Below are 115,343 nucleotides of genomic sequence, written 5' to 3' on the forward strand. Positions count from 1 at the left end.
CGACCTCGACGCCGCGCGCCTGCGCGGCGTACCGGTGTTCAACGCACCGTTCTCCAACACCCGCTCGGTGGCGGAGCTGACGCTGGCCGAGATCGTGATGCTCATGCGCCGGGTGGTGCCGCGCTCCAACGCGGCGCACGAGGGCGGGTGGGACAAGTCCGCCACGGACAGCCACGAGGTGCGCGGCAAGTGCCTCGGCATCGTCGGCTACGGCAACATCGGCTCGCAGCTCTCCACGCTGGCGGAGAGCTTCGGCATGCGGGTGATGTACTACGACCGCACCGAGAAGCTGCGCCACGGCAACACCGAGCCGGTCGACACGCTCCAGGAGCTGCTCGCGAAGGCGGACGTCGTCACGCTGCACGTGCCGGAGACGCCCGAGACCGAGGGCATGATCGGCGCGCGTGAGATTCGCGCGATGAAGCCCGGCGCCTACCTCGTCAACAATTCCCGCGGCACGGTGGTGGACCTCGACGCGCTCGCCGCCGCGCTCCGGGACGGGCACCTGCGCGGCGCGGCGGTCGACGTCTTCCCCAAGGAGCCGGGCTCGAACAACGAGCCCTTCGAGAGCCCGCTCCAGGGGATCGACAACGTCATCCTCACCCCGCATGTCGGCGGCTCGACGGTGGAGGCGCAGGAGCGCATCGGCGTCGAGGTGGCGCGCAAGCTCGTCGAGTATTCCGACGTCGGCGCGACGGTCGGCGCGGTCAACTTCCCCCAGGCCCAGCTGCCCGGGCGCGCCCGGGGCACGCGCTTCATCCACGTTCACCAGAACGTGCCGGGCATCCTCTCGCGGCTCATCGGCGTCTTCGCCGATCGCGGCGTCAACATCGCCGGCCAGTACCTGCAGACGGACGGCGAGATCGGCTACGTCGTGGTGGAGGTGGACGGCGTTCCCGCCGACGGCCGGGAGATGCTCGCCGCGCTCCGCGCCCTCGACGGCACCATCCGCGCGCGCCTCCTCTACATGCGGCAATAAGGCCACAGAGTGGCAGGAAAACGGTCCGCCGCCACGGCGGCGCTTGCGGTGCGGTAAGCGATCCTTAAGGACGTTCCTTAACCATGCGGATGCTCGCGACTCACGCGGGCGCGTGCCATCGCTTTCCGGGTCGTCCTCCATGCTCGCGCGTCTCCTCCTCGTCCTCATGATCGGCGCCCTCGCGGCGTGCAACACCGCCACGACCGCGGACGGGCCGACGCGCGGAGACTGGGTCTCCCCCGCCGTCCTGGCGCAGGCCGTGGCGCTCGACGGGACGGCCGCCTGGTACACGGGCTACAAGGACGACGAGCCCTTCGACATCCCGCTCGTCAACCGCGCCCTCATGAAGCCCGAGCTGATGCGCCAGCGCGTGTCCTACACGGGCGGCGAGGCGCCGGGCACGATCGTGGTCGATATCGGCGGCCGCTTCCTCTACCTCGTGGAGGAGGGCGGCAGGGCGATGCGCTACGGCATCGGGGTCGGCCGCAACGGCTTCTCCTGGAGCGGCGCCGCACGCGTCGGCCGCAAGGGCGTCTGGCCGGCCTGGAGCCCCACGGACAACATGCGCCGGATCATCCCCAACCTCCCGTCCTGGATGGAGGGCGGCCTCGAGAACCCGCTCGGTGCCCGCGCGCTCTACCTCTACCAGGGCGACCGCGACACGCTCTTCCGCATCCACGGGACCAACGAGCCCTGGTCGATAGGCGAGGCCGTCTCCTCGGGCTGCGTGCGCATGCTCAACGAGGACATCGTCGACCTCTACGAGCGCGTGCCGGTGGGGGCGCGGGTGCTCGTGCGGCGGGGGTGAGAGGCGGCTCGATCGGCCCTCAACCCAGCCCCACCACCAGCGCCTTGAACCGCTCGCCCCGCTCCTCGAAATTCCGGAACTGGTCGAAGGACGCGCAGGCCGGGGAGAACAGGACGACCTCGTCCTCCCCCGTCGCCGCCGCGTCGGCGGCGGCCCGCGCGACGGCGACGTCGAGCGTGCCGCAGCGCTCGTAGTCCACCCGCCCCTCGAGGGCGGCGGCGAACGCATCGGTCGCCGCACCGATCAGGTAGGCCTTGGCGATCTTCGCCCAATGGGGCGCGAGCAAGTCGATGCCGCCGGCCTTCGGCTTGCCCCCCGCGATCCAGAACACGCGGTCGTACGCGGCGAGCGCCACCTCGGTCGAGTCCGCGTTCGTCGCCTTCGAATCGTTGACGAAGCGCACGCGCCCGCGCGCGCCCGCCTGCTCCATGCGGTGGGCGAGGCCCGGGAAGGAGCGCACGGCCGCGGCGATCGCCTCCGGTGGCGCGCCGCAGAGCCAGGCGGCGGCGCAGGCGAAGGCGGCGTTCTGGGCGTTGTGACGCCCGCGCAGGGATTCGACACCCGTGAGATCGGCCAGAACGAGCGTGTCCGCGAGCGCCTCGCCGGCGTTGCGGGCGCGGATCTCGCTTCCCAGCGCGAAGAAGCCCCAGGGCCGCTCGCCCTCGGCCGAGACGGGATAGACGTCGGACCCCTCCCGCTCGGACAGGCGCTTGCCAATGGCGTTGGTGAGATCGTCGTCGACGCCCACCAGCGCCGTGCGTGCACCGGCCACGAGCCGCTCCTTGATGGCGGCGTAGGCCTCGAGCGTGCCGTGGCGGTCGAGATGGTCGGGCGTGATGTTGATCAGGCAGCCGATCGTCGGGTCGAGGGTCGGCGCGAGGTCGATCTGGAAGCTCGACACCTCGACCACGTGCACCCGCTCCTCGGAGGGTGGCGGCAGCGCCAGGATCGGCGTGCCGATGTTGCCGCCCATGGCGACCTCGAACCCCGCCTCGCGCAGGACGTGGGCGAGGAGCGCGGTGGTCGTCGACTTGCCGTTCGTGCCGGTGACGGCGACGAAGGGCGCGTGCGGCGCGCTCGCCCGGCGTTCGCGGCAGAACAGCTCGATGTCGCCGATGATCTCGATGCCCGCGGCCTTCGCCCTCTCGACGGTCCAGTGCGGGGCGGGGTGGGTGAGGGGGACGCCGGGCGAGAGCACGAGCGCGGCGTAGCCTTCCCAGTCCGCCTGCGCGAGGTCGACGACGGCGATGCCGGCGGCCGACGCCTCCGCGCGCTTGCCCTCGGCGTCGTCCCAGGCCGCGACCGTCGCGCCGCCGGCGACGAGGGCCCGCGCCGTCGCGAGCCCCGAGCCGCCGAGCCCGAACAGGGCGACCGACCGCCCGGCGAAGGTCGTCACGGGCATCATCGCGCGGCTCTCCTCAGCGCAGCTTGAGCGTCGCGAGCCCGACCATGGCGAGCACGACGGCGATGATCCAGAATCGGATCACGACCTGCGGCTCCGTCCAGCCGAGCTGCTCGAAGTGATGGTGGATCGGCGCCATCTTGAAGACGCGCCGGCCGGTGAGCTTGAAGGACACCACCTGGATGATGACCGATGCCGCCTCCAGCACGAACAGGCCGCCGACGATGGCGAGCACGATCTCGTGCTTCGTCGCCACGGCGATCGTGCCGAGCATGCCGCCCAGGGCGAGGGAGCCCGTGTCGCCCATGAAGACCTGTGCCGGCGGCGCGTTGAACCACAGGAAGCCGAGCCCGGCCCCGATCAGCGCGCCACAGATCACCGCGAGTTCGCCGGTGCCGGGCACGAAGTGGATCTGCAGGTAGTTGGCGAAGATGGCGTTGCCGACGAGGTAGGCGATGAAGCCGAAGCTCGCGGTGGCGATCATCACCGGCACGATGGCGAGCCCGTCGAGCCCGTCCGTCAGGTTCACGGCGTTGCCGGCGCCCACGATGACGATCGCGCCGAAGATCACGTAGAACCAGCCGAGGTTCAGGAGCACGTCCTTGAGGAACGGGAGCGCCAGGTGGTTCGCCAGCGCGGGCGTGGCCGTGTAGGCGATCGCCACGATCGCGGTGCCCGCGATCAACCCCTCGATCGCCAGCCGCGAGCGGCCGGAGAAGCCCTTGTGGGACTGCTTCGTCACCTTGAGGTAGTCGTCGTAGAAGCCGATCGCGCCGAAGCCGACCGTCACCATCAGCACGATCCAGACGTAGGCGTTCTCGAGGTCGGCCCACAAGAGCGTCGAGACGATGAGGCCGGCGAGGATCATCAGCCCGCCCATGGTCGGCGTGCCGCGCTTCGTCAGCAGGTGCGACTGCGGCCCGTCCTCGCGGATCGGCTGGCCCTTGCCCTGGCGTACGCGCAGCGCGGCGATGATCGAGGGGCCGAACCAGAACACGAAGAGGAAGCCCGTCGCCGTCGCCATCCCCGTGCGGAAGGTGATGTAGCGCAGGACGTTGAGCAGGCCGAACGTGTCGGAGAATGCGGAGAGCCAGACGAGCATGGGCGCGGGTTATCCTCGGCGCCCGACGGGCGCGGCCTCGGCGGCCGCGCGCGGCGCGGCGGCCTCGCTATAGCGCTCCTCGATCGCCTTGACGATCCTTTCCGTGCGCACGCCGCGCGATCCCTTGATCATCACGATGTCGCCGGGCCTGAGCGCGCCGACCACCGTGGCGACGAGCCCCTCGGAGGTCGCCGCCCAGCCGCCGCGGCGCTCGGGCGGCAGCGCCGCATGGAGCTCCTTCATCAGCGCGCCGACGGTGAAGACGAGATCGATGCCCGCCCCGAGCGCGACGGGGGCGAGCTCGCGGTGCCGGCGCGGCCCGTCGGGGCCGAGCTCGAGCATGTCGCCGAGCACGGCGATGCGCCGCCCGCGCCAGGGCAGCTCCATCTGGCCGAGCGTCTCCAGCGCCGCGCGCACGGAGGCGGGATTGGCGTTGTAGCTCTCGTCGACGAGAGTCACCGTGCCGCCGACCAGCGCGAGCTCGCGACGCGCGCCGCGCCCGGCGGGCGGGGCGACGTCGGCGAGCGCGAGCGCGGTGAGCGCGACGTCGAGCCCGAGCGCCTTCGCCGCCGCGACGAGCGCGAGCGTGTTGAGCGCGATGTGCCGGCCGGCCATGCCGATCCGGTAGGCGCAACGCTGGCCGAGCACGCTCGCGTCGACGATCGAGAGGTCCGGGCGGGTGACGATGGTCACCGCGCGCACGTCCGCCCGCTCGTCCTCGCCGAAGGTGAGGACGCGCCCGGCGGCGCTCGCGGAGGCGAGCGCGATCAGCCGGTCGCAATGCGGGTTGTCACGGTTGACGATCGCGACGCCACCGGGCTCCAGGCCGAGGAAGATCTCGCCCTTGGCGTCCGCGACCCCCCGCACGTCGCGGAAGTTCTCGATGTGCACCGCCTCGACGGTGGTGACGATGGCGACGTGGGGGCGCACCATGCGCGACAGGGGGGCGATCTCGCCCGCGTGGTTCATGCCGATCTCGAAGACGCCGAACTCCGTGTCCGCCGGCATCCTCGCGAGGGTGAGCGGCACGCCCCAGTGATTGTTGTAGGAGGCCTGGGCGGCGTGCGTGCGGCCGGAACGGGCGAGCGCGACGCGCAGCGCCTCCTTCGAGCCGGTCTTGCCGACCGAGCCGGTGATCGCGACGATCCGCGCGGTCGTGCGCGCCCGCGCCGCGCGGCCGAGGTCCTCCAGCCCGCGCAGAGTGTCGGGAACGGCCAGCAGCGGCCCCGTGCCGGAGAGCGCTGCGGCGCGGTCGTGCGCCACGAGCGCGGCCGCCGCCCCCTTGGCGAAGGCGTCGGCGACGTAGGCGTGCCCGTCGTTGCTCTCGCCGACGATGGCGACGAAGAGGTCGCCGGGCTCCAGCGTGCGGGTGTCGATCGAGACACCTTCGATGCGCGCCGGGAGCGTCCCGTGGACGGTGGCGCCGATGGCATCGCGCGCGGCGGCGCCGGTCCAGAGGGGAGGGGCGGTATGGGTCGGCGCGTCGTCCGTCGTCATCGCGTCCTCGCCTCGATCGCCGCCCGGACCTCGGCGTGGTCGGAGAACGGCAGTACCCGGTCGCCCACGATTTGGCCGGTTTCATGACCCTTGCCGGCGACGACGAGCACGTCGCCGGGGCCGAGCATCGCCACACCCGCGCGGATCGCCTCGGCGCGATCGCCGATCTCGCGCGCGCCCGGCGCCGCCGCCATCACGGCGGCGCGAATCGCCGCCGGATCCTCGCTGCGCGGGTTGTCGTCGGTGACGATCGCCACGTCCGCGCCCTCGACGGCCACGCGACCCATGATCGGGCGCTTGCCGGGATCGCGGTCGCCGCCGCAGCCCACGACGACGACGAGCCTGCCCGTGGCGAACGGCCGCAGCGTGGCCAGCACGTGGCGCAGGGCGTCCGGCTTGTGGGCGTAGTCGACGAGGCACAGCGCGCCGTTCGTCTCGCCCACGGGCTCCAACCGCCCCGGCACGCCGCGAAGGCGACCGAGCGCCGCTAGCGCCGCCTGCGGCTCGGCGCCCGCCGCGACGGCGAGCCCGGCGGCGACGAGGGCGTTCTCGACCTGGAAATCGCCGATGAGCGGCAGGTCGACCTCGGTCTCCCCGCCGGCGTGCGCGATCCGCAGCCGCTGTGAAAAGCCGGCGCGCGTCGCCGACAGGAGCCGCAGGTCCGCGCCCTTCATGCCGGTGGTGAGGACGCGCCGCCCGGTCTCGCGGGCCACCGCCTCGGCGCGGTCGGACCAGTCGCCGTCGGCGTTGATCACCGCCGGCCGATCCGAGGCAAGCAGCACCCGGAACAGGCGCATCTTCGCCTCGAAGTAGGCGTCCATCGTCGGATGGTAGTCGAGGTGGTCGCGCCCGAGATTGGTGAAGGCGGCGGCCGCGAGCCGCACGCCGTCGAGGCGCTTCTGGTCGAGGCCGTGTGAGGACGCCTCCATGGCGAGGTGGGTGATCCCGTCCCCCGCGAGCCGCTCGAGCGTCCGGTGCAGGGCGACCGGGTCGGGCGTGGTGAGCCCGCCGTAGCGTGCGCCGGAGGCGGTGACGATGCCCAGCGTGCCGAGGCTCGCGGCGGCGTTCCCGCGGGCGGCCTCGATCTGGCGCACGAAGTCGGCGACCGAACTCTTTCCGGCGGTGCCGGTGACTGCGACGATGGTGCCGGGCCGGCCCGGATGCATCCGAGCCGCGGCCCGCGCGAGCGCCGCGCGGGCGTCGGCGACGCGCACCCAGGCGATCCCGTCCGGCAGATCCGCGGGGCGATCGGCCTCGCCGGCGATCGCCGTCGCGCCGTCGGCGGCGGCGGCGGTGACGAAGCGCAGACCGTCCACTTTCGTGCCCGGCACGGCCACGAAGAGCGCGCCCGGCGTCACCACCCGGCTGTCGACGGCGACGTCGGAGACGGCGACGTTCGCCAGCTCCGGCGGGGTCTCGTCGAGGAGGTCGCCGAGCCGCGCCCCGCTCACTGCGTCGTCCCCCAGGCGCCCGCGCGCGCCATCGCCGGGAAGGGCGCCACGGGCGGCTCGAAGCGGGGCGGGATGTCCAGCATGGGCGCGACGCGCTCGATGATCCTGCCGGTGGTCGGGGCGGCGTTCCAACCCGACGTCGCGAAGCCGTGCGTCTCCGGCAGCGCCTTCGGCTCGTCGAGGATGGTGAGGAAGAGATAGCGTGGATCGTCCGCCGGCGCGACCGCGAAGAACGTGTTGAGCCGCTTGTCGCGGGCGTAGCGTCCGTCCACCACCTTCTCGGCCGTGCCGGTCTTGCCGCCCACGTAGAAGCCCGCGATCGACGCGGACCGCGCCGAGCCCCGCTCGGCGTTGACGCGCATGACGTAGCGCAGCGCCTCGCTGGTCTCGCGGGAGATCACCTGGTCCGCGAGCGCCTGCGCGTCCTCCTCCGAGCGCCGGAGGAAGGTCGGCGGGACGAGGTAGCCGCCGTTGACCATCGCGGCGGTCGCCATGGTCGCGGCGAGCGGCTGCACGGCGATGCCGTGCCCGAAGGAGATCGTCGCCGTGTTGATCTCGCCCCAGCGGGCGGGCACGAGCGGGGCGGCGCTCTCGGCGAGCTCGGTGCGCAGGCGCCCGAGCAGGCCGAGTTCGCGCAGGAAGTCCTGCTGGTGCTGCGGCCCGAGCGCGAGCGCCATGCGCGCCGTGCCGACGTTGGACGAATGGACGAACACCTCCGGCACGGTCAGCGGGCGGTTCTCGCCACGGTAGTCGCTGATCGTCTGGCGCCCGAAGCGCAGCGAGCCGCGCGCGTCGATGACGGAGTTGATGGTGAAGCGGCCCGACTCGAGCGCCTGCGCGGTGGTCACCGCCTTCATCACCGACCCCATCTCGTAGACGCCGACGTTGATCCGGTTGATCCGGTCGGGCTGCTGGGCATCGACGGGCACGTTCGGGTCGAAGTCGGGCAGCGAGACGAGGCTGATCACCTCCCCGGTGCGCACGTCGACGACGAGGCCCGCGGCGGCGATGGCGGAGAATTTCTCCATCGCCGCGACGAGCTCGGCACGGACCGCGTGCTGCACCCGCAGGTCGATGGAGAGCCGCACGGGGGGAAGCTGCGGGGTCTCCCCCGGCGCGATCTCGTCCCCCGGCAGCACCAGGCCCTGGCGGTCGATCCACTGCTCGATGCCGGCGATGCCGACGTTGTCGATGTCCGCGAAGCCCAGCACGTGGGCCGCGGCGACGCCGTTGGGATAGACGCGCTTCATCTCGGGCAGGAAGCCCACGCCGGGGATTCCCAGGGCGTGCACCTCCGCCTGCTGGCGCGGCGTGATCTCGCGCTTCACCCAGATGAAGCCGCGGTTGGTCGACAGGTCGTTGCGCAGGCGCGTGGCGTCGAGATCGGGGAAGACGGCCGTGAGAAGCTCGGTCGCCTCGTCGGGATCGATGACGTTGCGTGGCTCGGCGAAGACCGAGACCATGGTGATGTCGGTCGCCAGGATCTCGCCGTTGCGGTCGAGGATGTCCGGGCGCACGGTGCCGATCTCGCTCGACGCCGCACGGCGCGGGCCGGTCTCCGCGTCCGGCTCGATGCCGAGCAGGACGAGCCGGCCCGCGATCACGCCGAACAGGCCGGCGAAGCAGACCATGCCGAGCGCGATGCGCGCGCGGCTCTTGTCGGCGCGCAGCCGGAACAGCCCGCCGAGAAAGCCCCGGCGCCGGGCTTCGGGCGCATCCGGGGTCCGTGCCGGTTCCGCGTCGCGGGTCTCTCGCGGCGTCTTGCTGCGCATCGGCACGGGCTACCTCGCGGGCGTGCGGGTGGTGGGCGTGGTCTGGGTGCGCACGGGGATCGAGCCCGTCGTGCCGGGCGTCGCCGTCGGCGCCGCGAGGCCGAGCGCCTCGAGCTTCGCGCCGATCGCGTCGGCGGCCGGGGGGCGCTCGGGCAGGTCCTCGAAGCGTGCGAGGTGCTCGACCGTGAAGGGCACGATCTCGGGCAGGTGCGCGTCCGCAAGCGTCTCGACCCGGTCCGGCCGGTTGAGGAAGGCCCATTCCGCGCGCAGCACCGCGATCATCTCGCGCTCGCGCGCGATGGCGCGCTCGAGGCGGGTGAGCTCCTCGGTCTGGCGGATCGTCTCGTACTTGATGGAATAGGCCCAGACGGCCGAGCCGATCAGTCCCGCGATCGCCGCGACGTGCAGGATCTTGATCATCGGCGGGCTCGCGGGCGGGCGGGGGCGGGGAGGGTGGCGAGCGTCTCGAGCGCCGAGAGCGGCGCCTGCGCCGGCGTGTCGAGCCGCTCGCCGGCGCGCAGCTTGGCCGAGCGGGCGCGGGGGTTCACCGCGAGCTCGGCCTCCCCGGGGACGACCGGACCCTTGGTCGCGAGGCGGAAGCTCGGCTGCGGCGCGTCCCCGGCCGGCAGGTGCCGCGAGCCGCCGGGCGCGCGGCCGGAGCGGGCGGCGAGGAACTGCTTGACGATGCGGTCTTCCAGCGAATGGAAGGTGACGACCACGAGCCGCCCGCCCGGCGCCAGCGCCCGCTCGGCGCCGTGCAGCGCACGGACGAGTTCGCCCAGCTCGTCGTTGACGGCGATGCGCAGGCCCTGGAACACCCGCGTCGCCGGGTGCGGGCCGTGCGGCTCGGCGCGCACGAACCGCGAGACGAGGTCGGCGAGCTGCGTCGTCGTCTCGAAGCGCGTCTTGCGGCGCGCCTCGACGATGCCCCGCGCGATCGCCCGGGAGCGGCGCTCCTCGCCGTAGTGGTAGAAGATGTCGGCGAGCGTCGTCTCGTCCGCTTCGTTGACGATGTCCGCCGCGCTCGGGCCGGCCTTCTCCATGCGCATGTCGAGGGGGCCCTCGAAGCGGAAGGAGAAGCCGCGCTCGGCCTGGTCGAGCTGCATCGAGGAGACGCCGATGTCGAGGACGACGCCCGAGAGACCGTCGGGAGCCGTCTCGCGCGCGATCGTCTCGAGCGCGCCGAACCTGGTCTCGACGAGGGTGAGGCGCGGCGCGTGGGCCGCGACGAGCGGGGCGCCGCCGGCGATCGCCGTCGGGTCGCGGTCGAGGGCGACGACGCGGGTGCGCGCGTCCGCCTGGAGCAGCGCGCGCGCGTAGCCGCCCGCGCCGAACGTGCCGTCGAGGATCGTGCCGCCCGCGGCCGGCGCGAGCGCCGCGACGACCTCCTCGAGGAGCACGGGTGCGTGACGGGCCGGTCCGCCAGCGGCTCCGGCCAGGCCGTCGCCGCGGCCCGTCATCGCACTCGTGCTCCCGGAGTGCCGTCCCCCGACGGGGCCGCAGCCCCGCGCGACGCCGTCGGCGTGCCCGCCCCGATCGACCGCTTGAGGTCCCGTACCTTCGCGCGCGCCTCCTCCAGATGCGCGCGAAAGCGCTCGGGCTCCCAGATCTGGAACTTGTGGCCCAGGCCCACGAAGCTCACGCTGTCCGCGATCCCCGCATGGGCCTTCACGCTCTCCGTCAGGATGACCCGTCCCTCCGTGTCGACCTTGAGGATCTCGCTCGTCCCGAACAGCGCCGTGGAGAGCTGATCGCGCTCGTCCGAATAGGGCGTGAGGCTCGACAGGAACGCGTCGATCTCCTCCAGCAGGCGATTGCCCCCCGCATCCAGGGCCGGCGCGTCCAGCGCCGGATGGACGTAGAGCCCCTCGAACCCGTCGCGCGCCAGCACGGAACGGAACGTCGCCGGGATGGAGACGCGCCCCTTCGCATCCAGCCGATTGGTGAAGTTGGATACGAAGCGGTTCATCGGCCGCCCTGACGCTCCTCGAACCGAACCCGCCGGCAGATACGCCACCGGACCCCGTCGACGACGACGCGCGCATACGCGCGGGGCCGCGAGAGCGGCATCCGTGCGGCTGGCGAAGCACCGTGACCGGGATGATTTGGGATACCATGGGCTCGTATGGTCGTCAACGGAAGCGGCGCGGGACGAAGCACCCGCGGGCCGTGCCCCGATGAGAGCGCGATACGGTTAACGAAGTCTCACGCCGCGGAGTCCCACGGTCGCTTTCGCGAGCGGATGCAAGGAAATGGCCGAGCTTCGCGGCGACGCCCGCAACCCCTCTCCCGGGTGGGAGCGGGGCGGAGGTGGGGGAACGCGAGGCGGGGTCCGGCGCGACGTGAGAGGACGTCCCGCGGCAGCCGGTCGAGACCTGGGACCGCAATCGAGCGGCGCGCCCTCAGCCCCGAAGCCGCGCTGCGATCGCGTCGAGCCGCGGCAACGTCTTCAGCGGGCCGATCGCGGCGAGGGTCGGCGCGCCCTCGAGCAGCGCCGCGCCGGCGGCGCGGGCGGCGGCGACGTCGACGGCCTCGACCCGCTCGACGAGCTCGTGCATCGGCACGATGCGGCCCCACGCGAGCATCTGGCGGGCGAGGCGCTCGATTCGCCCGCCGGGCGTCTCCAGCGCGGCGAGGAGCCCCACCTTCACCTGCGCCTTGGCGCGGGCGAGTTCGGCCTCGGTCAGCGTCGCCGCGGTGTCGCGCAGGGTCTCGACGGCGACCTCGGCGAAGGCGGCGGCGTCCTCCTCTGCGACGCCGGCGGCGATGCCGAACAGGCCGGTGTCGGAGAAGGGCCAGTGGAAGGCGTCGACCGAGTAGGCGAGGCCGCGCTTCTCGCGCACCTCCTGCCACAGCCGCGAGGATATCGAGCCGCCGAGCACCTGGGCGAAGAGCTGCGTGGCGTAGTAGTCCCGCGCCCGGAAGGAGCGGCCGGGCAGCCCGAGCATCAGGTTGACCTGCTCGTGCCTGCGCTTCATCCGCGTCTCGCCGCCGCGATAGGTGGCCGCCGGCGCTTCCGGCCCGGCGCCCTCCGGCATCGCGCCGAAGAAGCGGTGCGCGGCGTCGACCACGGCCTCGTGCTCGACCGCGCCGGCGGCGGCGATCACCATGCGGCCGGGGCGATAGAGCCGCTCGACGAAGGCGCGGATGCCGTCCGGCCGGAAGGCGGAGACCGTCTCCGGCCGGCCGAGGATCGGGCGCCCGAGCGGCTGGCCGGGGAACGCGGTCTCGACGAAGAGGTCGCCGACGAGGTCGTCGGGCGCGTCCTCGACGGCGGCGATCTCCTGGAGGATCACGCCGCGCTCGCGCTCGAGCTCCACCGGGTCGAAGCTCGAGGCGGTGAGGATGTCGCCGAGCACGTCGAGCGCGAGCCCGACGTCCTCGCCGAGCACGCGGGCCGTGTAGCAGGTGTACTCGACGGAGGTGGCGGCGTTGATGTCGCCGCCGACGTTCTCGATGTCCTCGGCGATCGCCTGCGCCGAGCGCCGCGCCGTGCCCTTGAAGGCCATGTGTTCGAGCAGGTGCGAGAGCCCGTGCTCGTCCTCGGCCTCGTCGCGGGCGCCGGCGCCGATCCAGACGCCGAGCGCGACGGTGGCGACGTGGGGCATCGCCTCGGTGACGACCACGAGCCCGTTCGCGAGCCGCGTCTCGCGATGCTCCTGCGAGGGAACGGTCATGCCCGTGCTCCCGGGTCCCGTGCTCCCGGGATCCGCGAGCGGGCGCGGATGAAGCGCTCGATCGCGCCCTGGTCGTTGGGCTGCACCTCGAAGCGCTCGGGGCGGTCGTAGAGGTCGGCGAGGTGCGGCGGCAGCGGCGGGCGCACGCCGCAGGCGGCCTCCACGGCGTCCGGGAACTTCGCGGGATGCGCGGTCGCGAGCGCGACCATCGGCACCCCGGGATCGCGGGCGAGCGCCGCGCGCCCGGCGGCGACGCCGATCGCCGTGTGCGGATCGAGCAGGTAGCCGGCCTCGCGCCGGGTGCGGGCGATCTCCGCGGAGACCTCCTCCTCCGGCACGGCGCGCGCCGAGAAGGTCCGGCGAAGCCGCGCGAGCGGCTCCTCGGCGATGCCGAACGCGCGCGCCTGGGCGAGCTGCCCCATCAGCCCGCGGATCGCCGCGGCGTCGCGGTCGTGGAGCTCGAAGAGCAGCCGCTCGAAGTTCGACGAGACCTGGATGTCCATCGAGGGCGAGGTCGTCGGCGTCACGCCGGTGACGGTGTAGGCGCCCGTCTCCAGGGTGCGCGGCAGGATGTCGTTGGCGTTGGACGCGATCACCAGCTCCCCGATCGGCAGGCCCATGCGCCGGGCGATGTCGCCGGCGAGGATGTCGCCGAAATTGCCGGTGGGAACGGCGTAGGAGATCGGCCGATGCGGGCCGCCGAGCGCGACGGCGGAGGTGAAGTAGTAGGTCGCCTGCGCCGCGACACGGGCCCAGTTGATGGAGTTCACCCCCGAGAGCAGGAGGTCGTCGCGGAAGCGGGCGTGGTTGAACATGCCCTTCACGATGGCCTGGCAATCGTCGAACGTGCCCTCCAACGCCACCGCGTGGACGTTGGGCGACGCGACCGTCGTCATCTGCCGGCGCTGGACCTCGGAGACGCGCCCCTGCGGGAAGAGGATGAAGACGTCGACCTGGTCGAGACCGGAGAAGGCGTCGACGGCGGCGGAGCCGGTGTCGCCGGACGTCGCGCCGACGATGGTGGCGCGCTGGCCCCGCGCCTTCAGCACGTGGTCCATCAGCCGCCCGAGCAGCTGCATCGCCACGTCCTTGAAGGCGAGCGTCGGCCCGTGGAAGAGCTCCAGCACGAAGAGGTTGTCGCCGATCTGGACGAGCGGGCAGGTCGCGGGGTGGCGGAAGGCGGCGTAGGCGTCCTCGATCATGGCGTCGAGCGCCGCCGTCTCGATCTCGCCCTCGACGAGCGCGCCGAGCACACGCTGGGCGGTCTGCGCGAAGGTCAGGCCCGAGAAGCCCGCGATCGTCTCGCGCGGCAGCAGCGGGTAGGCCTCCGGCACGTAGAGCCCGCCGTCGCGCGCGAGGCCGGTGAGCAGCGCGTCGGTGAAGCCGATGGCCGGGGCCTCGCCGCGGGTGGAGATGTGGCGCACGTGTGTCTCGTCCTTGCGTGGAACGCGGCGGACCATAGGGGGCGCGGCAGGCTGGGACAAGCGGGGCCGCCCACGGAACGTGGGGCATTCGGGCCGCGTTGGTGGGAGGACCGACACGATCCCGGGAGGATCCCATGCACGACCCCCGTTCGCAGGAAGAGAAGGCCCGCGCCGCGCTCAACCGGAACCAGGAGATGGGCAACGCGCCCAAGCAGAGCCCGCTGACGCGCGAGCCCTCGACGACGCCGGAGACGTTCGGAGAGCACCACGGCCGCCCGCCGGAAGACTACGCGCCCGATCGCGGCGGCGACGCGGAGAAGGGCGGTGCGGGTTCCGACAACGACCCGCTCCAGCACGGCCACGGCCACGCCGACACCCGCATGGGCCGGGAGCACGTCTCCGACCTCGCCGAAGTCGAGCGGACGATCACGGGCGAGCCGGCCCGCAAGCGCTGAGGAACACGCATCATGGCAGAGCACGAGACCGAGCAGCAGAAGGCCGCGAAGAAGGCGCTCGAGACGAAGCGCCGGAACGATCCGCACGCGGACATCCCCGAGCACCGCACCGCCGACGAGGGCATGCATCCCCATGACGGCCCGAAGGCGCCGCCCTCGGGCGCGCTCGATCACGGCGGCGCGGCGCCGGCGCTGTCGCGATCGCACGGCACGCGCCGGACGGACCAGGGCGCGCACTGAGGGCCCCCCCGCGGGAGAGCCGCGGCGCGGGAGACGGGAGCACGAGCTCGGCCGTTTCCGCTTTGCGTTACAGAGACTTAATGTTCGGGAAAGGGGCGCGACATCGCCGCGCGTCTAGAACCTCCGGCGACGCCCGACGTTCGCGTCGAGGCCAAGGCGGGGGCTCGCGCCCTCGTCGCATCGCTTCACAGCGCAGAGACAGAGGTTCCATGACCACGAACTCCCCCGAGCGCATCGGTCACCGCCGGCTCGCCTCGACGCGCGCCGGGCTCCTCGCCGCGGTCGGCATCGGCGCGCTGGGCGCCGCCGGGCTCGGCGCCGGCCCGTTCCAGGCGACGCTCCCCGCCATGGCGCAGACGCAGGCCGAGAGCCCCTCCGGCGCGCTGACCCTCGAGACGCCGGACGCGCGCGTCCCCTCCTTCGCCGACGTCGTCGAGCGGGTACGCCCCGCGGTCGTGTCCGTACGCACCCGCCTCGGCGAGAAGCCGGCGATGACCACCGGCCGCGGCGTGCCCGGCCTGCCGCCCGGCATGGACATCCCGGAGGATCATCCGCTCCACGAGTTCTTCGAGCGCTTCCGCGGCGGCGGCGAGGGCCTCGCCCCGCGCGGGCCCGCCCCGCGCCGCGGGGCGCAGGGCTCCGGCTTCTTCATTTCGGGCGACGGCTACCTGGTGACGAACAACCACGTCGTCGAGGGCGCCGAGACCGTCGAGGTCCTGATGGACGACGGGACGACGCTCGACGCGGAGATCGTCGGCCTCGACCCGAAGACCGACCTCGCCCTCCTCAAGGTCGAGCAGCGCGACGATCCGTTCGCCTTCGTCGAGTTCGCGCCCGACGCGCCGCGCGTCGGCGACTGGGTGGTGGCGATCGGCAACCCGTTCGGGCTCGGCGGCACGGTCACCGCGGGCATCGTCTCGGCGCGCGGGCGCGACATCGGCGCGGGTCCCTACGACGACTTTCTGCAGATCGACGCGCCGGTGAACCAGGGCAACTCGGGCGGCCCGGCCTTCGACCAGTCCGGACAGGTGATCGGCGTCAACACGGCGATCTCCTCGCCGACGGGCGGCAACGTGGGCATCGCCTTCGCGATCCCCTCCGAGACCGTCCAGCGCATCGTCGCGCAGCTGCGCGAGACGGGCGAGGTCGAGCGCGGCTTCCTCGGCGTGCAGATCCAGCCGGTGAACGCGGACATCGCCGCCGGCGTCGGCCTCGACGCGGCGCAGGGCGCCATCGTCGGCCAGGTGACGCCCGACGGCCCGGCGGCCGAGGCCGGCTTCGAGATCGGCGACATCGTGCTGGAGGTGGAAGGCGGCGCCATCGAGGACGCTCGCGACCTGTCGCGCACGATCGCCTTCATGGACCCGGGCGAGACGATCGAGGTGGTGATCTTCCGCGACGGCGAGCGGCGGACGCTCGAGGTCACGATCGGCCGGATGCCGGCAGAGGCGATCGTCACCGCCGGCCGCGAGCCGCAGGCACGGACGTTCGACGAGCTCGGCCTCCAGCTCGCACCGGTCGAGGGCGACATGTCCGGCGTCGCCGTGGTCGAGGTCGATCCGGACGGGCCGGCCTTCGACAAGGGCATCGCCGAGGGCGACGTCATCGCCGAGGTCGGCGGGGAGCCGGTGGCGAACCCGCAGGAGGTCGAGGAGGCCCTCGCCCGGGCGGGCGAGACCGGCCGTGCGGCGGTGCTCGTGCGCGTCGAGCGCGACGGCGCCTCCCGCTTCATCGCCTTCCGCCTGCCGATCGGCTGATTGGCCGCTCGCTCGCAGGAGAATGGATCGCGTGAAACGACGGCCGGCGTGTCCGAAGGGACGCACCGGCCTTGCAGGCTCTATAGACGTCCAACCAACGACGCAAAAGCTGTCTTATACCGAGCGAGAGAATCTTTGGGAACTTGGGTATCTTTCTCGTGAATGTTGTATTTTCCGAGCTTTATCTTATGCAACGGCAAGCCGAGATGCGAGGTTACAACGCTTACACTGTGCGCATCAGGGATATCAAGAAATAGAGTGTCGGCCTGGGCGGAGAAAATTGTGCTATTCTGCGCCATAAGATCTTTGGCACGGCGAATGATCTCGTCGTACATAGCAGAAAAAGCCTTTGACGGCTTTTGCTCATACTGCGTACTACGATTTAGCGGAATTACATGGACGGTCGGAACAGCAAGTCCATTGTTTTTCGCGCGTTGGGAGAAACTAACCGTGGCATACGCCTGGGGCACATTAATTCCATAGATCAGTTGCCCAATGTTCGATATCGCCCGAGCTGAAGAACCATCGGCAGAGCACGGCACAATAAGGCGCTCGGCTGCGATGATCGCGAGCTCTGTGTATGCAGAGAAACTGGGATTACAGTCGATGAAAAACACAGCGTTGGGATGCGCACGCCCGATAGCAAGGAGAAGATCCTTCAGCCACTGATGAACATTCGCCCAAGACGAGCTAGGCAGTGTCTGCCCTGCGATCTGGTTTATCGCCTCCGCCTGGATCTCCAATGAAGGATCTCCAGCAACCAGGAAGATATTGTCGTCAAGGTTATCGTTAAAGCTCGCAGCCTTGAGAAGGAAATTTGTCTCATTTCCTGTAATTTTGTGGGGGCTTGAAATCCTCTCGTCGAAATATCCGCCGACCGTCTGCCTCGGAGTTTTGCCGAGAAGAGCCTCAAGTTCAGTCGCCCCCTTTCCATTTCCTCCGAGCACAACTTCGCTCACGTTGGCCTGAGGGCACATATCGACGATGACCACTTTTCGTTCCGGATGCTGCCTGGCATACTCGCAAGCCGTGATGAAGGTCACGAACGATTTGCCGACCCCACCCTTGTTGTTCCAAACTGCGTACCTCACGGCAGACCTCCAATCGCAATCGCTGGGAAGTCAGCTACACCTCCTAGGCCGATGATTCAAATCACTTCGTCCATTGGAACCGTGAGTTCGGCTGCCGGTCGCAAACGCGGAGAGGTGCGCGCCCGGGTGCGGCACGTCGCTGAGCGCCGGTCCCCGGCATCTCTCAATCTCAAGGCGCAGACGAGCGGCGATGCGGCGCGCACGATTCGCCGCACCACATCGCCACGATGGAGGGCACGCGCGACGATGAGCACCACGTTGCCTGCGAGCAGAGCGACGAGCAGCGTCAGCATTCCCGTCCCGACGATATCCGCCATTGATCCGACCTTACGCCTGCTATGCGAGAATTATAGTATGATACCCGACGGTTCAGTCAAGCTCCGCAACGCTGGTCGACCGACACCTCACGACACCAGCAGCGCCACCACCGCCACCACCCCCACGAGGACGATCAGAGCCACGAACCCGGCCACGACCCGGCCGCCGCCGGTGCGGGCGATGTCCGTCTGCGCCGGGGCGTCGACCTCGGGTGCGTTGCGGGCCTGCTCCTCGCGGGCGAGGCGCAGGCGCCCGGGCGAGGCCGGGCTGCCGCCGGCCTCGTCGTCCGTTCCGAGCATGGACATGCCGGGGTCGAACACGGCGTTCTTGTCGCCGGTGCGGCCGGAATCGACGTCGGCCTTCAGCATCGCGGCGTTGGTGCGGGCGTCGTCGACGGGCGCGTGATCCCCGGTCATCCGCTCGGAGGAGGCGTGGGGCACCATGTCGGGCGTCGGCGGCTTCTCGGTCGCGTCCGCGGCGGTGGCTCGCCGCCCCGTCGCGGGCTCGTCGTGAGGGAACGGCTCGTTCGTGGCCATGATGGCGCCTCGTCTCGGTTCCGATCGGTGTCGAGACGCAAACGCCGGTGCCGCGCGAGGCGTTCAGCCGAGCCAGTCCGGCACGCGGTCGCGGCCGATCAGGTCCTCGTAGGTCTCGCGCGGGCGCACCACCGCGTGGCGCGCACCGTCGACGAGCACCTCGGGCACGAGGAGCCGGGAATTGTAGGTCGAGGACTGCACCGCCCCGTAGGCGCCCGCCGTCATGATCGCGACGAGATCCCCCGCGTCGACCTCCGGCAGCGCCCGGCCCTGCGCGAGGTAATCCCCCGTCTCGCAGACGGGTCCCACCACGTCGACCACCCGCAGCGGCGCGTCCGGCGCCGGCCGGCGCACGGGCTTGACGTCGTGGTGGGCCTCGTAGAGCGTCGGGCGGATGAGGTCGTTCATCGCCGCGTCGACGATCACGAAGGTCTTGCCCTCGCCCTCCTTCACGTAGACGACCCGCGTCACCAGGATACCGGCGTTGCCGGCGATCATGCGGCCGATCTCGAACAGCAGCGTGAGCCCGAGGCCGCGCGTGTGGCGCTTGATCGTCTGCGCGAAGACGGAGGGCGCCGGCGGCGGCGCCTCGTCCTCTCGATACGGCACGCCGAGCCCGCCGCCGAGGTCGATGTGCCGGAGCGGGTGGCCTTCCGCCATCAGGTCGCGCGCGAGCTCGGCCACCAGCGCGGTGGCGTTGTCGAAGGGCGCGAGGTCGGTGATCTGGCTGCCGATGTGCATGTCGACGCCGGTGATCACGATCCCCGGCAGCGCGGCGGCGCGGGCGTAGACCTCCCGAGCGCGGGAGATCGGAATGCCGAACTTGTTGTCGAACTTGCCCGTCGAGATCTTGGCGTGGGTCCTGGCGTCGACGTCCGGGTTGACGCGGATCGAGATCGGCGCCTCGATGCTCATCTCGGTCGCCACCGAGGAGAGCGCCTCGAGCTCGGGCTCGCTCTCGACGTTGAAGCACAGGATGCCCGCCGCGAGCGCCGCCGCCATCTCCGTGCGGGTCTTGCCGACGCCGGAGAAGACGATGCGGTTGCCGGGCACGCCGGCGGCGAGCGCGCGGCGCAGCTCGCCCTCCGACACGATGTCCATGCCCGCGCCGCGCTTCGCCAGCGTGCGCAGCACCGCCTGGTTCGAGTTGGCCTTCATCGCGTAGCAGACGAGCGCGTCCAGGTCGGCGAAGGCGGCGGCGAAGACGTCGTAGTGGCGCTCGAGCGTCGCCGTGGAATAGCAGTAGAAGGGCGTGCCCACCTGCGCCGCGATCGCCTCCAGCGAGACGTCCTCCGCGTGCATGACGCCGTCGCGATAGGCGAAGTGGTGCATGGCTTGCTCTTCAGAGCAGGAAGTCGAGGAAGAACGGCCGATCCGGCTGCTCGACCGGAACGGTCTCGGGCTGGCGCGGGCCGCCGACGGGGATCCCGGTCAGCGGATCGGCGGGCACGCGCGCCTCCTCGGCGAGCGGCGCGGGACCCGCGCCGGGCGGCGGCTCCAGCGCGCCGCGACGCCCGCAGGCGGACAAGGCCAGCGCCGCCGCGACCACCAGGATGACACCAACGCTCGCCCGACCCGCACGCATCGCACCCCTCCGCTCGTCGCGCCGAGCTAAAGCACAGATCGCTCGGGCTGGCGAGAGGGCTGCGCGATCCGCTCCACGTCGACGTGCCGCAGTCGACCGACGTCCGGAAAGAACGCTTCCCGCGCCCGAAGAGCGAGTCCGATGAGGGATCGATCGTGAAATCGGTCCAGCCCAGCATCGCGCGCCTCGCCCAGCCCGCCCCTACTGCGCGGCATCCACCTCCAGCCTCTGCAGCAGGTGCTGCGACGCGGCGAGCCGCGCGAAGCGGCCGCCCTTCGCCACGAGCGCGTCGTAGCCGCCGTCCTCGACGATGCGGCCCTCGTGCAGGACGAGGACGCGGTCGGCGTCGCGCACGGTTGCGAGACGGTGGGCGATGACGAAGACGGTGCGTCCGCGCATCGCCTCGGCGAGCGCCTCCTTCAGCCGCGCCTCGGTGACGGCGTCGAGCGCGCTTGTCGCCTCGTCGAGGACGAGGATCGGCGGGTCCTTGAGGAGCGCGCGGGCGACCGCGATGCGCTGGCGCTCCCCGCCCGAGAGCGAGCGGCCGCGCTCGCCGATCTCGGTGTCGAGGCCCCGCGGCAGCCGGGCGAGGAAGCCGCCGGCCTGGGCGCGCTCGAGCGCCGCGACGAGCTCGTCGTCGCGGGCGTCCGGCCTGCCGACGAGGAGGTTCTCGCGCAGCGACCGGGCGAACAGCATCGGCTCCTGGAAGACGACGCCGATGTTGCGCCGCAGGCCGTCGAGCGCCCAGTCCCGCGCGTCGACGCCGTCGAGGAGGACGCGCCCGGCGTCCGGGTCGAAGGCGCGGTGGAGGAGCGCGAGCGCCGTCGACTTGCCGGAGCCGGTCTCGCCGACGAGCGCGACCGTCTCGCCCGGCGCGACCGAGAAGGAGAGGTCGCGCACCGCCGGGCGCTCGCCGTCGTAGGAATAGGAGACGCCCTCGAAGGCGACGGCGCCGGCGAGGCGGCCGGGATCGCGGGCGCGAGGGCGCTCGGCCACGGCGGGGACCGTGTCGCGCACGGCGAAGAGCTCGGCGATCCTGGGGGCGTTGAGCAGGAGTCCGTTGACGAAGAACACGAGCTGCTCGAGTCGCCCGATCAGCATCGTGGCGAGGGCCACGAAGGAGACGATCTCGCCGATCGTCGCGAGCCCCTCCCGGAAGAGCGCGACCCCGAGCAGCAGGATCGCGAGCACGGTGAGCGTCCCCGCGCAGCGCGTCGCGACCGACGCGAGCGCCCACCAGGAGAGGACGGGCGCTTGGGCGGCCAGGAGATCGGCCATCACGGCGCGCATCCGCCGTACCTCGGCGTCGAGCCGGGTGAAGGACTGCACGACCGCGACGTTGCCGAGCGCGTCCGACGCGTTGCCTGCGAGCGCCGTGTGGTGCCCCTCGACCGTGCGCTGCATCCGCTCCGTGCGGCGCAGTACGACGTGCGTGAGGACCCCGCTCGCGACCACGAGGACGACGAGGAGGAGGCCCAATCGCCAGTTCAGGAACAGCGTCAGCGGCAGGAGCACGGCCACTGCGACGAGCGCCGCCGCCTGGTCGCGCAGGAACGACAGCCACAGCGCGAAGAGGGCACCGGCTCCCTCGATCATCACCTTGAGCGCCCGCCCCGTGTGCGTGCTCGCGTGGAAGGCGAGCGGCAGCGCGAGCGCGTGCTCGAAGACGTCCGCCATGGCGGCGAGGCGGCGGCGATGGGCGAGGCGGTCGGCGTGGAGCGCGACGAGGACGCCGGCGCCGATGGTGAACAGCCCGAACCCGACCCAGGCGGCCAGCAGCGGGCCGAGCCCCGTGAGCGCCGCCGCGGGCTCGGCCGCCGCCTGCGCGCGCGCCAGCCGATCGACGATCATCCCGAACAGCACCGGCTCGGCGAACGCGGCGGCCGCCAGCGCCACGTTGGCGAGGGCGAGCGCGACGGCCAGCCGCCGCTCGGGTGCGAGGAGCGCGATGGTGCGCAGGAGGACGCGGGACAGCGGCATCGCGGGCGTCGGGGTTCCGTGTGCGGCGGGCGGTGCCGCGGCGACGAAGCTAGGGCGCACGCGGCGTTCCGTCACCCTGCCCGGCGCTAAACCATTTCTTCAGCACGTGGGCCTTAGCGTCGCTGCGATGCGGAACCCGGGGAAGACGCAGCCCCGCGCCGGAGCACGAAACATGGATTTCGCCACCGCGCTCGGCCTCGTCGCCGGCGTCGCGACCGTCGTCGGGATGATCCTCGTGGGCGGCGGCAGCCTCGCCTCCTACTACGACACGGTTGCGCTCGTGTGCGTCATCGGCGGGTCGTTCGCGTCGACGATGGTGCGCTTCACCTTCCCGACCATGATGAGCGGGCTCCCCATGGGCATCCGCTACGGCCTGAGCATGCTCAAGGAGACGCCCCGCAGCCTCCTCGACGAGATCACCCAGGTCGCCGACGTCGTGCGCAAGTCCGGCCCGATGGGCCTCGAGAACGTGCAGGTGGCCAACCCGACGCTGGCGCAGGGCCTGCGCTACATCGCCGACGGCTACGACCGCGACTTCATCAAGGACGCGCTGGAGAAGGACCGCGACAATTTCGTGCAGCGCCTCGACGACGGCTCGAAGGTCTGGCGCGGCATCGGCGACTGCGCGCCCGCCTGGGGCATGATCTCGACCGTGGTCGGCATGATCATGATGTTCGCCAACATGGAGGACCCCTCCAAGCTCGGGCCCGCCATGGCGGTGTCGCTGCTCGGCACGCTCTACGGCTCGCTCGTGGCGAACCTGATCGCGCTGCCGATCGCCGACAAGCTGACGCTGCGGCTGACGAACGAGGATCTCCTGCGGTCGATGATCATCGACGGCGTGCTGCAGGTCCGCGACCAGCGCTCGCCCACGATCGTGCGCGAGATGCTCACGGCCTACCTGCCCGAGCACCATCGCGCCGACCTCGCCGAGGCCTGAGCCCGGCGCCGGGGGCCCATCCAGGAGACGACGATGCCGCGCAGGAAGCAGCCTCCGCCCGCCGGCGCGCCCATGTGGTTCGTCACCTTCGCCGACCTGATGGCGCTCCTGATGAGCTTCTTCGTGATTCTGGTCGCGTACTCGACGCAGGACCAGCGCAAGATGCAGATCGTCGCGGGTTCGGTACGCGAAGCCTTCGGCGTGAACCCGGAATCGCGCTTCTCGGGCATCATCGAGCAGGACGGCCTGCCGACCCTCACCGCGCTCCAGAACGTGCGCCAGGTGAAGCCGGAGGAGGCCTCCGACCACACGGTGCCCAACGAGCTCGACAACCAGGAGCGGGGGCTGTTCTCGGTGACCTTCGACCGGGGCTTCGGCACGGCCGCGGCCTCGCTGCGCCAGGCGCTCCAGGACATGCCCGAGATCGCGGAGCTGTCGCGCAATCTCGTCATCCAGGAAACCGAGGAGGGGCTCGACGTCTCCCTCGTCGACCAGGACGGGCGATCGATGTTCCCGGAGGGCTCGGTCTACCCCTACGAGCGCACGCGCCTCGTGCTCGAGGCGATCACGCCGGTGATTCGGCGCCTGCCGAACCGCCTCGCGATCCGCGGCCACACGGCGGCGCTGCGGCCCGGCGAGACCGCGCAGGTCGACGGCTGGAGCCTCACGGCCGGACGCGCGCTCGCGGTGCGCGAGATCATCGCGGGCGCCGGCATGCCGGAGGAGCGCTTCGCCACGGTCGCCGGCAAGTCGGATACGGAGCCGGCCTTCCCCGACAACCCCTACATCGCCCCCAACCGCCGGGTGACCGTCACGCTGCTGGCCGAGGACCCGCCGATCCCGCCGAGCTTCCGCCCCTGAGCGTCCGGCCTCTTCGGGGCGGGCTAGCGCGGCCTCGACACCGATCCGTCTTCCCCGATCGGAAGGAGCGGCTCACGCCGCCTCGGGCGTGGCGCCGATGAAGCGGCGGGCCTGGATCGGGGTCATCGGCACGCCGAAGACGGGTCCCTGCGCGTAGTCGCAACCGAGGTCGGCGAGCGCCGTCGCCTCCTCCTCCGTCTCCGCGCCCTCGGCGACGACGTCCATGCCGAGCTCTCCGGCGAGCCGCACGATCGCGCGCAGGATCGAGGGACGGCCGCTGCGGGCGAGGTCGCGCACGAAGGAGCGGTCGATGCGGATCGTGTCGAAGGGGAAGCGCTGGAGATAGGCGAGCGAGGAGTAGCCCGTGCCGAATTCGTCGAGCGAGAGCCCCGCGCCGAGGTCGCGCAGGCGCGCGAGCATCTGGGCGGCGTATTCCGGGTTCTCCATCACCAGGCTCTCGGCCAGCTCGAGCTTGAGCGAGCCCGGCAGCACGCCGGTGCGGGCGAGCACCGTCTTCACCTCGCCGAGGAAGTCCTGCCGCAGCAGCTGGCGCGAGGGCAGGCGCACGCTGGCGAAGATCGGCGGGTCGACGTCGAGCGCCGCCTGCCAGGACGCGAGTTCCTGTGCGGCGCGCTCCAGCACGAACCCCGCGAGGCTCGCGATCGTGCCCGTCTCCTCGGCGATCGTCACGAAGGTCGCCGGGGACAGGCGCCCGAGCCGCGGGTGGTCCCAGCGCAGCTGCGCCTCGAAGCCCGCCACGGTGCGGTCCTCGAGCCGAACCACGGCGTGGAACTCGACCTTCATCTCGCCGCGCTCCAGCGCCCGGCGCAGGTCGGCGGCGAGCGCCAGCCGGTCGTCGCGCCCGGTCTGCATCGTGGGCTTGAAGATCTCGATGCGGTTGCCGCCCTGGCGCTTGGCGTGGGCGATGGCGATCTCCGCCTTGCGGATCACGTCCTCGCGGCGGGTGTCGGCGGTCTGGTCGTGCAGCGCGACGCCGATGGACGCCGTGAGGAACATCTCCCGCTCGGCGTGGGTCACGGGCGTGGAGAGCGCCCGGCGCATCATCTCGGCGAAGGCCATGACGCGCTCGGGATCGCGCTCGGAGAGCAGAATGACGGCGAAGGCGTCCCCCGCCATGCGGGCGAGCGTGTCCTGCGGGCGCAGCAGGCGTCCGAGGCGGCGCGCGAGGGTGAGCAGGATCGCGTCCCCGCCGGCGAGGCCGGCGGCCTCGTTGACCGCCTTGAAGCGGTCGAGGTCGACCATCAGCACGGCGGGCCGCAGCGTCGGGTCCTGCGCGGCGAAGGCGAGGGCGGCGTCGAGGCGGTCCTCGAAGAGCTGGCGGTTGGGCAGGCCGGTGAGGTTGTCGTGCACCGCGTCGACGAGGAGGCGCTCCTCGGAGGTCTTGTTCTCGGTGACGTCGGAGAGCGTGCCGACGATGCGGATCGCCTCGCCGTCCGTCCCCACCACGGGGCGGGCCTTGAGCCGGAACCAGTGATACGTGCCCTGCGCCGCCCGCAGCCGGAAGTCCTGGGCGATGCGCCCGCGCCGCTGCTCGATCAGCGCGTCGAGTGCGGCGCCGGAGCGGTCGCGGTCGAAGGGGTGGATCGCGTCGAGGAAGTCCCGCGCCGGGCCGGAGAGGGCGCCGCGGGAGAGGCCCAGCAGCGTCTCGACCTCGGGGGAGACGTAGACGCGGTCCGACACCACGTCCCAGTCGAACACGACGTCGCCCGAGCCGGAGAGCGCGAGCGCGCGCCGCTCCGCCTCGCTCGCCGAGCCGTGGGCGAGGGCGCCGCCGGAGAAGGCGTGCTGCATCACCGTGAAGCCGATCAGCATGACGATGAGCACGAGCCCGCCGATCAGCGCCGGCGCCACGAGGTCGCTCTCGAGCCGCCCGAGCACGGTGAAGCCCGCCGCCGTCACCCAGACGACGAGCAGCAGCCAGGTCGGGATCAGCATCACCGCCCGGTCGTATCCGTGGGTGGCGAGGTGCAGGACGAGGATGAAGCCGATGCCCGCCACCGCCGCGAGCGAGATCCGCGCCACGCCCGCCGCCACCGGCGGGTCGACCACGGCGAGCGCGACGAGGCCGGCGAGGAACGCGAGCCACAGCAGCGTGACGTGGCCGTAGCGCACGTGCCAGCGGTTGAGGTTGAGGTAGGCGAAGAGGAAGACGAGCAGCGTCGCCGCGAGGATCGCTTCCGCCGCGGCGCGGTAGATCCGCTCGGCGTCCTCGGCGAGCGGGAAGACGCGCTGGAAGAAGCCGAAATCGATGCCCGCATAGGCGAGCACCGCCCAGGCGAGAGCGGCGGCGGCGGGGAAGATCAGCGCGCCCTTGACGACGAAGATCACGGTGAGGAACAGCGCCAGCAGGCCGGCGATGCCGATGATGATGCCCTTGTAGAGCGTCAGCCCGTTCTGCTTCTCGCGGTAGACCCCGCGTTCGAACAGCAGGAGCTTGGGCACGTCCGGCCCGCGCAGCTCCGCCACGAAGGTCACCGTCGTGCCGGGGTCGAGCGTCAGCAGGAAGAGGTCGGCCCCGGGCTCCTCCAGCCGGTCGGGGCGGATGCCCTGGCTCGCCGTGATGGCGGCGATGCGCGAGGCCCCCAGATCGGGCCAGATCACGCCGGAGCCCGGCAGCAGGAAGTGCGGCGCGACGAGGAGGCGGTCGATCTGCTCGTCGCCGTCGTTGGTGAGCGCGAAGACGATCCAGTCCGGCCGGGTTCCCGCCTCGCGGGCGCGCACGGCGATGCGGCGGACGATGCCGTCCGTGCCCGGCGCGGTGGAGATCTGGATGACGTCGCCGTCCGATCGGTAGCGCTCGATCGCGGACGTGAGGTCGATGGCGGTGACGTCCCGGTTCACCCGCACGGCGTCCACCGCGGAGGCGGGCGCGCTGGCGCCGAGGAGGGCCGCCAGGGCGGCCATCACGGCGAGGGCGAGGGCGAGGGCGGGACGGACGGCGCGCAACGCTCGATACTCTCCTGAGCCCGTGCCGGTGCCCCCTCGAGGGCGTGGGCTCGGACGTCGGCTCGGGGCTGGGCCGCCGGGGCGCGGCCACGGTTCCCCTGGTTGGTAGAGCGGGCGGGCGGGACACGCAAGCGCGCGACGCCCACGCCGCGTCCGGGGTGCGCCCGCTTTGCGGCCGGAATGGGGACGCGCGCGCCCCTCAGCCGCCGATGCCGACCTCGATGATGAAGTTGTCGCCGACCGAGAGCGGGATCTCGAGGCCTTCCTCGATCAGCGTGAAATCCGCGAGCGTCTGCCCGGCGGGAACCGTCACGGCGACGCGCCGCGCGACGTCCTCGTAGACCGTGGAGGGCGTGCGCACCCGGATGCGCACCGGTGCGGTGACGCTCCCCGGGCCACCGGCGGGGCCGATCAGGACGCGGCCCTGCACGCCGAGCCTGATGCGGTTCCGCCCCTCGGGCGTCGAGACGCATTCGCGGGCGAGGTCGACCACCGCGATCTGGTAGCGCAGGTCCTGGTTGGAGCCGGAGCGCCCGCTGCGATAGACGCGCTGCGCGGCCGAGCCCTGGATCACCTCCGGGCGCGGGCAGGGCGTCGGGTCCGAGCCGACGAAGTCCTGGAAGCTCGTCGCGACCGGCGCCTCCGCCGAGACCGGCTCCGCGCCGCCGCCGAAGATCCCCGCGAACGGGCCGCCTCCGCCGGAGACGGAGCTGCAGCCCGCGAGGGCCAGGAGCGCGGCGAGCCCCACGCTGGTTGCGATACCACGATGCCAGGACACGGCGACTGCTCCCCCACGCGTAGCGTTACTCGATCGCGCCCAAGGTCTAGCGGGGCCGATGCGGCCTGTCGACTCGGCGCGGCGCGCCCGCGAATCGCGTCATTGCGGGACGGTCCAGGCACCGCCGCCCGGCAGCGTCGCGAAACCCTCCCCGAAGCCGTCGAGCGAGACGGGGATGCCGATCCCCTCCTCGGGCGTCTGGAAAATGATGAAGGTGGCCTGCGTGCCGCCCGAGAGGAGCTCGACGAGCGCCTCGTCCATGATCACCTCGGCGACGCAGCCCGTCGGCAGGCAGCGCACGAAGCCGGCCGAGCCGACGTCGACGTCGTCGACGCGCAGCCCGAGCCCCGCAGGCAGCAGCACGCCGAGCGGCGCGACGACGCGCAGGAGCTTCTGGTCGGTGTCGGCCGTGGACAGCACGATGACGAGCAGCGTCACGTTCGGCCGGTCCTCGGCTGCGACGTTCTGCACGATGGCGCACTGCTCGGCCTGGGCCCCCGGCGGCGTCTCGCAGCGCTGCTGCCAGTCGCCGTAGGTGGCGCGGACCGTGCCCTGCGCCGACGCCTGCGGCGCGAGCGCGACGAGCCCCAGCAGGACGGCGACGAGGCCTGCGACAAGGAGGCGCAGGCGGGCGCTGGCGCACCGGCGCGCGACCGGTCGAGCCGGACGGCCGAGGAACGAGGCGCTCGGGACGGCGACGGCGCTGCCTGCCATGGACGGGTCCTTGATCTCGTTGCCGGCGCGGCGGCGCGCACGGCTTGACGACACCTGCGGAAAACCGAATGTGTTCCCGCAGCCTCGCTCCTTCCCGAACATCGCCGCGACGCTTTGTCAAGGAAGCGGGTACGGGCCGTCCCGGATGGGGCCGCGCGCCGCGCGGCGCGACGACGCGTCGGCATGGGCAGGGGCGCGCACGCGCCCATCTACCCGAGCGTCGGAGGCGAAAACGCGGCGAAAGTCGTGTCCGGCTGCGACGACGGAGGCGTTGCGTCCGTCACCCTATTGTGATTTTGACGTGGATCAAATCCACCGCGCATGCCAGCCGGTCCGTCGATTCCCCCGCGAGACGGGTGCGAGGCGCGCGGGAGGGCACGAGGAGCTTCGAGGTAGACGATGCGGATTGGTCAGTTCAGGTGCTTCACGGCGGCTCGCCGGACGCTCGCCGCGGCGCTCGCGGGCGTGGCAGTCTCGGGCACGGCGGGTCTCGCGGCGTCGACCGCGGCGCTCGCGCAGGTCGGCCAGCCGGCCGACTGGCAGATCGCGATGCAGACGCCGGTGACGGCGACGGCGCAGAGCATGTACGGCTTCCACACGGCTCTCGTGTGGGTGATCACCGCCATCACGCTCTTCGTGGGCGCGCTGCTGCTCGTCGTCATCGTGCGCTACAACGAGCGCAAGAACCCGACGCCGTCCAAGACCTCCCACAACACCATGATCGAGGTCGCCTGGACGGTGATCCCGATCCTGATCCTGGTCGGCATCGCCATCCCCTCCTTCCGCATCCTGCGCGAGCAGCTCGTCATCCCCGAGCCGGACGTGATCGTGAAGGCGACCGGCCATTCGTGGTACTGGTCCTACGAGTACCCGACCGATCAGGGCGGCTTCATCTTCGATTCGCTGATGCTGGAGGACGACGAGGCGGCCGCCGCAGGCCTGCCGCGCCTGCTCGCGGTGGACAACGAGGTCGTCGTTCCGGTGAACCGCGTGGTGAAGCTCCAGGTCACCTCGGCGGACGTGCTCCACGCCTTCGCCCTGCCGTCCTTCGGGCTGAAGATCGACGCCGTTCCGGGCCGCCTCAACGAGACCTGGTTCCAGGCGGAGCGCGAGGGCGTCTACTACGGCCAGTGCTCGGAGCTGTGCGGCGCGCGCCACGCCTTCATGCCGATCGCGATCCGCGTCGTCTCGGAGGCCGAGTACGCCTCCTGGCTGGCGGAGGCGCAGACGCGCTTCGCGTCGACCGAGTACGGCGCGACCCGCGTCGCCGCCACGATCGAGGAGCCGGCGCGCTGAGCGCGCCGATCCGGCGGCCGTCCGGCGCGAGCGCGCCGGCCCGATGAGTTCTCGGCGGCGCGCTTCCTTCGGCGCCGCCGGCGAGGTCAACATCCGAGACCGGCCCGACCGGGGCCGAGAGGGTTAGGACGACATGGCTACCGCGACCCACGCCGCGCACGAGGGCGCGCACGACCATCCCACCGGATGGCGGCGCTGGATCTACTCGACGAACCACAAGGACATCGGCACGATGTACCTGATCTTCGCGTTCATCGCGGGTCTGGTCGGCGGTGCCCTGTCCATCGGGATTCGCCTGGAGCTCCAGGAGCCCGGGATGCAGTTCTTCACGAACCCGCAGACCTACAACGTGTTCGTGACCGGCCACGGCCTCATCATGGTGTTCTTCATGGTGATGCCGGCGCTGATCGGCGGCTTCGGCAACTGGTTCGTCCCGATCATGATCGGTGCGCCGGACATGGCGTTCCCGCGGATGAACAACATCTCCTTCTGGCTGACCGTCGCGGCCTTCTGCCTGCTCGTGCTCTCCCTCTTCGTCGAGGGCGCACCCGGCTCGCTCGGCTTCGGCGGCGGCTGGACGGTGTATCCGCCCCTGTCGACGATGGGCCATCCCGGCCCGGCGCTCGACTTCGCGATCCTGTCGCTGCACCTCGCCGGCGCGGCCTCGATCCTGGGCGCGATCAACTTCATCACCACGATCCTGAACATGCGCGCGCCGGGCATGACGCTGCACAAGATGCCGCTGTTCGCCTGGTCGATGCTGGTCACCGCCTTCCTGCTCCTGCTCGCGCTCCCGGTTCTCGCCGGCGCGATCACCATGCTGCTGACGGATCGCAACTTCGGCACGACGTTCTTCGACCCGGCCGGCGGCGGCGACCCGATCCTGTATCAGCACCTGTTCTGGTTCTTCGGCCACCCCGAAGTGTACATCATGATCCTGCCGGCCTTCGGGATCGTGTCGCACATCATCGCGACCTTCTCGAAGAAGCCGATCTTCGGCTATCTCGGCATGGCCTACGCCATGGTCGCCATCGGCGTCGTCGGCTTCGTCGTGTGGGCCCACCACATGTACACGGTCGGCCTCTCGCTGCAGACGCAGGCCTACTTCGTCTTCGCCACGATGGTGATCGCGGTGCCCACCGGCATCAAGATCTTCTCCTGGATCGCGACGATGTGGGGCGGCTCGATCCGCTTCACCGCGGCCATGCAGTGGGCGGTGGGCTTCATCTTCCTGTTCACCGTGGGCGGCGTCACCGGCGTCGTGCTGGCGAACGCCTCGATCGACCGCTACATGCACGACACGTACTATGTCGTCGCGCACTTCCACTACGTGCTCTCGCTGGGCGCCGTGTTCATCATTTTCGCGGGCGTGTACTACTGGTTCCCGAAGATGACCGGCTACGTCTACCCGGAGTGGATCGGCAAGCTGCACTTCTGGATCTCGTTCATCGGCGCGAACGTGCTCTTCTTCCCGATGCACTTCCTCGGCCTCGCGGGCATGCCGCGCCGCTACGCGGACTACCCGGACGCGTTCGCGGGCTGGAACTTCGTCTCCTCGATGGGGTCGTACATCTTCGGGCTCGGCCTGCTGGTGTTCCTGTACGGCATCGTCGTGGCCTTCCGGCGCAAGGAGGTCGCGGGTGCGAACCCCTGGGGCGAGGGCGCGACGACGCTCGAATGGACCCTTCCGTCGCCGGTGCCGTTCCATCAGTTCGAGGAACTGCCGAAGATCGCGGACACCCGCCACTGATCCTTCGTCCGGCCGGGCGGCCTCGCGCCGCCCGGCCCCTCTCCGGAGCGTCGCACGCGGCGCTGCGGGGAGGGGCCGGACCCGGGCTCCCTTCTCCGAGATCCGCGCGGCGACCCGCGCGGGTCGATCCCGTGACGCGGGGCCGACGCCCCGAAGAGCAGAGACGACGCCCGATCTCATGACCGTGATGACCGACCACGCGCCTCGGGCGCGGCCCGCGCCCACCGCCATCGGCGGCTCGACGGCCGAGGCCGGCGACTACCTGGCGCTGCTGAAGCCGCGGGTGATGTTCCTCGTCGTGTTCACGGCGCTCGTCGGCATGGTCGTCGTCGAGAGCACGGTGCACCCGATCGTCGCCTTCGCCGCGCTCGTCGCGATCGCGGTGGGGGCCGGCGCGTCCGGCGCGCTCAACATGTGGTGGGACGCCGACATCGACGCGGTGATGACGCGCACCCGCAAGCGCCCGATCCCGGACGGGCGCGTCGCGCCCGGCGAGGCGCTCGCCTTCGGGCTGACGCTCTCGATCGGCTCGGTGCTCACGCTCGGCCTCGTGGCGAACTGGCTCGCCGCCGGCTTCCTGGCCTTCACGATCTTCTTCTACGCCGTCGTCTACTCGATGTGGCTCAAGCGCGCGACGCCGCAGAACATCGTCATCGGCGGCGCCGCCGGCGCCTTCCCGCCCATGGTGGCGGACGCCGCGGTCACCGGCTCGCTCGGCATCGAGACGGCGGTGCTGTTCGCGATCATCTTCCTGTGGACGCCGCCGCACTTCTGGGCGCTCGCCCTCGTCAAGTCGGGCGACTACGCCCGCGCGGGCGTGCCGATGCTGCCCAACGTCGCCGGTCCCGACGAGACCCGCCGACAGATCTGGCTCTACACGCTCGTCTTCGTGCCCGTGACGCTCCTGCCGATCCCGCTCGGCTTCGGCGGTCTCGCCTACGCGGTGATCGGCGGTGCGACCGCGCTCGCCATGCTCGGCCTGACCTGGCGCGTCTACCGCATCCGCGAGGGCGAGGAGGCGGCCAGGGCGGCGCAGCGCCTGTTCGGCTTCACCATCCTGCACCTGTTCATCCTGTTCGCGGTGCTGCTCGCCGAGCACGGCCTCGGGCTCTACCGCGCCGTGCCCGCCCTCGTGATCCCGGGGATGGCGTGATGGCGCGGGCGGGCGAGAACCACGACGCGCACGAGGCGACGCCGGAGGAGCGCGAGGCGGAGGCGTTCCGCAAGCGCCGTCGCGGGCGCTCGATCGCGCTCGCGATCGTGCTCGCCGCGCTGGTGGCGCTGTTCTATGCGGTGACCATCGTCAAGATGGGTCCCGGCGTGCTCGATCGGCCGCTGTGAGCCGGCGTCCCTGAGCCTGGAGGAGGCGACCCGATGACCGACACGACGCAGACCACGACCGCCGATCAGGGCCGCGCCGTGCGCCGAACTGTGGTGACCTGCGTGAGCGTCGCCGCCGGGATGATCGGCCTCGCCTACGCCTCCGTGCCGCTCTACGACCTGTTCTGCCGCATCACCGGCTTCGGCGGGACGCCGATCGTCGGCACGGCGGAGGCGGGCACCGTGCTCGACGAGACGGTGAACGTGCGCTTCGACGCCAACGTCTCGCGGGATCTCGGCTGGCGCTTCGCGGCGGAGGCGCCGCAGATCGAGGTGCGCATCGGCGAGACGCAGACGGTGTTCTACCGGGTCTCGAACCCGTCCGACGAGGCGCGCGCCGGGGTTGCGACCTTCAACGTCACGCCGGCGATCGCGGGGCAGTACTTCGTCAAGCTGCAGTGCTTCTGCTTCACCGAGAACACGCTCGCCGCCGGCGAGACGATGGATTCGGCGGTGATGTTCTACATCGATCCGGCGATCGTCGAGGACCCCGCGGCGCGGGAGATCTCCACGATCACCTTGTCCTACACCTATTTTCCGTCCAAGAACGGCCTGCCGGAGGACGACCTGGCGGACCTGGACGGCGACACCCTCACCAACGCGACGGCGCCCACACCCCAGGCAGCGCCGTCCACCCTGTGAGCAACGACGCGGGACGTTCCCTCCCCGGGGGGACGCGAGAGAAGGCACCGGAGACCTAGAGAGCCATGGCCGACGCCCACGCCAAGAAGCACGACTATCATCTCGTCGACCCGAGCCCGTGGCCGTTCATCGGCTCGGTCAGCGCCTTCGTCCTCGCGGTCGGGTTCATCACCTTCATCCGCGGCATGCCGATCGCCGGCCTCCAGATCGGCGGGCTGATCTTCGGGCTGGGCCTGATCGGCGTCCTCTACACCATGGCCGGGTGGTGGATGGACGTGATCAAGGAGGCGCGCCAGGGCGACCACACCCGCGTGGTGCAGCTCCATCACCGCTACGGCATGATCATGTTCATCGCCTCCGAGGTGATGTTCTTCGTGGCCTGGTTCTGGGCCTATTTCGACGTGGCCCTCTTCCCCGACGCGGCGATCCAGTTCCAGCGCACCGAGATCACCGGCGGCGCCTGGCCCCCGGCGGGCATCGAGACCTTCGACCCGTGGCATCTGCCGCTGTTCGGCACGCTCGTGCTGCTGACGTCCGGCACGACGATCACCTGGGCGCACCACGCGCTGCTCGAGGACGATCGCCAGGGGCTCAAGTGGGGCCTGTGGCTGACCGTGGCGCTGGGCGTGTTCTTCACGATCCTGCAGATCTACGAGTACAGCCACGCGCACTTCTCGTTCTCGGGCCACATCTACGGTGCGACCTTCTTCATGGCGACGGGCTTCCACGGGGCGCACGTCATCATCGGGACGATCTTCCTCGCCGTGTGCCTGTGGCGCGTCTACCTGAACCACTTCACCACGAAGCAGCATCTCGGCTTCGAGTTCGCCGCCTGGTACTGGCACTTCGTCGACGTGGTCTGGCTGTTCCTGTTCGCAGCGATCTACGTCTACGGCTACGGCGGCTGACGCAGCCCGCGCGCATCCCCATATGAAGGGCGGCGGCTTCGCCGCCCTTCGTCGTTCACGGTAGAGGTTCTTTCGATCATGGCCCATCGCCCCGGATCCGAGCCGCCCCCGATTCCCGCAGGCGCCAAGGGCCGCTGCCCGCGCTGCGGGGAGGGGCGGATGTTCGACGGGTACCTCACGGTGCGCGCGCGCTGCGAGGCCTGCGATCTCGACTACGGCTTCGCCGACGCCGCGGACGGGCCCGCCGTGTTCGTGATGTTCATCGTCGGATTCCTGGTCGTGGGGCTCGCGCTGTGGGTGGAGTTCGCCTACACGCCGCCGGTGTGGGTTCACATCGCGCTGTGGTTCCCGCTCACCGCGATCCTCAGCCTCGCCATCATCCGACCGCTGAAGGGGGTGATGATCGCGCTGCAATACCACCACAGGGCCGAGGAAGGCCGTCTCGAGAGCGAGTGAGGGAGGTCGAGGCCATGGCGGCGCGCACCCTGAGCGAGAACGAGACCGCCCCGCCGCGCTGGCGGTCGCTGATCATGGCGGGAGTCGCGACGCTGGTCTCGCTCGCCATCCTGATCGCGCTCGGCAGTTGGCAGCTCCAGCGCCTCGCCTGGAAGGAGGGGCTCATCGCCCAGATCGAGGCGCGGGCGTGGGGCGCGCCGGGCGAGATCCTGCCCGAGGCGCAGTGGGACGGCTTCTCGCGCGACGCGCAGGAATACCGCCGCGTCCGCGTCACCGGCTCGTACCGCTTCGCGGACGAGGTCGCCGTGCACGGGCTCCTGCCGGGCGAGACCCGTGGCCAGCCGCTCCAGGGCTACTACCTGCTCACCCCGCTCGTGCTCGACACGGGGGCGATCGTCGTCGTCAACCGCGGCTTCGTGCCGACCCCGCTCCTGTCCGAGGCGGCGCGGCCCGAGGGCGCCGTGACGGTGGAGGGGCTGGTGCGGGGCAGCGAGGCGCGCACGGCCTTCGTGCCCGAGAACGATCCCGCCGCCGACGAATGGTTCACCCGCGACCTCGCCGCGATCGCGGATGCGCGCGGGCTCGAGCGCGTGGCGCCGTTCTACGTCGACGCCGTCCTCGACGCGGATGCGCCGGCCCCGTGGCCGCGCGGCGGCGCGACCGTGCTCGCGCCGTCCAACAACCACCTGCAATACGCCTTCACCTGGTTCGGCCTCGCCGCGGTGCTCGTCGCGGTGTTCGGCGTCTTCTCCTGGAAGTGGATGCGCGGCCGCGCGGCGTGAGCCGCCCTGCCGGCGCTTCGCGGCACTGGACCCGTGACCCTCGGGCGGGGTAGGCAGGACGGCGTCCGCCACGCGTGCAGGGGAGCCGATTCGTGGATTACTGCGTCCTCGACGTCGAGACGGCCAGCAGCGATTGCGGCTCGATCTGCCAGATCGGCATCGTCCGGGTGGCCGACGGCGCGATCGTCGAGGAGCACGTCACGCTCGTCGACCCGCGCTGCGGCTTCTCGCCCTTCAACATCCGCGTCCACGGCATCCGGCCGGAGGACGTCGCCGGCGCGCCGACCTTCAGGGGTCTCTACGCGGAGCTGCGCGAGCGGCTGACCGGGCGGCTCGTGGTCCAGCAGGGTGGCTTCGACAAGACCGCGCTGGCGCGGGCGGCGGCGGCCTGCGGGCGCGCCGAGATCAACGCGCGCTGGATCAACAACGTCTCGGTCGCGCGCCGCGCCTGGCCCGGGCTGCCCGGCTACGGGCTCGCCAAGATGGCCGCGCGGCTGGGCCTGAGCTTCCGCCACCACGACGCGCTCGAGGACGCGCGGGTGACGCAGGCGATCTTCGCGCGCGCGGTGGCGGAGACCGGCATCCCCCCGCACGAATGGCCCGCCCGCCTCGCGGCTCCGACCCCGCGCAAGGCGCCCGCGCGCAAGGCGACGCTGGCGCAGGGGGGCGCGGCGGCTCCGGCTGAGTGAGGCAGAAGCGGCTGCGCTGGCGAGATCGGAGCGGGAGGGGCGGGGTAGTCGGAGGAGGTCGGCGCGGGCAATCTCCTTCCCTGCAGGGGAAGGTGGCGCCGGCGGAGCCGGTGACGGATGGGGCGCGGCGCGAAGCGACGCGTTCCGCGAAGCGGAAGCCGCCGTGTCCGGCATCGAGCCGCCGTTTCGGCTTCGCCGAACGCGCGTCCCGCGCGCCCATCCGTCTCGTCGGCGTCGCCGCCGAGCCACCTTCTCCTACAGGGAAGGACAGGGGGGGGCGAGCTTGCTCCGGGATTTGGGTAGCCGCCCGTCCTGCCCACCGCACGACCACCCCTGCTCGGCTTTTGCTCACGCCCGCCGATTGACTTCCCGGGGGGCGAGGCTACAACGTCACCAGCCGCACGATCCCCGCGGGAGAGACCGGGCCCCGAGCCCGGCGCCGAAGGCGCAACCGCCCCGGAAACGCTCAGGCAGACGGACCGCGGGGAGCTGGCACTCTGGAAAGCGGCGGAGCCCGTTCGCTCCGCCCACCGAAGGGCGTAACCGTTCGTGGAGCCGGGATCACGCCCCGGGCCGCGGCGGGAAATCTCTCAGGTCGAGGACAGAGGGGGCGCGCAACGGAGGTTCGTCCGCGAGCCGTCGGCGCGTCCGTCCACCTTCGACCGAGAGGCACCCATGGCCGACACCGTCGCCGGATCCGCCGACACGCTGGCTCGGACGCCCCTTCACGCGCGGCACGTGGACGCGGGCGCGCGCATCGTGCCCTTCGCGGGCTGGGCGATGCCGGTGCAGTACCCGACCGGCATCCTCGCCGAGCACCTGTGGACGCGCTCCCGGGCCGGCCTGTTCGACGTCTCGCACATGGGCCAGGCGACCCTCGTCGGCCCCGATCACGAGACCACGGCGCGCGCGCTCGAGACGCTCGTGCCCGCCGCCATCCGCGAGCTCGCGCCCGGCCAGCAGCGCTACACCCAGCTCCTCACCGACGAGGGCGGCATCCTCGACGACCTCATGGTGTCCCGCCCGCTCGCGGATGCGGACCAGGGCAGGCTCCACCTCGTCGTCAACGCCGGCACCAAGGAGGGCGACTACGCCCACATGGTGGCGCGGCTGCCGGCGAACCTGCGCCTCGAGCGACACGACGACCGTGCGCTCCTCGCGCTCCAGGGGCCGGCGGCCGAGGCGGTGATGGCGGATGCGGGCGCGGCCGACGCCGTCGCGCTGACCTTCATGCGCACGGCGCGCATCCGGCTCCACGGCTTCGACGTCCACGTCTCCCGCTCGGGCTACACCGGCGAGGACGGCTGGGAGATCTCGGTCTCGGCCGCGGACGCGCCGGCCTTGTGGGACGCGCTCCTCGCGGACGAGCGGGTCGAGCCGATCGGGCTCGGCGCACGCGATTCGCTGCGCCTCGAGGCGGGGCTGTGCCTCTACGGTCACGACATCGACACGACGACGAGCCCCGTCGAGGCGGGGCTCACCTGGTCGATCCAGAAGCGCCGCCGCGAGGACGGTGGCTTCCCGGGCGCCGCGCGCATCCAGCGCGAGCTCGCCGGGGGGGCCGCGCGCACGCGCGTCGGCATCGCGCTCGAGGGCCGTGCGCCGGCCCGCGAGGGCGCGCCGATCACGACGCCGGACGGGGAGGGCGTCGGCGTCGTCACCTCGGGCGGCTTCGGGCCGAGCGTCGAGCGGCCGATCGTCATGGGCTACGTGACGCCGCAGGCGGCTGCGGTCGGCACCGCGCTGCACTGCGTCGTGCGCGGCAAGCCGCTTTCCGGCCTCGTCGTGCCGATGCCCTTCACGCCCGCCCGCTTCAAGCGCTGAGACCGACAGAGAGCCGCATCAGGAGGCCGTCATGACCGTACGCTACACCAAGGATCACGAATACATCCGCGTCGACGGCGATGTCGGCACGGTGGGCATCACCGACTACGCCCAGGGCCAGCTCGGCGACGTCGTCTACGTCGAGCTCCCCGAGGTCGGCAAGACGATCGCCAAGGGCGGCGAGGCCGCGGTGGTGGAGAGCGTCAAGGCGGCCTCCGAGGTCTACGCCCCGGTCTCTGGCGAGGTCGTCGCGGTCAACGGCGATCTGGAGGGGACGCCCGCCGCCATCAACGAGGATCCGCTCGGCGCGGGCTGGTTCGTCAAGCTCAAGCTCTCGGACCCCTCCGAGCTCGATACCCTGATGAGCGAGGCCGACTACGAGGCCTACGTGACCTCGATCGGCTGACGGAGGCGCGCGTGGCGCGAGGCGGCATGTCCGACGGCGAGCATCTCTACACGGCGACGATCCGCTGGGCGCGCGCGGGCGGCGACTTCCTCGGCGCGGCCTACGACCGCGGCCACACCTGGACGTTCGACGGCGGCATCACCGTGCCGGCCTCGTCCTCGCCTCTCGTCGTGCCGCTGCCCTGGTCGCGCGCGGACGCGGTCGACCCGGAGGAGGCCTTCGTCGCCGCCATCGCCAGCTGCCACATGCTCGTCTTCCTCTCGATCGCGGCGAAGAAGCGCTACCTGATCGAGACCTACGAGGACGTGGCGCGGGGCGTGATGACGCCGAACGAGCACGGCAGGCTCTGGGTCTCGCGCGTCGTGCTCGATCCTTCGATCGCATGGGCCGGCCAGCGCCGGCCCGACCCGGCGACCATCGCCGCCATGCATCACCTCACGCACCGCGAGTGCTTCATCGCGAACTCGGTCCGCACTGAGATCGTGGTCGCGGGCGTGGACGACACCCCTCCCCACTGACGAGACGGCCAGCCGATGCGCTACCTCCCGCTTTCCCCCGACGACCGCGCCGAGATGCTCGCCAAGGTCGGCGTCTCGCACGTCGACGACCTGTTCGTCGACGTGCCCGCGGACAAGCTCCTCACCGAGCCCGTCGACCTGCCGCGCCGCAAGGGCGAGCTCGAGGTCGAGCGCATCCTCGGCCGCATGGCGGCGCGGAACGTGCCCGCCTCGAGCGTGCCCTTCTTCGTGGGCGCCGGCGCCTACAAGCACCACGTCCCCGCCTCGGTGGATCACCTGATCCAGCGCTCCGAATTCCTGACGAGCTACACGCCCTACCAGCCCGAGATCGCGCAGGGCACGCTGCAGTACCTGTTCGAGTTCCAGACCCAGGTCGCGGCGCTCACGGGCATGGATGTGGCCAACGCCTCGATGTACGACGGCTCCACCGCCGCCGGCGAGGCGGTGCTGATGGCGCACCGCGTCACCAAGCGCAACAAGGCGATCCTCTCCGGCGGGCTGCATCCGCACTACGCCGAGGTGATCGAGACGCTCTCCGAGATGGCGAACGACCGCGTCGAGCGCCTCGCGCCGGACGCGACTGCGGCGGAGGACATCGTTTCGTTGATCGACAAGGACACCTCCTGCGTCGTCGTGCAGACGCCCGACGTGTTCGGCAATCTGCGTGACCTGCGCAAGATCGCCGACGCCGCGCATGCCGCGGGCGCACTCCTGATCGCGGTGTTCACCGAGGTGGTCTCGCTCGGCCTCGTGACGCCGCCCGGCGCCATGGGCGCGGACATCGTGGTGGGCGAGGGCCAGTCGATCGGCAACGCGCTGAACTTCGGCGGCCCGTATGTCGGCCTCTTCGCCGCGCGCCAGAAGTTCGTGCGCCAGATGCCCGGGCGCCTGTGCGGCGAGACGGTGGACGCGGAAGGCCGCCGCGGCTTCGTGCTGACGCTCTCGACCCGCGAGCAGCACATCCGCCGCGACAAGGCGACGTCGAACATCTGCACGAACTCGGGGCTCTGCTGCCTCGCCTTCACGATCCACATGACGCTGCTCGGCCAGACCGGCCTCCAGCGTCTGGCGCGGATCAACCACGCCAATGCGGTGAAGCTCGCGGACATGCTCGCCGGCGTGCCGGGGGTGGAGGTGGTGAACGAGGCCTTCTTCAACGAGATGACGCTGCGCCTCTCCAAGCCGGCGGTGCAGGTGGTCGAGCGCCTCGCCGCCGAGGGCGTTCTCGCCGGCGTGCCCTATTCGCGGCTCGCGCCCCAGGCGGGGCTCGACGACCTGCTGCTGGTGGCCTCGACGGAGGTCAACACGGACGAGGATCGTGCGGCGCTGGTGGACGGGCTGCGGGGGGCGCTGTCGTGATGCTGCGCCCCGCATGCCCGGCCAACCTCCTTCCCGGTAGGGGAAGGTGGCTCGGCGACGCCGAGACGGATGGGGCGCGGCGCATAGCGACGCGTTCCGCGAAGCGGAGATGCCCCGGCGCCCGAGAGTCAAACCCGTCGAATTCGGCTTCGCCGAACGCGCTCCGCGCGCCCCATCCGTCACCGTGCTGCGCGCGGCGCCACCTTCCCCTACAGGGAAGGAGAAGGGTCGCCGCCGCACATATGCTTTCCCATTACGGAGCCCACTCATGCTGAACCGCCAGGGACGCCCCACCGCCGCCGGCTCCGCGGAAGCCGCGCAGAGCGCCGGCACCTTCACCGGCAACCGTGCCCTCGTGCAGGAGGAGGCGCTCTCCTTCGAGATCGGGCGATACGACGTCACCGGCGTCGATCTCGACGAGCCGGAGGACTTCACGCCCCGCCTCGGCGGGCTCGCGCGCGAGGGCGAGATCGGCATCCCCGGGCTCTCCGAGCCCGAGACGATGCGCCATTTCGTCAAGCTCTCCCAGAAGAACTACGGCATCGACACCGGCCTCTTCCCGCTCGGCTCGTGCACGATGAAGCACAACGCCCGGCTCAACGAGAAGATGGCCCGCCTGCCGGGCTTCTCCGACGTGCACCCGCTCCAGCCGGTCTCGACCGTGCCCGGCGCGCTCGCGCTGATGGACGAACTCGCGCACTACCTCGTGACGCTGACCGGCATGACCACGGTGGCGCTCTCGCCGAAGGCCGGCGCGCACGGCGAGCTGTGCGGGATGATGGCGATCAAGGCCGCGATCGTGGCCAAGGGCGAGGGCGAGACGCGCAATGTCGTGCTCGTGCCCGAGAGCGCCCACGGCACCAACCCGGCGACCGCGGCGCTGCTGGGCTTCACCGTGCGCGAGGTCCCCGCGGCCGAGGACGGCACGGTGCGCGTCGAGGCGGTGAAGGATCTCCTCGGCCCCGAGGTCGCGGCGATCATGCTGACGAACCCCAACACCTGCGGCCTGTTCGAGCCGCAGATCGTGGAGATCGCGCAGGCGCTCCACGCGGTCGGCGCCTATTTCTACTGCGACGGCGCGAACTTCAACGCCATCGTCGGCAAGGCGCGGCCGGGCGATCTCGGCGTCGACGCCATGCACATCAACCTGCACAAGACCTTCTCGACGCCCCACGGCGGCGGCGGGCCGGGTTCGGGGCCGGTGGTGCTCTCGCAGCGCCTCGCGGCCTTCGCGCCCGTGCCCTTCGTCACCAGGGCCGCCGACGGATCGTTCACCCTCGTCGAGCACGAGGCCGACGCGCCGGAGGGGCAGCCCTTCGGGCGCATCACCGCCTTCCACGGCCAGATGGGCATGTACGTGCGCGCGCTCGCCTACATGCTCTCGCACGGGTCGGACGGCATGAAGCAGGCCTCCGAGGACGCGGTGCTCAACGCCAACTACATCCGCGCCGGCCTCGCCGACCTGATGAGCCTGCCCTTCCCGGACCACCCGTCCATGCACGAGGTGCTGTTCGACGACGAATGGCTGAAGGACACGGGCGTCTCCACCCTCGATTTCGCCAAGGCGATGATCGACGAGGGCTACCACCCGATGACGATGTACTTCCCCCTCGTCGTCCACGGCGCCATGCTGATCGAGCCGACCGAGAGCGAGTCGAAGGCCTCGATGGATCTGTTCGTCGCGGCCCTGCGCGACCTCGCCATGGCGGCGAAGGCGGGGGAGACCGCCCGCTTCTCCGGCGCGCCCTACCACGCCCCGCGCCGGCGCCTCGACGAGACCCGTGCCGCGCGCCAGCCGATCCTGCGCTGGACTCCGCCGCAGCCGGTGCGCGAAGCGGCGGAATAGCTTCGGCCGGCGTCGCGCTCACCCGCCCAGCAGGAGCGCGCCGCCCACCCCGATCAGGATCGCAGCCGCGAGCAGGGTCAGCGCCCGGCCCGCGGCGGGGCCGATCACGACGCCGGCCTTCGCCGCGGCGACGGCGTAGGCGAGCTTCGGGCCGCCGACGGCGAGGGCGATGATCGCGACGAGGAGCAAGGTCTGCGCCGCGCCGATGGCGGCGAGGTCGACGAAGCCCGGCAGGAATCCGAGGTAGAACAGGACCGCCTTCTGGTCGGCGAGGGTGATCGCGAGCCCTGCACCGACGCTCGCGAGAAGGCCGGGTGCCCCGGGCTTCGGCGCGCCGGCCGCGGGGCGCGTGCGGGCGGCGAGGGCGAGCGAGACGCCGACGAAGATCACCCAGGCCGCGCCCGCCCAGCGGATCAGCCACGCGAGATCGCCGAGCGCGGCCTCGAGCAATGCGAGCCCGAACAGCGCCACGAGCAGCCAGATCACGTCGCCGACGACGACGCCGAGCGCCGTCGCCGCACCCGAGGCGAACCCACCCGCGGCCGCGCGGGCGCAGACCGCGAGCACGCTCGCGCTCGGGACCGCCGCGAGGACCGCCATGGCCGCGAAGAGCGCGGCGAGGGCGCCCGCCGTCATGATCGCCTCTGCGAGACGGTGATCGTCTGGTCCATGATCATGTTCCCCCTCGGATCGTCGCCGAGTACAGCCGTCGGCGCGAGGGCCGGCAACGTTCGCCGGAGCACGGGAGGGATGCGCCGCACGCGGCTCCCGCCCCATCGGGGCGGGGACGATCCGCGACAGCGGATCAGGGGCGGGGTCCCGCGGCTCGACCCTCGGAGTTTCGGCTCGACTGAAGCGCGCCTTGCGGCGCAGCCCCTCCATCTCGTCGGCTTCGGCGCCGATCCACCTCCCCCGATGGGGGAGAAGCGCGCCCTCGTCACGCGAGCGGGTAGGCCGCCTCGACCACGTACGGCCCGCCCCCCGTCTGCTCGCGTGCGGAGAACACCGCGATGCGCTCGGCCGAGAAGGCGAGGCGCTCGAAGGGCGCGCGCGCCGCGATCCAGGCGGCGACGTCGCGCGGGGGGACCCGGCGCAGGCGGGCGAGGGTGACGTGCGGCGTGAACCGGCGGCGCTCGGGCGCGAGTCCCGCGCGCCGCACGAGCCGCTCCGCCTCGTCGTGGAGCGCCACGAGCGCCTCGCTCGCGTGCACGGTCGCGAACACCGCATGCGGCTTGTCCCCGCCGAAGCAGCCGAGCCCGTCGAGCACGATCTCGACGGGTGCGCGTGGGCGCCGCTCGGCGAGCAGCGCATAGACGTCCTCGGCGACGTCCTCGTCCACGTCCCCGATGAAGCGCAGGGTGACGTGATAGTTCTCCGGCTCGACCCAGCGCGCCCCGGGCAGCCCGCCGCGACAGGCGGCGAGCGTCGCGACGACGTCCTCGGGTATCTCCAGCCCCACGAAGAGACGCGGCATGATGTTCTCTCCCACAGCCTGCGATGCACCCGATTTCACAATTCCATAAGGACTTTATGTCCTGATGATCGCCGAGAGGAGCCAAAAGGTCCGACATGGTGGCACTCATCAGCGTGATGGACGAGATCGACGAGATCGTGTCGAGCGCCGACGCGCGACGTCGCACGGCCCTTCTGCGCAAGATCACGAACCTGTTCCTCGAGAAGGCCCCCGAGCTCGACGAGGAGCGCGTCGGCGCCTTCGACGAGGTGATCCTGCGGCTCGCCCGGAACCTCGAGTTCCGCGCGCGTATCGAGCTCTCCGAGCGCCTCGCCGACGAGGCGATGGCTCCGCGGCGGGTGGTGCGCGATCTCGCCTTCGACGACGAGGTGGCGGTCGCAGCCCCGGTCCTCGCCCGCAGCCGGCGCCTGTCGGAGGACGATCTCGTCGCGGTGGCGAACAGCAAGGGGCAGGAGCACCTGCTCGCGCTCTCGCGCCGCGTGAGCCTCTCCGCCCGCGTCACCGACGTGCTGATCGATCGCGGCGACACGGTCGTCGTGCGCTCGGTCGCCGACAACGACGGCGCGCGCTTCTCGGATCGCGGGTTCTCGACGCTGCTCGAGCGCGCCCGCGCCGATTCCGCGCTCCAGGAGGTGCTCGAGGCGCGCAGCCATCTCTCGCCGGAGCAGGTCGGCAAGCTCGTCGAGATCGCCCGCGAGCGCGTGCGCGAGACGCTCCAGGACGAACTCGGCCAGCGCATGCAGCGTGCGATCGACTCCGTCGTCGAAGATCTCGCCCGGCGCATGGCGGACACCGACGCGCCGGAAGTGGCCAAGGCCGATCTGGCCGGCTCCGTCGACTTCGTGCGTGCCCGCGCGCGGACCAGAAAGCTCGAGGAGCGCGACGTCGTCGAGTGGCTCAACCGCAACCGCATCGAGGACGCGCTCGCGGCGATCGCCCATGTCGGCTCGATCCCGGTGGAGATGGTGGCGAACGCCTACCACGCGCCGGACTGGGAGGCGCTGCTGTTCGTCGTGCGCGCGGTCGACTTCACCTGGGCGACGCTGAAGCTGCTGCTCACGAAGAAGGCCGGCCGCACGCCGCCGATGGAGCTGACCCAGGCCGCCTTCGAAAGCTTCGAGAAGCTCTCCGTCCAGAGCGCCCAGCGCGTCCTGCGCTTCGCCGCCGCCCGCGAGCGCTTCGGGCGCGACGGGGGGATGTGAGGGTGCAGGCTGGAAGGCGGGTTGCACCCGTGGAGACGCGCTCCTATAGTTTCTGCGGATCGTCGAGGATCTTTCGACAATGGCAGTCAGAAGCGTCTCCGGGTACGTGGACGATGCGGTCGCGACGCGGCTCCAGCACGTCGCCCGGGTAGAGGGCCGCACACCCGCGAGCCTAGTCGGGCAGGCGCTCGGGCTCTACGTCTCGTTGCCCGAGGCCGCACGAACGTCCCTTCGGAGGATCGAGGCTCTCGGCACAGCGCAAGAGCAAGACCACCTGCGCGGGGAAATCGTCCGTCTCCTGCTGCGTCTCGACATGGACCTGACGGAGCGGCGGATGGCCGAGGAGCTCGGCTCCAAGCTTCCGCGAGTCCGAAATGAGGAAGAGGCGGCGGAGGCTGCGCTCGCCTGGGAGCGGACCGGCGGTTCGTGAGCGCGTTCCGGCTGTGCGTCGAGTCTCAACGTCTGGCTCGCCGCTCGTGCGTACCATGGCGCTGCTGGGACCGGCAGCGGAACCTCCCCACATCGTGGTCGGCGGTGGCGTGTACCCGACGCTGGATGCGCGAATGCGAGAGCGTGATCCATATGATCCGCAAGCGGTCTCGGCGTCCATCGATCCGGAGGACGGACGCGTGCTCGACGCTGCCGTCGCGGGACGAGCAGATGTCCTCGTGACGTGGAACTTCCGGGATTTCGCCAGCGGGGCCGACGACGTGCTCGTGCCGGGTCGTGTTCATCTGAAGCGCACGGCCGCCCACGCGTTCGTCCTCGCGCGCCCGCCCGAGACAGCGCGCTGGCTTCGTACGGGCGAGCCACCGCCGGGCGCCGATCGACGGCGCATCGACCCCGATCAATAGCTCGACGCCGCCTCCCGCGCCACGCCCCGCATCGCGCTCGGCGGACGCGGGAAGCCGCGGCGGTCTCGGTAGTCCGCCAGCGGCGGGCGGGGGTGGCGGTCCTCTCCGGCCAGCGTCCTCGCCACCGCGAGATCGAGGAGCGCGATCGCCGCGACGCCGCCCATGGCGAGGCCCGCGCGCTCGCGCCGGCGCGGGCCGTCGCCGAGACCGCCGGCGAGGAGCGAGAGGTCGAGGGCGTCGCCGGCGACCCGCGCCCACATCCACGGCGCCGGATCCTCCGCGGCGAGGAGCGCGACGCCGGTCGCGATCTCGCGGGCCCCGCAGGCCCGCACCAGCCCCTCGCGGCAGGGGATGCCGGCGGCGCGCGCGAGGGCGGGGGCCGCCGCGAGCTCGGCGACTCCGAGCGCGATCGAGACCAGGCCGAGCCCGCGGGCGAGGCGGTCGGTCGCGTGGTCGGGATGCCCGCGGCGCGGCGAGCCGGTCGATTCGTAGCGCATGGAAGAACTCCTCAGGGCTTGAGCACGACCTTGACGCAGCCGTCCTTCTTGTCGCGGAAGGTCTGGTAGAGCGCGGGCCCGTCGGCGAGATCGGCGACGTGGGTGATCACGAAGGTCGGGTCGATCTGGCCCTCCTCGATCCGGCGCAGCAGGTCGTCGGTCCAGCGTTGGGTGTGCGTCTGGCCGGTGCGCACGGTGATGCCCTTGTTCATCAGGGCGCCGAGCGGGACCTTGTCCGCGAGGCCGCCGTAGACGCCGGGCATCGAGATCGTGCCGGCGGGGCGGATGAGATAGATGATCTCGCGCAGCGCGTGGATGCGGTCGCTCTCGGCCATCACCGCCTGCTTGGCCCGGTCGTACATCGAATCGACGTGTCCCGACACGTGCGCCTCGAGACCCACGGCGTCGATGCACTTCTCCGGGCCCTTGCCGTTCGTGAGGTCGTCGATGCGCTCCATCACGCTCTCGAGCTCGAAGTCGATCGGCATCGCCCCGCCGGCCGCGGCCATGTCGAGGCGCTCGGGCACGCGGTCGATGGCGATCACCCGCTTGGCGCCGAGCAGCACCGCCGAGCGGATGGCGAACTGGCCGACCGGGCCGCAGCCCCACACCGCGACCGTGTCGGTCTCCTCGATGCCGAGCTGGACCGCCGCCTGCCAGCCGGTCGGCAGGATGTCGGAGAGGAAGAGCAGCTGCTCGTCGGAGAGCGTGGAGGGCACCTTCACGTGCGTCGTGTCGGCGAAGGGAACGCGGATGTACTCGGCCTGGCCGCCGGGGTAGCCGCCCGTGAGCTGCGTGTAGCCGAACAGGCCCGCGGTCGTGCGGCCGAAGGCCTTCTCGGCGAGCGACGCGTTGCGGTTCGAGCGCTCGCAGACGGAGTAGTTGCCGCGCCGGCACTGCGGGCAGTCCCCGCAGGAGATGGTGAAGGGGATCACGACCCGGTCGCCGGGCTTGAGCGCATGGCGCGACTCGGGGCCGACCTCGACCACCTCGCCCATGCACTCGTGGCCCATGACGTCTCCCGGCTTCATGCCGGGGATGAAATTGTCGTACAGGTGCAGGTCGGAGCCGCAGATCGCGCAGCTGGTGACGCGCACGATGGCGTCGCGGGGGTGCTCGATCCGTGGGTCGGGGACGGTGTCGCAGCGGATGTCGTGCTTGCCGTGCCAGCTCAGCGCTCTCATGCGGGGCCTCCGATTGCGCGGAGGCTCCGGCCGTCCGCAGGCCCTTTGAACACGAAGGCCGCGGAGGCGTTCCGACGGCCGCGCTCGGGATGCGTCTCCCCGGCGCGGCCGGCGCCCGTCACTGCGTCAGGCGGATCGAGCCGATGCGCCGTGCGATCTCGTCGAACACGCGCTTGAGGTCGGAGGCCTGGGAGACCTCGTAGTAGAGGTCCGACGAGCTGGCGCAGCGCCGCAGCAGGTCACGGTTGCCGTTGATCACCCGCACGGTCACGACGACGATGCCCGCCGCCTTGGCGCTGTCGCAGGCGGCGCGGGTGCGCGCGTCCATCTCCGCGCGGTTCTGCCGGAACTTGTTCTGGGTGTTGTCGCCGTCGGTGAGCAGGATCATGAAGCGCTCCACCTCCTCGCCGACGATGGTGCCCGCCTCGACGAAGGGCTCGCGCGCGGTGAGCATCGCCATGCCCCAGGCCGCGCCGATGGTGACGTTCGTGTTGCCGGAGGGCGTCATCTGGCGGATCGAGGAGACGATGGATGCGTTTTGCGTCCACACGTCGGCGAGCGGCGCCATGCGCGCGAGGCTCGTGTTGAAGCAGTTCACCGCCGGGAAGAGGGTGCGGACGTCGTCGACGTCGACGTCCGCGTCGGTGACGTCGAGATCGTCTGGGATCCGGTCGCGATCCCACACGCAGCCGTCCCAGGTCGCCGGTGTCGCCCGGCCCCATTGCCAGCAGCCCGTCGCGGGGTCGGCGTCGGCGGCGGCGAAGCGCAGCCACGAGACGCGCTCCACGTCGAGCGGCCCGCCGGGCACGGTGCAGTACCCGCTGCCGCGCGGCGGCACCGTCACCCGCGAGGTCAGCGGACGCTCCGTGCGCACGGCGTCCTGGACCGATTGCGGGACGCGCACCGAGATGTCGAAGGGCACGAGGCCGACGCGGATGCGGTTCGGGCCGCTCGCCGCCTCGCGCATGATGTGCATGAAGCCGCTCGTCGGGTTCGCGTTCGTGCAGGACGCGTCGCCGCACAGCGCCCGCTTGAGCTCGGTCATCTTGGAGCGCGACTGCATCGAGCCGGTGTTGTCCATGACGAGCGCGATGTCGATCGACTTGCGGCCGTAGCTCGCTTCGCTGTAGCGCGACACCGACAGGTCGTCGACATTGGCGACGCGCATGAACGTCGTCGCGACCCGCACGCGGGCGCGCAGCCACACCCTTTCGTCGACCTTGTCGCCGTCGAGGTCCGCGATGTTCAGGGCCGCGTCGGGGCCGAGGGTCGCCTCCAGCTGCTGGCGGGCGAAGGCGAGCATGCTCTCCTTCGTCGTCGCGTCGGGCTCGCGCACGGCGGCGAGCGCCGCGTTGTCGAGCGCGAGCTGGATCTTGTCCGCGGCGTTGCGCGCACGGGTGTAGTCGACCGCGGCCCCGACGAGGCCGAAGACCGGCACCATCACCAGCGCGAACGCGATGGCGACGTTCCCGCCCCTCGCCGCGATCGCCTCGCGCACCCGACGTCCCGAAATCATGGCGACACCTCCTCGCACCATGCGAGGGAGCGCCCGGGTCGATTAAGACTGCCCTAAGGGAATGCAGTGGGAACCGGTGCGAACGTGCGGCATTCGTCGGGTAGTTTATGAGAAGTTGATCCTACGCCGTAAGGAACGCAATGGAGAGGTGTCAACCCGCCCCGCGCACGGCTGCGACGATATCCTCGCCGTAGCGCGCGACCTTCGCTTTGCCGACGCCGTGGCAGGCGGCGAGGGCGTCGAGCGTGTCCGGCCGGCGCTCGGCGATGTCGATCATGGTGCGGTCCGTGAAGATCACGTAGGCGGGCACACCCTCGTCCTTGGCGAGCCGGGTGCGCAGGGCGCGCAGCGCCTCGATCAGAGGATCGGAGGCGAGCCCCGCGTCCGCGATGGCGGCGGCGCGGCGCGCCTTCTTCGTGTCCTTGGGGGCGTGGACGTCGGCGCGCAGCGTCACCGTCTCGCCTCCGCGCAGCACCGCGTCGCCGCGCTGCGTGATGCGCCAGGCGCCGTAGCCGCCGAGGTCGGTCTCGATCAGCCCGCCGGCGTAGACCTGCCGGATGAGCCCGCGCCACTCGTTCTTGGCCTTGTCGCGCCCGACCCCGAAGGTGCGGATGCGCTCGTGCCCGAAGCGGCGCACCTGCTCGGTCTCGTCGCCGACGAGCACGCAGACGATGTGCTCCGAGCCGAAGCGCTCGCCGGTGCGGGCGATGGCCGAGAGGATCATCTGCGCCTCGCGGGTGGCGTCGAACAGCGTGACGCCCCCCTCGCACAGGTCGCAATGGCCGCAGGGCTCGGAGGTCTCGCCGAAATAGGCGAGCAGCGTCTGCCGACGGCAGCGCGGCGCCTCGCACAGGGCGACGAGGGCGTCGAAGCGGCGGTACTCGATGCGCTTGACCTCGTCGGGGGCCTGGCTCTCGGCGATCTGCTGGCGACGCAGCCGCATGTCGTCGAGGCCGTAGAGCGTGAGCGTGTCCGCCGGCGCGCCGTCGCGGCCGGCGCGGCCGATCTCCTGGTAGTAGGACTCGATCGTCTTGGGCATCGCCGCGTGGGCGACGAAGCGCACGTCCGGCTTGTCGACGCCCATGCCGAAGGCGACCGTCGCGACCATGACGATCCCGTCCTCCTGGAGGAAGGTGTCCTGGTTGGCCTGGCGAACCTCCTGCGCGAGCCCGGCGTGGTAGGGCAGGGCGCGCAGGCCCAGGCCACCGAGCTTGTCGGCGAGGCTCTCCACCGCCTTGCGGGTCGCGCAGTAGACGATGCCGCTCTCGTCGCGGTGCCTGGCGAGGAAGGCCGCGATCTGGCGCGTCGCGTCCGTCTTGGGGCTCATGGCGAGGCGCAGGTTCGGCCGGTCGAAGCCGTGGACGAAGACGCGCGGGCGCGTCGCGGGGAACAGGCGCTGGGCGATGTCGTCGCGGGTCGCGGCGTCCGCGGTCGCGGTCAGCGCCATGGTCTGCACGTCGCCCAGCCGGCGGCGCACGTCGCCCAGTCGCGCGTAGTCCGGACGGAAGTCGTGCCCCCATTGCGAGACGCAATGCGCCTCGTCGATGGCGAGCAGCGAGACGCCGCGCCGCATCAGGGCGTCGGCGAGGCTCTCCGAGCCGAGCCGCTCGGGGGAGACGTAGAGGAGCCTGAGGGAGCCCTCGCGCATCGCCTCGCGCACCCGCGCCGCCTCCGCCTCGTCGTTGGCGGAGTTGAGCGCGCCGGCCGACACGCCGTTGTTGCGCAGCGCCGCGACCTGATCGCGCATCAGCGCGATCAGCGGGGAGACCACGACGGTGAGGCCGTCGCGCACGAGGGCCGGGAGCTGGTAGCACAGGGACTTGCCGGCACCGGTCGGCATCACAGCGAGCACGTCCTCGCCGTCGAGCACGGCGCGCACGACGTCCTCCTGCCCGGGCCGGAAGCCCGGGTAGCCGAAGACGTCCTCGAGGACGCGCAGCGTATCGTCGATCGTCGCCATGGGGCTCCGGCCGTCGTGGAAGGGGATGCGTACGTCGCGCCCTTCTGGCATGGAACGGGGGCGCCGGGGAAGATGCCGCCGGCGACGGTCGCGCCCGACGCGGAACGGCCACGCTCGCATCCCGCCCGTATCGGTCTAGACTGGCACGGACCGAGGCGATTTCCCGCAAGCGACGAGGACGAAGGCCGCGCGATGAGTTCTCCCGACCAGCCCCCATCGAGCACCCCCGCCTTTCTCGCCGGAGGCGGGGAGACGGGCGCGCGGATGCGCGCGCTCGACTGGTCGTCGACGCCGCTCGGCCCGCCCGAGCGCTGGCCGCAGCCGCTCAAGACGATGGTCGGCGTCATCCTCGCCGCCGACCAGGCGATGTTCGTCGTCTGGGGCGCCGAGCGCACGATGCTCTACAACGACGCCTATGCCGAGATCCTCGGCGGCAAGCACCCGCGGGCGCTGGCGCGACCGTTCTTCGAGACGTGGGCGGAGCTCGTCGAGAGCGTGGGGCCGATCATGGAGCGCGGCTACGCCGGCGTGCCGAGCTCGATGGACGCGATCGAACTCGTGATGCTGCGCAAGGGCTACCCGGAGACGACGTTCTTCTCCTTCTTCTACGCGCCCCTGCGCGACGAGGTGGCGGGACGCGTCGAGGGCGTCTACTGCGCGTGCGTCGAGATCACCGAGCGGGTGGCCGCCGAGCGCAGGGCGGCCTTCCGCGGTGCGCTCGAGGCGCGGCTGCGCGAGATGCAGGCGCCGCGCGAGATCATGGCCGCCGCCGCGCAGATGCTCGCCCGCCGACTCGGCGTCGATCGCGTGGGCTACGCCGAGATGGAGCCGGACGGCGCGGCCGCCGTCGTGCACGCCGACTGGAGCGCCCACGGCGTCGCCTCGATCGTGGGGCGCCATCGGCTCGCGAGCTACGGCCCGGGCATGGAGGCGGCCCTGCGGGAGGGGCGCACGGTCGCCGTCGGCGACGTCGCCGCGGACCCGCTCGCGTGGGGGGCGACGACGCGCGACGCCTACGCGGCGGTGGGCGTGAAGGCGCACGTCGCCCTGCCGCTGGTGCGGACCGGGCGTCTCGCCGCGCTGCTGTTCGTGCACGCCGCTGCGCCGCGGCACTGGTCGCCCGACGATCTCGCCCTCGTGCGCGACGTCGGCGAGCGAACCTGGGAGGCGGTGGAGCGTGCCCGCGCCGAGGCGGAGCTGCGCGAGAGCGAGGCGCGGCTGCGCGAGCTCGCGGACAACATCAGCCAGTTCGTCTGGATGGCCGATGCCAGCGGCGCCATCTACTGGCTCAACAAGCGATCGCTCGACTACTCGGGCAAGACGCTCGAGGAACTGCAGGGGTGGGGCTGGCGGACGGTCCACCACCCCGATCACGTCGACCGCGTGGTCGCCAAGCTCTCACGGGCCTACGCCGCTGGCGAACCGTGGGAGGACACCTTTCCGCTGCGCGGCAAGGACGGGGAATACCGCTGGTTCCTCAGCCGCGCGGTACCGATCCGCGACGCGAGCGGCGCGATCGTGCGTTGGTTCGGCAGCAACACCGACGTCACCGCCCAGCGCGAGGCGCAGGAGGCGCTGCATCGCCTCACCGAGACGCTGGAAGCCGAGGTCGCGCAGCGCACCGAGGAGCGCGACCGGATGTGGCGCCAGAGCCAGGACCTCTTCGTGGTCATGGACGTCGACGGCACCTTCGTGAGCGTCAACCCCGCCTGGACGCGGGTGCTCGGCTGGGAGGCCGAGGAGATCATCGGGCGCCGGCATCGGCGCTTCAAGCACCCCGAGGACGTCGCGGCGGACGAGGAGGATCTCGCCCGGCTGCGCGAGGGGATCTCCGTCACGGGGCGCCTCAACCGCTATCGCCACAAGGACGGGACCTATCGCTGGATCTCCTGGGGTGCCGCACCCGAGGGCGATCTCGTCTACGCCGTGGGGCGCGACGTCACCGACGACATGGCCCGCCAGGCCGAGCTGGAGACGGCGCAGGAGCAATTGCGCCAGTCCCAGAAGCTCGAGGCGATCGGCCAGCTCACCGGTGGGATCGCGCACGACTTCAACAACCTGCTCACGATCGTGCGCACCTCGGTGGGCTTCCTGCGCCGCGAGAACCTGCCCGAGGAGCGGCGGCGGCGCTACGTCGAGGCGATCTCCGAGGCCGTCGACCGCGGCTCGAAGCTCACCGGGCAGCTCCTCGCCTTCGCGCGCCGGCAGGCCCTCGAGCCCGTGCCGTTCGAGGTCGGCGCCCAGGTGTCGGCGATGGCCGAGATGCTCGGCTCGGTTCTCGGCGCGGGCATCGAGATCGTCGTCGACACGGCCGACGAGCCCTGCTGGGTCGAGGCAGACCGAACGCAGTTCGACACGGCGCTCGTCAACATGGCGCTCAACGCCAAGGACGCGATGGAGGGCGCCGGGCGGCTGACGCTGGGGGTGATCTGCGAGGGCGGGGGAGGAGGCGGAGGCGGGGGGCGCGTCTGCGTCGCGCTCGGCGACACCGGCTCGGGCATCCCGCCGGACGCGCTCGCGCGCATCTTCGAGCCGTTCTTCACGACGAAGGAGGTGGGGCGCGGGACCGGGCTCGGCCTCTCCCAGGTCTTCGGCTTCGCGCGGCAGTCGGGCGGCGACGTCTGCGCGCGGAGCAGGGTCGGCGAGGGCACGGTCATGACCCTGTCCCTGCCCCGGGTCGTGCCGCCGCCCGAGGGGGACGGGGTGGAGGCGAGCGACGACCCCCGCACGCTCGCCGACGGCGGCGGGCGGCGAGTGCTCGTCGTCGAGGACAACCGGGAGGTGGGCGCCTTCGCGACGCAGACGCTCCAGGATCTCGGCTTCGACACGACCTGGGTCGCGAACGGCGAGGCGGCGCTCGCCGCGCTGGAGGAGGGGGCCGATCGTTTCGACGTCGTCTTCTCGGACGTCGTGATGCCGGGCATGGACGGAGTGGCGCTCGCGCGCGCCATCCGCGCGCGGCTCCCCGCTCTGCCGGTGGTGCTCACCACCGGCTACAGCCACGTGCTCGCCGAGGAGGGGCTCGGCGGCTTCGAACTCGTGCGCAAGCCCTACGGCGCGGAGGACCTCTCGCGGGCGCTCGCGGGGCGGGTGCGCGCCTCCTGAGCCGTCAGCCGCGGCTCGCCAGCGCGACGCCCGCCGCCGCCACCGCCATGCCGAGCATCTGCACCGGCGCGAGCGTCTCGCCGAACAGGAGATAGGCCATCACCGCCGAGCAGGGCGGCACGAGGAAGAGCAGCGAGGCGACACCCGCCACCGCGCCGCGGCGGATCAGCACCAGCAGGAGCGAGATCGCCCCGATCGAGAGGCCGAGCACCGCCCAGGCGAGGCCGACGATCACCTCCGTGGTGAAGGCGATCTCCCCCGCCTCCAGCAGCAGCGCCAGCGGGAGCGTGAACGCGAGCGCGCCGCAATACTGCACCACGGTGTTCGTGCGCAGGTCCACGCCCGCGGCGGTGCGCTTCTGCCAGATCGTGCCGAACGTGATCGCAACGACGCCGCCGAAGGCGATCGCCAGCGGGACGAGCGGGATGCCGCCCGCCTCGCCGAGCCGCGGCAGGATGACGAGGAGCGTGCCCGCGAAGCCCACGACGATGCCGAGCCAGCGCCGGCGCGAGACGACCTCGCCGAGCAGCGGCGCGACGAGGAGCCCCGTCAGCAGCGGCTGGAGGCCGGCGACGAGCGCCGCGATCCCCGCCGGCAGACCGTGGCCGACGGCCCAGAATATGCCGCCGAGATAGGCCCCGTGCAGCAGGACGCCGGCGACGATCCCGTCACGCCAGCCTGCGAGCCCGTCGGGCCAGCGCGCGCCGGCGAGGGCCGCCGCGAGCGCCAGCACGGCGATCGCGAGCGCGTAGCGGATCCAAAGGAAGGTGAGCGGATCGGCGTCGGGTGCGACGAGGCGCGCGACGATGAAGCCCGTCGCCCAGATCAGGACGAAGAGCGGCGGCGCGAGCCGCGCCACGAGGTCGGGACCCGCCGCGGCGGGCGTCTCGTCGTGTCGTGTGGACATCGCCCACGGCTTATCGGGTCGCGGCGACTCGCGCCAGCTTGCTTCGCGTGCGCGTTTGCGCCATCTGCGGAGGGAGGAGCCGACGGGCCGCGCGGGCCCGGCCGTACCGGAGGCAGCTCGACTTGGCGCGTGCGCGCAAGATCCTCGCCGTCCTGAACCTGGCCTACGACCGCTTCCTGCTGCACGACGGCTGGGCGATCGCGAGCCATATCGCGCTCTCGGCGCTGTTCTCGTTCTTCCCGTTCCTGATCCTGCTCACCTCCCTGGCCTCGACCTTCGAGTTCGGGACGCTCGCCGACAACGCCACCGTGATCATCCTCGACGTGCTGCCCGTCGAGATCGCCGAGCCGCTGGCGCGGGAGGTGCGCACCGTGCTCACCGAATGGCGCGGCGACCTCCTCACCATCGGCGCGGCGCTGGCGCTGTGGTTCTCCTCGAACGGCATCGAGGCGCTCCGGGTCGGCCTCAACCGCGCCTACGGCGTGCGGGAGAACCGGGCGTGGTACGTGACGCGGCTCGAGTCGATCGTGTTCGTCGTCATCGTCGCGGCGGTGATGATGGTGTTCTCGCTCGCGGTGGTGCTCGGCCCGCTGCTGTGGCGGGCGGCGACGGGCTTCTTCCCGGCGATCGCGCCGTTCGCGCAGACGGTGGGGCTGGTGCGGCTCGGCACGACGACGCTGCTCATCGCGGTGGCCCTCGTGATCACCCACAAGTTCCTGGCGGCGGGGACGCGCAGCGTCGTCTCGGTGCTGCCCGGCGTCGCGGTGACGCTCGTCCTGTGGACCGTCGGCGGCATCGCCTTCGGCGTCTACCTGGCGCACTTCCCGGGCGCCTACGCCTCGACCTACGGCGGGCTCGCCACCGCGATGATGTCGCTGATCTTCCTCTACACGATCGCGGTGATCTTCATCGTCGGAGGCGAGATCAACGGCGCCGCGATCGCGCTCGATCGCAGCGCGAAGAAGAGCCGCGCCGCGCGCACGTGAGCGCGGCGCGGAGGGGGGCCGCGAATCAGAGGTCGACCTTCTCCTGGTCCCCCGGATGGCGCGGCGGCTCGCCGGTCACGGCGGCCTTGGCCCAGCCGTAGACGTGGAGCATCTTGGAGGAGGGTGCGTCCCAGTACTCGCCGTAGTCGGGCGTGACCTTCACGAAGGCGAGTTCCGGATCGTCCTTGCCGTCGGGAAACCAGGTCCGCATCCCCTCCTGCCAGTGCGCCTCGATCGCGGCGCGGTCGCGCACGATCTCGGCGTGGCCGGAGATCGAGACGTAGTCCTGGTCGTCCGGATCCGAGTAGGCGAGGCCGACCCGGTGGCTGCTGCCGATCTCGCGGGTCTTGGCGCTGTCGAGCCGGGTGGCGAACCAGAGGTCGCCGTTGGCGTCGGGCTTCTGCGTCCACATCGGGCGCGCCCGGAGCGAGCCGTCGGCCTCGACGGTGGTCATCATGGCCACGCGCACGTCCTCGATCAGGTCGAAGAGCTTCGCGCGGGCGTCGTGGTCGGTGGTCATCTGGGGCTCCTCGTTCGGGGCTGTCTCGGTCGGCCCGGTGAACGGCCCGCGGCCCGGTTTGGTTCGCGCAGCCGAGGGTCACACCCGGCGGACGGCCGCGTAGCGTGGGCGCGCCGCCGGGCCGTCCTCGCGATCGACCCGCAGGCGGCGCACGTGCAGCTCGTCGATCGTCAGCGACCGGATGTGACCCCGGCGCAGGCCCATGCGATCGATCGCCAGCCGCGAGATCGCCAGCGCGCCGATGGCGACGGCGCCCACGGCGAGCGCGCCGATGGCGGTCGCGCCGAGGCTCGCCGCGGCCAGCCGGCGGGTCGGGGGCAGGGAGGGCAGACGATCCCGGGCGTAGCGCGCCGCGTGGCGCACCGCCACACGGGCACGAACACCTTCCGGTCCGTTCTCGCCATACATCTCGCGGTAGCCGGGCGGGCCGTCCTCGAATCGCGTCGCCATGGGTGCTCTCCTTCTCGCGTGCTCGCGGGGTGTGTGCGACAACGCTCGGGAGCGCGGGCCGTTCGAAGGGCGGGTTCGGCTCCGGTCAGGGCGGCTCGGGAAGCGCCCGCGAACGCTCGCTGGCGGAGCCGCCCGCCTCGGGCGTACCGCGGCGAAGCCGCCGCAGCAGCAGCCCCAGCGCGTAGGCGACCTGCAGGGCCGCGGCCAGGACGAGCGCGCGGCAGATCGTCGGGACGGTGCCCGCCTCCGCCAGCGTGTCGGCGATCACCTGCGTCGCGAGCGCCAGGATGAGCCCGAGCGCGAAGGCGGGAAGGCCGAGCGCGCGGCCGGCGACGAGCCCGGCGAGCACGCCCCAGAGCGTTCCCGCCGCGAGAAGACCGCCGTAGAGGAGCCCGACATCCATCGCCCGCCGCTCCCGATTCGCCCGCGGGCCGAACCCGCGTCACCCCCGAGCTTAGCAGAAGACCTGCGGCCTCGCGTCGCGATCCGCTCCGTTTCCTGTGGAACCGCGTCGTGAGCCGCGCCGTTTCTCGCCGCGAAGCGAGGACGCGCATCGTGGGAAAGGCCGCCGACATGCTGGAGCGGAGGCGGCCGGAGCCGCAGAGGGCGCCCGAGGCGCCGGACGAGGACGAGGGACCACCGGTCGTCGTCGACGCGCGGCTGACGCGATCCGTCGCCTTCTCCATCCACGTCTGCGCGATCGTGCTCGGCGCGGGGGCGCTCTACGTGGCACAGGACCTGATCCTGCCGCTCGCCCTCGCCTTGGTCGTCACGTTGACGCTCAGCCCGATCGTACGCCTGCTCTCGCGGCGCGGCGTTCCCGCCTGGATGACGTCCCCGCTCCTGGTGGCGGGGCTCGCCGGCGTGCTGGGACTCATCGCCTACACGCTCAGCTACCCCCTGTCGGAATGGATCGCCCGCGCCCCGCAGATCGGCTACGAGATCGAACTCGAGCTGCGCGAGCTGCGCGCGTCCTTCGCCGCCGTGGAGCAGGCGGGCGAGCGCGTCGACGCCATCACCGGCGGCGACACCGGGCCGGGCGTGAACGAGGTCGTCGTGCGCGAGGGCGGCTTCCTCGCCAGCGCCTCCAGCGGCGTGCTGCGCGGGGCCGCGATCGTCGCCATCGCCGCGCTGCTCACGATCTTCCTCCTCGCCTCGGGGGATCGCATCTACGAGCGCGTCGTCCACGTGATGCCGACCTTCCGCGACAAGCGCACCGCGGTCGAGATCGGGCGCGCCATCGAGCGCTCGATCTCGACCTACCTCCTCACGATCGCGATCATCAACACGGGGCTCGGCATCGTCGTCGGCCTCGTGCTGTGGGCGGTGGGCATGCCGACGCCGTTCCTGTTCGGGGCGATGGCGACGCTGCTCAACTTCATGCCCTACATCGGCGCGATCCTCGGCGTGGCGATCGTCGCGGCGGTGTCCTTCGTCGCCTTCGATGGGCTCGGCGCCACGCTCGTGCCACCGCTCGTCTACCTCGCCTGCACGTCGCTCGAGGGCAACGTGGTCACGCCGCTGATCCTCGGGCGGCGCCTGGAACTCAACGCGATCACGATCCTGATCGGCGTCGCGGCGATGGGCTGGCTGTGGGGAGCCGTCGGCGTCTTCCTCGCGGTGCCGCTTCTCGTCGTGCTCAAGACGGTGTGCGACCACCTCCCGTCCTGGCAGATGCTCGGCGTCTTCCTCGGCGGCTCGCTGACGCGCACCCCCGAGGAGCCCGCGGCGCGATCGGAGGCATCCGCACCGAAGGATTAAGGAACGGCTCACGTTCGCGGGCTATCGTCCGGCTGCAACCGGGAGGACGGTATGAGTCGCGGCTGGCTTTACGACGGCGCTGCGCCCGCGAACGAGCGGCGCCGCGAAGTGCGCCGCCCGCTCGGCATCCCGAGCATCGCCTACGACGCCCAACGAAGACTGCGCTACGCCTGCACCGTCGTCGACCTCTCGCACCACGGCGCGCAGGTGCATTGCTCGCGGGCCGAGGCCCTCCCGGACGACTTCGAGCTGTTCATCAACGGGACCGAGGCCATCCGCCGGACGTGCGAGGTCGTGCGCCGCGGCCCGACCCGGCTCGGCGTGCGTTTCCGCGGCCGCTGAAGGCGCACTTGGCGGGGAGGCTGCCCGGTCCGTCCCGGCGGTAGGGGAGCGCGAGGCCTCGTTGCGAGAAATGCACACGCGGCGCGTTCGGGGCAGTCCGTCTCGAGACGATGGCGGTGGGGCGGGTCCGGCGCGCGCGTCGGTGCACGCGCTCCGAAGGCCTCTCAGGCGACGCGGACGGCTGAGAGGAACGCCGTGACGCGCGCGCGAAGCTCGCCCGCCTGACGGTCGAGGCTCTCGGCGGAGCCGCGAATCTGCTCCGCCGCCGCTCCCGTCGTCGCCGCGGCCTGCCGCACGCCGACGATGTTGGAAGACACCTCCGTCGTCCCGGAGGACGCTTCCGCAACGTTGCGGGCGATCTCCTGGGTGGCGACGTTCTGCTCCTCCACGGCGGACGCGATGCCCGACGCGTAGGCGTTCAACTGGCGGATGACGTCGGCGATCCGATCGATCGCCGACGCGGTGTCTCCCGTCACCTCCTGGATGCCGCGGATCTGCTCGGCGATCTCGTCGGTGGCCTTCGCGGTCTGGGCTGCCAGGGTCTTGACCTCCGCCGCGACCACGGCGAAGCCCTTGCCGGCTTCGCCGGCGCGCGCGGCCTCGATCGTCGCGTTGAGCGCGAGCAGGTTCGTCTGCTCGGCGATCTGCTGGATCAGCCCCACGATGTCGCCGATGCGCTGGGCCGCGTCGGTGAGCCGGCCGACCTTCTCGACCGTCACGCTCGCCTGCCCGGCGGCGCCTTCGGCGAGCTTCGCCGTCTCCGTCACCTGGCGACCGACTTCCTGAACGGTGGAGGCGAGCTCGGTCGAGGAGGCGGCGACGTTCTCCACGTTCGAGGCCGCCTGCTCCGAGGCGGCGGCGACGGCGGTCGCCTGGTTCGTCGTTTCCTCCGCGGTGGCGGACATGGAGCGCGCGCTCTCGGAGAGCTCGCCCGAGGACTTGTCCAGCGCCGCGGTGACCTGCTCGGCCGCCTTCTCGAAGTCCGCGACGGCAACCTCGATCGCCTTCTGTCGGCGCTCGCGTGCGGCTTGCTGGTGCGCGGACTCGGCCCGTAGGCGCTCGGCCTCGAGGCCGTTCTCCTTGAAGACGAGGGCCGCCCTGGCGACGTCGCCCACCTCGTCGCCGCGGTCGGTGCCGGCGATCTCCGCCGCGTAGTCGGCGTCGGCGAGCCGTTTGAGGACCGCGACCACGGAACGGATGGGCTTGCCGATGCCGAAGTGTGCGATCGCGGTCCCGAGCGCGGTCCCGACCAGGATGCCGATGGCGGCGACCGCGATGATGATCGCGGCCGCGGAGCGATACGTCTCGCCCGCTCGCGAAGACGCCTCGGCGACGCGCGTCGACAGGATATCCGAGACCTGGCGGGTCCTCTGTCGCAGGTCGTCGGCGATGACGGAATTCCGAGCGGCTGCCGCCCGAAGCGCTTCCATCTCGGCGCCGGCATCGACCGAGACGACGTCGTCGGCGGCCGAGAAGACCGCTTCGAGGCCGCGCTCGTAGCGATCGAGACCGGCTCGGATCGCGGCGACGTCGTCGCTCAGCGCGCCGGTCGAGGACGCCTGCAGCTCCGCGAGACGGCGCTGGAGGGTGTCGAGTTCCGCCTCCAGCGCGCGACGAGCGTCCGAACGCGCCTCGGGTCGCGGGTCCGCCACGATGCGGAACTGTTCCCGGCCGACGGCGAGCATCGCCGTGTTGACCCTCGCGGCGAGCAGCGCGCGGTCCGCGGACTCGTTCATGAACGTCGCGGCGCCGGACAGGCTGCGAAGCGACGAGATGGAGATCGCAGAGATCGCCAGGGCGACGATCGCCAGGGTGGAGACGACGAAGAGCACCTTCGTCGCAATGCGGAAGCGGGCGAGAGCGGACATGTTCTTCGCCGGGGCGGCGCGTGCCGATCGCAATCGTGCACTCCCGGGATGCCCGCCCTTTCGTGAATTTGCTGCTAACTCGCAAGAACGCTGCCGAGGATGAGCCATCCCTCGGGTCCGCGGACGCCGGGGCGCCGAGCGCTGGAGGCCTTGCGCAGCATGGCTTCGAAAGAGCCACAGTGGCCGATTGCCGCGCCCGGCGTGGATCGGCGGACGATTTAACACATGTTTATTTGCAGCGAACCCGCGCAGCGCGTCGCCCCGATCGGGACGCGTGATCGTCCGAGATCCGCTCGTCGGGCAGCACGTTCAGCCCGCGAGCGCGCTGCGGATCGCCGCGTCGAGCTGCGCCTGGTCGTAGGGCTTGGGCAGGGTCGGCAGGGTCTCGCCCTCCGGCGGCGCGCCGTATCCGGTGGCGAGGATCACCGGCAGCGTGGGCCGCTCGGCCCACAACGCCTTGGCGAGCTCGACGCCGGTCATCCCGGGCATCGACTGGTCCGTGACGACGAGATCGAGGTCGGGCCGCTGGGCCGCGATGGTGAGCGCCTCCCTGCCGGAATGGGCGGTGAGGACGGTGTGGCCGAGATCCTCGATCAGGTCTGCCGAGCCCATGGCCGTGAGGGCGTCGTCGTCGACGAGGAGGATGGTGGGCATCTCAGGCGTACTCCGAAACGAGCGTGACGATTGGACGAGCGACAACGCTCCAGCTCGCCGTCGGGTCCGGCCCGGGACGGCGGTTCGCGCGAGCCCGGTCAGCCGACGCCGGTCGGCCCGTCGAGCACCCGGCGCACCATACGCACGAGCTCGGTGCGGCGATAGGGCTTGTCGAGGACCTCGAACTCGGTGCCGCCCGCGTCCTGGCGCTCGAGCGAGGCCTCGGCGTAGCCGGTCGTGAGCAGGACTTTGAGCCTGGGCTGGCGGCGGCGCGCCTCGCGCGCGAGCATCACCCCGTTCATGCCGCCGGGCATGACGAGGTCGGAGAACAGGAGATCGATGTCGTCGGCGCCGTCGAGCACCTCGAGCGCCTGCGCGGCATCGCCCGCCTTGAGCACGCGATAGCCGAAATCCGCGAGGATGCTCTCGGCCAGATCCGCCACCTCCGTGCGGTCGTCGACGACGAGGATCGTCTCCGTGCCGCCGTCCTGATCGCGCAGGCGGGCCCCCGTCGCGCCGCGCGGGCGCGCCGCGTCCGCGACGTCGTCGTCGGCCGCCGCCGGGAAGTAGAGCCGAACCGTGGTGCCCCGGCCGACCTCGGAATAGATCCGCGCCGCGCCGCCGGACTGTCGCATGAAGCCGTAGACCATCGAGAGGCCGAGCCCGGTGCCCTTGCCCTCCTCCTTCGTCGTGAAGAAGGGGTCCATGACCCGGCGCGCCACCGCCGGCGGCATGCCGACGCCGGTGTCCGTGACGGCGATCACCGCGTAGCGACCGGCGGGAATGTCGTCGAAGGCCGCCTCGTCGCCGGGTGCGATCTCCCGGTTGCGGGTCGACAGCGTCACCTTGCCCCCACCGGGCATGGCGTCTCGGGCGTTGATCAGCACGTTGAGCAGCGCGACCTCCGCCTGGACCACGTCGAGCCTCGCGTTCCAGAGGTCGGGCGCGAGATCCATGGCGACGGTGACGGCGTCGCCCAGCGTGCGGTGCGCCATCTCCGAGAGCGTCTCGACGAGCTCGTTGGGATCGACGACGCGCCCCTCGAGCCGCTGCTTGCGGGCGAAGGCGAGGAGTTGCTGGGTGAGCGTCGCGGCGCGCTCCGACGCGATCTTGATCTGGGCGACGGCGCGGTCCATCCGCGGCGGGCGCTCCGGCAGGAGGTCGAGCTGGCCCTCGAGGATCTCGGCGTAGCCGCTCACCACCTGGAGCAGGTTGTTGAAGTCGTGCGCGATGCCGCCGGTGAGCTGGCCGAGCGCCTCCATCTTCTGCGACTGCCGCAGCGCGTCCTCGGCGTCACGCCGACGGGTCACGTCGAGCTGGGAGGCGAAGAAGAAGACGAGCTCGCCGTCGTCCGCGTAGACCGGCGAGACGAACAGCGCGTTCCAGAAGGCGGCGCCGTTCTTGCGGTAGTTCAGGATCTCGACCGCGATCTCGCGGCGCTCCTCGACGGCGCGCCGGACCTCGGCGACCACGTCGCGGTCCGTCTCCGGCCCCTGCAGGAAGCGGCAGTTGCGGCCCACGATCTCCTCGAACGCGTAGCCGGTCATCGCCGAGAAGGCGCGGTTGCAGAAGACGATCGGGTTGTCCGACCGGCGCGGGTCGGTGACCACCATCGGCATGCGCGTCTTCTCGACGGCCGCGAAGAAGATGTCCGAGTGGCGGTCCTGCACGCCCTCGCCCTGCGCGTTGCCGCCGCGGGACAGGCGCGAGGTCTTCACGCCCTCGCGCAGGCGCCCGTCGCTGGTGTTCGCGTCCGCGTGGAAGGGCTCGTCGGGGGGGATGCGCTCGTTCGCCCGGGGGGGCTCCTCCGCGTGGTGAGGATCTTCGGGCTCGTTCGTCGTCGTCACGCGAGTCTCCGGGGGAAGAACGGGCCGCCTCCGCGCAGAAACGACCCGAGATGGCGTGGTGATGAGGTCCGCCGCGCGAGCGGCTCACACCTCGATGCGATGGAGATAACGCTCGGTGCGCGCGTTTCGAGTCGCGCGCCGCCGCTCAGCCGCCGCCGGGATCGGCGTCGACGCCCTCGCGGGCGCGATCGGGCAGCACGCCCGTTCCCGGCGTCGCGTTCGGGTCGGTGAGGTCGGGAGCGTCGTGGGGCCCCGCGGGCGGTGTCTCGGAATGGTCGTCGCGCTCGGCCGTCTCCCGCGCCGGTTTCGGCGCGGCAACTCGATCTCGCTCGTGCTCGCGATTCGTATGGGTGTTCGTCGGAGTGCTCATCGGACCCTCCCTGTCGTCACCGACAACGCGCAGGGGACCGCATCCGTTCTCGGCCCTCGCGAGCGCCTCAGTCGGTCTCGCGCAGGACGATCTCGGCCATGATGTCGAGGCCGATCGCCTCGAGGTCCTCGCGCACGTCCTGCGCCGAGACGTCCTCCGGCAGGACGATGCGGGCCTTGGCCGAGAACAGCGCGTCGCCGGACATCGAGCCGGCGAACACTTCCGTCTCGAGTTCGTCGATGCTCACCTTGCGCGCCGCGAGCCGATCCGCGATGTCGCGCACGATGCCGGGATGATCCGAGCAGGTGAGCTCGAGCACCGCCCGCTGCCCGGCGAGCGGCGCCCCGGGCTCGGTGCGGCGGGCCTGCGCGGTGATCCCCTCCTCGGCGAGCCCGTCGAGCGCCGCCTCCAGCTCGGCCGCGGCCGCCTCCGGCAGCGAGACGCGCACGATGCCGGCGAAGGCGCCGCCGAGCCGCGCCATGGACGAATCGATCCAGTTGCCGCCCACCCCGGCGACGAGCGCCGAGAGCCGCTTGACCAGCCCCGGCCTGTCGCGGGCGATGACGCTGATGACCATCTCGACGCTCACGCTCGTCTCCTCCCGGCGTTGTCTTTCGCGAAGACGAGCCCGCGCCGCGCGCGGCTGTCAAGCCGGGGCGGGCCCGCATGCGGTCCAGCTTCGAGCTGTTCTAATTCCAACCTATTGATTTCAATGGCGTTTTTCCTTGACCCGAGCCCCGTCTCCGGCAAGGTGGGCGGGAGCTTCGAGCCCGGGCCTTGAACCCGGCGGTCTGGAGACCCGCGATGAACGAGACCTCGATGGACCCCGCGTGCGCCCCGGCGAGGGCTGCGACGCGCGCGACCGCGATGCCGCCCACCGCCGTCGCGGCGGTGGAGATCCCCTGCGACGCGCCCTGCGACGCGCCCTGCCCGCGCGCGGCCGCGATGCCACGCCGCGTCTGCGACGTCTGCCCCGACGCGGGGTCGCGCCTCGCGCTGGCCGTCGCTCGCTACGTGGCGGGCGCGCGCGCCACCGGCGAGACCGACTGCATCGAGGCCGCCTTCGCAGAGGCGGAGGCGGCGCTTCCGGCCGAGAGCGCCGCGCTCCTCGTCGGCGCGCTCGGCGGCCTCGTGCGCGCGCTGGAGGCGCATGCGGGGCGCCCGCTCGCGGTGCTGCCGGCGTCCTGCTGCCGCGCCACCGCCGACGAGGCCGCGCTCCTCGAGCACGTCGCCCGCGCCCGGTCGGACGGCGCGGGCGCCGCGGAGGGCCGCGTGGCGCGGACCGCCGCCACGGTCGCGGCGCTCCTCGGCCCGGTCGGCCGCACCGCCGGGAGGGCGTCATGATCGGCATCGATGGCGTCTACACGCCCGCGGACCTCGCCGCCGCGCGCCGGCGCGCCCGCCTCGCCCGGGACAAGGCGCAGCGCTACCGCGGCACCTCCGCCCAGATGCGCCGCAAGCTCGAGGCCCGCGCCGCCATGGCCGAGACCGAGGCGAACCTGATCGCCTACGCCCTGGCGGAGCCCGAGGAGGAGCCGCCGCGGCGGCAGGCACCGCGGGAGCTGTACCCGTCCTTCTAGCACGCCATCCGACCCGTCCCGATGGGGCGGGACGGGCGCTCAGAGCTGCCCGATCAGCGCCTCGGCGCCCGACGCGTCCGCCTTGCCCGGCGCGTCCTCGACGTTGAGCGCGCGCACCACGCCGTCCTCGACGATCATCGAGTAGCGCTTCGAGCGCAGGCCGAGCCCGAAGCCCGAGCCGTCGAGCTCGAGCCCGATCGCCCGGGCGAAGTCGCCGTTGCCGTCGGCGACGAACTCGAGCTCGCCGTCCGCGCCGAGCGACTTCTCCCAGGCGCCCATCACGAACGGATCGTTCACGGCGGTGACGACGATCGCGTCGACGCCCTTGGCCTTGATGACGTCGGCGTGGGTGATGTAGCCGGGTACGTGGTTGAGCGTGCAGGTGGGGGTGTAGGCGCCGGGAACGGCGATCAGGACCACCTTGCGGCCCTCGAACACCGCCTTCGACGGGCGCTCGACGGGACCCTCGGGCGTCATCGCGCGGAAGATCACCTCGGGGAGGCGGTCGCCGATCTCGATCGTCATGGTTCGTGGTCTCCGTGTGCGTGCGCCCGCTCGAGGCGGGCCGCGCGATAACTAGAGCATGCGGCGCGGGCGCGCACGCCCCCGCGCACCTATTTCTCGCGCCGTGGCGATCCTCGCAGGATCGTGACACGCCTGCCCGCCACGCGCGTATAGAACGTCGTGGCCCACGCCTCAGCACGAGCACGCCGGAGGACGCCATGCCGACGAGCCAAGCGGGACCGCCCGCCGCCGCCCGCCCGCGCGACGCGCGCCTCGACGTGTTCCGGGGGCTGGGCATGATCATCATCATGATCGCCCACGTGCCGTGGAACCTGTGGTCGAACTTCATCCCCGCCCGCTACGGTTTCTCGGACGCGACCGAGATGTTCGTGTTCATGTCGGGCATGGCCTCGGCCATCGCCTTCGGGCGCGTGTTCGACCGCCAGGGGATGGGGATCGGCACCGCCCGTGTCGCGCAGCGGGTCTGGCAGGTCTATTGGGTGCACGTGGCGGTGTTCCTCGTCATCGCCGCGCTCGTCGTCGTGATGGGCCCGATGCCGTTCGGCGACAAGACCTACGTGCAGCAGCTGAACCTCGTGCCCTTCTTCGAGGACACGGCGACGAACCTCGTCGGTTTCCTGACGCTGACCTACGTGCCGAACTACTTCGACATCCTGCCGATGTACCTCGTCATCCTGGCGCTGATGCCGGTGGTCGTGGCGCTGGCGCGGGTGCGCGTCGGCCTCGCCCTCGTCTTCGTCGCGGCGCTGTGGCTGGCGGCGCAGCTGCGCCTGCTCGACCTGCCGGCGGAGCCGTGGTCGGACCGCACGTGGTTCTTCAATCCCTTCGGCTGGCAGCTGCTCTTCTTCCTCGGCTTCTTCTGGATGCGCGGGGACCTGCCGGTCCCGCCACGGGAAAGCCCGCTGCTGCTCGGGGCCTGCGTCGCGATCCTCCTCGTCACGGTACCCTTCGCCTACTGGCCGGTCTTCCAGGCGGTGGACTGGCTCGGCGCCGCGCGCGAGGCGCTCGCGCCCCTGATCGGCAAGACGCGCTTCGGCATCCTGCGGCTCGTCCACTTCCTCGCGCTCGCCCATGTGGCGCTGTGGGTGGTCGACCGTTGGGGCGGGCTCCTGCACAACGCGCCGGCGCGGGTGCTCGCCATGGTGGGGCAGCAGACGCTCGCCGTGTTCGCGGTGGGGCTCGTCGTCTCGCGGCTCGCCGGCATCTATCTCGACTTCGCCGGGCGCGAGCCCGTCACCTACGCGATCGCCAACGTCGCGGGCATCGCGGCGCTGGTGGCCACCGCCCGGGTGGTCGGCTGGTTCAAGGCCTCGCCCTGGAAGCCGAAGGCGGCCGGGTCCGCGCCCGCGTCGGCGGACGGTGAAGGGCGCACCGCCTTGAAGGCGGCGGAATAGGCCCGCGACGGATCGCTGTTTCCTTCCCGCGCGCGTTGCCCCAGGATGCCGCGAGCCAGCACGAGCGCGAAAGCCCGCGATGACGAACCTCTTCGACCTGATCCGCACCGCCCAGGGCGGCGCCGCCTTCGACAACCTCGCGCAGGCCTTCGGCCTCTCGACCGAGGACACGCGCAAGGCCGTGGCGGCCCTCGTGCCGGCCTTCGCCATGGGCCTCCAGCGCTCGGCGGCGAGCCCCGAGGCGATGGACGCGCTGGTGCGCATGATGGCGACGGGCGCCTTCTCCGGCGCCTATACCGACCCGAAGACCGCCTTCTCGAAGCGCTCCCGCGACACCGGGGCGGACGCGCTCGCTACCATGTTCGGCTCGCCCGACTACGTCGCGCGCGTGTCCGAGCAGGCGGCGGCGCTCTCGGGCGTGGCGGGGGAGGCGACGGGCAAGATGCTGCCGATCCTCGCCTCCACCCTCATGGACGGCATGGCGATGATGGGCGCGCGGATGAACGCGTCAGGCGGCGTCGGCGGTGGGGGAGGGCGCGACGCCCCGACGCCCGAGGTCACGCGATCCCGAGCGACCAAGCCCGCGGACATGCCCGCGGCCAACCCCTGGGAGGCCATGTTCGCGGCGATGATGGGCGCGCCGCCGAAGCCCGAGCCGGAGCCCGAGCCCGACCCGCCCTCCGACCCCCAGGCCGCCGCCGAGGCCGCCTTCGACGCCTACCGGAAGATGATCGACGCGGGCCGCGAGATGCAGGACGCGCAGATCGCGATGATGCGGTCGATGATGGAGGGGTTCTTCGGCAGGCGGTAGAGGGGGCGCGGGGCTCAGCCGCCCTGCGCCACCCGGCGCGCCTCCTCGTGGAAGTCCGTCAGCGCGAAGGCGGCGTGCATCAGGCTCCGCGTGTAGTCGCTCGCCGGGCGCTCGAAGATGGCACCCGTGTCGCCCTCCTCGACGACGCGTCCCGCCTGCATCACCATGACGTAGTCCGCCATGGCGCGCACGACGGCGAGGTCGTGGCTGATGAAGAGGTAGGCCATGCCGTAGCGGGCCTGGATGTCGCGCAGGAGTGCGACGATCTGCTTCTGGACCGAGCGGTCGAGGGCCGAGGTCGGCTCGTCGAGGACGACGACGTGGGGCTTGAGGATCACCGCGCGGGCGATGGCGATGCGCTGGCGCTGCCCGCCGGAGAACTCGTGCGGGTAGCGGTTGCGCATCGCGGGATCGAGGCCCACCTCCCGCAGCGCCTCCGCCGCCCGCTGCTCCCGGTCCTTCGCCGAGAGGCCCGGCTCGTGCACGAGCAGGCCCTCCGTGACGATCTGGCCGATCGTCATGCGCGGCGAGAGCGAGCCGAACGGGTCCTGGAAGACGAGCTGCAGCTCCTTTCGCAGCGGGCGCATGTCCTGCTTCGTCGCACCCGAGATGTCGCGCCCCATGAAGACGACGCGGCCCTCGCAGGGCAGGAGCTTGAGCAGCGCGCGCCCGAGCGTCGACTTGCCGGAGCCGGATTCGCCGACGATCCCGATCGTCTGGCCCTTGCGCAGGCGCAACGTCACGTCGTCGACCGCCTTGAGCACGACGGGCGGCCCCTTCAGGAACCCGCCGCCGATGTCGAAGGACACGCGCACGCGCTCGCCCGAGAGCGCCATGGGCGCGTCGGCGGGCGGGGGCGCCTTCTCGCCGGTGGGCTCGGCGTCGATGAGCATGCGGGTGTAGGGATGGCGTGGCGCGGCGAAGACGGTGTGCGTGTCCCCGCTCTCCACCACCTCGCCGCGGCGCATGACGTAGACGCGGCTCGCGAAGCGGCGCACGATTCCGAGATCGTGGGTGATGAACACGATCGCCATCCCCCGCTCGCGCTGGAGATCGGCCAAGAGCGTGAGGATCTGCGCCTGCACGGTCACGTCGAGCGCCGTCGTCGGCTCGTCCGCGATGAGCAGGTCCGGGTCGTTGGAGAGCGCCATGGCGATCATGACGCGCTGGCGCTGCCCGCCGGAGAGCTCGTGCGGGTAGGCGTCGATGCGCCGCTGCGGGTCCGGGATGCCGACGCGGTCGAGCAGCGCGATCGCCTTCTCGCGCGCGGCGCGGCGCGAGAGGCCGCGGTGGTGCATCATCGGCTCGGCGAGCTGGCGCCCGATCCGGTAGAGCGGGTCGAGCGAGGTCATCGGCTCCTGGAAGATCATCGTGATCTTGTCGCCGCGGATGCGGTTGAGGTCGCGCTCGCGCATGCCCACGAGCTCGCGGCCGCGATAGACGGCGGTGCCGCGCGCCCGCCCGTTCGACGCCAGGAGCCCCATCGCCGCCATCATGGACTGGCTCTTGCCGGAGCCGGATTCCCCCACGATGGCGACCGTCTCGCCGCGGCGGACGTCGAGATCGATGCCGCGCACGGCCTCGATCGTGCCGTCGTTCGTCTCGAAGGCGACCTCGAGGCCGCGTACGGTCAGCACGGGATCGTCGGTCATCGCGTTCATCAACGATCCCTCGGGTCGAGCGCGTCGCGCAGGCCGTCGCCCAGGAAGTTGAGGGCGAACAGGATGACGATGAGCGTGACGGCGGGGAAGATCAGCATCCAGGTCGCGCCCTGCATGTTGGCCGCGCCCTCCGAGATCAGCACGCCCAGCGAGGTCAGCGGCTCCTGCACGCCGAGCCCGAGGAACGAGAGGAAGCTCTCGAGCAGGATCACCTTGGGCACGAGCAGCGTGAGGTAGACGACGACGGGCCCGAGCGTGTTGGGCACGATGTGGCGGCGCACGATGCCGCCGGGCTTCACGCCGAGCGCCTCCGCCGCCTGCACGAATTCCTGGCGCTTCAAGGAGATCGTCTGGCCGCGCACGATGCGCGCCATGTCGAGCCACTCGATCGCGCCCACCGCGAGGAACATCAGCACGAAATTGCCGCCGAAGAACACGACGAGCAGGATCACGAAGAAGATGAACGGCAGGGAATAGAGGATGTCGACGAAGCGCATCATCACCCCGTCGATCCGCCCGCCGAGGAAGCCCGCCACCGCCCCGTAGGTCACCCCGATCACGAGGGCCGTGAGCGAGGCGAGGAGCCCGATGGCGAGCGAGATGCGCACCCCGATCATGGTGCGTGCGAAGAGGTCGCGGCCGATCGCGTCGGTGCCGAAGAAGAAGTAGGTGCGCTGGACGTCCGCCACCATCGTGGCGCGGGTCTCGTCCGCCGAGACGTCGACGATGCGCGCGTGCGTGAAGAGGTTCGAGCGCTCGACGAAGCGCACGAAGCGCGGGTCGATGCCGCGATCGGTGACGATCGGGGCGGAGATGGTGCCGCCCTCGAGCGTGATCTCGCCCACCTCCACGCGGGCGCGGGCGAGCACGCTCTCGAACTCCGGCACGATGCGCTCCGCCCGCGGGTAGGCCTCGAGGCTCGCGGGCACGCGCACGTATTGCGGGAAGACCTCGTCGTAGCGGTTGGGCGCGAGCGACGGCCCGAAGATCGCCACGAGCGCGAAGAAGGCCAGCACGAGCCCGCTCGCCACGGCGGCCTTGTTGCGCCGCAGCCGCAGCCAGGCGTCCTGCCACAGCGAGCGGGAGGGGCCGGCGTCCGCGAGGGACCTGGCGAGGTCGTCCGGGTCCGCGGCGGGGTCGAGGCGCATCTGCATGGCCGGGCCTCCCTCAGGCTTCGTAGCGCACCCGCGGGTCGAGCAGCGCGTAGGCGATGTCGACGAGCAGGTTGAAGATCACGACGAAGATCGCGATCACGACCACGGTGCCCATCACGAGCGTGTAGTCGCGCGCGAGCGCGCCCTGGACGAAGTAGCGGCCGATTCCCGGGATGCCGAAGATCGTCTCGACGACGACCGACCCCGTCAGCAGCGCCGCCGCGGCGGGGCCGAGATAGGAGACGACCGGCAGGATCGCCGCGCGCAGCGTGTGCGTGATCACCACCGTGCGCGTCGGCAGCCCGTAGGCGCGCGCGGTGCGCACGTGGTTCGAGCGCAGCGCCTCGATCGTCGCGCCGCGGGTGAGGCGGGCGATGATGGCGATCTGGGGGAGCGCGAGGGTCACGACCGGCAGGACCATGTGCGCCGGCGTGCCCCAGCCGCCCGCCGGCAGCCAGCCCATCCACACGCCGAAGAGCAGCGAGAGGATCGGCGCGACGACGAAGTTGGGGATGGTGATGCCGAAGGTGGCGATGCCGACGACGGCGTAGTCCGCGCCCTTGTTCTGGCGCAGTGCCGCGAGCACGCCCAGCGAGGCGCCGACGACGAGCGCGAGCGAGAGGGCCAGCGCGCCGAGCGTCACCGAGACCGGCAGGCCCACCGCGAAGAGATCGGCGACGGAGAAGTCGCGGCGCGTGAAGCTCGGGCCGAAGTCGCCCTGCAGCAGGTTGCCGAGATAGAGCAGGTACTGGCGCCAGAGCGGCTCGTCGAGATGGAAGGCCGCGTTCAGGTTCTGCATGATCAAGGGGTCGAGCGGCCGCTCGAGGTCGAACGGGCCGCCGGGTGCCGCCCGGATCATGAAGAACGCGATCGTCACGACGATGAAGATCGTCGGGATCGCACCGGCGAGGCGCCGGAGGACGAAGCCGAGCATGGGGCGTCGGGTTCCTGTCTGCGCGGGCGTCCCGCGCGCGGGCCGAGGAGGGGAGGGCGGCCGCGCGCGGGGGCGGGTGGCGTGCTCAGTTCGACAGCGACAGGAAGCGCGTGCCGTGCACGTTCATGATGTTGTCTTCCCAGCCCTCGAGGTTCGGGGAGACGAGCGCCTTGGACGTGTAGAACAGGATCGGGATCGCCGGCACCTCCGACAGGAACAGCCGCTCGGCCTCGGCGAGGATCTCGGCACGGGCCTCGATGTCCGTCTCCGTCTCGGCCCGCTGCATCAGCGCGTCGTACTCCTCGTTCGCCCACCGGGGATAGTTGAAGCCGAGATTGTCGGACTCGTAGAGGAAGAGGAAGTTCTGCGGGTCGTTGTAGTCCCCGATCCAGCCGGCGCGGGCCATGTCGAAGTCGCCGTCCTCCTTCAGGTAGTTGAAGTAGGTCGCGCCCTCCATCTCGGTCAAGGTCGACTCGATGCCGATGTTGCGCAGCATCTCGCCCACGGCCGTCATGGTGTTCTTGTTGTTCTCCGAGGTGTTGTAGCGCAGCTCCACCGTCAGCTCGCCCGGCGCGACGCCCGCCTCCTCGAGCAGCGCGATGGCACTGTCCTCGCGGTCGAGAATGTCGACGTCCGCGTACGCGAGCTGCGGCGCCTCCGCGACGTAGTTGTTCGTGCCGGGCGGCACGAGCGAGTAGGCGGGCACCATCGTTCCCTGCCAGACTTCCTCGGCCAGGAAGACGCGGTCGATCGCCATCGACATCGCCTCGCGCACGCGCGGGTCGGCGAACTGCTCCTTGGTCACCTTGATCGGCAGGTAGTAGGTGCCGAGATAGGGCGCGACGCGGACCTGGTCGCCCAGGCGCGCACGCAGGTCGGCGATCTGCTCGGAGGGCAGGTCGGAGCAGGACTGCACCTCGCCCGCCTCGAAGCGGCGCACGCAGGTGGCGCGCTCCTCGAAGGGGATGTAGTTCACGACGTCGATCGCGACGTTCTCGGCGTCGTGGAAGTTCGGGTTCTTGCGCATCACGATCCGGTCGTTCGGCGTGAAGCTCTCGAGCACGTAGGCGCCGTTCGAGACGAGGTTGCCCGGGCGCGTGAAGGCGTCGCCGTGCTCCTCGACGGAGGCCTGGTGGAGCGGCAGGCCGGTCTGGTGCGTGAGCAACTCGAGGAAGTAGGGCGTCGCGTTCTCGAGTGTGATCTCGAGCGTGCGCTCGTCGACCGCGCGGGCGCCGAGCTCCTCCTTCGGCATGTCGCCCGCGTTGATGGCGGCCGCGTTCTTGATCGGGAAGAGGATGTTGGCGTAGCCCGCGGCCGTGGCCGGATCCTGGATGCGGCGGAAGGCGAAGACGAAGTCGCTCGCCGTGACCGGATCGCCGTTCGACCAGCGCGCGTCCTCGCGCAGGCGGAACGTGTAGACGGTGCCGTCGTCCGACACCTCCCAGCTCTCGGCGACGCCCGGGATCACCTCGGCCTCGGTGTCGTAGACGACGAGGCCCTCGTAGAGATCGCGCAGCAGGTGCGCCTCGGCGACGGTCGAGGTCTTGTGCTGGTCGAGCGACGACGGATCGGTGTCGTTGCCGCGGTTGTAGACGACCTCCTGGGAAAAGGCGGGGGCGCCCGTCGCGCCGAGCGCCGTCGCCAGCGCGATCGAGAAGGCGCTCGCCTTGAGCATGGTCTTGATCATGAGCGGATTGTCTCCCTGCTGCCGTGGACCGGCAGGTCGCTCCGTCTCCCACGACGGATTAGATGTAAACTATCCGGTGGGCAGCCGGCTCGCAAGCGTGGCAACGCTCGATCGGCCATGGCGCATCATCGTTGCGCCACCGCGCGCGTGGCCGCAACGCGTCGACTTCGGCGGGATGTGCTCACGCACGGAAGAGGCGCCCCGCCCGATCGGGGCGCGGCCCGGGGCGTCCACGCCTCACAACACGTCCGACCCCGTCGTCCCGCCCGCGCCCTCGCGGCGCAGGCGGCGCTCGCCGGGAGTGCCCGCATCGGTGCCGGCGTCGACGTCGGGAGTGCGTGCCGGGGCGTCGGCACCGTCGCGAGACCGCGTCCGCGGCTGCGGCTCGCCGTCGGGACGCGGGACGTTCACCACGGGCGCGGCGTCGCGCAGCAGCCCGCCACCGCCGCGGGGTGCGGAGGGACGCTCCGGTGGGCGCTGCTGCGGCGCGGGGGAAGGCTCGGGTCGCGCCCGGCGCTGCGGCTGCGGCTCGGGGCGCGGGGCCGGGCGCTCGATCACCCGCGGCGGCGGCGCGACCGGGGGCGGCGGCGCCTCGTAGCGCGGCCCGGGCCGGCCCTGCGGATCGAACAGGTCGAGGAGGGGGAAACGCGGCTGCATGCGCGGCCGCACTGGAATGCGCGCGAGGTGGCGCCCGCTCGCCCAGCCGAGCGAACCGCGATAGACCACGAAGCACCAGGTGCCCTGGCAGCCGCGCAGATCGATCACCTCGCCCGCGGGCATCGTGGCGACGACCGCCCAGGAGACTCCCGGCCCGGCGCGCAGGTTCAGCGTGGTCGTGGTCTGCACGGGCACCGCCCGCGCCGCCGTGGCGATGGCGAGCGTCAGCACGAGCGCGAGGAGCGCCGTCGCGGTTCCGGACATCGTGCGTCGCATCGCTCGTACCTCCCGGGACCCGCCCGTCTCTCACGAACCCGTTTCTCACGAACCCGTCTCGTGCGCAGCCGTTCTCGCGCCGCGAGGAGGCTGCGCCGATCGGTCCCGAGTGGAAAGGCGCAGATGCGGCGAAGTTCCCGTCCGCCCGGGACGCGCCCGCCCATTCCACTGCGGGGCGCATGATCGGCGAAGCCGACCGGGGCCCACACGCCGCCGCGATCGCGCCGCACCGTTGGCCGCCGCTCCACGCCCGCCCACCGAGCGAATCGCGTCGAAACGCGCCGAAAGATGCGCCCGCCTGCCCGTTCTCGGGGCGAAAGAGGGAGCTTGACCGGCGCTCCGTGGCACTTTGATGACCACAATACGCACGGCCCCTACGTGATTTCTGCGGTAGTGCCCACATTTCCCGATTGTGTCACCACTCTCCCACCAAGGCGCTGGCGCATAGGGAGATTCCCGTATGATCACCGTTCTCTGGGGTTCGCAGTGGGACGAGCATCCGGACATCTGCAATCAGATGTTCCGTCTGCGCGCGCAACTGTTCCTCGACCGCCGGGGCTGGTCCGTCGACGTCAGCGGGGGCCTGGAGATCGACCGCTTCGACGATCTCGACCCGCTCTACGTCTGCGTCCTCTCCGCCGAGGGCCGCCTCGTCGCCTCGCTGCGGCTCCTGCCGACGCTCGGTCCGCACATGCTGTCCGACGTCTTCCCGGAGGTGGCCGGCGCGCGCGGGCCGATCCGCGGCGCGGACGTCTGGGAGAGTTCGCGCTTCTGCGTCGACACCGAGGCCGCGCGGGACTTCCACGCCGACGGCATCAACCACGCGACGCGCATGCTGCTCGCCGGCCTGTTCGCCTCCGCGCGCACGATCGGGCTGCGCTCGGTCGTCTCGGTCTACGACGTCTACGTCGAGCGCATCCTCAAGCGCGCCGGCTGCAGCTTCGAGCGGCTGGGTCCCGTGCACGAGTACGACGCGCTGCGCACGGTCGCGGGGCTCTTCCCCGTCGCCGACAACGAGCCTGCGCGCATCCTGCGCGGGGGCGGCCATCGCACCGCTCCGCGAGCGGACGGCATCGCTCCGGCGCCCGCGGCGACGCCGCGCTCGCGCCTGCCGCACCCGCCCGCGATCGACGCGGCCTTCGCGCCTCGCGCCGAGATCCCGCGCCCGTTCCAGGCCGCGTATCCGGCCTGACCCCTTCCCACAGCCCCCTTTCGACGAACAACTCCGAACAAGCGGGATCCGAGACATGGCAATCCAGGACAAGCTCGCGGTCGTCGACACGCTGACCGAGGACGTGCTCCTCCGGCTGTTCAAGCGCGACCTCATCGTCGTGCGTGTGCCGAACTTCTACCACCCCGAATACTGCGCCGCGCTCGCCGAGCGGGTCGTCGCGGACATCGACGACGGGGCGGGAGCTGGCATCTACGCCAGCAACATCGACTCCTTCTGGGCGGCGCGGCGCGACAAGGAGCGCCACCGCCGCTACTTCGAGCACGGCATCGTGCTCCAGCGGCACATGCGCGAGGTCAGCGAGCCCCACGCCTCGCCCATCGACCTCCTGCGGCTCACGCTCGAGGAGAGCTGGCCGGGCGGCGCGAACCTGATGCGCAACAGCGGCCGCAAGGCGCCCTTCGGCATCTCCCGCCTCTGGCGCGAGGGCAGCGAGGGCCTGCCGCACCAGGACCTGATCTACCGCGAGACCAGCGCGGTCGAGGAGGAGCCGACCAAGATCCGCGACCAGATCGGCGTCAACGTCTACCTGACGACCTCGCGCGTCGGCGGCGAGCTCGAGACCTGGGACGTGGTCATCGAGGACGCCGAGTACGAGAAGATCGCCGACCGCTTCGAGGGCAGCTACGGCTACACCCGCGACATGCTCCCCCGCGAGTCGATCGTGATCCAGCCCCAGGTCGGCGACCTGATCATGATCAACACCGCCTGCGTGCACGCCATCCGCAAGATCATCGACGGCGAGCGCCTGACGATCTCGGGCTTCGTCGGCAGCGCCGGCGAGGACCAGCCGCTCCTGTGCTGGAGCTGAGCCGATGACGATCCACACGCCCGAGAAGACCTGGATCGGCCTCTCGCCCGAGCTGAGCGCCCGGGTCGAGCGCACCGAGCTGCCCGCCGATCTCGGCTTCGGCACGCTCATGGCGCCGGTGATGGCGATCGCGCACTACGCGGACGGGGCCTGGCAGACGCCCCGTCTCGAGGCCCACGAGCCGATGCGGATCTACCCCGAGGTGCAGGCCCTGCACTATGGGCAGGCGATCTTCGAAGGCATGAAGGCCTACCGCAACCTCGGCGACGCGATCGACGGCACCGCGCTGCTGTTTCGCCCCCACGACCACGCACGGCGCTTCAACGTCTCCGCCGCGCGGCTCGGGATGCCGGCGTTTCCCGAGGAGATGTTCGTCTACACGCTCTCGCGGCTCGTGGCGCATCTCGACCGGCTGGTGCCCGAGGAGAAGGGTCAGTCGCTCTACCTGCGCCCGTTCATGTTCGGCGCGACGCCGCATCTCTCGGTGACGCCCTCGACGAGCTACACGTTCTCGATCGTCGCGACCCCGTCGGACGCCTTCTTCACCAAGCCGATCAAGGCCTGGATCGAGCGCGGCTACTGCCGCGCCGGGCCCGGCGGGACCGGGGCGGTGAAGGCGGCGGGCAACTACGCGGCGAGCTTCGCCGCCGCCGCCAAGCTCGGCGAGCTCGGCTTCCAGCAGCTCCTGTGGCTCGACGCGCGCGACCGCACGAAGCTCGAGGAGTTCACGGCGATGAACGTCGTCGTGCGCATCGGCGAGCGGCTGATGACGCCGGCGCTGACGGACACGATCCTGCCCGGCATCACCCGCGACAGCCTCGTGCGGCTCTCCGCCTCCCTCGGCACGCCGATCGAGGAGGTCGCGATCGAGATCGACGCCGTGCTCGACGCGATCCGCGCGGGCGAGGACGTCGAGCTGTTCGGCTGCGGTACCGGCGCGGTCGTCGCCCCCGTCGAGACGCTCGGCGACGAGAGCGGGCTTCGCCTCGACCTCCCCTCGCAACGCGTCGCCCGGCTCTACCGTGAGACGCTGCTCGACATCCAGCACGGGCTCGCGCCGGCCCCCGACGGCTGGCAGGTGCCCGTCGCCCGGACCACCGCCGACCCCGCCGCCGCAGCCCGCACAGGAGCCTGAGAGCATGACCACGGCCTCTACCAGCGATGCCCGCACCGACGAACTCTACCACGTCGTGATGAACGACGAGGAGCAGTACTCGATCTGGCCGGCCTACCGCGACCTCCCGGACGGGTGGCGCAAGACCGGCCCGGAGGCGGCCCCCCGCCAGGACTGCCTCGACTACATCGAGCGGGTGTGGACCGACATGCGTCCGCTCTCCCTGCGCCGGGCGGGCTGACCATGCGGGTCTTCTGCATCCCCTACGCCGGCGGCTCCGAGGACGTGTTCGACGGCTGGCCGGAGCACCTCGCGCCCGTCGCCGAGGTCCGCGCCGCGCTGCTGCCCGGCCGGGGTGCGCGCTTCGGCGAGCCCCTCCTCGACGCGATGCCCGCGCTCGTGGAGGAGCTCGCCCGGCAAGTCGGCGACGCCGACGGGGAGCCGCTCGTGCTGCTCGGCCACAGCTTCGGTGCGCTCGCGGCCCACGCGCTGGCGCTGCATCTGGAGGCGTCGGGGCGCGCGGTCGCGCGGCTCGTCGTCAGCGGCTCGCGCGCGCCCTTCCTGCCGCCGCAGCTGCCGCTGCTGCACACGATGAGCGACGCCGAGCTGACCGCCCGGGTCGGCGACCTCGGCGGGACGGACCCGGAGGTGCTCGCCCATCGCGACCTGATGGCGATGTTCCTGCCGATCCTGCGCGCCGACTTCCGCATCGTGGAGACCTATGCGCCGGGCCGCGTGCGCCTCGCTTGTCCGATGACCGTCATGGGCGGCCGGCACGACGCGATCGTGCCGATCCCCGATCTCGAGCAATGGCGCGCGGTCTCGCGGGGCGAGACGGTGCTTCGGCTCTACGAGGGCGATCACTTCTTCATCGACAGCCAGAAGCCGCGCGTCGCCCGCGCGGTGAGGGCCGATCTCGTGCGCGACCCGATGGCGTCCGCCGGCGACCGGCCCGCGGCCTGAACCCGAACCCGTGACCGGAACCTCCGGACGAGGAGCGCGACGATGACCGACAGGACGTTCGCGGCCACATCGGCGCAGGAGCGCTTCTGGGTGCTCCAGAGCCTGGCCCCCGACAGCGGCGCCTACACCGTCGTGGAGGCGATCCGCATCCGCGGCGCGCTCGACGCGGCGGCGCTCGGCGAGGCCTTCGGCCGGCTCCTCGCCGCGCACGGCCAGCTGCGTGCGACCTTCGGCTTCGCCGACGGCGTGCTGATGCAGACGGAGCGCGCCGCGGCGAACGTCCCCGCCGGCATCTCCCGCCACCGCGTCGCCCCGGAGGAGGTCGACGGCTGGCTGCGGGCGGAGAGCGCGCGCGGCTTCGACCTCGCCAACGGCCCGCTGTTCCGGGCGCATCTCCTCGACCTCGAGGGCGATCGACCGAGCGAGGACCGGCTCCTCGTCCTGAGCGTCCACCACATCGTCAGCGACGGCTGGTCGTCGGCGCTGTTCTTCCGGCAACTCGGCGAGGCCTACGACGCGATCCGCTGCGGGGTGCCCCATGCGCCGCGGGCGGGCGACTACGCCGCGCTCGTCGCCCGCGAGCGGGACTACCTCGCCTCGCCGGCCCACGAGGACGACCTCGAGCGGGCCGCACGGGCGCTGGAGGGACGGCTCGCGCCGCTCGACCTGCCCGCGAACGGCCAGCCCCGGCGGCTTCCCTCCGCGGGGACGGTGCGCGCGGAGATCCCCGCCGCGCTCGAGGCGCGGCTCGACGCGCTCGCCCGGCGCATCGGCGTGTCGAAGTTCATGCTCTACCTCGCCGGCTGGGGCGTCCTGCTCGGGCGCTACTCCGGGCAGGCGTCGGTGGCCGTCGCGCTTCCCTTCATGACCCGCGACCCCGTTACGGAGGCCGACACCTACGGCGTCGCGCTCAACACCGTCGTCGTGCCCGTCGATGCGCGCGCCGGCGAGAGCTGGGCCCGGCTTCTCGTGCGCGTCCGGGATGCGGCCTCCGCCGCCTTCGAGACCGGCGCCGTGCCCTTCGACCGGTTGCTCGCGCGGCTCGAGGCGGGCCCGCCGCAGGCGATGCTGGTCGTCCAGCCCGACGTCTGCACGGTGCCCGCCTTCGAGGGCCTCGAGACCGCTTGGCACTTCGTCGGCAACGCCCATCCCAAGTTCGACGTGCTCCTGCAGATCGACCGCGTGAAGGTGCGCCCGTCGCATCCCTCCGAGCCGGGCGAGCGGCTGTTCGCGGCGCTCGAGCACCGCGCCGACACGATCTCCGAGGCGCTCGCCGGGCGCATGCTGGAGAGCTGGCAGCGGATCATGACCGCGATCGCCGACGACCCGGACGCCGCGATCGCCTCCATCGACACCGCGGGCGCAGCCGACCGGCTGCTGCGCGCCGGCCTCCTGCGCGCCGACGTCCCGCTCGACCCGATCGATCCCGTCGCCGCCTTCGCCGCGGTCGCGGCGAACATGCCGGCGACGACGGCGATCCACCACGACGGCGCGCGGACGAGCTACGCCGCGCTCGCGGGCCGGGTCGCGGCGATCGCAGACGCGCTCGCGGCACGCGGGATCGGCGCGGGCGACTTCGTCGGCGTCTGCCTGCGGCGCACGCCCGATCTCGTGGCGACGCTGCTGGCCGTGCTCGACCGCGGCGCGGCCTACGTGCCGCTCGACCCGGCCTATCCCGCCGATCGCCTCGACTACATCGCCCGCGACGCGTCCTGCGCGCTGATCGTCTGCGAGGCGGCGACCCGTGCTGCGCTGCCCGCGGGGACGAGCGCGTTCCTCGACCTCGCCGCGGTTCCGGCCGCGGCCGGGGGCGGCTTCGTCGCGGCGCCCGCGCGCCACGAGGCGGGCACGGCCTACCTGATCTACACGTCGGGCTCGACCGGCCGGCCCAAGGGCGTGGTCATCCCCCACCGGGCGCTGCGCGCCTTCCTCGGCTGGGCGCGCACGCAGTTCGCGCCCGACGAGATCGCCTGCGTGCTGGCCAGCACGTCGGTGTGCTTCGATCTCTCGGTCTTCGAGATCTTCCTGCCGCTGTCGCTCGGGGGCGCCATCCGGCTCGCCGAGACGGCGATGGACCTCGTCGACCGCCCCGAGCCGGTGCCGAGCCTGATCAACACCGTGCCCTCGGCCATGACCGAGCTCGCCCAGCTCGGCGCCCTCGCGCCCGCGACGAAGGTCGTCAACCTCGCCGGCGAGCCGCTGACGCGGCGGCTGTGCGACGCCGTCTTCGCCCGGCTGCCGGACGTGCGGCTATGCAATCTCTACGGACCCTCCGAGGACACGACCTACTCGACCTGGGCCGAGATCGCCGCGGACGACCGCGCCGAGCCCTCGATCGGTGTCCCGATCGCCGGGACGAACGGCTACGTGCTCGACGAGGGTCTGCGCCCCGTGCCCGCGGGCGCGGCGGGCGAGCTCTTCCTCGGCGGCGACGGCGTCGCGCTCGGCTATCTCGGCCGCCCGGCGCTGACCGCCGAGCGCTTCCTGCCCGACCCGTTCCTGCCGGGCCGGCGGATGTACCGCACCGGCGACCGCGTCGCGCTCCAGCCCGACGGCAACCTGCGCTATCTCGGCCGCAACGATCACCAGATCAAGCTGCGCGGCTTCCGCATCGAGACGCCCGAGATCGAGAGCGTCGCCCAGCACGTGGCGGGCGTCGAGCGCGCGATCGTCACCGTGTGCGAGGTCGCCGGCTCGCGCCAGCTCGCCATCTACTGGACGGGCGGCGCGGCCGAGGGCGCCGTGCGCGACGCGTTGCGCCGGGCGCTGCCGGCCCACATGGTGCCGGCACGCTACGTGCCGCTCGCGACGTTCCCGCTCAACGCCAACGGCAAGATCGACCGCGCCCGGCTCCCCGCGCCGGTCGAGGTCGCGCCCGAGCGCGTCGTCGAGATCACGCCCGGCGAGCGGCAGGTGGCGGAGATCGTCGCCGAGCTGACCCGGGCCACGGCGGTCGACGGCGACACGGACTTCTTCGAGTGCGGCGGCCATTCGCTGCTGGCCATGCGCCTGATCGCGCTGGTGCAGGACCGGCTCGGCGTGCGCCTGACGCTGGCCGAGATGTTCGGCCTGCGCACCGTGCGCGCCATCGCCGCGCGAATCGAGCGCGCGGCCTCCGCGCCCGCCGAGGCGCCGCCGCTCGCGGCGATGGCCGGCGACGGGCCGGCGCCCCTGTCCTACGCGCAGGAGCGCATCTGGATGGTCGACAGGCTGCGCGCCGGCAGCACGATGCTCAACATCGGCGTCGGCACCGCGATCGACGGGCCGCTCGACGTGCGGGCTCTGCGGGCGGCGATCGGGACGCTGACCCGCCGCCATGCGGGCTTGCGCCTGCGCGTCGCCGAGGATGCGGGCGGGACGCTGCGGCAGTTCGCCCGTCCCGACGACCGCGCCTTCCTGCAGGAGGCCACGGTGCACGACGAGGCGGCGCGCGACGCGCTGCTCGGCGAGGCGCTCGCCACTCCCTTCGACCTGACGACGGAATCCCCGGCGCGCTGGATCCTCGTGCGCGAGCCGACCCGCGCGGTGCTGGCCCTCGTGATCCACCACCTCGCGGCGGACGCCTGGTCCGTGGACGTTCTGATGCGCGAGCTCTGGGAGGCCTACGAGTCAGCCCGCGCCGGCGCCACGCCCGCGGCGGACCCCGAGCCCGTCCCGTCCGCACTCGACTACGCGCTCTGGCAGCGGCGCCTCCTCGACGATCCGGCGCGGCGCGCCCGCGAGCTCGCCTATTGGCGCGAGGCGCTGGCCGAGCTGCCCGAGCGGCTGCAGCTGCCCTTCGACCATCCGCCGGCCGGCGCGACCCGCTTCTCGGGCGGGCGTCTCCTGCGGCGGCTCGACGCGGGCACGGTGGACGCCCTCGCGACCATCGCCCGGCGCGCCGGCGCCTCGACCTTCACGGGGCTGCTCGCGGTCTACCAGGCGCTGCTGTCGCGCCTGTCCATGCAGGACGACGTCGTCGTGGGCACGCCGATCGCAAACCGCGACATGCGCGGGGCGCAGTCGCTCGTCGGCTGCCTGCTCAACACGCTCGCGCTGCGCGCCGACCTCTCCGGCCGGCCCTCGCTCGAGACGCTCGTCGCGCAGGTCCAGGCCCGGGCGCTCGACGCCTACCGCCACCAGGCGACGCCCTTCGAGCTGATCCTCTCGGAGCTCGACGTCCCGCGCGCGATCGAGCACACCCCGGTCGTGCAGACGATGCTCGTCTTCAACGGCGACCTCGCGACCAAGGGCGAGGCGGCGGGCCTGGTGCTCACGCCCGTCGACATCCCGCCCCACGACACGCAGTACGACGTCACGCTGATGATCGGCCGCGACGCCGAGGGCTGGACGGCGACCTGGGACTATCGCCGGGACCTGTTCGAGCCGCGCACGATCGAGGCCTTCGCGAGCCGCTTCGAGACGCTGCTCGGCGAGGCCGTGCGCGCGCCGGCCCGGGCGCTGCACGCCCTGCCTCTGACGCCCGCCGGCGCCACCGCCTCGGCGGACGCGCGCGAGATCGCGGCGCCCGAGCCCGCGACGCTGCCCGCGCTCTTCGCCGAGCAGGTCGCCCGCACGCCCGACGCGATCGCCGTCGAGGACCCGGACGGGCGCACCAGCTACCGCGACCTCGACGCGGCGGCGGAGGGCCTCGCCGCCCGGCTCGCCGCCTGCGGCATCGGTCCGGAGGACCGCGTCGCGGTGCTCCTGCCGAAGTCGCGCGCGAGCGTCCTCGCCACGATCGCGATCGCCAAGGCGGGCGCCGCCTTCCTGGTGCTCGACCCCTCGCTGCCGCAGGAGCGCCTCGAGCTGATCGTCGAGGACGCCGGCATCGCCGCGCTCGTCACCGACGCCGACGGCGCGCCGCGGCTCTCGGCGCGCGTGCGCCACACGCTGCGCCTCGACGAGCCGGCGGCGCCGCGCCCCGGCCCGCGGCCGGTCCCCGCGCTGTCGCCCGACCACCTCGCCTACCTGATCTACACGTCGGGCTCGACGGGCAGGCCGAAGGGCGTGCTCGTCACCCATCGCGGCCTCGCGCAGCTGCGGGTGCTCCACCGCGACGCCTACGGGACCGGGCCGGGCAGCCGGGTGCTGCAATACGCGCCGCCGACCTTCGACGCGGCGGTTTGGGACCTCGTGATGGCGCTCCTCACCGGCGCCTGCCTCCACCTCGCGCCGCCGGAGGATCTGCTCCCCGGCGCGCCGCTCGCCGCGACGCTCGTCGCCCGCGGCATCACGCATCTGACGCTGCCGCCGTCCAACATGGCGATGGTCTCGCCGGACTGCGGCCACGTGCTGCGCAACGTCACCTTCGCCGGCGAGGCGCTGCCGCCCGACATCGTGCAGCGCTGGTCGGCGATCGAGCGGATCTGGAACGGCTACGGCCCGACCGAGACGACCGTGTGCGCCACCGCCGGGCGCTGCCTGCCGCAGGCGGGCGAGGTCGCGCCGGGCATCGGCGAGGCGCTCGCGGGGACGCGCGTCCACGTCCTCGACGAGGGGCTCAACCCCGTGCCGGACGGCATGATCGGCGAGCTCTGGGTCGGCGGCGACGGCGTCGCGCGCGGCTATCTCGGCCAGCCGGGACGCACGGCGCAGAGCTTCCGCCCGGACCCGTTCTCGGACCGGCGTGGGGCGCGGATGTACCGCACGGGCGATCTCGTCCGGCGCCGGGAGGACGGGACGCTGGCCTTCGTCGGGCGCATCGACGAGCAGGTGAAGCTGCGCGGCATCCGCATCGAGATCGGGGAGATCGAGCACGTGCTCGCCGACCTCGACCCGGCGATCGGCGACGCCGCCATCGTCGTGGCGGGAATTGGCGAGGAGCGCCGCCTCGTCGGCTTCGTCGCCGGGCCGGAGACGCTCGATCCGGCGGCGCTGCACGCAGGCCTCGCCCGCAAGCTCCCCGGCTGGATGGTGCCCGCCTGGGTGCAGCGCCTCGACGCCTTCCCGCTCACCCGCAACGGCAAGCTCGACCGCAAGGCGCTCGTCGCCGCCGCACGGCCGCGCGTCGCCGACGTCGAGGCCGAGCGGCCGCGCGGGCCCGTCGAGGACGAGATCTGCGGCATCTGGCGCGACCTCCTGCCGGGTGTCGCGATCGGGCGCAACGACAGCTTCTTCGCGCTGGGCGGCACCTCGCTCCTGATGATCCGGCTGCACGAGGCGCTCGACCGCCGCTGGAAGGGCGCGCTCAAGCCGATCGACCTGTTCCGGCTCGTCACGGTCGCCGACATCGCCGCGGCGCTCGAGACCGCCGGTGCGGTCGAGGCCGAGGACGCCCTCGATTTCACCTTCCGCCTGTGAGGCCGATCATGACCGCCGCGCTCGCACAGCCCATCGCCATCGTCGGCCTCGCCGCCGCCCTCCCGGGTGCCGGCTCGGACCTCGACGCCTTCGCCGAGATGCTGGAGCACCGCGAGGACCGCGTCGGCCCGGTGCCGGAGTCCCGTGCCCGTGACGGCGGCCGCGCGCCCGACGTCGCGCTCGCCGAATGCGCGCTCCTCGAGCGCATCGACGCCTTCGACGCGCGCTTCTTCGGCATGTCGCTGCGCGAGGCGCGGCAGATGGATCCGCAGCAGCGCTTCCTCCTGACGCTCGCCTGCGAGGCGATCTGGGACGCGGGCCGCGCGCTCTCCGCCCTGCGCGGCAGCCGCACGGCGGTGATCCTGGGCGAGGCGGCCGAGGACTACGCGCCGCTCCTCGCCCGCGAGGAGGCCCCGATGGTCTCGGGACTGCTTACCGCCGCGCAGGCCGGGCGCATCGCCCACGAGCTCGACCTGCGCGGGCCGGCGCAATGCCTCAACACCGCCTGCTCGTCCTCCCTCGCCGCGATCCTCGAGGCGGTGCGCAGGCTCCAGCGCGGCGAGGCGGACTGGGCGCTCGCGGGGGGCGTGCGCCTGTTCCCGCGCCCGCCGCTCGCCACGATCCCCGGCAACGAGGGCATCCTCTCCGCCCGGGGCCGCGCCCGCAGCTTCGACGCCGGCGCCGACGGCACCGGCCTCGGCGAGGGCGGGGCGCTCTTCCTGCTGCGCCCTCTCGCCGCGGCGCAGGCGGACGGCGACCCGATCCGCGCCGTGGTGCTCGGTGGCGCGACGAACCAGGACGGCGGGCGCTCGAACGGCTTCGCCGCGCCGAGCCAGGTCGCGCAGGCGGAGCTCCTGCGCGCCGCCTGGGCGTCGGCCGGCGTCAACCCGGCGACCATCGGCCTGATCGAAGCCCACGGGACCGGTACGAAGCTGGGCGACCCGATCGAGTACAAGGGGCTCGACGACGCCTTCGGTCGCGGCGGGGCGCGCGCGGGCTTCTGCGCGCTGTCCTCGCTCAAGTCGAACATCGGCCACCTCGACTCGGCCGCGGGCGCGGCGAGCCTGACGAAGCTCGTCGTCGCGCTGGAGCGCGGGCGGCGCTACGCCTCCGCTCATTTCGAGACCCCCAACCCCCTGCTCGAGACCGAGGGCTCGGCCCTCGTGCTCTCCAGCGAGACGCTGCCCTGGCCCTCCGTCGGCCCGCGGCGCGGCGGCGTGAGCGCCTTCGGCATCACTGGCACGAACGTGCATCTCGTGCTCGAGGAGGCGCCCGCCGACGACGCGCCGGCCACCGCCGAGGCGGGCCTGCCGCTCCTCGTGCCGGTCTCGGCGACCTCCGAGGCGGCCCTGCGCCGGCACGCCGCGCGCCTCGCCGACCACCTCGCCGCCGGTCGCGTCGCGCTCGCCGACCTCGCCTTCGTCCAGGCCACGGGGCGCGACCACGGGCCGTTCCGCGCCGCGTTCGTCGCCGCGGACGCCGCCGAGGCGGTCGCCGCCCTGCGCGCGATCGCGGACGGCGCCGGCGGGGGGGCGATCCCCGGCGAGAGCGCGCCGACCTTCCTCCTGGGGCACGAATGCCCGCTCGACGCGGCGCGGGCGTCGGCCTGGACGGCCGCCTTCCCCGCGCTCGGGGAGGTCCCCGGCGCGGGCCATCCGCTCCACGGTGGGCTCGTGGTGATGCGCGCGCTCGCCGCGGCCGGCCTCTCGACGCGCAGCATGATCGGCCACGGCGTCGGCAACGCCGTCCTCGACGCGGTGAAGACCGGCGCGGCGCTGCCTGCGACCACGCCCGCGCCGACGCCGCTCGATCCCGGCCGCCTGGCGCGGGCGCTGGAGAGCCTCTCGATCCAGGGGACGCTCGCCCTCGTCGTGCCGTGGGACGGCACGCTCGCGCAGAGCACCGCGGCGGCGCTCGAGCCGCGCATGGGCACGCTCGTGCGCCTCGACACCGCGCGCGAGCCCCGCCGCGCGCTCCTCGACCTCGTCGGCGCGCTCTACCGCGCCGGCGTGCCGATCGCCTGGGAGACGCTCGCGCGATTCGTCGGCGGCTACGGGCGGCGGGTGTCGGTGCCCACCGCGCTGTTCGACCCGGTGCGCTGCTGGGTCGAACAGCCGGTCGTCGCGGCCGCCGCGGTCCCCGCGCCCGCGGCGCCGGAAGCGCCCGAGCCGGACGCCCCCGCCGACGACGACGTCGAGACGGTGCTCGCCGCGATCTGGCGCGAGCTGCTGGGCGCCGAGACGATCTCCGCCGACGACGACTTCTTCGATCTGGGTGGCGACTCGCTCATGCAGGTCCAGCTCGAGAACGCCGTGCGCGCCCGCCTCGGCCTGCCGATCGCCTTCGACGACGTCCTCGACCACCCGACGCTGGGCGCGCTGGCCGCCGTGCTGAACGCGCGCCGCGGACCGGCCGAGCCGGACGAGGCGCAGTGGCTGGCCGAGGCCGACGGCTCGGCCGTCGAGCGCGGGCTCGCCGCGATCTGGTGCCGGCTGCTCGGCGCGAGCGCGGTGTCGCGGAACGACGACTTCTTCGATCTGGGCGGCGATTCGCTGATGCACGTCCAGCTCGAGAACGCCGTGCGCGAGCGCTTCGGCCTCGCGCTCACCGTCGACGACCTCTACGACAATCCCACGATCGCCGCGCTCGCCGGCCTCGTCGAGGCGGCGCGGGGCGACGCCCTCCCCGAGGCCGTGGAACCCGAAGGCCCGCGGGCGGAGCCCGGGCGCGACCGGGCCCCGGCGACGCATTCGCAGCGGCGGATGTGGATGCTCCAGGAGATGGCTCCCGACTCGGGCGCCTACAACGTCACCGCCACGTTCCGCCTCTCCGGTCGGGTCGACGCAACGGCGCTCGCCGGCGCCCTCGAGCGCCTTGCGGCGCGACATGCGATTCTGCGCAGCCGCTTCGTGCTGGAAGACGGGCGCCTCGTCATCAGGGCGGAGGACCAGCCGGGACCTGCGCTCGAGGTCGACGAGGCCGCCGGCACGCCGGAGACGCGCCTCGCCGCGCACGCGGCCCGGCCGTTCGACCTCGGCGCGGTCGGTGCCTGGCGCGCGGTGCTGATCCCGGGCGCGGGCGCGGAGGGCGGCTTCTTCCAGCTCGTCCTGCACCACGCGATCTGCGACGAGTGGTCCCTCGACCTGCTGCTGCGCGAGATCGCGGCCGACTATGCGGGCCGCGCCGTCGCGGCCCCGGCGCTCCAGTTCCACGACTGGGCGGCCTTCGAGGCGGCGCAGGACGCGAGCGCCGGCATGGCGGCGGATCGGGAGTACTGGCGGCGCCGGCTCGCGGGCGTCGCGCCCGACCTGCCGCTGCCCACCGACTTCCCGCACGACGGACGCCAAGACCACGAGGGCGCCTGGCTCGCGCTCGCCATCCCCGCCGAAGAGGTCGCGGCGATGCGCGCGGCCGCGCGGCAGGCGGGCGGGACGCTGTTCGCCTGGCTGCTCACCGGATACGTCGCCTGGATCTCGCGGGTCTCGCAGGCGACCGACCTCGTCGTCGGCGTGCCGGTCGCCGGGCGCTCCCACGCCGCCGCCGAGCGCATCCCCGGCTGCTTCATCAACACGCTGCCGCTGCGCATCGACACCGCGGGCGCGAGCTTCCGCACGCTCTTCGAGCGGGTGCGCGGCGCGCTCTCCGAGGCGATGGCGCACGCGCGCTACCCCTTCGACCGCATGGTCGAGGACCTCGGCGTCGCCGGCGACGCGAGCCGGCCGCCGCTGGTGCAGACCCTGCTCTCGCTCCAGGGCGGCGGCCCCGCCGGCCGCGAGCCCTTCCGCCTCGGCGAGACCGCGGCGACGCCGGTCCAGCTCCAGGACCAGGTGTCCTGGCTCGACCTCTCGGCGGTGCTCTGGGAGGACGCCGAGGGCGGCCTCGAGGGCATCTTCGCCTACCGCACCGGCCTCTTCGAGGAGGCCACCGTGCGCAGCTTCTGGCGCCAGTGGACCGACCTCCTCCAGGCCGGCCTCGCCACCCCCGACGAACCCATCGAAACGCTCATGCAAGAGGAGGCATGGTGATGCCCGCACACGCACCTCTCGACGAGACCGGCCTCGACAGCAGCCTGGCGCGCTACCTCGCCCAGGGCATCGACAGCCTCCACGACGACGATCCGGCGATCTTCGAGCTGCTCGAGGCCGAGCACCAGCGCCAGATGCGCACGCTCTCCCTCGTCGCCTCCGTCGGCGGCACGCATCCCTCCGTCATGGCGACGACGGGCGCGAGCATCGTCAACGTGACCGCCGAGGGCTATCCCGGCAACCGCTACCACGCCGGCTGCACGTTCGTGGACGAGGCCGAGCGGCTGGCGATCGCCCGCGCCTGCGAGGCCTTCGGCGCGCGCTACGCGAACGTCCAGGCCCATTGCGCGAGCTTCGCCAACCACACCGTGATGGCCTGCTTCCTGAAGCCGGGCGACCCGATCCTCGGGCTCGCGCTCGACCAGGGCGGGCATCTCACCCACGGCTCGCCGGTGAATCTCAGCGGCCGGATCTACGACGTGCGCCACTACGGCATCGACGCGCAGGGCCGCGTCGACTACGCGCAGATGCGGGAGATCGCCCACGAGCATCGCCCCAAGCTGATCGTCTGCGGCACGACCTCCTGCACCCGCGCCATCGATTTCGACCGCATTCGCGCCATCGCCGACGAGGTGGGCGCGCTGGTGCTCGCCGATGTCACCCACATCGCCGGGCTGATCGTGGCGGGGCTCCATCCGAACTCGATCGACGCGGCGCATTTCACCACGACCTGCACCTTCAAGCAGCTCTACGGGCCGCGCGGCGGGCTCATCCTGATGGGCCGCGACGCGGATACGCCGAGCGACGACGGCAAGCGCACCCTCTCCCAGCGCATCCAGAGCGCGGTCTTCCCGATGATGCAGGGCTCGCCCGAGGTGCACACGATCACCGCCAAGGCGGTGGCGCTCGGGCGGCTCAAGCGCCCCGAGTTCGCCGAGCGGGCGCAGCGCATCCTCGCCAATTCCCGCATCCTCGCCGCCGACCTCATGCAGCGCGGCTACGACGTGATCAGCGGGGGCACGGACAACCACATCGTCCTCTTCCGCGTGCCCGACGGCATCACCGGCGAGACGGCGGAGCGGGTGCTCGAGGCCTGCGGCATCCTCGTCAACAAGAACAAGATCCCCTCGGACGCCCGCGGCGCGCGCATCGCGAGCGGGGTGCGGCTGGGCACCAACACGGTCTCGCTGCGGGGCATGGGCTCGGACGAGATGCGCCTGTGCGCGGAGCTGCTCGACCTCGTCCTGCGCGCCACGACGGCGGTGCCCGACGCGCCCTTCCGCCTGCCCGACGCGGTGCGCGCCTCGGTGGAGGACGAGGTGCGCGCGCTGGCCGGCGCCTTCCCGCTGCCCTACGCGAGCCGGCCGCGCGCGGCCGCGCCCCGTCCGACCCTCGCCCACGCCTGAGGAGCACGGCCATGCCCGAGACCGCGACCCGCAAGCAGCCCTCCAACGTCGAGGCGGCCTATCCGCTGACGCCGCTGCAGCAGGGGCTCCTCTTCCACACGCTCAGCCATCCCGGCGAGCCGACCTATTTCGAGCAGATCCGCGCCACGATCCGCGGCCCCCTCGACGAGGCCGCCTTCGAGGCGGCCTGGAACCAGGTGATCGCGCGCCATCCGATCCTGCGCAGCGCCTTCGCCTGGAAGGGCACGCGCGTGCCGGTCCAGGTGGTCGGCGCCAAGGTGACGATCGCGCTCGACGCCGCCGACTGGCGCGGGCGCGACGACGTCGAGGCCGCCTGGGAGGACCTCCTGCGCGCCGACCGCGAGCAGGGCTTCGACATGGCCCGTGCGCCGCTGATGCGCCTCGTCCTGCGCCGGATCGGCGCGGAGGAGACGCTCTTCGTGTGGAGCCACCACCACATCCTGCTCGACGGCTGGAGCTTCGGCCTCGTGCTCGAGGAGGTGCTCTCCTGCTACGCGGCCCTCGCGCGCGGCGGCGCGCCGCTGGCGCTCGCGCCGGCGCGGCCCTTCGTCGACTTCATCTCCTGGCTCGACCGCCGCGACCACGAGGCGGACGACCGCTTCTGGCGCGACTATCTCGGCGGCGTCACGACGCCGACCAAGCTCGCCGTCGACCGCGGCCAGGGCGTGCACGAGGGCGGCTCCGGCACCGAGCGCATCCGCGACGTCGTCCTCGACGAGGCGACGAGCGCGGCCGTCCAGGCCGCCTGCGGCCGGCTCGGCGTCTCGCTCAGCGCCCTCGTCCACGGCGCCTGGGCGCGGCTGCTCGGCGCCTATTCCGGCGAGGGCGAGGTCATATTCGGCACCACGACCGCCGGTCGCCCGCCGGAGCTGCCCGGCGTCGAGACCATGGTCGGGCTCTTCATCAACGCCATGCCGCTGCGCGTGACGCTCGATCCTCAGGCGCGCGTCGGCGACTGGCTGTCGGGCATCCAGAAGAACCTGTTCCAGTGCCAGGAGCACCAGTATTGCGGGCTCGGGCGCATCCAGGAGATGTCGTCGTTCGAGCGGGGCAAGCCGCTGTTCGAGACGCTGCTGAGCTTCCAGAACTACCCCCTCGACGAGGCCCACACCGAGAGCTGGGAGGGCATCCGGCTCACCGACTACGGCTGGACCGGCCCGACCAACTACCCGCTCGCGATCCGCGCCTTCCCCGGCCGCGAGATCATGCTCGTGCTCACCCACTACCGTCACCGCCTCGACGACGCGATCGCCGACGCGATGCTGGAGCAGCTCGCGACGCTCGTGGTCGCGCTCGCGGAGGGTGCCGAGCGGCGCCTGCACGAGATCCCGGTCCTCTCCGAGGCCCAGCGCGAGACGATCCTGCGCGGCTGGAACGACACCGCCCGCGCCTACGACATCGAGCGCACGCTGCACGGCCTCGCCGAGCATCACGCGCGGGTCACCCCCGACGCGCCGGCCCTCGTCGCCGGCAACGGGCGCATGACCTACGCCGAGCTCGACGCCGCCGCGAACCGGCTCGCCCACGCCCTCGTCGCCAAGGGCGTCGCGCCCGGGGACCTCGTCGGGCTGTGCACCGAGAAGTCGACGGCCACCGTCGTCGCCATGCTGGCGGTGATGAAGGCCGGCGCGGCCTACGTGCCGCTCGACCCGAGCTACCCGGCCGAGCGCATCCGCACCATGACCGAGGACGCCCGCCTCGGGCTCGTGCTCGGCTGGGGCAAGGGCGTCGACGCCGTGGCCGGGCTCGACACCGTCGTGATCGACCTCGAGGCGGCCCGCGCCGAAATCGAGGCCTTCCCCGCCACCCCCGTCGACCGCGTCGTACCGCCCGAGGCGCTCGCCTACGTGATCTACACGTCGGGCTCGTCGGGCCGGCCCAAGGGCGTGATGCTCGACCACCGTGGCCGGGTGAACAACGTCGAAGACTATTGCGCGATGTTCGACATCGGGCCCGACGACAGGACGCTGTGCGTCTCGTCGCTGAGCTTCGACATCTCCGTCTGCGACCTGTTCTGGACGCTGCATTCCGGAGGCACGCTGGTCTTCCCCGCCGCGGGCCGCGAGAAGGACCCGGCGCATTGGCTAGACCTGATCGCGCAGGAGGGCGTGACGCTCTGGCATTCTGCGCCGGCCTTGATGGACGGCATGCTCGACGCCGCGCAGGACGAGCCGGAGGAGGGCGCCGCCGCGCGCCGCGCCTCGCTGCGGCTGACCGTGCTCGACGGCGACTGGATCCCGCTCACCCAGCCCGACCGCGTGCGCGCCGTCTTCGCCAACGCGGCGGTCGTCTCCGCCGGCGGGGCGACGGAGCTGTCGGTGGATTCGCTGACCTACCCGGTCGGCACGGTGCGCAAGGAGTGGCTGAGCATCCCCTACGGCCGGCCGATGGGCAACCAGACGGCCTACATCGTCGACGAGGCGATGCAGCCGGTCCCCGTGGGCGTGCCCGGCGAGCTGCTGCTCGGCGGCGTCGGCATGGCGGCGGGCTACCTCGACCGCCCGGCGCTCACCGCGGAGAAGTTCGTGCCCTCGCCCTGGCCGGGCGTTCCCGGCGAGCGGCTCTACCGCACCGGCGACCTCGCCCGCTTCGGCGCGGACGGCGTCATCGAGCTGCTCGGGCGCATCGACTTCCAGGTGAAGATCCGCGGCGTGCGCATCGAGCTCGGCGAGATCGAGGCGGTGATGCGCGAGCATCCCGCGATCGAGGCCTGCATCGTCTCCGCGCCCAAGGACCTCGCCGGCGTGCGCCGTCTGGCGGCCTACGTCGTCCCGGCGAGCGACGAGGCGAAGCGGCCGGAACTCGCGCAGATCCGCGCCTGGCTGCGCCGGCGGGTCCCCGAGCATCTCGTCCCCGAGGCGCTGGTGTGGCTCGACGCGCTGCCGCTGAGCGCCAACGGCAAGGTTTCGCGCGCCAACCTGCCGGCGCCCGACTTCGCCGTCGCCGCCGAGACCTTCGAGGCGCCGGCGAGCGACCTCGAGCGGCGTCTCGCCGACCACTGGGCGAAGGTGCTCGCCCTGGCGCCCGAGACGATCGACGTGCGCACGAGCTTCTTCGACATGGGCGGCAACTCGCTCAAGGCGCTGCGTGCCTGCCAGCTGCCGGGCACGCCGGTCCCGATCACGGCGCTCTACCAGTACCGCACGATCCGCGCCGTCGCGGAGCACCTCGAGGGCGGCGCGAAGGGCGGCATCCTCGCCGAGCTCGCCGCGGGACCCGGCGAGAGCGCGGACGACCCGGTGGCGATCTGCGTGCCCTACGGCGGCGGTCATGCCGGCGTCTACCAGGGCCTGGCCGAGGCGCTTTCGCCGGCGATGACGGTCTATTCCGTGCGCCTGCCCGGCCACGAGCACGACGCTTCCGACGAGGCGCTCGCCTCCGTCGCCGAGATCGGCGGGCGGGTGCTCGAGGCGGCGCGGATGCTCGGCGAGCGGCCGATCGTGGTCTACGGCCATTGCGGCGGCGTGGCGCTCGCCACCGAGATCACCCGGCGCCTCGAGGACGCGGGGATGAACGTCCGCGGCCTCGTCGTCGCGGCGGCCTACCCCAGCGGCGCGACCCAGGAACCCGACGGCGAGCTGTTCGCAGGCATCTCCGACCTCGACCTCGCCGGCGAGTTCGCCTCGCTCGGCGGCTTCGAGGACATCCGCCCCGACGAGGCGCGGGCGATCGGGCGGCTCCTGCGCCACGACGGCAACGCGGCGCGCCGCTACTTCCGCGACTGCGTCACCCGGGCCGCCCCGCGGCTCGCGACGCCGCTCACCTGCCTGATCGGCGAGGAGGATCCGCTCACCGAGAGCTGGGCGAGCGACTGGCGGGCCTGGGAACTCTTCGCCGAGCGCTGCGCGCTCGAGCGGCTGCCGGGCGACCACTACTTCGTGCGCGCCCATCCCGACCTCGTCGCGCGGCACGTCCGCGCGGCGCTCGCCGCGAACGACGTCCGCAACGCTTCCGAGAAGGTGCCGGCATGACCATCGCAGACCGCAACACCCCCGCCCGCCTCGCCATCATCAACCTGATGCCCCAGGCGGAGGTCTACTTCGACTACATGGACCAGGTCCTGCCGGAGGGCACGGTGATCGACTGGGTGCGGGTGCGCAACCACCCCTACCGCTCCAGCGACCCGGAGATCCTCGCACGCACCCACCGGTTCTGGGAGGACACCGACGTCGACGCCTGCGACGCGGTGCTCCTCACCGGGGCGGCGATGGACATCAACCCGGTCTTCCAGGAGGCCGGCTACTGGGACGAGATCGTCGAGACGCTTCGCGACGCCGCCGGCCGCGTCGGCTCGATCGCCGGCGTCTGCTGGGGTGCGCAGGTCGTCGGCAAGGTGTTCTTCGACATCGAGAAGCAGCACTTCGCGCAGAAGGTGTCGGGCGTCTTCGAGATGACGAACGTCGCCCCGCGCCACCCGCTGATGCGCGGGCTCGACGACCGCTTCTGGCTGCCGCAGAGCCGCTACGCGCAGCTCGAGCCGGTCGCCTTCGAGGCGGCGGTCACCGACGGCACGCTCGTGCCGCTCGACTGGTGCGCGGCGAGCGGCCACACCACCGTCGTCTCCGCCGACGGGCGCTTCCTGATGCTGCAGGGGCATCAGGACTACCCGACGGAGCGCCTCTCCGAGGAGTACCGGGCGGCGCTCGCCAAGGGGAAGGCGCCGAAGCTCCCCGAGAACTACGATGTCGACGCCCCCGTGAACCGCTGGCGCGCCAACAACCGCGCCTTCCTCGCCAACTGGCTGCGATCCGCCGTCGCGCTGAAGCGCGGTGCCGTGCCCGCCGCCGTGCCGCGCACGGATGCCGAGCTGGGAGTGCCCGCATGACCTCGCCCACGACGACGACCTCGCCCGCGAGCTGGTCCACCCTCTTCGCGACGGCCGGCGACGGCGCAGGCCTCGCGGCGGCGCTCCTCGCGCGCTTGGAGGCCCTCGACGCCGATGGCGGTGCCAACGGCGTGAGCCCGCGCGACCTCGCCGCCCGCGCCGCGGCGCGGGCGCGGACGCTCGCCGCCTTCCGCCCGGCGCCGGGAGAGCTCGTGGCGATCGCCGACGCCGAGCCGCTCCAGGCGCTCGTGAGCGCGCTCGCCGCCTGGTCCTGCGGCGCGGTGCCGGTGCTCGGCGCCGCGGGCGGGGAGGGCGCGACCGGGGGCGCGAGCCGGCTGGTGCTGCGCGGCGGCGCGGTGCACGCGTCCGAGACGCCGGCCGCGACGCTCGAGGCGGGGCTCGTCGTGCGCGAGGACCTCGTCGGCGCGGTCGCGCACCCGCTCGCGACGCTGGGCCGGCTGCCGCTGCCGGAGGCCGCCCCGGCCGCGGTCTCGATCCTGTGCGACTGGCGCGCCGACGCCTGGCTGCCGCTGGCGCTGCAGGCGCTCGCGGCCGGCGCCCTCGTCACGCTCGCCACCGAGACGTCCGCGCTCGCGCCGCGCGCCGACGCGCTCCTCGCCGCGCCCGCGCACCGGCTCGACGCCGCCGCGGCCCGCGGCTGGGGCGCGCTCGTGAGCTGGGGCGCCGCCGCGCCCGCCGGCGTGCCCGTCCCGCTCGCCCACGGCTTCGGCGACCATTTCGTCATCGCCCATTGCGACGGGAGCGGCGCGCGCGTGCGCCCGCTCGACCGCCATCGCGTCGTCAACGAGGCCGGTCGGCCGCTGCCGGAGAACGCCTGGGGCGTGCTCGCGCTCTCGGGCGTGCTGCCCGAGCGCGCGGAGACGCTCTGCGCGCTGACCTCCCCCGCCGATCGCAAGCTGCGCACCGACCTGCGCGCGCGCCAGCGCGCCGAGGGGCTCGTCGAGATCGATCTCGCGGCCGGCGCGCCGCGCCGCCTCCACGGACGCCCGCTCGCGCCCGCCCTCCTGGCGGCGGCGCTCGCCGATGCGGGGATCGCCGGCGGTGTCGCCCTCGTGCGCGACGCCGGCGGTGACGACGAGCGCATCGTCGTCTTCGCGCCGGGCGCCGACGTCGATCTCGCCGCGCTCGAGCGCGCGCTGCCGTCCTGGGCCGCGCCGCTCTCGTCCGCGGTCGTTCCGTCGCTGCCGCGCCTCGCGAGCGGCGAGGTCGACGCCGCCGCCCTTCTCGCGATCGCCCCGCCCGACACCCTGCTCCTCGCGCGCTGCGAGGCCGGGCTCGGCGGCGCGGACGCGCCGGTGCGGCTGCGCCCCGGCTTCGACGTCGAGACCGCGCCGGACCTGGAGCTGCCCGACGCCTTCGTCACGCCCGGCCCGACCTATCCGGCGCGCCGCCCCGCGCAGATCGACGGGCCGGCCTTCACCGTCTCCTCCGACGACCTGATCGACCGGCTGCTGGTCGCCGCCGAGGCGGACCGCGGCCTTCTCTTCGTCGACGGCGCAGGTGCCGAGACCGCGCTCTCCTACGCGGCGCTGCTCGAGGACGCCGCGCGCGTCGCCGCCTTCCTGCGGACCCAGGGGCTGGCGCAGGGCGACGAGCTGATCGTCCATTGCGAGCGCCCGGCCGACCTCTTCGCCGGCATCTGGGCCGCGATCCTGATCGGTGCGATCCCGCTGCCGCTCACCCCGGCGACCCCCTTCGACGCGCCGGCGAACCCGCTCTGGCACCTGCTGGGGCCCGGCACGATGCTCTCCCGGCGCACGGTGCTGGCGAGCCGCGCGCACGTCGCACGCATGCTCCCGGCGCTCGCGGCGCGCGGGCTCCCCGCCGAGGTCCTCTGCATCGACGACGCGCGCGCCTCCGAGCCGCTGCCGGCGAGCGCCTTCTCGCCGGCGCGCGAGGCGCTCATGCTGCTCACGTCCGGCTCGACGGGCGCGCCCAAGGGCGTCGTGCTCACGCACGAGAACCTGGTGAGCCTGTCGCGGGCGGTGGGCGAGGCCTTCGGCTTCGGGCCGGTGGAAACCTCGCTCAACTGGCTCGCGATCGACCACGTCGGCGGCCTCGTCCAGCACCACATGCGCGACCTGTGCCGCGCCAACACGCAGATCCACGTCGCCACCGACTTCATCCTGTCCGATCCCGTGCGCATGCTCGACCTCGTCGACCGGCACCGGGTGTCGCTGCTGTGGATGGCCAACTTCGGCTTCAACATGCTCGCCGAGCGCGCCGCCGAGATCGCGGCGGGCTCCTGGGACCTCGGCTGCGTGAAGCTGTGGGAGAACGGCGGCGAGGCGGTGGGCTTCGAGGGCAACCAGCGCTTCCTCGCGCTGCTGACGCCCCACGGCCTGCCGGGCGACGTGATCAAGCCCGTCTTCGGCATGACCGAGACCACCTCCGCCTGCATCGGCGCGCACCGGCTCATCGCCGGCGCGGCGAGCGGCGTGCACTGGCTCTGCGACGCCTCCCTCGACGCGCCCGCCCGGCGCGGCCTGCCCGGGGAGAGCAGCAGCTTCGCCGAGGTCGGCGTGCCCTTCGCAGGCACGAGCTGCCGCGTGGTGGACGCGCAGGGGCGGACCGTGCCGGAGGGCGTCGTCGGCCGGATCGAGGTGCGCGGCGCGCAGATCATGGCCGGCTACCACAACAACCCGAAGGCGAATGCCGACACCTTCACGGACGATGGCTGGCTGCGCATGGGCGATTGCGGCTTCGTCGCCGACGGCCAGCTCGTGGTCACCGGCCGCGAGAAGGAGATCGTCATCATCAACGGCCTCAACCACGCGGCGCGTGCGCTCGAGGCCACGATCGAGGCGGTGCCCGGCATCCGCCGGGGCGCCTGCTCGGCGATCGGCATCCGCCGCGCCGACGCCGCGGGCGACGATCTCGTGGTGTTCTACTCCCTCGACGACGGCGTCGAGGACGATCCCGCCGCCATCGACGCGGCGCTCGCCGCCGAGCACGGCCTGTCGCCGGCGGCCTGCGTGAGGCTCGCGCCGCAAGACTGGCCGCGCACCGCCATCGGCAAGATCCGCCGCAACCCGCTCTCCGAGCGCTTCCTCGCCGGCGACTTCGCCGACCGGATCACCCTGCGCAACGCCCGCGGCATCGGCGAGCGCCAGCAGGTGCCCGCCTCGACCTGGGTGCCCGGCTGGGTGCCCGCGTCGCTCGAGGTCCCCGCCGCCCGCGACGCCGCCGGCGTGCTCTGGCTCGACGCGCCCACGGCGCTGCCCGAGGCCCTCCCCGGCGGACTGCGCGCCCGCGCCGGCGCGCCCTTCGCCGGGTTCTCGGCGCAGGGCGAGGCGCGCTTCGACGCCGCCGACGCGGACGACGTCGCCCGCCTGCTGGCGGCGGCGGCCGCCCTCGCGCCGCTGCGCCGCGTGGTCTGCGCGGCCTTCGCCCACGCGCCCGCGCCGAACGACCCGGAGGCGGCGCTTTCCGTGCTCGAGACGGCTGGCACCCGCTGGCGCGCGCTGTGCCGGGCGGCGGAGAGCCTGCCGGACGCGCCGCTCGTCGTCCTCGCCACGGTCGGCGCGCTCCAGGTGGACGGCCACCTCGACGGCCACCTCGACGGCTCGGAGGCGGCGCTCGGCCACGCCGTGCTGCCCGGCCTCGCGGCGACGCTCGGCCAGGAGCATCCGCGGCTGCGCACGACCCTCGTCGACGGCGCCGGCCCGGGAGACCTCGTCGCCGAACCGGGCGATGCCCTGCGCGTCGCCCATCGCGGCGGACGGCGGCTCGTGCCGCGCCTGCGCCTCGTCGAGGCCACCGAGATCCCCGCCGCGCCCGCGCCGCTGCGGCGGGGTGGGCGCTACGTCGTCGTCGGCGGGCTCGGCGGCGTCGGCAGCCATCTTTGCCGGCATCTCCTGAGCGTGCTCGGGGCCGACGTGGTCGCCGTCGGCCGCTCGGCCGCCGAGGGCGGGCGCGGGCAGGTGCTCGGCTACCTGCGCGCGGTCGCCGAGACCGCGGGCGGGCGCATCGCCTACGCGCGCTGCGACGTGACGGACGCCGCGGCGCTCGCCGGCCTGCTGGCGGAAGCCTGCGCCGAGGGGCCGCTCGACGCGGTCTTCAACCTCGCGGGCGAGGGATCCGTCGCAGGCGGGATGGCCGGCGGCGACGCGGCGGAGGGCGCGCTCGCCCGAGCGGCGCTGCGCATCCGCGGCACCCACGCGCTCGAGGTCGCGACCGAGGGCCGGGACGTCCCGGTGATCGGCTTCGGCTCGGTCAACGGCTACTTCGGCGGCACGGGCTTCGCGGAGTATTCCGCGGCCTGCTCCTGGCAGGCGGCGGTCGCCGCGCGGGCCGCTCGCGCCGGCGGGGCGCGCCGGGCGTGCCTCGACTGGAGCCTGTGGAAGGGCACCGGCATGGCGGCGGGCGCCTCCTCCGACATCCGGGCGCTGGCGCGCCGGCGCGGCTTCGACAGCCTCGCGCCGGCCCAGGCGCTCGGCTCGCTGCACCTCGCGCTCGAGGCGGGCGCGCCCAACGTCCTCCTCGGCCTCCATGCCGCGGGGGAGGCGGTGATGCCGCTCGCCCCGCCCGAGCGGCTGCGGGCGCGCCTCGACGTCTCCGGCACGAGCGACCGCGCGGGCCTCGCCCGCCGGCTCGGCCTGAACGAGGCGCGCATCCACTGCCGGGCCGCCGGCGCGGCGGCGGACCCGCAGGTCTCGGCCGCCCAGGTCGAGGCGCTGCTCGCCGTCTTCCGCGAGATCCTGGTCCAGCCCGAGCTCGACGCCGACGACAACTTCTTCGCCAACGGCGGCGATTCGATCCGCGCGATCCAGGCGGTGGCCCGCGCCACCGCGATCGGGCTCGCGTTCAAGCCCCTCGACCTGTTCGAGCACAAGACCGTGCGCGCGCTCCTGTCGGACCTCGCGCGCACGAACCGTCTCGCCGCGCCCGCCGAGGAGACGCCGGCCTGGGACGGCGCACCGGTTCCGGTGCCGCCGATCTTCGCCTGGTGGCTCGCGGGCACGCGCAGCGAGGCCGATCGCGACGCCTTCAGCATGAGCATGCGCTACGGGCTCGCGGCCGGCATCGGGCCGGACGCGGTGCGCGATGCGCTCCTCGCGCTGGTGACGCGCCACGACGCCCTGCGCCTGCGCCTCCTCGGCGACGCCGAGACGGGCTGGCGGCTCTCTCGCGAGGAGGACGCGGCGGCGAGCCTGCTCTTCGAGATCGCGCCGGAGGGCGAGGGCGTCGTCGTCGAGGACTGGAACGCCGTCGAGCGGCGCCTGCACGGGCGCCTCGGCATCCGCTCCGGCCCTCTGGTCGCGGCCTCGTACCGGCCCGCGCCGAACGGGGAGGGTGCGGAGCTGCTCGTCGTGATCCACCACGGCGCGGTCGACGGCGTCTCCTGGCGCGTCGTCGAGGAGGAACTGCGCGCGCTGCTCGATCCCGCGGCCGCCGCGGCGCCCGCGCCCGTCGCCGGCATCGGCTACATCGACTACGCCGCGCGGCTCGCCCGCAGGGCCGCGACGATCGACGCCGGCGCGCTGGCCGACGCCTGGCTCGCCCGGCTCGACGGACCGGCGGGGCGCCTGCCCGGCCCGGCGGACGCGCGGGCGCTGCGCGACGCGGACACGACGATCCGCAGCATCCGGGTGCCGACCTCGTCGCTCGCGCGGCTGGGCGACGCGAGCCTGCACGAGGTCCTGCTCACGGCGGTGGCCTGGAGCCTCGGGGAGTGGATGGGCCTGCCCTGCGTCGTGCTCGACGGCGAGGGCCACGGCCGCCTCGATCGCGAGATGCCGGCGGACGTGTCGCAGACGGTGGGATGGTTCACCGCCATCACGCCGATGCGGCTCGACTTCGGCGCCTGCACGGGGCCGGCGGAGGGGCTGCGCGCCACGCGCGCGGCGCTGGAGGCGGCCCGCGGCCGCGATCTCGAATGGGGCCTCCTGCGGCACGCGGGCCTGTGCCCGCCGTCGCATCCGCTGGCGGCGCTGCCGGAGCGGCAGGTGAGCTTCAACTATCTCGGCTCCTTCGACACGGCGCAGGCGCAGGCGGCGGCCGTGCGCGCGGTGCCGGACTCGCTCGGGGCCGCGCAGGGCGACGACGCCCGGCGGCGCTGGCTCGTGGACATCGCGGCGCAGGCGATCGGGGCCGAGCTCGAGGTCTCGGTGAAGTACTCGCCCGCCTGCCACGCCGACGACGAGATCGCCGCCTGGCTCGAGGCCTGCGAACGGCTGCTGCGGGACCTGCTCGACCAGCCCGCCGGGCTGGGGGTGGGCCAGGACCTCGGGCTGTTGGACGACGACATGCTGGCGGCCTTGGACGAGGTGACCTTCGGTTGAGTCTGACGGGGCCTTCCGACATAATGACAACAACGACTCGGACCGGCGCCCCGCCCGGCGCAACCCGACAGGAGACGAACGTTGAGCACGACCATCGACCATCTGCGCGGCCAGCTCGCCGACGATCTGCGGACCGCCGGCGAGCTGGGGGACGTCGAGGCGCTGCGGGTCAAGTACCTCGGCCAGCAGGGCCTCATCACCGGCGTCGTCCGCGGCACCGACTTCTCGACCCTCGACGCGGACGCGCGGCGCGAGGTCGGAAAGCGCATCAGCGGCCTCAAGACCTGGGCCGAGGCGGAGATCGGCGCGGCACTCGCCGAGGCGGAAGCCCGCGCCGCGCGGGCGCGCCGGCGCGGCATGGTCGACCTCACCCTGCCCGGCACCGGCGCGCGGCCGGGCAGCCTCCACCCGGTGACGCAGACGCAGATGTTCCTGGAGGACGTCTTCCAGAGCATGGGCTTTCGCGTCGAGACGGGCTTCGAGGTCGAGGAGGAACTCTACAACTTCGACGCCCTCAACATCCCCGGCGACCATCCCGCGCGGGACATGCACGACACGTTCTGGCTGGAGGACGGCCGGCTCCTGCGCACCCACACCTCGGCGACGCAGGTGCGCGCCATGAGGATGCACGGCGCCCCGCTGCGGGCGGTCTTCCCCGGCCGCTGCTTCCGCTGCGAGGCGACGGACGCCTCCCACGAGACGACGTTCCACCAGTTCGAGGGCCTGATGATCGACGAGGACGTCACGGTCTCGACCGTGCTCGCGGTGATGAAGGCGCTGCTCGAGAAGGTGTTCGGCCGCGAGGTCACGGTGCGCCTGCGGCCGGGCTACTTCCCCTTCGTCGAGCCGGGCTTCGAGCTCGACCTCCAGTGCCTGATCTGCGGCGGCGCCGGCTGCAAGGTCTGCAAGCGCACCGGCTGGGTCGAGCTGATGCCCTGCGGGATGGTGCACCCCAACGTGCTGCGCGCGGGCGGGCTCGATCCCGAGCGCTATCGCGGCTTCGCCTTCGGGCTCGGCCTCACGCGGCTCGCGATGATGAACTTCTCGATCCCCGACATCCGGCTCCTGGGCACGGGCGACCTGCGCCTGATGGACCAGTTCCCCGCCGTGCTGTGACCCGCGGATCGAGATCGGAAAGACCACGACGATGTACATCTCGCTGAACTGGCTGAGCGACTGGATCGACCTCGACGGCCTCTCCCCGGAGCAGATCGCCGAGCGGCTCACCGTGAGCTGCGCGGAGGTGGAGGGCCTCGTCCACGAGACGCGGCCCACCGACCGGGCGGTCGCCGCCCGCGTGCTCTCGGTCGAGCCTGGAGCGGACGGCGGGAGCCGCCTGTCGCTCGACCTCGGCGGCGGCGCGCGGGCGCAGGCGACCTCGCGCGGGCGCGGCGTCGCGGTCGGCGACGTCGTGGTGCTGGCGCGGGAGGGCTTCTCGCGGCCGGACGGGGCGGCGCGCGCGCCGGACGCCCTCGTCTCCTTCGCCGATCTCGGGCTCGGCGAGGACGACGCGCCGATCCTCTGCCCGCGCGACGCGGCGCCGGGGACGCCCCTTTCCGAGTGGATCCCGGCGCGGGACACGCTCGTCGAGATCGACAACAAGAGCATCACCCACCGCCCGGACCTGTGGGGCCACCACGGCTTCGCCCGCGAGCTCGGCGCGATCCTGCGCCGCCCGCTCGCACCGCTCGACCTCGCGGACCTCGCGCGCCTGGGCGACCTGCCGGAGGTGCCGCTGGCCAACGAGGGCGGCGCCGACTGCGAGGTCCTCACCGCGCTCGCGCTCGACGTGGAGGAGCAGCCGCGGACGCCGCTCCTCGTGCAGGCGCGCCTCGCGCGGCTCGGCGTGCGGCCGATGGGGCTCCTCGTCGACGCCGGCAACTACGTCATGCTCGAGATGGGCCAGCCGACCCACGCCTACGACCGCGACCGCGTGGGAAGCCTCGCCGTGCGCCCGGCCGGGGCGCTCGCGACCTTCGTCACCCTCGACGGCCGCGAGCGCACCCTCGCCCCCGAGGACCTGATGGTGTTCGACGGCGCGGTGCCGGTGGGCATCGCCGGGATCATGGGCGGCAGGGACAGCGCCATCGGCGCGGGGACGCGGCGGGTCGTCGTCGAGGCCGCGCAGTTCCGCGCCGCCCGCGTGCGCCGCACCGCCGCGCGGCTCGGGCTGCGGACCGAGGCGAGCCAGCGCTTCGAGAAGAGCCTGCCGCCGGCCTTCGCGACGGTCGCGCAGGCGCGCATCCTGCGCGTGCTCGAGGCCTGGGGCGCCGCCCCGCGCGCGGCGAGCCGGCTCGGCGTGCGCGGCGAGCCTGGGCTCGGCATCCGGCGCATCGCGATGCCCGCCGCGGAGATCGCCCGTACCGCCGGCGCGGACATCCCCGACTCCGAGATCGACCGCATCCTCGGCGCGCTCGGCTTCGAGGTCGCGCGCGAGGGGGAGGTGCTCGAAGTCGGCGTCCCGCCGCACCGCAGCCGCCAGGACATCGGCCTGCCGATCGACGTGGTGGAGGAGGTGCTGCGGGTCCACGGCTACGCCAACGTCGCGCCGCAGCTGCCGCGCGCGCGCATCGCCCCGGTCGACCCGAACCCGGACCAGGTGCGCCAGCGCAGGATCAGGCGCCTGCTCTCCTTCGGCCAGGGCTGGGCGGAGGTGCAGACCTACCTCTGGACGGACGATGCCTGGCTGCGGGAGATCGGCTACGATCCGCAGGGGGTGCTGCGGCTGCGCAACCCCATCGCACCGGACAAGGGCCGCCTGCGCACCACGCTGGTGCCCAACCTGTTGAAGGTCGCCGGCGACAATGCCGGGCATCACGCCGACGTCGCCGTCTACGAGATCGGCCGCGTCGTGCTCGCGGGCGCGCCGCCCCATGCCGAGGTCGAGCGGATCGCCGGCGTGAGCCTGCGCGCCGGGCGCGACGACGGGCTCGAGGCGCATTATCGCGAGGTGAAGGGCGCCGTCGAGCGGATCGTCGCCGCGACCGGCCGGGGCGCGCTGCGCACGATCCCGATCGAGGAGCCCGACCCCGGGCTGCCCTGGCAGCTGCCGGACCTCGCGGCGGAGCTCGCCGACGACACCGGCCCGATCGGCACGATCGGCGTGCTGCACGGCCCGATCCGCGACCGCGTCGCGCCCGGCCGCCAGATCGTCTGGTTCGAGCTCGCGCTCGACCGCCTGACGCGCGAGAGCTACCCGACCGGGCGTTTCGAGGCCTTCTCCGAGTATCCGGGCTCCACGCAGGACTTCTCCGTCCTGTGGCGGCCCGAGCGGGGCTGGGGCGCGCTCGAGCAGGTGCTCGACGGCTTCGCCCATCCCCTCGTCGCCCGACGCGAGCTGGTCCAGACCTATCGCGGGAAAGGCCTCGAGAAGGGCCTCGAGAAGGGCCTCGCGCCCGGCACGCAGAGCTACACCATCCGCTACACGCTGGCGGATCGCGACCGCACGCTGGACGGCGAGGACCTGGAGCGCTTCCGCGGCGCCTTCCTCGCCTTCCTGGAGACCCGAGACGTCGCGCTGCGCTGACGGCGCGCGCGAGAACGAGGACGAGACCGCCATGAAGGACAGCGTCCCCCAGGCCGTCAGGCTGTCGGAATACACCTGCCCGCCGTTCCTGGTCGATCATGTCGCCCTGCGCTTCGAGCTCGACGCGACGCGCACCCGCGTGCGCGCCGACCTCACGCTGCGCCGCAATCCCGAGAGCCGCGAGGACGGGCCGCTCGTGCTGGACGGGGAGGGGCTCGCGCTCGTCTCGCTCTCCCTCGACGGCAGCGTGCTCGCGCCCGACGCCTACACGGTGCAGCCCGGCGCGCTCGTCCTCCACGCGCCGCCGGCGCGGCGCTTCACGCTGGGCATCGAGACGCGGCTCGACCCGAGCGCGAACCAGGCGCTGATGGGGCTCTACCTCTCGGACGGCGTGTTCTGCACGCAGTGCGAGGCGGAGGGATTCCGGCGCATCACCTACTTTCCCGATCGTCCCGACGTGCTCGCGACCTACACGACGACCATCGTCGCCGACGCGGCGACCGCGCCGGTGCTCCTGTCGAATGGGGACCGGGTCTCGTGCGAGACGCTGCCGGACGGACGTCGGCGCGCCGTGTGGCACGACCCGCACCCCAAGCCCTGCTACCTCTTCGCCCTCGTCGCCGGTCCGCTCGCGAGCCGGCAGAAGAGCGTGACGACGCGTTCCGGGCGCACGGTGATGCTCGGCGCATACGCGCTGCCCGAGCGGATCGACCGCTGCGCCTACGCGCTCGACGCGCTCGAGCGCGCGCTGCGCTGGGACGAGGCCGTCTACGGGCGCGAGTGCGATCTCGACGTGTTCAACATCGTGGCGCTCTCGGACTTCAACATGGGCGCGATGGAAAACAAGGGGCTCAACGTCTTCAACGAGAGCTTCATTCTCGCCGACCCGGAGACCGCGACCGACGAGGACTACGCGAACATCGAGTCCGTCGTCGCGCACGAGTACTTCCACAACTGGACCGGCAACCGCATCACCTGCCGGGACTGGTTCCAGCTCTGCCTCAAGGAAGGGCTCACCGTCTTCCGCGACCAGGAGTTCACCGCGCAGAGCCGCTCGGGCGCCGTCAAGCGCATCGGCGACGTCAAGCGGCTGCGCGAGCTGCAGTTCAGCGAGGACGCGAGCGCGCTCTCGCACCCGGTGCGGCCGGAGGCCTACCACGAGATCAGCAACTTCTACACGGCCACCGTCTACTTCAAGGGCGCGGAGGTCGTCCGCATGCTGCGCGCGCTGGTCGGCGCCGCGGCCTTCGCGCGCGGCATGGACCTCTACTTCGCGCGCTGCGACGGGCGCGCGGTGACGGTGGAGGACTTCCTCGGCTGCTTCCTCGATCCGGAGAGCCCGCGCTTCGCGCAGTTCATGCTCTGGTACCGCCGCCGGGGCACGCCGGAGATCGAGGCGTCGGGCACATACGACCGCGAGGCGCGCAGCTACGTCCTCACCCTGCGCCAGCGCATGGGCGACGGCGCGGCGGCGTCGGGCGAGACGGACGCCATGATCGTGCCGGTGGCGACGGCGCTCATCGGGGGGGCGGGGGAGATGGCGGTCGGCCTCGACGGCGCGCCCTTCGACGGGCTCCTGGTGCTCGACCGTGCCGAGGCGAGCTTCCGCTTCACGGACGTGCCGGAGGCGCCGATCGTCTCGCTCAACCGGGACTTCTCCGCGCCGGTGAAGGTGGCGGTCGCCCGCACCGACGCGGAGCTGGCGGCGCTCGCCGCGCGCGAGACCGACGGCTTCGCCCGCTGGGACGCGCTCCACGCGCTGAAGACGGCGGCGCTCGTCGCCGGCGCGCGGGGCGGGGAGGGCGCCGCGCCCGGGATCGCCGGGACGCCGCTGAACGGCCTCGCCTTCGCGCTCGAGGCGCTCCTCGCCGACGAGGCGGTCGACCCGGCCTTCACCGCGCTCGCCCTCGAGATCCCCGGCGAGGCCGAGATCGCGCAGGCGATCGGCGGGGACGTCGATCCGGACCGCATCCTCGCCTCCCGCCGGGCGCTGCGCCGCGGTCTCGCCGCGCGGCTCGGCGCGCCGCTGCTGGCGGCGCGCGAGCGCTGGGCGTCCGACGAGCCGTACGCACCCGACCCGGCGCAGACGGGGCGGCGCAGCCTGCGCAACGCGCTCCTCGACCTCGCCTGCGCGGGCGAGGGCGGCCCCGAGCCCGCGCGGGCCCGCGAACTCGCCTGGGAGCACCTCGTGCGCGCCGACAACATGACGGACCGCGCGGCCGCCCTGCGCATGCTCGTGCTCGAGTGCCCGGAGCGGCGCGCCGAGGCGCTCGCGCGCTTCGAGACGCTGCACGGCGACGACCCGCTCGTCATGGACAAGTGGCTCGCGGTGCAGGCGACGATCCCCGAGGCGGAGACGGTCGCGTGGATCCGCGCCGCCTTCGCCTCCGCGCGCCTCGCCTCCCGCTCGCCGAACCGCGTGCACGCGCTCGTCGGCACGTTCACGGTCCAGAACCCGAGCCAGTTCCACCGGCTCGACGGGGCCGGCCACGCGCTCGTCGCCGAACTCGTGGCCGAGCTCGACGGGCGCAACCCCATGCTCGCCTCGCGGCTCCTCGCGGGCTTCGCGAGCTGGGGCCGGCTCGAGCCCGGCCGGCGCGCCCGCGCCCGCGCGGCGCTCTGCGCGCTCTCCCAGCGGGCCGACCTCTCCGCGCAGACCGCGGAGACGCTCGGCCATCTGCTGCCCGAATCCGTGCGCGACCGGGATCCCTGACCTCGATCACGCCTGCCACGCCCGAAGAACCGTCTGCGGACCACCGCAGCGCCTCCTCCCCAGACGAAGCCAATCCGACCGGAGATCCTCCCATGAAAGTCGTCCTCGCAGGACAGAAGTGGTTCGGGACCGAGGTGTTTCGCGCCTTGAACCCCATCGTCGACATCGTCCTGGTGAGCGCGCCGCTCGGCGACCGCCTCATGCACGAGGCCGATCTCGCCGGCGTCGAGACCCTCGCCGCGGGCTCGCTCACCTCGCAGACCATGCCCGACGACGTCGACCTGATCGTCGCCGCGCATTCGCACGACTTCATCAGCGAGCGCACGCGCCTGCGCGCCCGCTACGGCGCCATCGGCTACCACCCCTCGCTCCTGCCGATCCACCGCGGGCGCGACGCCGTCGAATGGACGATCCGCATGCGCGACCGCGTCGCCGGCGGCAGCGTCTACCGGCTCAACAACCGTGTCGACGGCGGGCCGATCCTGGCGCAGGAGCACGTGCTCGTGCAGCCCGGGGACACCGCCTTCGAGCTCTGGAAGCGCGATCTCGGGCCGATGGGCGTGCGCCTGCTCGCCGACGTGACGAAGCGCATCCTCGAGCACGGCTACATCGGCGGCGTCGACCAGGACGAGGCGCTCGCCACCTGGGAGCCCTCGATCGGCCGCGCCCCGCTGCACCGCCCCGACCTGTTCCTGCTGGAGGACCGCCGCTTCGCGGTGGCGTGAGCGCAGGGCACGGGGCGTCGCCGTTCTCCCCTCTCCGTCGCCGCTGGTCGATGCACACATGGGCGGCACGTTATGGTGAACGACTGCCCCCGCGACGCTCGGTGCAGGCTTCGTCCTTCCCTGTAGGGGAAGGTGGCTCGGCGGCGAAGCCGACGAGACGGATGGGGCGCGCGGAACGCGCGTTCGGCGCAGCCGAAGAGCGACGGCGGCAGCGGACACGGTGCTCTTCCGCTTCGCGGAACGCGTCGCTCGCGCGCCGCGCCCCATCCGTCACGCAGCCTTCGGCTGCGCGCCACCTTCCCCTACAGGGAAGGACGGGGTCACAGCCGTCCTTCGGTCGGCTCCCTGGAACGGGCCGTCCAGAGCCGAGACAGGAGCAGGAGATGGGTGGATCGACGATCAGTCTCGTCGATGGGAGGACTTCGGCGGCTGCGCATCCACGACGCGTGAGTCGCCAGGCGCCGGCCGCCGCGGCGCGGGCGCTCAGATCAACCCTTCGCGCACGGCCTGCGCCGCCGCCTGGACCTTCGTCGCCGCGTTCATCTTCTGGCACGCGTTGCGCAGATAGAAGTTGACCGTCTTCTCGCTGAGCCCGAGCAGCACGCTCGTCTCCCAGCTCGTCTTGCCCCGCGACGCCCAGTCGAGCACCTCGCGCTCGCGCCGGCTCAGCTTCATCGGCGCCTGCGCCACCTCGTCGGCGTCGCCGCTCGTCATCGCGGTGTGGAAGGCCAGCGCGAAGTGGATGAAGTCCGGCACGATGCCCGGGAGGCGTGCCCGCCAGGTGGCGGGGTCGCAGTTCGACTGGAGGGAGACGAAGGCGAGCCGGTGGCGGCCGTCGCGCAGGGGGAAGGTGACGCCGCGCATCTCGATGCCGTGTGCCCGCGCATCCTCGAGGAAGTCCTCGCCGCCCTCGGCCGCCGCGGGAAGGTGATCCCAGTCGATGGGCAAGGTCGCGTCGTGCGCCGCCCTGAGCACCGGATCGACGCTCTCGTAACGGGAGGCGAAGTAGTGGGCCGTCCACTTCTCGCCATAGGTCGTCACAATCTTGGACTTCGTTGCGCCGCACCCCGGCGGGGGCGTCGCGAAGTAGGTGAGGTTGAACGGTCCGAGCGGCCCGACGAGGCCGGACAGGAACGCGGCCTTGTCGGTCGTCGTCCGGAACACGTCCATATTGCTCATGAGGCTGTTGTAGAAGCCGATCTGCCCGGCGCGAGCCACCCGTTCCCTCTCCGCCAGGGGGGAGAATTGCTTGAACATGCGAGGCTCCACGGTTCGGGGGCGTGCGAGTGCGCTGCGGCGCAACCTATTCTCCGCCACCTCGGGGTTGCAAGGTGGGGGTTTTCCGCATGTGCGAAAGGACGTTTCCGACGGGCGTCGCGCGCGCCGATTGACGTACCGCAGAGCGCGGACGATCATCCGCCCCCCTCCGGGGCAGGGGCTCGGGAAGATCGACGTGCAGCGTCCGACCGTCAACGACATCGCCAAGGAGGCCGGGGTGAGCCTCGCGACGGTCGATCGCGTGCTCAACGCGCGTCCCGGCGTGCGGGCGCGCACGGTGATGCGGGTGAACGAGGCGATCGAGCGGCTCGGCTGGGTGCGCGACGTGGCGGCCGCGAACCTCGCGCGCCGGCGCAGCTACCGGGTGGCCTTCGTGCTGCCCGACAGCCGCACGTCCTTCATGCGGGCATTGCGCGGAGCGATCGAGTCGGCGGCGGGGCTGGCGGCCTTCGACCGCACGGCGGCGCGGATCGTGACCGCCGCCGCCTTCGACCCGACCGCGACGGTGCGGGCGCTCGCCGGGCTCGACGGCGTCGACGGGGTGGCGCTGATGGCGCCGGAGACGCCCCAGGTACGCGACGCCATCGGCAGGCTCGCGCTCGCGGGGACCCCCGTCGTCGCGCTCGTGTCGGACCAGCCGAACTCGGCGCGCAACCGCTTCGTGGGCATCAACAACCTCGCGGCGGGGCGCACGGCGGCGCAACTCGTCGGGCGCTTCGCGCGCCGGCCCGACCCCACCGTGCTGGTCGTCGCCGGCTCGATGATGGCGCGCGACCAGATGGAGCGTCGGCTCGGATTCGACGAGACGATGCTGCGCTGCTTTCCCGGCGCGACGGTGCTGCCCTCCATCGAGGGACGCGACGATTCCGACGTCGTCGCGCCGCGCCTCGCCGAGGCGCTCGCCGCGCATCCGGAGGTGGACGCGCTCTACGCGCTCGGGGCGGGCCATCGCGGGCTCGTGCATGCGCTCGGGTCGCTCGGGCTCGCCGGGCGGATCACCGTGGTCGCCCACGAGCTGACGCCGGCGACGCGCGCCGCGCTCGAGGACGGCACGATCGACGCCGTCATCACGCAGGACGTCGGGCACATCGCCCGCTCGACGCTGCGCGTCCTGCGCGCCGCCATCGACGGCACGCCGCTCGACCCCGGACAGGAGCAGATCCGCATCGAGATCCTCCTGCGCGAGAACCTGCCGCCGGCCGGATGAGCCGGTCGCGCCGTTCCGTCAAATCTCTGCAGGGAAAGGAGATTCGCCGCCCTCGCACGGAGGCCCTCGCCAAGAGGAAGGTGTTGCGATGCGAAATGAGGAGCGTACCTCAGAAAAGCGTGGACAGCGCCCGACGCCTGCGCTTATCGTTCGGGAACGCGACAAGACCGGCACGACGACCGGCGCGCTGCTCTCTGGGAGGAGACCCGAGGATGAGGAAAGCACCCTATCTCGCCGCGACCGTCGCCGCGCTGGCGCTGGCGGCCGGCTCCAACGCCGCGCAGTCCGAGGAGCTGACCCTGTGCTGGGCGGCCTGGGACCCGGCGAACGCGCTCGTCGAACTCTCCAAGGAGTTCGAGGCGCAGTCCGGCCACACGATGCGGTTCGAGTTCGTGCCCTGGCCGAACTTCGCCGACCGCATGCTCAACGAGCTCAACTCGGGCGGCAAGCTCTGCGACCTGCTCATCGGCGACAGCCAGTGGATCGGCGGCGGCGCCGAGAACGGGCACTACGTCAAGCTGAACGACTTCTTCGAGGAAGCCGGCATCAGCATGGACGACTTCGCCCCGGCCACCGTCTACGCCTATTCCACCTGGCCGAAGGGCACGCCGAACTACTACGCGCTCCCCGCCATGGGCGACGCCAACGGCTGGTTCTATCGCCGGGACTGGTTCTCCCGCCCCGAGCTGCAGGAGGCCTTCCAGGCCGAGTACGGCCGTCCCCTCGGGGAGCCGCAGACGCAGCGTGAGCTCATGGAGATCGCGAAGTTCTTCCAGGGCCGCGAGATCGACGGGCAGACGGTCTACGGCGTTTCGATCTTCACCGAGCGCGGCTCGGAGGGGATCACGATGGGCGCGACCGGTGCCATGTACGCCTGGGGCTTCAAGTACGAGAACACGCCCGGTTCCTACGACATGGAGGGCGCGGTCAACTCGCCGGAGGCGGTGGAGGCGCTGGAGTTCTACAAGGAACTCTACGATTGCTGCACGCCGCCCGGCTACACGAACGCCTACATGGAGCAGTCGCTCGACGCGTTCAAGTCGGGCCAGGTGGCGATGGCGATGAACTGGTTCGCCTTCTTCCCCGGCCTCTACGCCGATCCGACGGTGGGTGGCGACAAGATCGACTTCTTCGTCAACCCGCCGCAGAACGTCGCCGCCTCGACGCTGGGCGGGCAGGGCATCTCGGTCGTGTCCTACTCGGACAAGCAGGACGCCGCGCTCGAGTACATCCGCTGGTTCGCCCAGCCGGACGTGCAGGCGAAGTGGTGGGCGCTGGGCGGCTACTCGGCCCACAACTCGGTCCTGAACGATCCCGGCTTCGTCGACAGCCAGCCCTTCGCGGGCGACTTCCTCGAGGCGATGGCCGCGGTGCAGGACTTCTGGCAGGAGCCGACCTACGCCGAACTCCTGCTCGCCATGCAGGCGCGGCTGCACAACTACGTCGTCGCCGGCCAGGGTACCGCGCAGGAGGCGCTCGACGGCCTGATCGAAGACTGGACCGAGATCTTCGAGGACGACGGCAAGCTCTGAGGCCGGCATTCCCCTCTCCCTCGTCCGCGAGGGAGAGGGGGCGCCCCTATCCTTCCCTGTAGGGGAAGGTGGATCGACGGCGAAGCCGGCGAGACGGATGGGGCGCGGCGCGAAGCGGCGCGTTCCGCGAAGCGGAAGCCGCGCCGCGTCCGCGGCCACCGGTGCTCTTCGGCTTCGCCGAACGCGCGTGCCGCGCGCCCCATCCGTCTCGGCTTCGCCGAGCCACCTTCCCCTACAGGGAAGGAGAAGATCCGCCGGTGCCCTTCCGGCGGCTCCCATCCGCAGGTCGACCCGCGAGTTTGGAAGCACGGTCCTTCTTCATGACGAACAGCGTCATCACCGCCGCCGCCGAGAAGACGCCGCCGTCCGTCGCGCGTAGGATCAAGGGGCTCTCCGACCGGGCGATCGCCTGGATCTTCGTCGCCCCGACGATCTTCCTCCTGCTGGCGATCAACATCTTCCCGCTGATCTGGACGGTGCGGCTGTCCTTCACGGACTACCGCGCCAACCGGCTCAATCGGGAGGTCGAGTGGGTGGGCCTGCGCAACTACGAGCGCATCCTCACCGACGACGGCATCTGGATGAACATGCAGGCGACGGCGCACTTCCTGGTTTGGACGATCGTCTTCCAGGTGCTGATCGGCTTCGCCCTCGCCTGGCTGATCAACAAGAAGTTCAAGGGCAGCGCGCTGTGGACGACGATCATCGTCCTGCCGATGATGCTCTCTCCCGCCGTCGTCGGTAATTTCTGGACGTTCCTCTACCAGCCGCAGATCGGGCTGATCAACTACATGGTCGAGTTCTTCATCGGCATCCCGGCCTCGAGCTTCTCGATGCTCGGCTCGGTGACGCTCGCGCCGTGGGCGATCGTCATCGTCGACACCTGGATGTGGACGCCCTTCGTGATGCTGATCTGCCTCGCAGGGCTTCGCTCCATCCCGGATTACATCTACGAGGCCGCCGAGATCGACCGCGCCTCCAAGTGGCGCCAGTTCTGGACCATCACGGTGCCGATGGTGCTGCCCTTCCTGATGCTGGCGGTACTCTTCCGCGGCATCGAGAACTTCAAGATGTTCGACCTCGTGGTGCAGCTCACCGGCGGCGGCCCCGGCTCGATCACCGAGCTCGCGTCGATCAACCTGAAGCGCGAGGCCTTCGAGAAGTGGCGCACGGGCTATTCCTCCGCGTACGCGGTGATCCTGTTCGTCACGATCTTCGGGCTGGCCTCGATCTACGTGAAGGCGCTGAACAAGGTGAAGTCCCGATGAGCGCGCACTCGATCACCGAGCCGTCGTCGTCGACGAAGTGGGTCGCGGGCGTCCTCGTCGTCGGCTACGCGATCGTCACGCTGATCCCGCTCCTGTGGATCGTCGCCACCGGCTTCAAGACCCCTGCGGACGCGATCAGCTACCCGCCCAAGGTGGTCTTCGACCCGACGATCGAAGGCTACGTCAACCTGTTCACCACGCGCACGCGTGTCACGCCCGAGCAGCTCGAGGCGCTGCCGCCTCCGCAAGGCATCGCCGAGGAGATCGTGCGGTCCTACGGCATGGTCATCGCCGGGCCCTCGCGCTTCGGCGAGCGGTTCATGAACTCGGTGATCATCGGCTTCGGCTCGACCTTCCTGTCGATCTTCCTCGGCACGCTCGCCGCCTACGCCTTCTCGCGCTTCAAGATCCCGCTCAAGGACGATCTGCTCTTCTTCATTCTCTCCACGCGCATGATGCCGCCGATCGCGGTCGCGATCCCGATCTTCCTGATGTACCGCCAGCTCGGGCTGTCGGACACCCATCTGGGCATGATCCTGCTCTACACGGCGGTGAACATCTCGCTCGCGGTGTGGCTCTTGAAGGGCTTCATCGACGAGATCCCGCGCGAGTACGAGGAGGCGGCCCTCATCGACGGCTACACGCGCTTCCAGGCCTTCTACAAGGTCGTGCTGCCCCAGGCCGCGACCGGCATCGCCTCGACCGCGATCTTCTGCCTGATCTTCGCCTGGAACGAGTACGCCTTCGCGGTGCTGCTGACGTCCGGCACGGCGCAGACCGCGCCGCCCTTCATTCCCACCATCATCGGGGTCGGCGGGCAGGACTGGCCGGCGGTGGCGGCGGGGGCGACCCTCTTCCTGCTGCCGGTGCTGATCTTCACGGTGCTCCTGAGAAAGCACCTCCTGCGCGGCATCACCTTCGGCGCGGTGCGCAAATGAGAGACTTCCTCAGCGGAATCGTCCGCTTGCGCCGCGGACCCTGGGAGATGCTCGCCACCGTGCTGATCGCGCTCGGCGTCGTGATGCTGATGCAGCCGCTCTTCCTGTGGGCCTACACTTGGTCCTTCCTCGTGACGCTGACGGGCACGGTGATGTTCCTAGTCGTCAGCCACTTCCCGGAGTGAGCGAATGGCCGAGATCGTCATCCGCAACCTCCGCAAGGAGTTCGGCGACTTCACCGCCGTCGAGGGCTCGTCCTTCACCATCGGCGACGGCGAGTTCTTCATGCTGCTCGGCCCCTCGGGCTGCGGCAAGACCACGACCCTGCGGATGATCGCCGGGCTCGAGCTGCCGACATCGGGGGAGATTCTCATCGACGGCGAGGACGTCACGAGGAAGCCCGCCTCGCAGCGCGACATCGCCTTCGTCTTCCAGATGTTCGCGCTCTATCCGCACATGAACGTGCGCCGCAACATCGCCTATCCGCTCGTCTCCCAGGGCATGCCGAAGGCGCAGGTGAAGGCCAAGGTGGCGGAGGTCGCGCGCATCCTCGGCATCGAGGATATCCTCGACCACCCCGTCAGCGGCCTGTCGGGCGGCGACCGCCAGCGCGTGGCCCTCGGGCGCGCCATCGTGCGCAGCCCCAAGGCCTTCATGATGGACGAGCCGATCGGCGCGCTCGACGCGGAATTCCGCGAGCGGATGGCCGAGGAGCTGCGCGCCCTCCACGACCGGATGGGGGCCACCACGGTCTACGTCACGCACGACCAGCTCGAGGCCATGCAGATGGGCGACAAGATCGTGGTG

General features: G+C 72.2%; 94 protein-coding genes and 1 riboswitch (2 of these 95 running past the window's edge). Of the genes, 53 read left to right on the forward strand and 41 right to left on the reverse strand.

Translation table 11 applies throughout. The features are described 5' to 3' along the window. Positions 1-979, forward strand: the 3' portion of a protein-coding gene (serA, locus tag AB9M23_RS01595; RefSeq protein WP_372421938.1) for a phosphoglycerate dehydrogenase. Its footprint begins 269 nt before the window's first position; the window shows 979 of its 1,248 coding nt (coding positions 270-1,248); the start codon falls outside the window, past its left edge; its stop codon occupies positions 977-979. Between the two features lie 139 nt (positions 980-1,118). Beyond that, on the forward strand, positions 1,119-1,787 hold the full coding sequence (locus AB9M23_RS01600; RefSeq protein ID WP_372421940.1) for a L,D-transpeptidase: 669 nt from the start codon (positions 1,119-1,121) through the stop codon (positions 1,785-1,787). A 19-nt stretch (positions 1,788-1,806) separates the two neighbouring features. On the opposite strand, the gene murD is transcribed toward AB9M23_RS01600, so the two are convergent. The 10 genes from murD to thrC form a co-directional block, all read right to left on the reverse strand. Continuing rightward, on the reverse strand, positions 1,807-3,192 hold the full coding sequence (gene murD, locus AB9M23_RS01605) for a UDP-N-acetylmuramoyl-L-alanine--D-glutamate ligase (RefSeq protein WP_372421942.1): 1,386 nt from the start codon (positions 3,190-3,192) through the stop codon (positions 1,807-1,809). Between the two features lie 13 nt (positions 3,193-3,205). Beyond that, a complete protein-coding gene (mraY, locus tag AB9M23_RS01610; RefSeq protein WP_372421943.1) occupies positions 3,206-4,291 on the reverse strand; it encodes a phospho-N-acetylmuramoyl-pentapeptide-transferase in 1,086 nt (361 codons plus the stop codon). A 9-nt stretch (positions 4,292-4,300) separates the two neighbouring features. Then, positions 4,301-5,788: a UDP-N-acetylmuramoylalanyl-D-glutamyl-2,6-diaminopimelate--D-alanyl-D-alanine ligase gene (locus AB9M23_RS01615; RefSeq protein WP_372421944.1), complete on the reverse strand. Its 1,488-nt coding sequence runs from the start codon at positions 5,786-5,788 to the stop codon at positions 4,301-4,303. Continuing rightward, on the reverse strand, positions 5,785-7,239 hold the full coding sequence (locus tag AB9M23_RS01620) for a UDP-N-acetylmuramoyl-L-alanyl-D-glutamate--2,6-diaminopimelate ligase (RefSeq protein ID WP_372421946.1): 1,455 nt from the start codon (positions 7,237-7,239) through the stop codon (positions 5,785-5,787). The genes AB9M23_RS01615 and AB9M23_RS01620 overlap by 4 nt, the downstream gene beginning before the upstream one ends. Beyond that, on the reverse strand, positions 7,236-9,011 hold the full coding sequence (locus tag AB9M23_RS01625) for a peptidoglycan D,D-transpeptidase FtsI family protein (RefSeq protein ID WP_372422605.1): 1,776 nt from the start codon (positions 9,009-9,011) through the stop codon (positions 7,236-7,238). Before AB9M23_RS01625 ends, AB9M23_RS01620 begins: the two co-directional genes overlap by 4 nt. Positions 9,012-9,020: 9 nt before the next feature. Further along, on the reverse strand, positions 9,021-9,431 hold the full coding sequence (gene ftsL, locus AB9M23_RS01630; RefSeq protein ID WP_372421948.1) for a cell division protein FtsL: 411 nt from the start codon (positions 9,429-9,431) through the stop codon (positions 9,021-9,023). Then, entirely contained in the window at positions 9,428-10,471 is a 1,044-nt protein-coding gene (gene rsmH, locus AB9M23_RS01635) for a 16S rRNA (cytosine(1402)-N(4))-methyltransferase RsmH (RefSeq protein ID WP_372421950.1), read from the reverse strand. Before rsmH ends, ftsL begins: the two co-directional genes overlap by 4 nt. Next, positions 10,468-10,980, reverse strand: a complete 513-nt coding sequence (gene mraZ, locus AB9M23_RS01640; protein WP_372421952.1) for a division/cell wall cluster transcriptional repressor MraZ — start codon at positions 10,978-10,980, stop codon at positions 10,468-10,470. The genes rsmH and mraZ overlap by 4 nt, the downstream gene beginning before the upstream one ends. Before the next feature lie 433 nt (positions 10,981-11,413). Then, on the reverse strand, positions 11,414-12,688 hold the full coding sequence (locus tag AB9M23_RS01645) for a M16 family metallopeptidase (protein ID WP_372421954.1): 1,275 nt from the start codon (positions 12,686-12,688) through the stop codon (positions 11,414-11,416). After that, on the reverse strand, positions 12,685-14,112 hold the full coding sequence (gene thrC, locus AB9M23_RS01650; protein WP_372421956.1) for a threonine synthase: 1,428 nt from the start codon (positions 14,110-14,112) through the stop codon (positions 12,685-12,687). The genes AB9M23_RS01645 and thrC overlap by 4 nt, the downstream gene beginning before the upstream one ends. Before the next feature lie 134 nt (positions 14,113-14,246). On the opposite strand from thrC, the gene AB9M23_RS01655 reads away from it, so the two are divergent. The 3 genes from AB9M23_RS01655 to AB9M23_RS01665 all read left to right on the forward strand — a co-directional run bounded on the left by AB9M23_RS01655 (position 14,247) and on the right by AB9M23_RS01665 (position 16,564). After that, positions 14,247-14,567 (forward strand): hypothetical protein, encoded by a 321-nt coding sequence (locus AB9M23_RS01655; protein WP_372421958.1) that lies wholly within the window; start codon positions 14,247-14,249, stop codon positions 14,565-14,567. Positions 14,568-14,579: 12 nt separating this feature from the next. Next, positions 14,580-14,807, forward strand: a complete 228-nt coding sequence (locus tag AB9M23_RS01660) for a hypothetical protein (RefSeq protein WP_372421960.1) — start codon at positions 14,580-14,582, stop codon at positions 14,805-14,807. A 209-nt stretch (positions 14,808-15,016) separates the two neighbouring features. Then, the gene (locus AB9M23_RS01665; RefSeq protein WP_372421961.1) at positions 15,017-16,564 is read left to right on the forward strand and encodes a Do family serine endopeptidase; all 1,548 of its coding nucleotides are present in this window, start codon (positions 15,017-15,019) and stop codon (positions 16,562-16,564) included. 80 nt (positions 16,565-16,644) lie between these two features. Here the strand turns inward: AB9M23_RS01665 and AB9M23_RS01670 are convergent, their stop codons facing one another. The 6 genes from AB9M23_RS01670 to AB9M23_RS01695 all read right to left on the reverse strand — a co-directional run bounded on the left by AB9M23_RS01670 (position 16,645) and on the right by AB9M23_RS01695 (position 22,074). Further along, positions 16,645-17,655, reverse strand: a complete 1,011-nt coding sequence (locus AB9M23_RS01670; RefSeq protein WP_372421963.1) for a ParA family protein — start codon at positions 17,653-17,655, stop codon at positions 16,645-16,647. 56 nt (positions 17,656-17,711) lie between these two features. Further along, the gene (locus tag AB9M23_RS01675; protein WP_372421965.1) at positions 17,712-17,972 is read right to left on the reverse strand and encodes a hypothetical protein; all 261 of its coding nucleotides are present in this window, start codon (positions 17,970-17,972) and stop codon (positions 17,712-17,714) included. Positions 17,973-18,059: 87 nt separating this feature from the next. Beyond that, positions 18,060-18,509, reverse strand: coding sequence for a hypothetical protein (locus AB9M23_RS01680; RefSeq protein ID WP_372421967.1), 450 nt, complete (start codon positions 18,507-18,509; stop codon positions 18,060-18,062). A 63-nt stretch (positions 18,510-18,572) separates the two neighbouring features. Beyond that, the gene (gene lysA, locus AB9M23_RS01685) at positions 18,573-19,841 is read right to left on the reverse strand and encodes a diaminopimelate decarboxylase (protein WP_372421969.1); all 1,269 of its coding nucleotides are present in this window, start codon (positions 19,839-19,841) and stop codon (positions 18,573-18,575) included. A gap of 10 nt (positions 19,842-19,851) precedes the next feature. After that, the gene (gene lptM / locus AB9M23_RS01690; protein WP_372421971.1) at positions 19,852-20,094 is read right to left on the reverse strand and encodes an LPS translocon maturation chaperone LptM; all 243 of its coding nucleotides are present in this window, start codon (positions 20,092-20,094) and stop codon (positions 19,852-19,854) included. A gap of 201 nt (positions 20,095-20,295) precedes the next feature. Then, a complete protein-coding gene (locus AB9M23_RS01695; protein ID WP_372421973.1) occupies positions 20,296-22,074 on the reverse strand; it encodes a glucan ABC transporter ATP-binding protein/ permease in 1,779 nt (592 codons plus the stop codon). A gap of 172 nt (positions 22,075-22,246) precedes the next feature. Here AB9M23_RS01695 and AB9M23_RS01700 point away from each other — a divergent pair, with 172 nt between their 5' ends. Both AB9M23_RS01700 and AB9M23_RS01705 read left to right on the forward strand, forming a co-directional pair. Further along, positions 22,247-23,014 carry a motility protein A gene (locus tag AB9M23_RS01700; RefSeq protein ID WP_029030440.1) on the forward strand — a complete coding sequence of 256 codons (768 nt, stop codon included), beginning with the start codon at positions 22,247-22,249 and terminating at the stop codon, positions 23,012-23,014. Between the two features lie 33 nt (positions 23,015-23,047). Next, the gene (locus tag AB9M23_RS01705) at positions 23,048-23,875 is read left to right on the forward strand and encodes an OmpA/MotB family protein (protein WP_372421975.1); all 828 of its coding nucleotides are present in this window, start codon (positions 23,048-23,050) and stop codon (positions 23,873-23,875) included. A 72-nt stretch (positions 23,876-23,947) separates the two neighbouring features. Here AB9M23_RS01705 and AB9M23_RS01710 read toward each other — a convergent pair whose 3' ends face one another. The 3 genes from AB9M23_RS01710 to AB9M23_RS01720 all read right to left on the reverse strand — a co-directional run bounded on the left by AB9M23_RS01710 (position 23,948) and on the right by AB9M23_RS01720 (position 28,334). Continuing rightward, the gene (locus tag AB9M23_RS01710) at positions 23,948-26,800 is read right to left on the reverse strand and encodes an EAL domain-containing protein (protein WP_372422607.1); all 2,853 of its coding nucleotides are present in this window, start codon (positions 26,798-26,800) and stop codon (positions 23,948-23,950) included. Between the two features lie 241 nt (positions 26,801-27,041). Continuing rightward, entirely contained in the window at positions 27,042-27,620 is a 579-nt protein-coding gene (locus AB9M23_RS01715) for a hypothetical protein (protein ID WP_372421977.1), read from the reverse strand. Between the two features lie 99 nt (positions 27,621-27,719). Beyond that, positions 27,720-28,334, reverse strand: a complete 615-nt coding sequence (locus AB9M23_RS01720; protein WP_372421979.1) for an invasion associated locus B family protein — start codon at positions 28,332-28,334, stop codon at positions 27,720-27,722. A gap of 399 nt (positions 28,335-28,733) precedes the next feature. Between AB9M23_RS01720 and coxB the strand changes: the two genes are divergently transcribed. The 14 genes from coxB (at position 28,734) to gcvPB (ending at position 42,190) form a co-directional block, all read left to right on the forward strand. Then, entirely contained in the window at positions 28,734-29,630 is an 897-nt protein-coding gene (gene coxB, locus AB9M23_RS01725) for a cytochrome c oxidase subunit II (RefSeq protein ID WP_372421981.1), read from the forward strand. Between the two features lie 133 nt (positions 29,631-29,763). Next, on the forward strand, positions 29,764-31,380 hold the full coding sequence (gene ctaD / locus AB9M23_RS01730) for a cytochrome c oxidase subunit I (protein WP_372421983.1): 1,617 nt from the start codon (positions 29,764-29,766) through the stop codon (positions 31,378-31,380). Between the two features lie 178 nt (positions 31,381-31,558). After that, entirely contained in the window at positions 31,559-32,533 is a 975-nt protein-coding gene (locus AB9M23_RS01735) for a heme o synthase (protein WP_372421984.1), read from the forward strand. After that, complete coding sequence (locus tag AB9M23_RS01740; protein ID WP_372421986.1) at positions 32,533-32,721, forward strand: cytochrome c oxidase system small membrane protein; 189 nt, start codon at positions 32,533-32,535, stop codon at positions 32,719-32,721. The genes AB9M23_RS01735 and AB9M23_RS01740 overlap by 1 nt, the downstream gene beginning before the upstream one ends. A 33-nt stretch (positions 32,722-32,754) precedes the next feature. Next, positions 32,755-33,402, forward strand: coding sequence for a cytochrome c oxidase assembly protein (locus AB9M23_RS01745; RefSeq protein WP_372421988.1), 648 nt, complete (start codon positions 32,755-32,757; stop codon positions 33,400-33,402). 65 nt (positions 33,403-33,467) lie between these two features. Beyond that, entirely contained in the window at positions 33,468-34,310 is an 843-nt protein-coding gene (locus AB9M23_RS01750; RefSeq protein WP_372421990.1) for a cytochrome c oxidase subunit 3, read from the forward strand. Positions 34,311-34,388: 78 nt separating this feature from the next. After that, a complete protein-coding gene (locus AB9M23_RS01755; RefSeq protein WP_372421991.1) occupies positions 34,389-34,766 on the forward strand; it encodes a DUF983 domain-containing protein in 378 nt (125 codons plus the stop codon). A 14-nt stretch (positions 34,767-34,780) separates the two neighbouring features. Next, positions 34,781-35,548, forward strand: coding sequence for an SURF1 family protein (locus tag AB9M23_RS01760; RefSeq protein WP_372421993.1), 768 nt, complete (start codon positions 34,781-34,783; stop codon positions 35,546-35,548). Positions 35,549-35,640: 92 nt separating this feature from the next. Next, positions 35,641-36,237 (forward strand): exonuclease domain-containing protein, encoded by a 597-nt coding sequence (locus tag AB9M23_RS01765; RefSeq protein ID WP_372421995.1) that lies wholly within the window; start codon positions 35,641-35,643, stop codon positions 36,235-36,237. A 401-nt stretch (positions 36,238-36,638) separates the two neighbouring features. Beyond that, positions 36,639-36,729, forward strand: a riboswitch (glycine riboswitch). A gap of 183 nt (positions 36,730-36,912) precedes the next feature. Beyond that, positions 36,913-38,061 (forward strand): glycine cleavage system aminomethyltransferase GcvT, encoded by a 1,149-nt coding sequence (gcvT, locus tag AB9M23_RS01770; protein ID WP_372421997.1) that lies wholly within the window; start codon positions 36,913-36,915, stop codon positions 38,059-38,061. 31 nt (positions 38,062-38,092) lie between these two features. Next, positions 38,093-38,467 carry a glycine cleavage system protein GcvH gene (gcvH, locus tag AB9M23_RS01775; protein ID WP_372421999.1) on the forward strand — a complete coding sequence of 125 codons (375 nt, stop codon included), beginning with the start codon at positions 38,093-38,095 and terminating at the stop codon, positions 38,465-38,467. A gap of 26 nt (positions 38,468-38,493) precedes the next feature. Next, entirely contained in the window at positions 38,494-38,985 is a 492-nt protein-coding gene (locus AB9M23_RS01780) for an OsmC family protein (protein WP_372422001.1), read from the forward strand. A 15-nt stretch (positions 38,986-39,000) separates the two neighbouring features. Beyond that, entirely contained in the window at positions 39,001-40,344 is a 1,344-nt protein-coding gene (gene gcvPA / locus AB9M23_RS01785) for an aminomethyl-transferring glycine dehydrogenase subunit GcvPA (protein WP_372422003.1), read from the forward strand. 268 nt (positions 40,345-40,612) lie between these two features. After that, positions 40,613-42,190 carry an aminomethyl-transferring glycine dehydrogenase subunit GcvPB gene (gcvPB, locus tag AB9M23_RS01790; RefSeq protein ID WP_372422005.1) on the forward strand — a complete coding sequence of 526 codons (1,578 nt, stop codon included), beginning with the start codon at positions 40,613-40,615 and terminating at the stop codon, positions 42,188-42,190. A gap of 18 nt (positions 42,191-42,208) precedes the next feature. On the opposite strand, the gene AB9M23_RS01795 is transcribed toward gcvPB, so the two are convergent. Beyond that, positions 42,209-42,826, reverse strand: a complete 618-nt coding sequence (locus tag AB9M23_RS01795; protein ID WP_372422007.1) for a LysE family translocator — start codon at positions 42,824-42,826, stop codon at positions 42,209-42,211. Between the two features lie 301 nt (positions 42,827-43,127). After that, positions 43,128-43,664 carry an RNA 2',3'-cyclic phosphodiesterase gene (thpR, locus tag AB9M23_RS01800; protein WP_372422009.1) on the reverse strand — a complete coding sequence of 179 codons (537 nt, stop codon included), beginning with the start codon at positions 43,662-43,664 and terminating at the stop codon, positions 43,128-43,130. 95 nt (positions 43,665-43,759) lie between these two features. Here thpR and AB9M23_RS01805 point away from each other — a divergent pair, with 95 nt between their 5' ends. From AB9M23_RS01805 to AB9M23_RS01815, 3 genes are all read left to right on the forward strand, one after another. Then, the gene (locus AB9M23_RS01805; protein ID WP_372422010.1) at positions 43,760-44,866 is read left to right on the forward strand and encodes a DUF2336 domain-containing protein; all 1,107 of its coding nucleotides are present in this window, start codon (positions 43,760-43,762) and stop codon (positions 44,864-44,866) included. A gap of 79 nt (positions 44,867-44,945) precedes the next feature. After that, the gene (locus AB9M23_RS01810) at positions 44,946-45,296 is read left to right on the forward strand and encodes a hypothetical protein (protein WP_372422011.1); all 351 of its coding nucleotides are present in this window, start codon (positions 44,946-44,948) and stop codon (positions 45,294-45,296) included. Positions 45,297-45,351: 55 nt separating this feature from the next. Next, on the forward strand, positions 45,352-45,720 hold the full coding sequence (locus AB9M23_RS01815; RefSeq protein ID WP_372422012.1) for a PIN domain-containing protein: 369 nt from the start codon (positions 45,352-45,354) through the stop codon (positions 45,718-45,720). Here the strand turns inward: AB9M23_RS01815 and AB9M23_RS01820 are convergent. The 4 genes from AB9M23_RS01820 to recQ form a co-directional block, all read right to left on the reverse strand. Then, complete coding sequence (locus AB9M23_RS01820; RefSeq protein ID WP_372422013.1) at positions 45,714-46,217, reverse strand: cyclase dehydrase; 504 nt, start codon at positions 46,215-46,217, stop codon at positions 45,714-45,716. The genes AB9M23_RS01815 and AB9M23_RS01820 overlap by 7 nt on opposite strands. 11 nt (positions 46,218-46,228) lie before the next feature. Further along, complete coding sequence (locus AB9M23_RS01825) at positions 46,229-47,401, reverse strand: zinc-dependent alcohol dehydrogenase (protein WP_372422014.1); 1,173 nt, start codon at positions 47,399-47,401, stop codon at positions 46,229-46,231. 118 nt (positions 47,402-47,519) lie between these two features. After that, the gene (locus AB9M23_RS01830; RefSeq protein ID WP_372422015.1) at positions 47,520-48,917 is read right to left on the reverse strand and encodes a VWA domain-containing protein; all 1,398 of its coding nucleotides are present in this window, start codon (positions 48,915-48,917) and stop codon (positions 47,520-47,522) included. 151 nt (positions 48,918-49,068) lie between these two features. Continuing rightward, the gene (recQ, locus tag AB9M23_RS01835; protein WP_372422017.1) at positions 49,069-50,877 is read right to left on the reverse strand and encodes a DNA helicase RecQ; all 1,809 of its coding nucleotides are present in this window, start codon (positions 50,875-50,877) and stop codon (positions 49,069-49,071) included. A gap of 264 nt (positions 50,878-51,141) precedes the next feature. Here recQ and AB9M23_RS01840 point away from each other — a divergent pair, with 264 nt between their 5' ends. After that, positions 51,142-53,982, forward strand: a complete 2,841-nt coding sequence (locus tag AB9M23_RS01840; RefSeq protein WP_372422018.1) for a PAS domain S-box protein — start codon at positions 51,142-51,144, stop codon at positions 53,980-53,982. A gap of 4 nt (positions 53,983-53,986) precedes the next feature. Here the strand turns inward: AB9M23_RS01840 and AB9M23_RS01845 are convergent, their stop codons facing one another. Next, complete coding sequence (locus AB9M23_RS01845) at positions 53,987-54,889, reverse strand: DMT family transporter (protein ID WP_372422020.1); 903 nt, start codon at positions 54,887-54,889, stop codon at positions 53,987-53,989. A gap of 122 nt (positions 54,890-55,011) precedes the next feature. Between AB9M23_RS01845 and AB9M23_RS01850 the strand changes: the two genes are divergently transcribed. Then, entirely contained in the window at positions 55,012-55,875 is an 864-nt protein-coding gene (locus AB9M23_RS01850) for a YihY/virulence factor BrkB family protein (protein WP_372422022.1), read from the forward strand. 25 nt (positions 55,876-55,900) lie between these two features. Here the strand turns inward: AB9M23_RS01850 and AB9M23_RS01855 are convergent, their stop codons facing one another. From AB9M23_RS01855 to AB9M23_RS01865, 3 genes are all read right to left on the reverse strand, one after another. Further along, positions 55,901-56,395, reverse strand: coding sequence for a pyridoxamine 5'-phosphate oxidase family protein (locus AB9M23_RS01855; RefSeq protein WP_372422024.1), 495 nt, complete (start codon positions 56,393-56,395; stop codon positions 55,901-55,903). 78 nt (positions 56,396-56,473) lie between these two features. Continuing rightward, complete coding sequence (locus AB9M23_RS01860; RefSeq protein WP_372422025.1) at positions 56,474-56,845, reverse strand: hypothetical protein; 372 nt, start codon at positions 56,843-56,845, stop codon at positions 56,474-56,476. Between the two features lie 85 nt (positions 56,846-56,930). Beyond that, positions 56,931-57,248, reverse strand: coding sequence for a hypothetical protein (locus AB9M23_RS01865; protein ID WP_372422027.1), 318 nt, complete (start codon positions 57,246-57,248; stop codon positions 56,931-56,933). 152 nt (positions 57,249-57,400) lie between these two features. Here AB9M23_RS01865 and AB9M23_RS01870 point away from each other — a divergent pair, with 152 nt between their 5' ends. Together AB9M23_RS01870 and AB9M23_RS01875 are read left to right on the forward strand one after the other, a co-directional pair. Then, on the forward strand, positions 57,401-58,606 hold the full coding sequence (locus AB9M23_RS01870; RefSeq protein WP_372422029.1) for an AI-2E family transporter: 1,206 nt from the start codon (positions 57,401-57,403) through the stop codon (positions 58,604-58,606). A gap of 51 nt (positions 58,607-58,657) precedes the next feature. Continuing rightward, positions 58,658-58,948, forward strand: coding sequence for a PilZ domain-containing protein (locus tag AB9M23_RS01875; protein ID WP_372422031.1), 291 nt, complete (start codon positions 58,658-58,660; stop codon positions 58,946-58,948). A gap of 164 nt (positions 58,949-59,112) precedes the next feature. Here AB9M23_RS01875 and AB9M23_RS01880 read toward each other — a convergent pair whose 3' ends face one another. The 5 genes from AB9M23_RS01880 to AB9M23_RS01900 form a co-directional block, all read right to left on the reverse strand. Beyond that, positions 59,113-60,816, reverse strand: a complete 1,704-nt coding sequence (locus AB9M23_RS01880; RefSeq protein WP_372422033.1) for a methyl-accepting chemotaxis protein — start codon at positions 60,814-60,816, stop codon at positions 59,113-59,115. A gap of 309 nt (positions 60,817-61,125) precedes the next feature. Next, a complete protein-coding gene (locus tag AB9M23_RS01885) occupies positions 61,126-61,470 on the reverse strand; it encodes a response regulator (RefSeq protein ID WP_372422035.1) in 345 nt (114 codons plus the stop codon). Between the two features lie 98 nt (positions 61,471-61,568). Beyond that, positions 61,569-63,188, reverse strand: coding sequence for a histidine kinase famiy protein (locus AB9M23_RS01890; protein ID WP_372422609.1), 1,620 nt, complete (start codon positions 63,186-63,188; stop codon positions 61,569-61,571). Between the two features lie 274 nt (positions 63,189-63,462). Next, entirely contained in the window at positions 63,463-63,687 is a 225-nt protein-coding gene (locus AB9M23_RS01895; RefSeq protein WP_372422037.1) for a hypothetical protein, read from the reverse strand. Between the two features lie 67 nt (positions 63,688-63,754). Continuing rightward, positions 63,755-64,276 (reverse strand): glycine cleavage system transcriptional repressor, encoded by a 522-nt coding sequence (locus AB9M23_RS01900; RefSeq protein ID WP_372422039.1) that lies wholly within the window; start codon positions 64,274-64,276, stop codon positions 63,755-63,757. A 215-nt stretch (positions 64,277-64,491) separates the two neighbouring features. Between AB9M23_RS01900 and AB9M23_RS01905 the strand changes: the two genes are divergently transcribed. Continuing rightward, entirely contained in the window at positions 64,492-65,031 is a 540-nt protein-coding gene (locus tag AB9M23_RS01905) for a hypothetical protein (RefSeq protein WP_372422040.1), read from the forward strand. Beyond that, a complete protein-coding gene (locus AB9M23_RS01910) occupies positions 65,028-65,267 on the forward strand; it encodes a hypothetical protein (RefSeq protein ID WP_372422041.1) in 240 nt (79 codons plus the stop codon). The genes AB9M23_RS01905 and AB9M23_RS01910 overlap by 4 nt, the downstream gene beginning before the upstream one ends. Before the next feature lie 39 nt (positions 65,268-65,306). Here AB9M23_RS01910 and AB9M23_RS01915 read toward each other — a convergent pair whose 3' ends face one another. Next, positions 65,307-65,792, reverse strand: coding sequence for a peroxiredoxin (locus tag AB9M23_RS01915; RefSeq protein WP_372422043.1), 486 nt, complete (start codon positions 65,790-65,792; stop codon positions 65,307-65,309). 197 nt (positions 65,793-65,989) lie between these two features. Here AB9M23_RS01915 and AB9M23_RS01920 point away from each other — a divergent pair, with 197 nt between their 5' ends. Together AB9M23_RS01920 and AB9M23_RS01925 are read left to right on the forward strand one after the other, a co-directional pair. Next, on the forward strand, positions 65,990-67,186 hold the full coding sequence (locus AB9M23_RS01920; RefSeq protein WP_372422045.1) for an OpgC family protein: 1,197 nt from the start codon (positions 65,990-65,992) through the stop codon (positions 67,184-67,186). Between the two features lie 79 nt (positions 67,187-67,265). Continuing rightward, entirely contained in the window at positions 67,266-67,997 is a 732-nt protein-coding gene (locus AB9M23_RS01925; protein ID WP_372422046.1) for a DUF937 domain-containing protein, read from the forward strand. A gap of 14 nt (positions 67,998-68,011) precedes the next feature. Here the strand turns inward: AB9M23_RS01925 and AB9M23_RS01930 are convergent, their stop codons facing one another. The 5 genes from AB9M23_RS01930 to AB9M23_RS01950 all read right to left on the reverse strand — a co-directional run bounded on the left by AB9M23_RS01930 (position 68,012) and on the right by AB9M23_RS01950 (position 74,366). Beyond that, complete coding sequence (locus tag AB9M23_RS01930) at positions 68,012-69,649, reverse strand: ABC transporter ATP-binding protein (protein ID WP_372422611.1); 1,638 nt, start codon at positions 69,647-69,649, stop codon at positions 68,012-68,014. An 8-nt stretch (positions 69,650-69,657) separates the two neighbouring features. Then, complete coding sequence (locus AB9M23_RS01935; protein ID WP_372422613.1) at positions 69,658-70,806, reverse strand: ABC transporter permease; 1,149 nt, start codon at positions 70,804-70,806, stop codon at positions 69,658-69,660. Positions 70,807-70,825: 19 nt separating this feature from the next. Next, positions 70,826-71,746, reverse strand: coding sequence for an ABC transporter permease subunit (locus AB9M23_RS01940; RefSeq protein ID WP_372422048.1), 921 nt, complete (start codon positions 71,744-71,746; stop codon positions 70,826-70,828). Positions 71,747-71,831: 85 nt separating this feature from the next. Beyond that, the gene (locus AB9M23_RS01945; RefSeq protein WP_372422615.1) at positions 71,832-73,421 is read right to left on the reverse strand and encodes a peptide ABC transporter substrate-binding protein; all 1,590 of its coding nucleotides are present in this window, start codon (positions 73,419-73,421) and stop codon (positions 71,832-71,834) included. A 249-nt stretch (positions 73,422-73,670) separates the two neighbouring features. Continuing rightward, positions 73,671-74,366: an SH3 domain-containing protein gene (locus AB9M23_RS01950; RefSeq protein ID WP_372422050.1), complete on the reverse strand. Its 696-nt coding sequence runs from the start codon at positions 74,364-74,366 to the stop codon at positions 73,671-73,673. Positions 74,367-74,826: 460 nt separating this feature from the next. Between AB9M23_RS01950 and AB9M23_RS01955 the strand changes: the two genes are divergently transcribed. The 15 genes from AB9M23_RS01955 to AB9M23_RS02025 all read left to right on the forward strand — a co-directional run bounded on the left by AB9M23_RS01955 (position 74,827) and on the right by AB9M23_RS02025 (position 108,313). Beyond that, positions 74,827-75,558, forward strand: coding sequence for an acyl-homoserine-lactone synthase (locus tag AB9M23_RS01955; protein ID WP_372422052.1), 732 nt, complete (start codon positions 74,827-74,829; stop codon positions 75,556-75,558). A gap of 55 nt (positions 75,559-75,613) precedes the next feature. Beyond that, on the forward strand, positions 75,614-76,408 hold the full coding sequence (locus AB9M23_RS01960) for a 2OG-Fe(II)-dependent halogenase WelO5 family protein (RefSeq protein WP_372422054.1): 795 nt from the start codon (positions 75,614-75,616) through the stop codon (positions 76,406-76,408). A gap of 4 nt (positions 76,409-76,412) precedes the next feature. Further along, positions 76,413-77,543: a branched-chain amino acid aminotransferase gene (locus AB9M23_RS01965; protein WP_372422055.1), complete on the forward strand. Its 1,131-nt coding sequence runs from the start codon at positions 76,413-76,415 to the stop codon at positions 77,541-77,543. 4 nt (positions 77,544-77,547) lie between these two features. After that, positions 77,548-77,763: an MbtH family protein gene (locus tag AB9M23_RS01970; RefSeq protein WP_372422057.1), complete on the forward strand. Its 216-nt coding sequence runs from the start codon at positions 77,548-77,550 to the stop codon at positions 77,761-77,763. Between the two features lie 2 nt (positions 77,764-77,765). Then, positions 77,766-78,485, forward strand: a complete 720-nt coding sequence (locus tag AB9M23_RS01975; RefSeq protein ID WP_372422059.1) for a thioesterase II family protein — start codon at positions 77,766-77,768, stop codon at positions 78,483-78,485. Between the two features lie 42 nt (positions 78,486-78,527). Beyond that, positions 78,528-84,767, forward strand: coding sequence for a non-ribosomal peptide synthetase (locus AB9M23_RS01980; RefSeq protein ID WP_372422061.1), 6,240 nt, complete (start codon positions 78,528-78,530; stop codon positions 84,765-84,767). Positions 84,768-84,775: 8 nt separating this feature from the next. Next, positions 84,776-88,792 carry a condensation domain-containing protein gene (locus tag AB9M23_RS01985; protein ID WP_372422063.1) on the forward strand — a complete coding sequence of 1,339 codons (4,017 nt, stop codon included), beginning with the start codon at positions 84,776-84,778 and terminating at the stop codon, positions 88,790-88,792. Further along, complete coding sequence (gene glyA, locus AB9M23_RS01990) at positions 88,792-90,198, forward strand: serine hydroxymethyltransferase (RefSeq protein WP_372422065.1); 1,407 nt, start codon at positions 88,792-88,794, stop codon at positions 90,196-90,198. The genes AB9M23_RS01985 and glyA overlap by 1 nt, the downstream gene beginning before the upstream one ends. An 11-nt stretch (positions 90,199-90,209) precedes the next feature. Beyond that, positions 90,210-94,190 carry a non-ribosomal peptide synthetase gene (locus tag AB9M23_RS01995; protein WP_372422067.1) on the forward strand — a complete coding sequence of 1,327 codons (3,981 nt, stop codon included), beginning with the start codon at positions 90,210-90,212 and terminating at the stop codon, positions 94,188-94,190. Then, a complete protein-coding gene (locus tag AB9M23_RS02000) occupies positions 94,187-95,044 on the forward strand; it encodes a homoserine O-acetyltransferase/O-succinyltransferase family protein (RefSeq protein WP_372422069.1) in 858 nt (285 codons plus the stop codon). The genes AB9M23_RS01995 and AB9M23_RS02000 overlap by 4 nt, the downstream gene beginning before the upstream one ends. Beyond that, entirely contained in the window at positions 95,041-101,349 is a 6,309-nt protein-coding gene (locus tag AB9M23_RS02005; protein WP_372422071.1) for an AMP-binding protein, read from the forward strand. The genes AB9M23_RS02000 and AB9M23_RS02005 overlap by 4 nt, the downstream gene beginning before the upstream one ends. An 81-nt stretch (positions 101,350-101,430) precedes the next feature. Further along, complete coding sequence (gene pheS, locus AB9M23_RS02010; protein ID WP_372422073.1) at positions 101,431-102,465, forward strand: phenylalanine--tRNA ligase subunit alpha; 1,035 nt, start codon at positions 101,431-101,433, stop codon at positions 102,463-102,465. Between the two features lie 31 nt (positions 102,466-102,496). Then, on the forward strand, positions 102,497-104,875 hold the full coding sequence (locus AB9M23_RS02015; protein ID WP_372422075.1) for a phenylalanine--tRNA ligase subunit beta: 2,379 nt from the start codon (positions 102,497-102,499) through the stop codon (positions 104,873-104,875). A 31-nt stretch (positions 104,876-104,906) separates the two neighbouring features. After that, positions 104,907-107,588: an aminopeptidase N gene (gene pepN, locus AB9M23_RS02020; RefSeq protein WP_372422077.1), complete on the forward strand. Its 2,682-nt coding sequence runs from the start codon at positions 104,907-104,909 to the stop codon at positions 107,586-107,588. Between the two features lie 92 nt (positions 107,589-107,680). Next, on the forward strand, positions 107,681-108,313 hold the full coding sequence (locus AB9M23_RS02025) for a formyltransferase family protein (RefSeq protein ID WP_372422079.1): 633 nt from the start codon (positions 107,681-107,683) through the stop codon (positions 108,311-108,313). A gap of 483 nt (positions 108,314-108,796) precedes the next feature. Here AB9M23_RS02025 and AB9M23_RS02030 read toward each other — a convergent pair whose 3' ends face one another. Next, positions 108,797-109,570, reverse strand: coding sequence for an autoinducer binding domain-containing protein (locus tag AB9M23_RS02030; protein WP_372422081.1), 774 nt, complete (start codon positions 109,568-109,570; stop codon positions 108,797-108,799). A 196-nt stretch (positions 109,571-109,766) separates the two neighbouring features. Between AB9M23_RS02030 and AB9M23_RS02035 the strand changes: the two genes are divergently transcribed. The 6 genes from AB9M23_RS02035 to AB9M23_RS02060 all read left to right on the forward strand — a co-directional run. Further along, on the forward strand, positions 109,767-110,798 hold the full coding sequence (locus AB9M23_RS02035) for a LacI family DNA-binding transcriptional regulator (protein WP_372422083.1): 1,032 nt from the start codon (positions 109,767-109,769) through the stop codon (positions 110,796-110,798). Positions 110,799-111,010: 212 nt separating this feature from the next. After that, positions 111,011-112,330: an ABC transporter substrate-binding protein gene (locus AB9M23_RS02040; protein ID WP_372422085.1), complete on the forward strand. Its 1,320-nt coding sequence runs from the start codon at positions 111,011-111,013 to the stop codon at positions 112,328-112,330. A gap of 320 nt (positions 112,331-112,650) precedes the next feature. Next, a complete protein-coding gene (locus tag AB9M23_RS02045) occupies positions 112,651-113,598 on the forward strand; it encodes a carbohydrate ABC transporter permease (protein ID WP_372422087.1) in 948 nt (315 codons plus the stop codon). Further along, complete coding sequence (locus tag AB9M23_RS02050; RefSeq protein WP_372422089.1) at positions 113,595-114,536, forward strand: carbohydrate ABC transporter permease; 942 nt, start codon at positions 113,595-113,597, stop codon at positions 114,534-114,536. The genes AB9M23_RS02045 and AB9M23_RS02050 overlap by 4 nt, the downstream gene beginning before the upstream one ends. Then, complete coding sequence (locus tag AB9M23_RS02055) at positions 114,533-114,721, forward strand: hypothetical protein (protein ID WP_372422091.1); 189 nt, start codon at positions 114,533-114,535, stop codon at positions 114,719-114,721. Before AB9M23_RS02050 ends, AB9M23_RS02055 begins: the two co-directional genes overlap by 4 nt. 4 nt (positions 114,722-114,725) lie before the next feature. Next, positions 114,726-115,343: the 5' portion of an ABC transporter ATP-binding protein gene (locus AB9M23_RS02060; protein ID WP_372422093.1), read on the forward strand. 486 nt of this gene lie beyond the right edge of the window; the window shows 618 of its 1,104 coding nt (coding positions 1-618); it begins with the start codon at positions 114,726-114,728; its stop codon lies off the right edge, out of view.

Origin of the sequence: Salinarimonas chemoclinalis, from assembly GCF_041514305.1 — a bacterium.
Lineage (GTDB): Bacteria > Pseudomonadota > Alphaproteobacteria > Rhizobiales > Beijerinckiaceae > Salinarimonas > Salinarimonas chemoclinalis.

Excerpts from the sequence above, each read along its gene's own strand:
- AB9M23_RS01600 (WP_372421940.1), top strand. The coding sequence starts at position 1,119 with ATGCTCGCGCGTCTCCTCCTCGTCCTCATGATCGGCGCCCTCGCGGCG.
- murD (WP_372421942.1), bottom strand. The coding sequence starts at position 3,192 with ATGATGCCCGTGACGACCTTCGCCGGGCGGTCGGTCGCCCTGTTCGGG.
- mraY (WP_372421943.1), bottom strand. The coding sequence starts at position 4,291 with ATGCTCGTCTGGCTCTCCGCATTCTCCGACACGTTCGGCCTGCTCAAC.
- AB9M23_RS01615 (WP_372421944.1), bottom strand. The coding sequence starts at position 5,788 with ATGACGACGGACGACGCGCCGACCCATACCGCCCCTCCCCTCTGGACC.
- AB9M23_RS01625 (WP_372422605.1), bottom strand. The coding sequence starts at position 9,011 with ATGCGCAGCAAGACGCCGCGAGAGACCCGCGACGCGGAACCGGCACGG.
- ftsL (WP_372421948.1), bottom strand. The coding sequence starts at position 9,431 with ATGATCAAGATCCTGCACGTCGCGGCGATCGCGGGACTGATCGGCTCG.
- rsmH (WP_372421950.1), bottom strand. The coding sequence starts at position 10,471 with ATGACGGGCCGCGGCGACGGCCTGGCCGGAGCCGCTGGCGGACCGGCC.
- mraZ (WP_372421952.1), bottom strand. The coding sequence starts at position 10,980 with ATGAACCGCTTCGTATCCAACTTCACCAATCGGCTGGATGCGAAGGGG.
- AB9M23_RS01645 (WP_372421954.1), bottom strand. The coding sequence starts at position 12,688 with ATGACCGTTCCCTCGCAGGAGCATCGCGAGACGCGGCTCGCGAACGGG.
- AB9M23_RS01655 (WP_372421958.1), top strand. The coding sequence starts at position 14,247 with ATGCACGACCCCCGTTCGCAGGAAGAGAAGGCCCGCGCCGCGCTCAAC.
- AB9M23_RS01660 (WP_372421960.1), top strand. The coding sequence starts at position 14,580 with ATGGCAGAGCACGAGACCGAGCAGCAGAAGGCCGCGAAGAAGGCGCTC.
- AB9M23_RS01665 (WP_372421961.1), top strand. The coding sequence starts at position 15,017 with ATGACCACGAACTCCCCCGAGCGCATCGGTCACCGCCGGCTCGCCTCG.
- AB9M23_RS01675 (WP_372421965.1), bottom strand. The coding sequence starts at position 17,972 with ATGGCGGATATCGTCGGGACGGGAATGCTGACGCTGCTCGTCGCTCTG.
- AB9M23_RS01680 (WP_372421967.1), bottom strand. The coding sequence starts at position 18,509 with ATGGCCACGAACGAGCCGTTCCCTCACGACGAGCCCGCGACGGGGCGG.
- lysA (WP_372421969.1), bottom strand. The coding sequence starts at position 19,841 with ATGCACCACTTCGCCTATCGCGACGGCGTCATGCACGCGGAGGACGTC.
- lptM (WP_372421971.1), bottom strand. The coding sequence starts at position 20,094 with ATGCGTGCGGGTCGGGCGAGCGTTGGTGTCATCCTGGTGGTCGCGGCG.
- AB9M23_RS01695 (WP_372421973.1), bottom strand. The coding sequence starts at position 22,074 with ATGCCGCTGTCCCGCGTCCTCCTGCGCACCATCGCGCTCCTCGCACCC.
- AB9M23_RS01700 (WP_029030440.1), top strand. The coding sequence starts at position 22,247 with ATGGATTTCGCCACCGCGCTCGGCCTCGTCGCCGGCGTCGCGACCGTC.
- AB9M23_RS01705 (WP_372421975.1), top strand. The coding sequence starts at position 23,048 with ATGCCGCGCAGGAAGCAGCCTCCGCCCGCCGGCGCGCCCATGTGGTTC.
- AB9M23_RS01710 (WP_372422607.1), bottom strand. The coding sequence starts at position 26,800 with ATGGCCGCCCTGGCGGCCCTCCTCGGCGCCAGCGCGCCCGCCTCCGCG.
- AB9M23_RS01720 (WP_372421979.1), bottom strand. The coding sequence starts at position 28,334 with ATGGCAGGCAGCGCCGTCGCCGTCCCGAGCGCCTCGTTCCTCGGCCGT.
- coxB (WP_372421981.1), top strand. The coding sequence starts at position 28,734 with ATGCGGATTGGTCAGTTCAGGTGCTTCACGGCGGCTCGCCGGACGCTC.
- ctaD (WP_372421983.1), top strand. The coding sequence starts at position 29,764 with ATGGCTACCGCGACCCACGCCGCGCACGAGGGCGCGCACGACCATCCC.
- AB9M23_RS01735 (WP_372421984.1), top strand. The coding sequence starts at position 31,559 with ATGACCGTGATGACCGACCACGCGCCTCGGGCGCGGCCCGCGCCCACC.
- AB9M23_RS01740 (WP_372421986.1), top strand. The coding sequence starts at position 32,533 with ATGGCGCGGGCGGGCGAGAACCACGACGCGCACGAGGCGACGCCGGAG.
- AB9M23_RS01745 (WP_372421988.1), top strand. The coding sequence starts at position 32,755 with ATGACCGACACGACGCAGACCACGACCGCCGATCAGGGCCGCGCCGTG.
- AB9M23_RS01750 (WP_372421990.1), top strand. The coding sequence starts at position 33,468 with ATGGCCGACGCCCACGCCAAGAAGCACGACTATCATCTCGTCGACCCG.
- AB9M23_RS01755 (WP_372421991.1), top strand. The coding sequence starts at position 34,389 with ATGGCCCATCGCCCCGGATCCGAGCCGCCCCCGATTCCCGCAGGCGCC.
- AB9M23_RS01760 (WP_372421993.1), top strand. The coding sequence starts at position 34,781 with ATGGCGGCGCGCACCCTGAGCGAGAACGAGACCGCCCCGCCGCGCTGG.
- gcvT (WP_372421997.1), top strand. The coding sequence starts at position 36,913 with ATGGCCGACACCGTCGCCGGATCCGCCGACACGCTGGCTCGGACGCCC.
- gcvH (WP_372421999.1), top strand. The coding sequence starts at position 38,093 with ATGACCGTACGCTACACCAAGGATCACGAATACATCCGCGTCGACGGC.
- AB9M23_RS01780 (WP_372422001.1), top strand. The coding sequence starts at position 38,494 with ATGTCCGACGGCGAGCATCTCTACACGGCGACGATCCGCTGGGCGCGC.
- gcvPA (WP_372422003.1), top strand. The coding sequence starts at position 39,001 with ATGCGCTACCTCCCGCTTTCCCCCGACGACCGCGCCGAGATGCTCGCC.
- gcvPB (WP_372422005.1), top strand. The coding sequence starts at position 40,613 with ATGCTGAACCGCCAGGGACGCCCCACCGCCGCCGGCTCCGCGGAAGCC.
- AB9M23_RS01795 (WP_372422007.1), bottom strand. The coding sequence starts at position 42,826 with ATGACGGCGGGCGCCCTCGCCGCGCTCTTCGCGGCCATGGCGGTCCTC.
- thpR (WP_372422009.1), bottom strand. The coding sequence starts at position 43,664 with ATGCCGCGTCTCTTCGTGGGGCTGGAGATACCCGAGGACGTCGTCGCG.
- AB9M23_RS01805 (WP_372422010.1), top strand. The coding sequence starts at position 43,760 with ATGGTGGCACTCATCAGCGTGATGGACGAGATCGACGAGATCGTGTCG.
- AB9M23_RS01810 (WP_372422011.1), top strand. The coding sequence starts at position 44,946 with ATGGCAGTCAGAAGCGTCTCCGGGTACGTGGACGATGCGGTCGCGACG.
- AB9M23_RS01815 (WP_372422012.1), top strand. The coding sequence starts at position 45,352 with ATGGCGCTGCTGGGACCGGCAGCGGAACCTCCCCACATCGTGGTCGGC.
- AB9M23_RS01820 (WP_372422013.1), bottom strand. The coding sequence starts at position 46,217 with ATGCGCTACGAATCGACCGGCTCGCCGCGCCGCGGGCATCCCGACCAC.
- AB9M23_RS01825 (WP_372422014.1), bottom strand. The coding sequence starts at position 47,401 with ATGAGAGCGCTGAGCTGGCACGGCAAGCACGACATCCGCTGCGACACC.
- AB9M23_RS01830 (WP_372422015.1), bottom strand. The coding sequence starts at position 48,917 with ATGATTTCGGGACGTCGGGTGCGCGAGGCGATCGCGGCGAGGGGCGGG.
- recQ (WP_372422017.1), bottom strand. The coding sequence starts at position 50,877 with ATGGCGACGATCGACGATACGCTGCGCGTCCTCGAGGACGTCTTCGGC.
- AB9M23_RS01840 (WP_372422018.1), top strand. The coding sequence starts at position 51,142 with ATGCGCGCGCTCGACTGGTCGTCGACGCCGCTCGGCCCGCCCGAGCGC.
- AB9M23_RS01845 (WP_372422020.1), bottom strand. The coding sequence starts at position 54,889 with ATGTCCACACGACACGACGAGACGCCCGCCGCGGCGGGTCCCGACCTC.
- AB9M23_RS01855 (WP_372422024.1), bottom strand. The coding sequence starts at position 56,395 with ATGACCACCGACCACGACGCCCGCGCGAAGCTCTTCGACCTGATCGAG.
- AB9M23_RS01860 (WP_372422025.1), bottom strand. The coding sequence starts at position 56,845 with ATGGCGACGCGATTCGAGGACGGCCCGCCCGGCTACCGCGAGATGTAT.
- AB9M23_RS01865 (WP_372422027.1), bottom strand. The coding sequence starts at position 57,248 with ATGGATGTCGGGCTCCTCTACGGCGGTCTTCTCGCGGCGGGAACGCTC.
- AB9M23_RS01875 (WP_372422031.1), top strand. The coding sequence starts at position 58,658 with ATGAGTCGCGGCTGGCTTTACGACGGCGCTGCGCCCGCGAACGAGCGG.
- AB9M23_RS01880 (WP_372422033.1), bottom strand. The coding sequence starts at position 60,816 with ATGTCCGCTCTCGCCCGCTTCCGCATTGCGACGAAGGTGCTCTTCGTC.
- AB9M23_RS01885 (WP_372422035.1), bottom strand. The coding sequence starts at position 61,470 with ATGCCCACCATCCTCCTCGTCGACGACGACGCCCTCACGGCCATGGGC.
- AB9M23_RS01895 (WP_372422037.1), bottom strand. The coding sequence starts at position 63,687 with ATGAGCACTCCGACGAACACCCATACGAATCGCGAGCACGAGCGAGAT.
- AB9M23_RS01905 (WP_372422040.1), top strand. The coding sequence starts at position 64,492 with ATGAACGAGACCTCGATGGACCCCGCGTGCGCCCCGGCGAGGGCTGCG.
- AB9M23_RS01910 (WP_372422041.1), top strand. The coding sequence starts at position 65,028 with ATGATCGGCATCGATGGCGTCTACACGCCCGCGGACCTCGCCGCCGCG.
- AB9M23_RS01915 (WP_372422043.1), bottom strand. The coding sequence starts at position 65,792 with ATGACGATCGAGATCGGCGACCGCCTCCCCGAGGTGATCTTCCGCGCG.
- AB9M23_RS01920 (WP_372422045.1), top strand. The coding sequence starts at position 65,990 with ATGCCGACGAGCCAAGCGGGACCGCCCGCCGCCGCCCGCCCGCGCGAC.
- AB9M23_RS01925 (WP_372422046.1), top strand. The coding sequence starts at position 67,266 with ATGACGAACCTCTTCGACCTGATCCGCACCGCCCAGGGCGGCGCCGCC.
- AB9M23_RS01930 (WP_372422611.1), bottom strand. The coding sequence starts at position 69,649 with ATGACCGACGATCCCGTGCTGACCGTACGCGGCCTCGAGGTCGCCTTC.
- AB9M23_RS01935 (WP_372422613.1), bottom strand. The coding sequence starts at position 70,806 with ATGCGCCTCGACCCCGCCGCGGACCCGGACGACCTCGCCAGGTCCCTC.
- AB9M23_RS01940 (WP_372422048.1), bottom strand. The coding sequence starts at position 71,746 with ATGCTCGGCTTCGTCCTCCGGCGCCTCGCCGGTGCGATCCCGACGATC.
- AB9M23_RS01945 (WP_372422615.1), bottom strand. The coding sequence starts at position 73,421 with ATGCTCAAGGCGAGCGCCTTCTCGATCGCGCTGGCGACGGCGCTCGGC.
- AB9M23_RS01950 (WP_372422050.1), bottom strand. The coding sequence starts at position 74,366 with ATGCGACGCACGATGTCCGGAACCGCGACGGCGCTCCTCGCGCTCGTG.
- AB9M23_RS01955 (WP_372422052.1), top strand. The coding sequence starts at position 74,827 with ATGATCACCGTTCTCTGGGGTTCGCAGTGGGACGAGCATCCGGACATC.
- AB9M23_RS01960 (WP_372422054.1), top strand. The coding sequence starts at position 75,614 with ATGGCAATCCAGGACAAGCTCGCGGTCGTCGACACGCTGACCGAGGAC.
- AB9M23_RS01965 (WP_372422055.1), top strand. The coding sequence starts at position 76,413 with ATGACGATCCACACGCCCGAGAAGACCTGGATCGGCCTCTCGCCCGAG.
- AB9M23_RS01970 (WP_372422057.1), top strand. The coding sequence starts at position 77,548 with ATGACCACGGCCTCTACCAGCGATGCCCGCACCGACGAACTCTACCAC.
- AB9M23_RS01975 (WP_372422059.1), top strand. The coding sequence starts at position 77,766 with ATGCGGGTCTTCTGCATCCCCTACGCCGGCGGCTCCGAGGACGTGTTC.
- AB9M23_RS01980 (WP_372422061.1), top strand. The coding sequence starts at position 78,528 with ATGACCGACAGGACGTTCGCGGCCACATCGGCGCAGGAGCGCTTCTGG.
- AB9M23_RS01985 (WP_372422063.1), top strand. The coding sequence starts at position 84,776 with ATGACCGCCGCGCTCGCACAGCCCATCGCCATCGTCGGCCTCGCCGCC.
- glyA (WP_372422065.1), top strand. The coding sequence starts at position 88,792 with ATGCCCGCACACGCACCTCTCGACGAGACCGGCCTCGACAGCAGCCTG.
- AB9M23_RS01995 (WP_372422067.1), top strand. The coding sequence starts at position 90,210 with ATGCCCGAGACCGCGACCCGCAAGCAGCCCTCCAACGTCGAGGCGGCC.
- AB9M23_RS02000 (WP_372422069.1), top strand. The coding sequence starts at position 94,187 with ATGACCATCGCAGACCGCAACACCCCCGCCCGCCTCGCCATCATCAAC.
- AB9M23_RS02005 (WP_372422071.1), top strand. The coding sequence starts at position 95,041 with ATGACCTCGCCCACGACGACGACCTCGCCCGCGAGCTGGTCCACCCTC.
- AB9M23_RS02015 (WP_372422075.1), top strand. The coding sequence starts at position 102,497 with ATGTACATCTCGCTGAACTGGCTGAGCGACTGGATCGACCTCGACGGC.
- pepN (WP_372422077.1), top strand. The coding sequence starts at position 104,907 with ATGAAGGACAGCGTCCCCCAGGCCGTCAGGCTGTCGGAATACACCTGC.
- AB9M23_RS02025 (WP_372422079.1), top strand. The coding sequence starts at position 107,681 with ATGAAAGTCGTCCTCGCAGGACAGAAGTGGTTCGGGACCGAGGTGTTT.
- AB9M23_RS02030 (WP_372422081.1), bottom strand. The coding sequence starts at position 109,570 with ATGTTCAAGCAATTCTCCCCCCTGGCGGAGAGGGAACGGGTGGCTCGC.
- AB9M23_RS02040 (WP_372422085.1), top strand. The coding sequence starts at position 111,011 with ATGAGGAAAGCACCCTATCTCGCCGCGACCGTCGCCGCGCTGGCGCTG.
- AB9M23_RS02045 (WP_372422087.1), top strand. The coding sequence starts at position 112,651 with ATGACGAACAGCGTCATCACCGCCGCCGCCGAGAAGACGCCGCCGTCC.
- AB9M23_RS02050 (WP_372422089.1), top strand. The coding sequence starts at position 113,595 with ATGAGCGCGCACTCGATCACCGAGCCGTCGTCGTCGACGAAGTGGGTC.
- AB9M23_RS02055 (WP_372422091.1), top strand. The coding sequence starts at position 114,533 with ATGAGAGACTTCCTCAGCGGAATCGTCCGCTTGCGCCGCGGACCCTGG.